The organism is Desulfoluna sp. CLI2B (assembly GCF_056847375.1).
The window spans coordinates 2,642,356-2,757,698 of sequence record NZ_CP186557.1 but is presented as its reverse complement, the minus strand read 5'-3'; the positions used below and the strand labels follow the sequence as shown (position 1 = coordinate 2,757,698).

Sequence of the window (115,343 nt, the reverse complement as noted above, 5' to 3'; positions counted from 1 at the left end):
TGCAGGTGGCAGGGGCGATCTTCACATTGCCGTGGTCTGTCCTTTGTCCGGCAGGAATGCGTCCAACGGTAAGGCGGTGATCCAGGGGGTGTGTCTCTATGTGGATGCGGTGAACAGGGGAGGTGGGGTGGATGGGCAGAAGATCGTTCTGGATGTCTACGACGACGAGGATGACGCGGACACGGCGGCTAAAATGGCCCGTGATATTGCCGGGGCGGATCGGGCGTTGGCTGTTATCGGGCATGAGAGCAGCACCTGCTCCATCATGGGCGGGGAAGTCTACTTGCAGCATCGGATTCCGGCGATATCGCCCACCTCCACGGATGTGCGGGTGACCCGGAGGAACCCCTGGTATTTCCGCATGACCTTTAACAACGAGTTTCAGGGGCGGTTTCTGGCCAATTACATGCGCAAGGTGTTTCGCCAGGGGCACGTGAGCGTTATCCATGAGGACCTGGCCTACGGGGCCAATCTTGCCGAGGTGTTTGTGGGGGCGGCCAGCAACCTGGGTATGACGGTGCCCTATGTGTGGCGATATGACGTCAAGGACAAGGGCCTGGACCAGCGCCTGGAAGAGATTGTCGACGAGCTTGACCGGGCCGGGGAAAAGGCCGGGGCGGTGTTCATCGCCCTGCATCCCCCGGAGGGGTTCAAGCTGATTACCCTGCTCAGGGACCGGGGCATTGAAAACCGCATTGTGTTTGCGGCCGGGCTCTCGTCTCCGAAGTTTCTTCAATTGTTCAGCCGGTATCCAAAGGAGATGGAGCACCCCGGCTACTACACCGACGGCATGTACGCGGCAAGCGGGGTGATCTTTGACACGGCGGATGAAAAAGACCAGGCCTTTATGGAGGCCTACCGCAGGGCCTACGGAGAGGAGCCCAACCGACGGGCGGCGTTTTCCTATGACGCGGCAAAGGTGGTTCACAGGGCCCTTTTAGAGGCGGGAATCTCCGGGGACCTGGAAGAACTGGCCGTGGACCGGCATCGCATCCGTCAGTGGCTGGCATCCCGGGACTCTTCCTTCAAGGCGATCTCCGGGGTGACGGGGCGGACCTATTTCAACGCAGACGGCGATCCGTCCAAGCCCATCACCATGGGCATGTTCAAGAACAGGCGGTTGGTCTCTGCTCCGGTCCAGCTCCAGGAGGTGCCGTCCCTGAGCGAAATCCCCAATGTGCGGGAGGCCCTTTCCCAGGAACGGGTGATCCGCGTGGGGGGGCGGTATTTCTACAAAACCAACGTGGTGTACACCGGGGTGCAGATCAACAAGATCAGTGAGATCGACATCCGGTCCCAGACCTACCTGGCGGATGTGTACATCTGGTTTCGCTACCACGGAAACATTGAGCCCCAGGAGATTGAATTCCTCTATGCTGCCGATGCTGTGAGCATGGGACCCCTTGTGTCGGAAAAGCGCACGGAACGGATGACCTACCGCAAGTACAAGGCCACGGGCCGTTTTATGATGGACTCCTATTCGGACCGGCGCATGTACGGAGAGCATGTGCTCAATATCGGCTTCCGGCACCGAACCATGCCCCGGTGCAACCTCGTTTATGTCACGGACCTTCTCGGCATGGAGCCGCCGGAGACCCTTCGGACGAAGATGGAGACGTCCCGGGTTCTGGGACCTTCCGAGGATTGGGCCGTGAGCGGGATCTACTTTTCCCAGGGGGTGTCGAAAAAGGAATCCCTGGGCCATCCCGATCACCTGGAGAGCCAGTCCGGGGTGGTGGACTATTCCAAGTTCAAGATCGGGGTACGCATCAAGAAAAGGGAGCTGCGCCTGCGCCGGAACCTTCCGCCGGCGGCCGTGAACTATCTGTTCGGCGGCTCTGTGATGGTGTTGATTTGCGGGTTCTTGCCCGGTATCAAGCGGGAGTCCTTTCTTCTGGTGAAGGCCGCCACCGTGGCGATTCTGCTGGTCTCCACCGAGGTGATGCTCCTGCAGTGGTTCCTGGAGCGCCACCAGACCCACCACCTCCAGCCCGTGATCCGCATGTTCGACATCTTGTGGTGGGGTGTTCCGGCGTTTTTCCTGATCCGGTGCATCGAGCGCTACATCTGGACACCCCTGGAGCAGAAAACCAACCGCAGCATTCCCAACCTCGTCAGGAGATTTGTGAAGATTTTCATCTGGATGCTGGTGTGCTTCGGGATCCTCGCCTTTGTCTTTGACCGGAAGATCACCAGCCTCCTGGCCACCTCGGGGGTTATCACCATGATCATCGGCCTGGCCATCCAGGTGAACATCGCCAACATTTTTTCCGGCATCGCCATCAACCTGGAGAGGCCCTTTCAGATCGGGGACTGGATCAAAATCAACGACCTTGGCGAGGGCAAGGTCTCGGACATCACGTGGCGGACCACCCGGATCTGGACGTCGGACAACAACATGGTGAACATCCCAAACAGCATGGCCTCTGAGGCTGTCATCGTCAATTACAACCGACCGGACGAGGCCTTCAAGATCGACATCGATGTCCACCTGGACGTGGTGCATCCCCCGGAGCAGGTGGAAGACATTTTGCGGGAGGCCATGCTCTCGGTAACCGGGGTGCGGCGGGCCGAGGTGCTGTTCCGGTTCCATGAGTGGGGCTGCATCTACACCGGGTCGGTGTTTGTCCGGGACTACGGTCAGATCCAGGGGTTTCAGCACGCCGTGACAAAGAAAATCTGGATGGCCCTTACCCGGGCGGGTATTGAGCCCGTGGGGTTGCGTTATGCCCCCTGGGTGGGCCAGGAGCCTTCTTCGGAATCATGATCTTACTATTCCATGAAACAGACGAGAAAAAGGGAGAACGCCATGGGGGAACAGTCCCGTTCCGATGACCGGGGAGCCTTTCCGTCACTTTCCAAGACCCTTCTGGGGGATGCCATCCTGGGCAGCGCCCCGGCAGGCGATCTGGCCCACATGCTGATGCACGTGGTGGAGCGTCACATCGACAAAGGGGAGGTGCTTTTCAGGGAAGGGGAGGCCGCGGACACGGTGTATCTCGTTCGGCACGGCGCCTTTACCCTCTCCGGGGAAGGGGACGGCAGGGTCTGCCTGTGGCGCCGGGCACCATCGGCCCCTGGTGGATACCTCGGCCAGGAGGCGGTGCTGGGGGCCCGGACATACAGCGTTACGGCCGTTGCCGTGGAGCCTGCATCCGTCATCGAGGTGCCCACCCTGGATATCCGGCAACTGGCCGATGCCCACCCGGAGATCAAGAACCTGTTTTTTGATTCGTATGTGAAGCTGGCATCCTGCGAGGCATGCGAGGCTTCTGCATCCACGGGCGAAGACCGGGAGACCGAAGAGACAGCGGCTTTTCCGGTGAGGGAGACGGTGGGGTGGGGCGTCACCCTGCTGGTGGCCCTGGGGTGCTGGCTGGCAGCCTCCGGCCTCGGACTGGAAAAGAACACGGGGTTTTATCTGGCCATCATCGCCTCGGCCGTCGTCCTGTGGGTGTTCCAGCTCGTGCCCGCCTTTGCGCCGCCGCTTTTTGTGGTGATCATGGTGATCCTCCTGGATATCGTGCCGCCGGAGGTGGCGGTTTCCGGGTTTGCATCGGGGAGTTTTTTCATGCTCCTCAGCGTCTTTGGGGTGGGGGCGGTGATGGTGGCCTCGGGCCTGACCTTTCGCCTCTCCCTCATGGTCCTCAGCCTGGTGCCTGCTTCCTCGTTCTGGTACAGCATCTGCCTTTTTTTGAGCGGCCTGTTCCTGACACCCGTGGTGCCGTCCCAGGGCGCGCGCATGGCCATTGTCTCCCCGTTTCTGGTGGACCTCATGGGGGCGTCGAATCCCTCGGAAAAAGACGTTCTCGGGGCGCATTTCGTCAACAGCACCCTGGGGGGCATCGGGCTGATGGCCTCGGTGTTCCTTACGGGCAAGCCGGCCAACCTCATTGTCCTTGGTCTCTTCGATTACCAGACCCAGTTTGCTTTTCAATGGATGAACTGGCTGGTTGCCGCTTCGTTCTCCGGGGGGCTCATGCTGATCCTGTTTTTCGGTGCGTCCTGGGTGGTGTTCAGAGAGTCCAGGGGGTTTAGGATTCCCAGGTTCATTGTAGCCGAGCAGCTCAAGGTGCTGGGCCCCCTGTCCCCCTTGGAGCGCACCGCCGTTGTGTCCATGGCCGTGCTTATCCTGGGGATCCTGCTTTCGTCGGTGCACAAGGTGGAGATCCCCTGGGTGGCTCTTTCCATCTTCACCGTGCTGATTCTTTTCGGCGGGGTGGGGAAACGGGAGATCCGATCCCACATCGACTGGTCCACCCTGCTTTTTGTGGGGGCCATCATCGCCTGGCTGCCCGTGATGTCCCTTACCGGCCTGGACACCCTGGTGGCCGACTACCTGGGCTGGCTCGGGGAGTACATGCGGAGCAGCCTGCCCATGTTCATCGGGCTCCTGTGCCTACTCATCGTGCTGGTGCGCCTCTTTCTGCCCGAGCCCATCACCGTGATTCTGTTCGTGACGGCCCTGTTCCCCCTGGCCGATGTGGCAGGGGTCTCCCCCTGGGTGGTGGGGTTCATTATCCTGACCATGGCCGAGGCCTACCTTTTCTCTTACCAGTGCGGCTACTTTATCCAGCTTAAGGACATCTTGGGTCTTAAAGGGCTGGAGGGGCATTACGACGAGGGGCGGATCATCCGCTTTAACATCCTCATGATCCTGGGGCGCGTGCTGGCCATCTACGCGTCCCTTCCTTTCTGGAGGTATCTGGACATCATATGAAACCCAAGACAAAGGTATCGGTATGGGTCAGGGCAGGGGTCGTCATGTTGGCTGCGGCCCTTATTGTCTCCCAGAAAGCCCAGAAGCCAAGGATCCTGATTCTCCACAGCTACCACACAGACTACCCGTGGGTGGTTCAGATCAACGAGGGGATCCGGCGCGTGTTCGACGGCCACCACGACATTGCCCTGCGTTATCACTACATGGATTTAAAGAACCATATGGATGAGGATTTCAAGCGTACCGCCGCTTCCACGGCCCATCGCACCATCCGCAAATGGAAACCGGATGTCATTGTTATTTCCGATGATCTCGGGCAGCAGCTGGTGGGGCAGCGCTACGTCAACGACAGCACCATCCAGATTGTCTTTTGCGGGGTCAACGGAGAGACCCGAGTCTACGGGTACGAGGGCGCGGGCAACGTCACCGGCATTCTGGAACGCAAACCCCTCTCGGCCATTCGGGAGACCCTGATGATGGTGGCCCGGGCCAAGGGGTTCCGGCCGGAAAAGTCCGGGGGCGATCACCCCCGGGTGGTGTTTGTCTGCGATGCATCGGATTCGGTGACCGCTGAACTGGCCGAACTCAATGCCTTTGACTGGTCGCCCCTTGCGTGGTGCCCCCCGGTGAGGGTGAGCCGGTTCGGGGAGTGGAAACGGGCGGTGAGGGAGGCCAACGGTTATGCGGACATGATTCTGGTAAGCGATTACCGGGAGTTCCGCCTGCCGTCGGGAGAAAAAGAGCCTGTCCCCCTTGGGAGATCATGGGGTCAGCATCCACGAGAAGAATTCGGGGATTCCTATCCTGGGGATGTCCCTGGTCAATGTGGCCGACGGGGGGATGATTTCGGTTTTTACCTCGGGTTACGAACAGGGGGAGGTGGCAGGCGGCATGGCCCTTGCCATCGCAAGGGGGGAAAGGGCCGGTGACATGGAGGTGCAGCGGACCCGGCAGTTTCTTATCTCCGTGAAAAAATCGGCCATGGAACAGCGCGATCTTCCCATCCCCACCATTTACGAGTCCTTTGCCCGGGCCACGGACAACTACTATGACTGAAAACGGCGGCAAGCCCGTCATCCTCATCACCACCTCCACCTTCGGGATCCACGACCCTGCTCCCCTGAAGCGGTTGAAACGTGCCGGCTTCAAGGCGGTGCTCAATCCCTTTGGCAGGCGTCTCACCGAAGGGGAGGTCGCTGGCCTTATCCGGGAGAGCGCCCCCGTGGCCCTCATCGCCGGTGTGGAGCCCCTGACGGCGAAGGTGCTCACGAACGCTCCGGGTCTCAAGGTCATCGCCCGCTGCGGCGTGGGCCTGGACTCCGTGGATCTGGAGGCGGCCACCCGGCTTGGGATTGTCGTGTTTACCACACCGGATGGCCCGGCGGACTCGGTGGCCGAGCTCACCCTGGGGGCGATGCTGTGCCTTTTGCGGGGCCTTCACCGCTCGGATGCAGGCATTCGTTCCGGCACGTGGGCTCGCCCCATGGGAGGACTCCTGGCCGGGAAAACCGTGGGGATCATCGGTTTCGGCCGGGTGGGGTACCGGGTTGCAGGTTTTTTGAGTCCCTTTGGGTGCCGGGTGCAGGTGTGTGATGCCCGCCCACTGACGTCCCTTCCTTCCGGGTGCAGTCAGGTGGGCTTGGCGGAGCTGCTCACGGCCTCGGATATCGTGACACTCCATCTTCCCTTCAGCCCGGAGAATCGTTACCTGATGAATAACGAGCGACTGCTGGCCATGAAAAAAGGGGCCTTTCTCATCAACACTTCCCGGGGTGGGCTGGTGGATGAGGAGGCCCTTTTCCGCGCTCTGGATTCTGGGCATCTTGCCGGCGCAGCCCTGGATACCTTTGAGAAAGAGCCCTATGCCGGACCCCTCGTGGGGATGGAGACGGTGCTTCTTACCGCCCATATCGGTTCCTACGCCCGGGAGGGCCGGGTGAGGATGGAGGCTCGGGCCGTGGACGGGGTCCTCGAATGTCTGGGGGGCTCTTAAAAGGAGAGTGTCATGGCATGGCAGGGTGTTTTCTTCGATTTTGACGGGGTCATTCTGGACTCGGTACCGGTGAAGACCGAGGCCTTTGCCCGGATGTTCCGAGACTTCGGCCCGGAGGTGCAAAGGGCCGTGGTGGCCCATCACCTGGCCAACGGCGGTGTCTCCCGGTTCGTGAAGTTCAGGCACTATTACGAGGAACTGCTTCATCTGCCCGTGGACGACGACGTCCTTGAACGGCTGAGCAGGGAATTCTCTGGGATGGTGAGCCGTGGTCTGCTCACCGCCCCCCTGATCCCGGGGACCCTGGACAGCCTGGCTCTGCTCCATGGAGCAGGGATTCCAGCCTTTGTTGTTTCCGGTGCCCCCCGTGATGAGGTGAGGGACCTTCTGCGGGCCCGGGGCCTGGCCCCATGGTTCACGGAAGTCCACGGGTTTCCCGATTCGAAGTCAGACCTCCTCAACCTCCTCCAGGCCCGTCATGGCCTTGAACCCCCTGCCTGCCTCATGGTGGGGGATGCCATGGCTGATTACCGCGCGGCAAAGGCAACCGGCACCCGTTTTCTGGGTATCGTGCCCCAGGGCCAGGCCTCTCCCTTTCCCCCGGGCACGCCGTTTTCGTCGGTTGTCTCCATCCCTGAGAGGCCATCAGGCCACCTTTGATAAAACGTGATGAAAAGGAGTCTGCCACCATGGAAAAAACGGTTGTGTTCGGCGGTTCAGGGTTCATCGGAAGCCATGTGGCCGATGAGCTGAGCGCAAAGGGGTACGGGGTTGTTGTTTTTGACCGGCAGCCCTCCCCCTTTTTGAAGGAGAACCAAGCCATGGTGATCGGGGACCTCCTGGACCGGGAGGCCGTGGGAAAAGCCGTCGAAGGAGCCACAGCCGTGTTTCATTTTGCGGGCCTTGCGGACATTGCGGAGTCGGCAAAGCGCCCCTGGGAGACCCTGGAGACGAATGTCATGGGCACCTGTGCCATCCTGGAGGCCTGTGCCGATGCCGGGGTGGCCCACATCGTGTTTGCCAGCACCATGTATGTCTACAACGAACTGGGGAGCTTTTACCGGGTCTCCAAGCAGGCGTGTGAAAAGCTCATCGAAGAGTACGCCAGGGCCTTTGGCCTGGGGTATACCATTTTGCGCATCGGCACCCCTTACGGCCCCAGGGCCAACGCGTTCAACTCCATCGGGGCCATGATGCGACAGGCATGCGGTGAAAAGAAGCTTACCTGCTACGGGGCCCCGGACGAGGTCCGGGAGTATATCCACGTGTTCGACCTGGCCGAGGCCTGTGTCGGGTGCCTGGAGAAGGGCGCCGAAAACCGGCATGTCATCATGACGGGTAGCGAGGCCGTGCGCCTTGATCACCTGACCCAGATGATCCGTGAGATTTTGGGCAAGGACGTGGCCGTTGAATACCGGCCGAGGAAAACCTCCGGGCACTACCGGTTGACCCCTTATGCTTACAAACCGGAGAGGGCGGTGAAGCTGAGCCCCGCACATCACAATGACCTGGGCCAGGGGCTGCTGGAGATGTGTTACGAACTCGGCTGCAACACATGGGAGGACAAGGGGTGATGCCTATGGACGGATGGTGCCGACGGCGCTGTGCTGTGGGCCCGTGGCTCAGGCGGGCCAGGATGGCCTGGGTGATGTGTGCCGTGCTGATGGTGCCCGCGTACCCCGTGGGCGTTGCGTTTGCTGGCAGCTCAGCCGGGATCACCCCCGTGGACGGGTGTGGGTGCCCTCCGGATACCCATGATTACAAGGGAACCTACGGATTGTTCGACATGCAGGGTGGCAAGGCCCTTGACGTGGACCTCCAGGGGTGGAGCCGTATCGGGCTTTCTGACGGCGCGGTTCCCAGTGTGTTCGGTTATCTGGGCAGGGATGGCAGCGACCTCCGGGAGATGACCCTCGCGGTGCGGGCCTACGGTACCGGGGTGGACCTCATCATTGACCTGGGGATCAGGCGCGAAGAGGATCCACAGGCCGATGGCGGCGAAGCCGTGGCCGAAAAAGCCGACCAAGGGAAAGAGGAGGCCGGTGAGAAGGGGAAAGCACCCCAGGAAAAAACGGGTGAGGGAGAAAACGGTGGCAAGGGTTCTCAAAACGTTCCGTCGTGGGTCAAGGAGGGGGAGGGGGCCTGGGTGGAGGAGGCCAACGCTTTTTCCATCATCAACCTCGCCGAGGAGATTGACGCCTATGTCCAGGGGGCGGAGGCAGACGGGGTGCTTCTGCGGTTTCCCATGGCCTACATCGGGGACTATTTCAATGTGACGGCAACCGACACCAAAGAAAAGGCCGAAGAGCGTCATATGCTTCCCCGGCAGCGGGTCATGAACCTCATCTACAAATTGAAGAAGATGGAGTCTTTCAAGGATGGCGGCGCGCGCATCAACCTGTGTTTGACCCACTGCGATGATGCCAGGGAGGACAGCGTCCTTTACAGCTATCTGGAAAAGCTGCTGGCCGAGGTGGACGTGATCCTGCTGGACGTGGTGGTGCTCATGAAGAACATGACCACGCCGAAGCTCAACGAGGCCCTCTGGCAATACTATTCGCCCCTGGTCTCCCTGAAGGACGGGGACAGGTCCAAGGTGTACCATGTGATGTCCTTCGACTGGTACAAGGCGCATCGGAAAAAAGAGGGGTATGAGCCAATGGAGCTGGCCCGGACCCTGGGGTTCGGCGGGCTGGCCATGGACCTCACCGACGAGACGGCCACCGTGTTCCTTGCCTACAACCGGGCACGGCTTGAAGACCAGGGGGACTTTTTTGCGGAGATCGTCTGGAAATCAGGCCTGGGCAATGCCCTTTGTTCCAAGCGCTACCTTATCAAGGGCGCCGCGTGGGCCCTGGGGCTGGGGATGGTCTTTGTGGCCCTTCTTTCCTGCTGGTCCTGGCCCGTGTGCAATTTCATCGAGCGGTTTTACGGTTGGGCCATCGGTACAGGTTTTCTTTTTGCCGGGCTGGTATGGCTCTACGAGGCCGTGAACCCCACGGAGAATAACTGGACCAATGAGACGGCGGCGGTCATCATAGCCACGGCCTGTGCGGTTTTTGTGCTGATCTGGTTGAGAAACCGGCAGCGAGCCCAGTTTCCCTGAGGCAGGTGTGATGACCCCGATCTTCAAAGTACGCAGAGCCCGTTTTGAGGTGGCCTAGGCACAGGGAGAAGCTGCGGGCCATGGAACATGCCCTGGTGCCCCTTTTGCGGCAGAGGGTGATGCCCGTCTTTGAATCTGTGCTGGAGCGCTTTGACTGGCCCGAAGGGGACGTGGTGATTCCCGGGATTGTGCTGGACCTGGGGGAGGTGACGGCAACTGAGGCGGCAGAGCTTATTCCCAAGCGCTTTGAGGCCCGGTTGATACGCCAGCTCACCTCGCATCTGAAGACGCTCAAGATGCATCACCCCCGGGGCGAGAAAGGGGCTTTCGATACCCAGGCACAAAGGCCGGAACCGCAGCCGCCAACCCGGCGCACCAAAGGAGACGGCCGAGAGGCGGCATTCAGGCGGGTGCTCAAGCAGGTGCTGGTCCTGGGGCGGGGCGGCCGAAACCTGTCGCGCATGGTGGAGCTGTGGCCGGAGTTTCCCTGGGTGGTGAGGCACCTCTTTTTCTATTACGCCCACGAGAGAAACGTCCCCCGTCATGCAGCCCTTTACCTGGGCAGGGACCGGCTGAGGCAGAGCGCCATGCTGCTCTCCCCGGAACACGGGGGCTTTGTGGGAGGATTTGTGGCAAAGACCGCTGAAAACAGGCTCCTTCTCAAGCATACGGCCCCGGTCTCCGGGGATGCCGACGGGTTTGAGCGGCTCCTGTGGGAGTTTACCCTTGGGTATCTCCTTGTGGAGGGCAAGGCCCGGTTTGAGCGCAGGCAATACGTTTCTCACCTGATTTCCCGCATTGCGTCCCATGAAAATGTGGATGCCAGAAGGCTTCTCCGTGCCTTTCAGGCTGTCTTTCTCCAGGTGCCGGGGGCTGCGGGGCAGGAGATGCGGGAGATACTGGGAAGCCTGGCTCGCGATTCGGCCGCTGAAGAGAAGAAACACAGGGGTTCCGCCCAAAAAGGGCAAAAGCATGGGCCGCTGTGGGAACATGGGTCGCTGGAGCGGGTGCTCATTGGCAAGGGCACCCCTGCTGAGATCGAGGCCGTGATACGCTCCCTGGCCGGGGGCGATGCCGAGGTGCGCCGCCTGGTGCTCAATGAGGGCCGTCGGGCCGATGTTCGGTCCGCCATGGTCAAGGCCCTCTCCCATGAGCAGCTTGAATCCCTGGTGGCCGCTTTGGGGCCAGAAGAGGCCGCTGCCGGGCGTTTTGTCAACCGCTGCATTTCCAGGGGTACCACCTTTGAAAAGCGGACCCCGGAGGTTACGGGGCGAGAGGCCTTTTCCCACCAGCTCTGGGAGCTGAGCCTCGCCTTTCTCCTGGTGGAGCGAAAGAGCCGGTTCAACTTCAAACGGTATCTCCAGCGTCTCATTTCAGGCATGGCCTCCCGGTACAACATGGCCTACGGAACCCTTCTCTCGGTTTTCAGGGATGTCTACGCCACGGGTGGGGGCAAACGGGAGCAGGACGATCTAGCCTTGCTGGATGAACTGTGGATGGAGGAACACCAGCGAAAGTCCCCTGCAACAAAAGAGGGCCGGGTAACGGACGGGACAGGTGGGGCGCCCCTTGTTCCCGGGGATGGCAACACCACGTCGGCTTCTGAAAAGCCCCCTGCAGATAGCGGATCCGGGGTTGAACGTTCTGATGCCGTGGCGGCAGGGCAGGGATCATCGGCCGACGGACCAGGCCTAAGTGATCCAGCCACGGCTCACCCGGCGCTGGTGCGGTTGCTGCGGCTTCTTGACAGCGATGTGCCCCCCACCCCCGGGGAGAAGGAGCTGTGTGCCCGGGAGATTCGGGCCGCCCTCGCCCGCAACGGGGCCCCTTTCGGAAAACCCCTTGCAGAGAGGCTGAGATCCCTGCGCGCGGCCAGGCGCCTGGCAGAGGTCCTGACTGCCCGGGACGGGGCCTGGGTCCTTGGGGTGCTCGCTCCGTCGTGGGGCCTGGGTGTGCATGGGGTCCTGGATGCCGTGATACGCGCCATCGGAGCGTCAGGCAGGAACTCCGGGCTGGGAGTCTGGGCCCTTCGTATCCGTGCCTGGGCCTTTCAACTGGCCGCGGCTCCTTCCCATGGTCCCATGACGCCGACCCTGTTTCTGCGAAGTCTCCTGGCCTGGATGGGGCGTCACGGCAGCCCGCAATTGGCCGGAACACTCCTTGGCCTTCTGCCCGCCGCAGTGGGAAAAGGCCCCGGAGGAGAAGCGGCGGCAGCAGCCGTCCATGGGGTTCTCTACGGCGGTCGGGCCGGAAACGCCAAGGAGGCGACGGTCACAGCCCCGGCACCGGCCGCTCCGGAAGAAAAAGCCCGGCACGAAAAAACGTCCGCTCAGCCCATGGCCCCGGATGCATCCCTGCCCCCTGCAAAGCAGCCATGGGGTACGGAGGTACCCGAAGGAGAGGTCTGCCGGGTGGCGAGTGCAGGCCTCGTGATCCTTTCTCCGTATCTTCCCTCCCTGTTTTCACGCCTCGGTTACCTCGAACACGGGCAGTTTTCAGACCCCGCCCAGGCAGACAGGGCCGCCTTGCTCCTTCATTACCTCTCCCACAACGCCCTGGAGACCCCGGAGTACCCCCTGGTGCTCAACCGCCTTCTCTGCGGCACGGCCTCGGAAGGCCGCATTCTTGACCCCATGGTCCTCTCCGAGGGAGAGACGGGGCTGGCCGACCAGCTGCTCCGTGCCGTCATTGCCCACTGGACAGCGTTGAAAAACACCTCGCCCCAGGGCCTCCGGGAGTCCTTTCTCGTCCGTTCGGGGGATTTGATACTTAAAGAGGCGGCCTGGCATCTCACCGTTGAACCCAGGGCCTGGGATGTGCTTTTGGACCGGCTCCCCTGGGGGATCTCCCCCATTAAACACCCCTGGATGAAACAGGTTCTTTACGTGAATTGGAGGTAACAGATCATGAAAGATTTTGTCCAACGCAGCGAAAAAGAGGGGGCATCGCCCCTTACCGTCGCGTCCGAAAACCGGGCCCCCGAAGCCTGCCACACCCCCGATGCGGTGCAGCGGCGGTGTGGGGCCATCGTGGCACAGGCCAGGAACACCACCGGCCTGCCGGACAGGGTCAAAGAGGGGATGCAGCGCTCCTTTAACACCGACTTTTCCGATATCACCGTGCATCCCTCCTCATCCAAAGCCCCGGCCCTGGGGGCCCAGGCCTTTACCCAGGGCCATGACGTTCACTTTGCCCCGGGCCAGTTCAGGCCGGACACCACCTCGGGACGCGAACTCATTGGCCACGAACTGGCCCATGTGGTTCAGCAGCGGGAAGGCCGGGTCTCTCCCACCTGCGAGGTGTCGGGCATGCCGGTGAACGACAACCCGGGCCTGGAAGCCGAAGCCGATGCCCTTGGTAAACGGGCTTCTGGATCGGTGTAAAGGCGCGGCAAGGGGCTAAAGCCCCTTGACCCCAGGTTCGCAAATGCTTCGGGGCTTCGTCCCTTCACATTTGCTGATGAGCTGCACCTGTGAGGGTAATGTTTTGCTTGTTGGGAATGAGCCTCAGAGGCTCTGCCTCCATGTGCGGTGTTACCGGAACCTGTGTGGTGTGCCAGCCATGGGACGATTAAGCTCACCGGCAAGGAAGAGCCTTGCGTTTGACACTCCCAGGCAGAGCCTGGGAGCGAGATAGCCAATTGTGATTGAGGGCACGATACCAAGCCCGCGCCGCTTGCTCGTTCCCATGCTTCGCCTGGGAATGCGTCCCGCAGGCTTTTTTTGCAGTCTCTCCACATTGCCCATTGATGCCACGTGATAGACACCCCTTCCTATGCCCCCTTTTCCAAACGAGTCATCTTCTCCAGCCCCAGAATCCTTCACCCGCGCCCTTGAGCAGGAGCTCGCCTGGTTCGAGCAGGTCCTGGAGACCCGGATTGCCCTGTACTTCGGCCATGAGTGCCGGGTGCGGGGCATCGAGGCCCATGTGCCGCCGGATCTTTCCGGGGATCCGTCCCCCTTTGCCGAGGTGGTACTCGGGCTGGAACTCGATGCCCGGGAGCGGCTGGTGCTTGTGCTGGCCCTTGCGCCCCATATCCGTCCCCAGGTCCTCGATACCTTTTTCATCCAGAACAAGACCATTGACAGGGGGTTCACCGAGTTCGGAGGGGTGACGGGAAACCGCCACGGCGGTTTTTTGCCCACGGGGGAAACCGCGGCTTTTATCGTGGCCGGGGGCGACCTTTCGGCCCGGATGGACCTGCTGTCCCTCTTTGGTGAGGGGCACTCCTTTGCCCGGAACGGGGTGCTGGCCCTGGAGGGCCGGGAAGCTGGGGAGCCTTTGTGGAGCCGGTCCCTGCAGGTGAGTGAAGCCTTTCTGCATCGGATTACCTCCGGGGGCGTCCATCGGCCCGAGTACGGGGCCGGGTTTCCGGCAAGGCGGCTCACCACGCCCCTGACCTGGGACGACCTTGTCCTGTCTGCCGAGGTGATGGAAGAGATCGACCATATCGTGGGGTGGGGGCGCTTCGGGGATGAAATCATGGAGTCCTGGGGGCTCTCCCGGGTGCTGAAACCCGGGTACCGGGCCTTGTTCCACGGGCCCCCGGGCACGGGAAAGACCCTGACCGCTTCCCTCATCGGTGAGGCCTGCGGGGTGGATGTCTACCGCATAGACCTGTCCATGATGATCTCAAAGTACATCGGGGAAACGGAGAAGAATCTGGCCGGGGTGTTCGATCAGGCCGAGCACCGCAACTGGATTCTTTTTTTCGACGAAGCCGACGCCCTCTTCGGCAAGCGCACCCAGGCCAGCAGCTCCAACGACCGCCACGCCAATCAGGAGACAGCTTACCTTCTCCAGCGAATCGAGGACTTTCCCGGGGTCGTGATCCTGGCCACCAACATGAAGGCCAATCTGGATGAGGCCTTTTTCAGGCGGTTTCAATCGGCAATCTATTTTCCCGTCCCCGATGCAGAGCAGCGGCAGAAGATCTGGACCCGGGCCCTGCACGGGGTGTCCCGCCTGAGCGATGACGTGGACGTGGCCGCCATGGCCGAAGCCTACGCCCTCACCGGCGGTTCCATTGTCAACGTGATTCGTTTCGGCGCGATCCAGGCCCTGCGTGAGGGCCGGCAACGTGTGGGACGGCGGGATTTTGAAAAGGGGATACGAAAGGAACTCCTTAAAGAAGGAAAGACCGGATAACGGGAGGTGACCATGACGGAATCGGACAAGATTGAACGGGTTTCGGAGTTGTTCAACCGCCTTCAGGACGGGCTCACGGAAATGCAGAGCCTGTCCGTGGACAAGACGAGCTTCACGGCGGAGGAGAAGCAGGTGGTTTTGGAGGTTCTCTTTACCCGGGACGCCATCCACGATGCCTACAGCACCTTTGACGTGAACGACGAGGAGGCAGCTGCGTGGTTTATCCGGGCGGACGGCAGGATCAAGGCCCTGGACCGCTGGCTTCTGAAGAACGCGACGCTTGTGAACAAAGTGATCCAGCTGGACCGGTGGCGGGAGCAGTGCGGGCCGGACAATGACGCCTGGTGGTGGCACATGACGCCGGAAGTCTCTGCCTGGGATCGTTTTGACTGGGTGTGGAATTTTGCCACCATGCTGGTCATCGGCCTGGGCGCAAGTCACGTGGTGACCATTGTAAAAGCCCTCTCCGTGGGGGACCTGACCGTGGCCTCCACTTTCTCCACCATCGCCCAGGTGGGGGGGCTTGCCGCCATCAGCCAGGGGACCCTCACCGCTTCGGGGCGAGACCGGGTAAAAGCCATACTCGAAAGCCTGCGGGTGCCGACCCAGTTCCAGAGCGAGGTGGTGCTCGTGGTGGCACTCATTCTTCTGGTGGGCGTGATGAGTACCAGCTCCTATTTGAAAAATCACTACGATGAGACGGGGCGCCGCGCCTACGACGCCGGAGACCTCAACAACGCAGAGACCTCCTTTATGAGGGGACTGCAGCTCGATCCCCAGGAGGCCTCCTTTGACTCGGAGCTGGGAAGGATCTACGAATCCATCGGCATGCAGGAGAGCGCCGGGGATCACTACTATCAGGGCGTACGTGCCGGAGACCTGGCCGGAATCAACAATCTCGGTCGCCTGCTCATCAACCGTATGAACCCCATCACCCAGGCCAGGGACCCGCGCCTGGCCCAGTCCTTTCTCATGCTGGGGCTCCAGAGGGTGGAGGCCCTGGAGCCGCGGAATCTTAATCTGGAGTACCAGTTTAACCGGAACCTCGGGTGGGCCCTTTTGGAGACACAGGACTACGAGGTGGCGAAAAAATACCTGAGAAAGGCCATCGCCCTGGACAGGCAGATCAAGGACGACCAGATCGGCGCGGGCATGGCCTATTGCTTTCTGGCCCATGTTCTGGAAAAAGCACCGGACCCTCCCGGGCCGGAGGGCATGGCTGAAACCGCCGAGGATTTCTGGAACCACTGCGTGGAGTGCGCACGGCCCGAGACGGTGTTGGAGTATCGGTGGCTCATGAAGACCGGCAACGCGCATCGGGCCTTTTTCGTGGATACCAGCAAAATCATCTCCGGCCTGGACCGCAACGCCAACCAGCAGAGGGCGGTGTTCGATACCTACATGAGTGCCCAACTCTCGGCAGTGGCCTCGGAATCATCGGGGACGATTCAGAACCGGTAACCGTTACTGCCTGTTGAGAAAGTCTCCCAGTTTGGCGTAGACAGCGTCGCACTCTTCCCGGACGAGGTCTTCCATGTTCATGAAGGTGTGGATCATGTCGTGGAAATGGTGGCGCTCGGCCTTCACTCCCGCCTCTTCCACCTTGCGGACATAGGCTGCGCCCTGGTGAATACATCAGAATTCGGCGGTGAACACAAGGGTCTCCGGGAGTCTGGTCGTGGTTTTCATGTAGAGGGGGGACGCTTCCCGTCGGTTCTCTGCGTGCTGGAAGTAGTTATCGAAATACCAGCGGACTTTTGCCGTTTCCAACAGGTACCCCACGGCGTTTTCCTCCATGGAGGCGCTGTCCATGGTGTAGTCGAGGCTGGGGTAGATCATGGCCTGGCGCTTGATGTCCGTCCCTGCATCATGCTGGGCCAGGTGGGCGACGGTGGCGCATAGCGCACCACCACCGCTGTCGCCCGCAATGGAGAGCCGGGGGGTAAACAGGATTTCCCGGCTCTTCAACACATCCCACACCCCTTTGATGGTGTTGTACGCGTCGTTGACGGCAGCGGGGTAGGGGCATTCCGGGGCAAGGCGGTAGTCCGGGGCCACCACGATGTGGTCTGTGGCAAGGGCTGTTCTGCGGAAGATGGGGTCGTAGACGGTGACGCTCCCGGCCATGTGGCCGCCCCCGTGGAAAAAGACCAGAACCGGAAGGGCCCGGGACGGGTCCGGGTGGTAGATGCGCACCGGGATGTCAAAGTCTGGGCTGGGGATGATGTCGTCCTGGACCCAGGCAACATCGGGACTGGAACTCACCAGTCCCCGGGTGAGGTTTGCCAGGCCTTCCCGGGCGTTGGTGGGGGTGGCCTTGAAGCCGGTGGCCTGCAGATGAGCAAGGAGCGCGTTGAACTTTTTCAGCCAGGGTTCCAGTTTGGGGGATACCTTTCGCATGGTGCCTCCTATCCCGAATATTTGATGAGAAAACAAACGTCCAAGATGAAAACTGCATGATTTCAGAGTACTATAGCAAAAGTGCCAGCCATTTTGAAAATGCAAATTGTAAATAAGGGTTTGCTGCTTGATTTTCTCACCCTTCGGGCGAGTCGGGCTATAAGGTGTCTTCAGCGGTGACAGTTGGTGACGGTGCCTTTTGCCGACCGGTCTCAGGCAGGAAGAACGAGGCAAGGAAAAAGGTCGAAGAGCAGGCCACAGCAAAGTACGCGGCAACGGAGATATTGCCCGTGGAGTCGGCTAACACCCCAGCCACGTACATCAGGATGGTTTCGATGAGGTAGGAGATGGACCAGAACATGCTGAACACCACGGTGATGCGTCCCGGCGTCATACCCGGTAGCTCCTGGGGCAGAGTGGTGAGGGCCGGCATGGGAAGGAACATGAAAAAACCGGCCATAAAGGCCGTGGCATAGGCAATGACCGGGTTTGTGGTGAGAACCATCACCGCCGCGCAGGCGGTCATGCTCAGCCCGCTGTACCGGATGACGGGAATTCGCAGGGGGTATCGGTTGGCGCTGAGGATCCCGGCAACGGTGCCGGCCATGCCCGCAGCGATCATGATGGCCGAAAGGTGGGCGGCCTTTGCTGCAAAGTCAGGCATCAGTGGAAAGAGAGCAAAAATGGAGATGTAGCAGAAGAGGAGCCCCGAGTAGGTGATGGGGAGCCACCAGTTCACCGGCTCACGGAACCCTTGCGTGAGGGTGTACTCCGCGCTGTCTGCGGTGCCATCGGCCCCTTGCCCTCCCAGGTCGAAATCCTCGCTCAACACCCACCAGATGAGAAGGAGCAGGCCGCTGGCTGCGGAGATGGTCAGGTTAACGTTCTGCCAGGTACCGAGTTTGGAGAGCAATGCGCCGGTGAAGAGCAGGGCCAGCAGGTTTCCCGTGTTGAAGGCGGCTGCGTTGATGCCGTTGACCAGGGGGCGCTCCTCCGGGTCGAAGTACCGGACCACGATGGGGGCGAAATAGACGATCACCAGGGCCCCGCCGAATCCCATGACGAACCGGGAGGCGACATACACCGTGTAAGACGGGGCAAAGGCACCGATGACGCCACAGGTGATGAGGACCGAGGCCAGGGCAAAGGCTTTCTTGGGCCGGAGTTTTACCAGGAACCAGGCCGCGGCAAGGTTTCCCACGATCTTTGAGAGGGTGATGGCGTTGTTGAGCCAGGTGGCATCGGCCATGGTGTCGATGCCGAAGTGCTTCATGATATCCAGGGTCAGGGTGGAGCCTGCAACCCAGGACATGGCATAGGGAGTGAAGGCCTCGATGACGATCTTTTTTTTCATGGATTCAGGTATCCTGTTTGGGATGGCGGGGCGGGGGGAGAACAATGTGATTGTTTCGTTTAGGGTTAGCAGGGATGATGGAAAAAGTAAAGTGTCTCAGGGGGTTGTCGTGTCATGCGCATGAGCGCACCCGACTCGTGAAATATCCTTACTAAATGCCTTTCATCGCATTTCCTGTAGAATGAAATGGGTCTCTCCTGCAAAAGCGGTTGCCATATGTCACACTGCACGCGAATGCCTCAAAAACGTTGGCATGATGATTGCCTTGGTGCCTTCGCAACCTGGGGTCCAGGGGATTTATTCCCTGGCCGCCGGAGGCGTTTTTTGCTTGTCTCTATTCCTCAGGGATGAAATAGTTCCGTGGCATATTCACCCCACCTGAGGAGCGACACAATGCGATACGAAGGACAGATTTTCAGGCCGTTCAGCGAGGCCAACAGTTACTTGCTGCAGTGCACCGTCGGGTGCTCCCACAACAAGTGCACCTTTTGCGGGATGTACAAGGACAAGCGTTATCGGGTGCGCGCCATGGACGAGATCATGGAAGACATCCGCATGGCCAAGGCCCACTACGGCGATGTCGAGAAAGTGTTCCTCTGCGACGGGGACGCCATCGCCATGGAGACCGAAGCCCTCCTTGAGATCCTTGCCGCCCTTTACCGGACCTTTCCTTCCCTGCGCCACGTGGGCAGCTATGTGGGCCCCCAAAGCACCCTGGCCAAGGGGGACGATCTTTCGGTCCTGCGGGGAGCCGGACTCACCAAGGCCTACCTCGGCGTGGAGTCCGGAGATGATCAGGTATTGGCCGCCGTCAAGAAAGGGGTGACCGCTGACGAGATGCTCGAAGCCGGGCAGCGCCTGGTTCGGGCTGACATCAACCTCTCCTCCATGGTGCTGCTGGGTATTGCCGGAACCGGCGAGGCCGCCCGCCGACACGCCGAATCCACCGCCGAGATCACCAACCGCATGAAACCCCGATACCTCGCCGCCCTCACTTACACCCCGGTGCCGGGGACCGTCCTGTTTAACGCCTGCGAAAAAGGGACACACCTGTTGCCCGACCCCTTCGAGACCCTGGAAGAGATGAAAACCATCTTCGAGAACATCACCATCGATAAGCTTAAATTCGTGGGGGCCCACGCCTCCAATTACCTGCCGGTGAGTGGGGAGCTTCAGAAGGACAGGGCCAAGATGCTGGCGACGGTGAATGAGATTCTTGAAACGAAGGATTCGGGGGCGCTGAGGAGCGAGGCGGCGAGGGGGCTTTAGGGCAGTGAATAGTGAATGGGTAATAGTGAGTAGGGAATAGGAAACAGGTCATAGGTTATAGGTTATAGGAGGGGGGCGTCGTGGGATTGATGGGGTTGTTTTATTTGCGTGACCCCGGCAAACTCACCTGAATTGTTTGATTTGTAAAAACAGTTGACAAATGTCTTGAATGCCTTCAAAGTTAACCAATATTCCATTTTTTGACGATAAGGAAACAACAACGTGCTCAGCCTCAACAACATTCAGATGACCGCTTCAAACGCCCACGTTCGCGTGGTGGGTGTGGTGGTGCATGTGGTGGTGTGCTCCGGCTGAGACTTTGCTCCCATAGATTGAGACAAAGCCCGGCCGGAACAACCGACCGGGCTTTTTTTATATTTTTAACAACCTCGACTTAACCCAACGGACCTTTTTGATGATGACCATCTCAACCAACCATACCGCCCTGACGATTTCCTCCCTCGTGGTGTGTGTGGTGGTGGTGGTGGTGGTGGTGGTCTGCGTGGGCAGGCCGGGGTGAGACGAGACGCAGAGCAACGCTGATCAAAACCCCGGCCGGAACCAACCGACCGGGGTTTTTTTATGCATGAATTTTGGGCATCCGGCACGGCAGCCGGACACGCACGCATGATTTCATTTTAAGGAAAGGAGAGAACCATGGAGTATTCAGGAGCAGAGATCGTTATCAAGCTTCTCGAACGGCAGGGCGTTGAGTGCCTTGCCGGGATCCCCGGCGGCACCAACCTTCCCCTGTACGACGCCTTGCGGGAGAGCCCCATCCGCCATATTCTGGCCCGGCATGAGCAGGGGGCGGGGTTCATCGCCCAGGGCATGGCCCGGTCCACAGGCGTTCCGGCGGTCTGTTTCGCCACGTCCGGTCCCGGTGTTACCAATCTCATCACGGCCATTGCCGATGCCCATCTGGACTCGGTCCCGGTTGTGGCCATCTCCGGCCAGACCCCCATGAGCCTCATGGGCACCGACGCCTTCCAGGAGGTGGACACCTTCGGCATGAGCCTGCCGGTAACCAAGCATAACTTTCTGGTTCGCAGCGCCGCCGAGCTTCTGGAGGTCATCCCCGAGGCCTTTCGCATTGCCATGAGCGGGCGGCCCGGGCCGGTCTGGGTCGATATCCCCAAGGATGTTCAGACAGAACTCATCGACATTGACACCCTGCCGGAGAAGGGCACAAGGATCTGCCCGGCATCACCGGAAGAGGATGCCCTTACCAGTGCCGCAGAGATCATCAACGCATCCGAGCGCCCCGTTTTCTACGCAGGTGGGGGCATCATCAACTCCGGGGCCGGTGCAAGGGTTCGGGAATTGTGCGAAAAGGCGGGGATCCCGGTGGTCACCACCTTGATGGGCCTTGGCATCATGCCTTCGGAGTCGCCCCTCTCGCTGGGGATGCTTGGAATGCACGGTTCACGGGCCACCAACCTGATTCTGGATCAGTCGGACCTGCTCATTGCCGCAGGGGTTCGGTTTGACGACCGTGCCACCGGGCGCATTGCCGCCTTCTGTCCCCATGCGCGCATCATCCACATGGACATTGACGGAGCGGAGATTGATAAGCTGAGACCCTCGGATTGCAGCATCACTGGGGACGCCGGGGAGATTCTTTCCAGTCTGTTGCCTAAGGTGGCGGACAGGGCCAGGCGAACCTGGGACGCGTCTGTTGCCGCCATGAAAGAGGCCCACCCGACTCCGGCAGGGGAGCTGGACGACGCCAAGCCCCCCGCATTGATCCGGCGCATCGGCATGCTTGCGGAGGCCGGGACCTTTGTCTCCACCGACGTTGGCCAGCACCAGATGTGGGTGGCCCAGCACTACCCCCACCATGAAGCCAGTCGTCTCTTGACCTCCGGCGGCTTGGGCACCATGGGCTTCGGCCTGCCCGCGGCCATCGGGGCCGCCCTTGCCAACCCCGAGGCCCCGGTGATCTGTTTTTCCGGTGATGGCTCCATCATGATGAATATCCAGGAGCTGGCCACCCTGGCCGAGCAGGACTTAAACGTCAAGGTCATCGTCCTGAACAACGGAGCCCTTGGGCTGGTCCGCCAGCAGCAGGAGCTCTTCTACGGGGCCCGCTACATGGCCTCCCAGTACAACCGGAACCCGGATCTGACCACCATCGCCCGGGGCTTCGGTATCCCGGGGCGCCGTTTGCCCCTTGCCGCCTGTATCGACGGGGCCCTGACTGAGTTTCTCCACGCCCGCGGCCCGGCCCTCCTGGATATCGCCATTCCCCAGGAAGCTAATGTTTTTCCCATGGTTCCTCCGGGAGCCGCCAACACCCGCATGATCGAAGAAGGAGCCACCCATGACTGATTGCACATTGACCCTTACCGTTTCCAACCACCCCGGGGTTCTCTCCCGGATTGCCGGTCTGTTTGCCCGGCGTAACTATAACCTGGACGGCGTCTACGTGGTGGGCCTCACCGGCACCACCGAAAGCCGCATGCAGCTTCTGGTCAAACAGGACGAGAGGTTACCCCAGATCATCAAGCAGCTGGAAAAGCTTTATGATGTGAAGGCCATCTCCGTGAATGAGGGCAGCGACATGCTCGGTGGCTGTGAGGTGAAAGAGGCGGGGTAGCCCGGGTCGTTCATGGGCCGGGTCGCCGGAAAAGAAAAAAGGCAGGACCGAATCGGTCCTGCCTTTTTCTATTCAATGGAGCCTGCTTCTCCTCCATATCAGGGAGAAGGAGCAGGTCGGGCTGTTCTTAGGGGTTCATCTTGTACGCGTCCACCAGGGCATACAGGTGGTCGTTGATCACGCGGTTGTAGCGCTCCTCGTTGACAACGGGCTTCATGACCATCTCTTTGCAGAGCTCCTGCTGCTTGTCGGTGCTGGAGGGCTTCATGGCCAGGTCGAGGGCGTAACGGCTCATGTCTCGGACGAAGACGTCGAAGATGGAGTCGAGGATGTCGTCTTCGATGCCTTCACGCTTGGCGCTCTCTACGATGAGCTGGGCGTAGGGAATCACGCAGAAGATCTCGCCCATGGCGTAGAGGAAGTCAAAGTTTGCCATCTGGCCCATGAGGTCGTTGGCGGACTCCATGAGGAGCTGCTTGAAAAGCTCAACCTGCTTGATGAAGACCTTGACGTTGGGCAGGTCAACGCTTTCAAAGACCGGCATGTAATCGTGGAACTGGATCTTGCCGTAGCCTTTGGTGGGGCCCTGGTTGAAGAGGAAGTCGTCGTTTTCAGCGCCGTTTCTCAGGCCGACCTCTTCGTACTCTTTCGGGTTGAACATGAAGTTGGGGATCAGCTTGGCCATGAGGGCCATGTTGACGTGCTTGGTGCCTTCCAGCTTGGGCATGCCTTTGATCTGGACGGCTGCGTGCTCGAAGTGCTGATCCTTTTCAAAACCCTTGGCTGCCAGAACGTCCCAGATCAGTTCATGGACAATTTCGCCCTGGATGGCCACCTTCATTTTCATGAGGGGGTTGTACAGGAGGTAGCGGCGATCCTCGGGACCGGCGGCGCGCATGTAGTCGGTGGCACGAAGGCCGAAGAGCTTCATGGCCGTGATACGGATGTACGAGTCGAAGAAGAGCTGCTTGATGTGGGGGAACTCGGTGACTTTCTTACCGAAGATCTCACGGTGGGCAGCATGGTTCAGGCCTTCGTACAGGGAGTGCGTGGAGAGGCCGATGGCAGCGGAGCCGATGTTGAACTTGCAGATGTTGATGGTGTTGAGCATGTCGTCCCAGGCCTTCTGGCCGCGGGAGAGGATCTCAGCGTCGGTGATGGGGTAGTCATGGAGCTTGAACTCGGAGACGTACATCTGGTCGCATGCGATGACGTTCTGGATGCACTCGTATTTCTCGTGCTTGGAGTCCACCATGAAGAAGACATAATCATCGGTGTCTGCAATCTTACCGAAGACGGTGACGACTCCGGCTTCGTTGCCGTTGCCGATGTAGTACTTGCTGCCCTGGGCCAGGTAAGTGCCGTCGCCCTTGGGGTAGAGCTTCATGTCGCTGGAGTAGATGTCCGCACCGTGCTCGCGCTCGGACAGGCCGAAGGCGCACAGGGGGTTCTCCTTAAGCTTGGCGGCCGCCTTGTGCTTGGCTTCTTCGTTGTCACCCAGCAGAACGGGGTCCAGGCCCAGGGTGGAGACGTGGTACATGTACCAGTAAGCTGAGCTGTAGAAACCGCAGATTTCAGAGAATTCGAACATTTTGTAGGTGCTGTAGTGCTGGTTGGGGTCGTCCCCGTAGCCCTTGGGCAGGAAGAGGGTCTCGAAGATGCCCTCGTTTTTCACGAACTCTGCAAAATCATAGGTGAAGGTTTTTTCTTGGTAGTCTTTTTTGATGGCAGCAAGACCCTTGTTCTCGAACCAGTCGATGGTCTTGAGCATGATCTCTTTGGAACGCTCGTCCGGGTAATTTCTGTCTTTGTATTTTTTCGGGTTTAAAAGGACCATGGGTTCACCTCCTGAACAACTGAAATAAGCAAATAAGCGGATACGACTCCGAGTGTTGAGAAACATTGTTTTGGTAGCACCAATTTCGGGGGGTATCAAGGGATTTTTGGTAGTGTACAAAAGTTTATCTCGGGGTCTATTTTCGAAATGTTAATGTTTACGGGGGTGAAACTGGCTTTTAATTGTTTGTGTGCAACATAAAAAATAAAATTGGTTGACCAATTTGGGGCCCTGTATTACTTGTGACGTACGCCTTTACCATCCGGTAAAAGTCTGTGTGTCGCGGTACCGCGGGGCGGGCTGAGTTTGTCGCTGCTTTTTGCGGTATCGTCAACGTTATTGATGCCTTTGTGGCTGCCCGGTGCGGCGGCCGGGATGGATCCATGCCCACATGTATTGCAGACACAGTCTTTGAGAGCCTTCGTAAGGATATCTTCAACGGTAACTATGAACCGGGAAGCCGCTTGCCCTCGGAGCGGGAGCTGGCCGACCGGTTTGATGCGAGCCGGAACACCGTGCGGGACGCCCTGAGCAGGCTCGATCACATGAAACTGGTCAAGCGGGTCCCCCAGAGCGGAACCTACGTGACGGATTACCGCAATGAAGCCGCTCTCTCCCTGTTGATTTACTATATTGAAAACAGCCTGGATCTAAACGATGAGGTCCTCACCTCGTTTATGGATTTTCGTCTTATCAGCGAGCGGTTTGCGGTGAAACGGGCCGTGCACAACCTGGGCCCCGGGGACCTTTGCCATCTCCACGGGATTCTGGATGAAAAGCAGGCCGCACGAGAAGACGCCCGGGCCCTTGCCGAGTGTGACTACGCCTTCCATGAGTTTCTCTTCCAAAAGGCCGAGAGCCTTGCCGTGCAGCTGATTTTCAATACCTTAAAGCCCGTCTTCATCAACTACCTGACCTACTACTACAACCTGGGAGACGACCCGGACGGGATCATCGAGTACCAGAGAAGCCTGGTTTCTGCTCTGGAGACAAAGGATGAGGAACTTTGCGGGTACATGATGGAAAAGTTGCTGCTCTTCGGCATCAACCTTATCAAGGAAGCGCGGTTGACGGATAAGAGCAGGAGGTAGGGGGGCAGGTAAAATAGGTCATAGGTATTTAGGTCATAGGGGGATAGAGCGCAGGGAATAGTGAATAGTGAATAGGGAGTGGTGAGTGGTGAGTGGGCAGCCCGGAAAGGGGCTGCCCGTGGTGGTTTTACGGTGCTATTTTTTCCCTTCCGACGCCTCAATGGCAGCGTGGGCGGCGGCCAGTCGGGCGATGGGGATACGGTAGGGGGAGCAGCTTACGTAGTCCAGACCTGCTTTGTAGCAGAACCGTACCGAGTCCGGGTCGCCCCCGTGTTCTCCGCAGATTCCCAGCTTGAGGTCCGGGCGTGTTTTGCGGCCCCGCTCCACGGCGATTTTGATGAGCTCTCCCACCCCGGAGGGGTCCAGGGTCTGGAAGGGGTCGGCGGGGAGGATTTTCTTTTCCAGGTAGGTGGGCAGGAACTCACCGACGTCGTCCCGGCTGAAACCATAAGTAAGCTGAGTAAGGTCGTTGGTGCCGAAGAGAAGGTGCAGAGTTCGGCCATCTGGTTGGCGCGAAGGGCGGATCTGGGGATTTCGATCATGGTCCCGAATTTGTGGACGATTGAGGCCAGGCCGTAACGCCGCGCCACTTCTTCACAGGCGGTGTTGACGATTTTGCGCACGAACACAAGCTCTTCCACGTCGCAGGTTACAGGGATCATGATCTCCGGCTGGGGGTGGAACCCGTCCTTAGCAAGCTCTGCCGTGGCCTCGAAGACGGCCTTGACCTGCATCTCTGTGAGGTCGGGGACGCTGATCCCCAGGCGCACGCCCCGGTGCCCCATCATGGGGTTGCTCTCCTGGAGGGCTTCGCATCGGCGCTTGATCTCGGTGACGTCCACGCCCAGGGCCTCGGCCAGCTCCACCTGTTTGGCCCGTGAGTGGGGGACGAATTCGTGGAGGGGCGGGTCCAGGGCCCGGATGGTGACGGGCATGCCGTTCATGGCCTTGAGGGTCTCTTTGATCTCCTCCTTTACGTAGGGTTCAAGTTCTTGCACGGCTGCTTTCCGCTCGCCCTCGGTGTCGCTCAAGATGATTTTCCTCAAGATAAAAAGGCGGTCGTCCGCCCCGGCGCTGTAGAACATGTGCTCGGTGCGAAACAGGCCGATGCCTTCTGCACCGTAGCTTTTGGCCACCTGGGCATCTTCCCGCGTGTCGGCATTGGCCCGCACCCCCATGGTGCGGTAGGCGTCGGCCATCTGCATGAACTTTTGGAAGCGTGTATCTTCCGTTGCGTCCACCATCTTGAGTTTCCCTTCGTAGACTCGCCCCCGGGTGCCGTTCAATGTCAGGATATCTCCCTGGTTGAAGGTCTTGTCCCCGATCTGCATTTTGTTCATGGAAGGGTGGATGGTAATGTCTCCGGCGCCCACGATACAGCATTTTCCCCAGCCCCGTGCCACCAGGGCCGCATGGCTGGTCATGCCGCCCCGTGCCGTGAGGATGCCCGAGGCCGCCCGCATCCCTTCGATGTCCTCGGGATTGGTCTCTTCGCGAACCAGAATGACGTTGGGGTGGGTCTTTGCGAGCTTGACGGCATCATCCGATGTGAAGGCAAGGTGGCCGAAGGCCCCGCCGGGCCCGGCCGGGAGCCCTTCGGTGAGGCATTCGGCCCGGCTCTCCTCCTCGGGATCCACGATGGGGTGAAGGAGTTCGTTGAGCTGCTGGGGTTTCACCCGCTTGATGGCCGTGACTTCGTCGATGAGTCCCTCTTCGAGCATCTCCATGGCCATGACAAGGGAGGCGGTACCCGTGCGTTTTCCCACACGGCACTGGAGCATGTAGAGCCGTTTGTTCTGGATGGTGAACTCGATGTCGAGCATCTCCTTGTAGTGCCGCTCCAGGGTGGTTCGGATGGCTTCCAGCTCGTTGTAGGCGCCGGGCATGGCGACTTCCAGGGAGGTGACCCCTTTGTTGGTGTCTCGCTTGGTGGCGTCGTTGATGGGGGCGGGGGTGCGTAGCCCGGCCACCACGTCTTCGCCCTGGGCATTGGCAAGCCACTCGCCGAAAAAGGTGTTCTCCCCGGTGGCGGGGTTGCGGGTAAAGGCAACGCCGGTTGCCGAGGTGTCGCCCATGTTGCCGAATACCATGGCCTGGACCGTGACACCGGTGCCCCAGGAATCGGGGATCTGCTCAATGCGTCGGTAGGACTGGGCCCGTTTGCCGTTCCAGCTTTTGAAGACCGCCCCGATGGCCCCTTGGAGCTGGGCTTCGGGGGAGTCGGGGAACTTTTCACCCAGTACCGTTTCCACACGTTCGGTGAACAGACCGCAAAGGGTTTTCAGGTCGTCTTCGGTGAGGTCGGCGTCGTTTTGAAGGTTTCGGGTCTCCTTGAACGCGGCCAGGATTTTTTCCAGCTGGTTGCGGATGCCGTTTCCGTTCATCGCCTCAATGCCTTCGGCCTTTTCCATGACCACGTCCGCATACATCATGATCAGGCGGCGGTAGGAATCGTAGACAAATCGGCCGTTGCCCGTTTTTTTGATAAGGCCGGGGATGGTTCCTGAGGTGAGGCCCACGTTGAGGACCGTCTCCATCATACCGGGCATGGACTGGCGGCCACCGGACCTGCAGGAGACAAGCAGGGGATTGTCGGGGTCCCCGAAGGCAAGACCCATGTTTTTCTCCAGGCATACAAGGGCGTCGTTGAGCTGCTCGGCATACCCGTGGGGGTAGCTCCCGCCCGAGCGAAGGAAGGCGTTGCAGCACTCGGTGGTGATAGTAAATCCCGGGGGGACGGGGATGCCGAGTCGTGCCATCTCCGCCAGGTTAGCTCCCTTGCCGCCCAGCAGGTTCATCAGGCTCGCGTCGCCTTCGGTTTTTTCGCCGTTGAAGCTGTACACATATTTTTCCACGCGTGAAGTCCTCCATAACATTAATTCATACGTTGTCCGGTGGGGCTTGCGGATCATTTCGAGACATCTGGGGTCACCTTTCGGGTATCGTGTGCAACGTCGTTGGCCGGGCAAGGACTAAGGAAGCCAGGGAGCTGAGAGGGGCTTCGGTGAGCACTGAAGATGCACATCAGCACATGATAAAACGTGTTTTGAACGGTCTCCGGTCTGGCCGGCGCCGTTCAAACGTACACTGCTTTACGTCCAAACCCTGGGATGTTTGTTGGGAGAATAAACGGAACGACTGAGGCGTCACAACGGCCTGTGGGTCAGGCACATGGCACGACCGGGTGGGGATGGGGAAAGACCGAAGGGCGCATGACACGATGGAAAAGTGACAGGTGCTCAAATGAAATTACGGCATGGATGGTGCCTGTGGGTGGTATTTCCTGGAGGGAAACCGGGTCGGATAGATGGGCAGGGGACTCGGCTGAGGGTGGTTGAGAAAATCGCGGATCACATTTTGTCTGTGGGAAATACCCGGGTTCACATGGATAGCTTGCCTTGACATCTTTGCCGTGTTACTTGCAGTGTCCCGTGGGATTGATTACAATCGAACCCATTGACACCCCCGGGGCAGACGACCCTCCACGGAATACATCGCTGTCCCCATCACCTCCGGAAACCGCGTGTCGATGAAAGCCCACCCGACGGAGAGAGACGTGATCGCAAGATTCTTCCCCTTTTTAACATGGCTTCCCCTGGTTGGCCGGGCCACCTTGAAAGCAGACCTCCTGGCCGGATTCACCGGTGCCGTCATTGTGCTTCCCCAGGCCGTTGCCTTTGCGGCCATCGCAGGCCTGCCTCCGGAGTACGGGCTCTACACCGCCATGGTCACCCCGGTGGTGGCAGCCCTGTTCGGCTCGTCGTATCACCTCATATCAGGGCCCACCACAGCCATCTCCATTGTGGTTTTTTCCGCGGTGAGCCAGTACGCCGAGCCCGGTAGCGGGGCGTACATCGGCCTTGCCCTGACCCTTACTTTCCTTGCGGGCTTCTTTCAGCTTGCCTTTGGGCTGGCGCGACTTGGCGCCCTGGTGAACTTTGTCTCCCACACGGTGGTAACAGGCTCCGGGGCCGCCCATGCCTCTGGCGCCGGTCGACGCATCTGCCTGGGGCTGACCTGCACAGGGGGGAGTCCTTTATCGACACCTGGGCGGCCATGGCAACTCATTCCCACGGTCAACGGGTTCGTGGTGGCGGTGGCCGCCGTCACCATCGGTGCGGCCATGGTGCCCGCAGGGTTTGAAGGCAACCTTCGTGGGCATGGTGGCCGGAGGACCCTGTCGCCTATCTTGCCATGGGCGGCCCCGAGCACGGGGTTGCGCTTCTGCGGGTGGAGATCCCCTCAGAGCCCCCGTATGGAGCCAGAATCCATCCCCGTGATCCGGCAGCTTGCCCCGGATGCCTTTGCCATTGCATTGTCGGCTGTTGGTTGGGGCGTCTGATTTGGCCCGTTCCATTACAGCGCCAGGTCCCGGCAGCTCATCGACGGGAATCAGGAGTTCATCGGCCAGGGGCTCTCCAACCTGGTGGGAAGTTTTTTCTCAAGCTACGCGGGGTCGGGCTCCTTCACCCGCTCCGGCGTCAACTACGCCGCCGGGGCCAAGACGCCCCTGTCTGCCATCTTTGCAGCCGTTGCCCTCATGGCCCTGGTCCTTCTTATCGCCCCGCTTACGGCCTGGCTCCCCCTGGCCTCCATGGGGGGCGTGATCCTTATTGTGGCGTGGAACCTCATCGATTTCAGGCATATCCGGTTTATCCTCCGCGTGAGCCCTTCTGAGTCTGCGATCCTTGCGGTGACCTTTTTCTCCACCCTGTTTCTGGAGCTGGAGTTTGCCATTTACATCGGGGTGTTTCTTTCCTTGATCCTTTTCCTCTCCCGCTCCTCCACCCCGGACATTGTGGTGATGGCCCCGGACCCCGCCACCCGGTCCCGGCAGCTCACAAGCATCGAAAAACGTCCCCTCCACGAGTGCCCCCACATGAAGATTATCCGCATCGACCGATCCATTTACTTCGGATCCGTGGGAAGTATTCGCAGCCGCATCGAAACGATGATCGAAAAGGAGAGGGTGACCAACATGCTCATAGTCAGCGAGGGGATTAACTACATCGATCTGGCAGGGGCCGAGATGCTGGTGGAGCTTTCGGATGTCCTCAAGGCGGGGGGGGGCGGCCTCTACTTCTGCAACCTGAAAACCACCGTGTTTCAGTTCATCGCCCATGTGGGGTTCATCGATCGCATTGGAGAGGATCACATCTTCGAGCACAAGAGCGAGGCCATCGCCGCCTTTGTGGCCCGTCGAGACGAGGCGTGTCGCAGGGAGTGTGCCTGTCGGGTGTTCAGAGAGTGCAGTGGGGAAAAGGACTCCTGACGGCGGGATTAGAACAGCCTTTGTCTTCGCCTTTGGCCACGCCGTGACAAGTCGCAAAAAAAAGTTTCAAATGCCTGTCACTGTCGATTCGGCGGAGCCTGGCAAAACGTTCTCAAAACCTGTAACGTTTGACTCCCGGCAGCGCTTTTGTGCCGTTTGCCTTGAATCACCCCCGGTATGAATGGATAAAGGAGTTGGGTATGTCTGTGGATTCGTTGTCGCCGTCTCATTTAAAGGCCCTGGGACTGCTTTTGGAAGAGCGGCACGTCACCAGGGCTGCTGCACGGATGCGGGTGAGCCAGTCGGCCATGAGCAAGATCCTGGGAAAGCTTCGAGAGGCGTTTTCCGATGATTTGCTTGTGCGGGTGGGGAATCGCCTGGAACCGACGGAACGGGCTCGAACCCTGCAACCGAGGTTAGAGGTGATTCTGGGTGAGCTGGCCGCCATGGCCATGGAGGTACCCTTTGACCCGGCCGGATGCCAGCGGTGGTTTACCCTTGCGGTGAGCGATTACGTGGCCCAGTTCGTGCTCCCTGATCTGCTTTGTTCCCTCCACACCGAAGCACCCGGTATTCGGGTTTCCGTGATCACCGAACGCTCAGAGACCGTGGTGGAAGAGCTTGTGGAGAACCGCATTCAAGTGGCAAGCGCCATGGAAGGGGAGGACCCCCTTCCCCCGGGGGTGGTGTGCCGCTGGATCGGTACGGATACGTTTGCCTGTGTGGGGGCCAAGGGACATCCCTTGGCCCGGAACCGCGATATGGAAGGCTATCTGAAGGCCCCCCATGTGGTGGTGACCGGCGGAAGCGACAAGGCCGGTCCCATTGACCGGGCCCTATCCGCCCGGGGCAGGCAGCGCACCGTGGCCCTTGAGACCTCTCTGTTTGCTTCGGCCATGGAGGTGGTGACCCAGAGCGATTTTCTCCTGACCATCCCTACCCACATCGCCCGACACCTTGCCCGGCGGTACGACGCCGACGTGTTCCCACTGCCCTTTGAGGTGCCCCCGTTTCGCTATGGCCTTCTCTGGCATGAGCGCCACAGGCGAGATGCCGCCCACACCTGGCTGCGCCGAAAATTCGAAACACAGCTCAAGGAGTCCCATTACTCTCATTAAGGCATATTCCGTGTGGGAATGATATGTATTCCGGGTATGCGTTTTACATCATGATCACGTTGGGCTATCCTTTTTTTTCTTCTGAACCGTTACCCAACCATGACAACACGGAGTACCCGATAATGTTCGAATCCCTTGTGGTCGTCCTGGGGGTGGCCCTGGCCGCCCAACTCTCCCCCGGACCCGACATGATGCTGATCTTCCGCCACACCACCGCGTCCCTGCGGGCCGGTATGGCCTGTATCCTGGGCATTTGCCTTGGCTTCACCGTGCACGTGACCCTGTCCGTTGCAGGCCTTGCCGTGATTATCCGCACCAGCCCGTTACTGTTCAACACCATCCGGTACGCCGGGGCCGCGTACATCCTCTACGTGGGAATCCGCTGCCTCACCGGTAACTCCGGCCTCACCTTCGATGCCAGTGAGAAATCCTCGGCCCCCTTTGGCCAAGCCTTTCGAGACGGCCTCTTCTGCAATCTGCTTAACCCCAAAGTAACCCTGTTTGTCCTCAGCGTCTTTTCTCAGCTCCTCGCCCCTGAAACCCCCACAGCCATCCGAGCCCTCTTCGGCCTTGCCCTGATCGTCGAAGCCATCGTTGTCTGGACGCTTTTCTCCATGCTCCTGGACAGACCCGCCTTCAGAACCCGCTACGAGCGATTCCAGAACCCCATATCACGGGGCTGCGGCGTGGTTCTGTGCGGTCTTGCCGTGTTGATGGTCGCGGGGTAGAAGGTCAAATAAAAACAAACCTCCGGGGTAAGGGTGGCGAAGTCGCCCTTGTGAAAACACCTCGAAAATGGATTACCCTTACTGTTTGTCCGTCAAGCCGTAAGGGTAATCCTATAGCATAAAGCCTCACCAAATATGGTTGTCCTCTGTCTTCCCACGTTTAATCCTTCGTTGATTAGCTCCATAGACCTTGTTTTTTTATATCCAATTAGACTCTTGCATTTGTACTGGTCACAGAGTAAGAAATTAATGGCGCTTAGAGGGATGACTGCTTTGAATACATGTGGTGGGCGTTGCCCCGTGTTGTGGTTTTTTTAAGGGGATTGCTTGATGCTTGGAGAGGTAAACGCCACTCCCGCAGGGTGCGAAAAACAGGAATTGGACGGATTGTCGGATTGTTTTGTTCGATGATAGTTGTCATTTATGTCGAGGAAATAAGTGAAGCCATCAAACCCGCTTGTGAAAAGAATGGTACAAGGCATTTACAGTTTCATACTGTTTTGGCTTTCTGCCGGTATTACAATGGTCTTTATGTCTCTACTGATGGTTTTAAAAGACTTTTTGAAGGGATACAACATTGAAACCAATGATTTAGAAATCTTTATCGTTTTTGGCGTGTTTTTAGTACTGATCCTTTATTCATTATGGCTGTCAAAAGAGGCCGCGATAGAATTTTCGGAAAATAATAGATATTTTTTAGAAGCTTTATATTCTTCATTTAAAGCATCATTTGTTTTTTTATCATTGATTCCAATTATTGGATCGTTTTTTAGCAAGCACAATCAATTGACAGTATCAAGCTCAGATTCGGGAAATCTCATTCGGTCACTGGACACTCGAACTCGGTTTGATGATCTTAAAGATAACAAATAAATTGAGAGGGGGTTTTTTAACGCTGTGCTCGTGTTTCGCTTCACTTTAAAAATTCCTCATCTAAAAGGTATGGGATTGAATTTGAAATTCTATCCAACGCTTATACTTTTATCGTTGCTTTGTTCTTGTCACATTGTGGAGATCGACGACTATTGCCATGAGCCCACTCATGAAATGAGAAATAGCATAAATCATGGTAAATATAGTCAGATAGTAGGGCTATCCAATGCGGAAGTCATCATTGTACCAAATTTCAGAACGTTCTCACGGTCATATTCTCATTCTTCAGGGTGGATATGCATTTTAGACAAGAAGCAAGGGCAAGTTTATCTAAAAAACGTTTCTTTAAAAACAGAGTTGAAACCAGAAGAAACCGTTGTTATGAATAAAAGTGTCAGCCTGGATCAAAAGTTAGGGGACACCCAGTATTTTTATACCCAATTGCCTGTTTTTGACTCGGATAGCTTCGACATAGAGGCATGGAATAATCAGCCCGCCATATTTTTCTCGATTACTTATTCAGTAAATTGCGGCAAATTAAAAACTAAACAATTTAAACTGCATCATAAAACCCATAAGGACATAGCATGGCCAACGTAATCCATTAACAGTCAATTTCAGTGGGTTCAAAAAACACGCGCCGCTGATTTAGGGGTTGATCCTGTTGAATAAGTTATATTTTAAGATGTATATGCATTTATGACTCGTATTTACTGTCTCTCCTCTGGGTAAACCAACGAGGTAAGCCTGGCATGATTCAAAAGTTATTCTCAATCCCAATCGGTTTTTATTGTTTACAGATTCGACAAGTAAATCATCCCCGGCACGTTTATTCATGCAATTAATCATTTTGTGGATTACAAACTTGACCTATCGATTTTTGATACGCATTTCTGAAGCGATAACTTGGGGGTCGGATTTGCAACCCTTAAGTCCTTTTAAAAATCATTATCAAACATTATAAGTCAACTATACTAACAGCACTGATATGGGAACAGTCTTCGGATGAAAGCTTTAGTCGTAATCGGCTTCAGTCTATTCGGTATATTTCTGGTTATTGTCATTTTTGACCATATTATCATTAAGTCTCAAAGATATAGAAACAAGATAGATCAGTTTTTCAGTTCAGAAATTACCAATAACACCGCTATTGCATATTTTTTATTTTCCGCTGTTTTATTAGGCATAGGGTGCAGCTATTTTATTAGAGAACCTGAATTTACATTGTATATGGGGTTTCCAATTCACTCTTATACCAATGGCTTTGTATGGTTGTTCTTGGGGTTATCTCTATTTCTTAAGGTATTTAAAAAGTAGCTATCAATAATAGCCTTTTTTATTGTCGTAGTACTACATGTTGGAAGGCATGGTAAAAAGCTGCGCTCGTTACTCACTTTTCTTTTTGAGCCCTTAGCGTAGCATTATGTTTTAAAGGGGATACAAGGAATGGTAACCATCTGCAAATCAGATCGATACGCCGAGCTAATAAAACTTTTTATTGAAAATGGCTTAGAATTTACAGAAAAGGATAAAGAAATTCCAGAGACGATGGTCAAATATTGGGAAGCCGTTGATGATGAGAAGCTCATTGGAGGTTGCGTTTTGGGTATGAGGGAAGGTGTATACGTTCTTGAAGGTATAGCAACCGACTCAGATTACAGGAATAAACGCGTAGGTAAACAGCTTCTTTGTGAAGGTCTGTTGCCACCCAAGAAAGTAGGTGCTAAGAATTTATACTTGTGTGCAAGGGCTCCCGGTTTTTTCAAAACTCAAGGTTTTTTGGTAATCGACAGAGAAGATTCACCGAGCTTTGGGTGCATGAACTGTGACCAGTTTGGTGTAAACTGTTTCCCGGAAGTAATGATGAAAAACATATAGGGCATTTAAACGACGAGGATGAGTTTATCATTCAATATTAATGAAGGGGCTACACCTCCACATTCGACACTTTGGCTCAAGTATTCAAACCTTAAAAAAGGAATATATAATGGGGGAATTGAAAGACGAGTACAGCCAGATCAGTGATAATTTCTGGGAGTTGATCGACTGGCAAGGGGAGCAGGGAGAGCTCTACCAAGCCCATTACAAGAAAACGTATGAGCCTGGCGTTCTGGACACGAAGACCAAGCGGCTGATGGCAATGGGTGCCGCCATTGTGATGGGCTGTAAGGGGTGTATTTTAGGACAGACACAAAAGGCGATTGATGCAGGGGCAACACGAGATGAGATTATGGAAACCTGCTCTGTTATGCTTTCTCTTGGTGGGACCATGGCAGGATCAAAGATTTCAATTGTCATGGAACTCTTGAAAGAGATGGGCATGATTGAAGCGGATTGACATTGAAATAGAACAATGTCGGTGCGTCATGATCTCAACAGAGATAGGCATGGCTTCATCATTTTGTCATGTTCTCTTTTTGATTTAATGATGCGAATGCAGCCGACGGAAATAAGCGTTTGGCTGCTTAGAAGCGTTGGCTTGATGGTCGACTGGCACATTGTTTAACCAACTCAAATAATGGTGGTTAACATATCATGAGGCATATAGTGGATACTGATTCATATATCCGTAGCCTTTTGGTGGCCAATCCCTTGAGAGAGTCGACTCTTCGCGGCGTGATCGAGACAATACAGCTTCCTTTCGGAAGCAGGGGACTGGATGCGGGGTGTGGGATCGGTCTTCAGAGTTTGCTGTTGGCCGAGGCCGTAGGACCCACCGGCCATGTCACCGGGCTTGATCTATCTGCGGAGTTACTGAGTCGAGGGGAAGCACTTGTGACAGAGGCAGGTCTTTCACAAAGGATTTCATTTCAGAAAGGGGATGTGACAACTCTTCCCTTCGACAATCATACCTTTGATTGGGCATGGAGTGCCGACTGCATTGGGTATGCTCCTTTGGAGCCGCTGCCGTTGTTGAAAGAACTCTCACGGGTGGTGAAGCCCGGTGGCATTGTGGCAATATCTGGCTGGTCTTCGGAAAATCTGCTTCCTGGATACCCTCGCTTGGAAGCCCGTCTGAGAGCGACATCGGGTGGACTTGCTCCTTTTATACACGGGAAGAAACCAGAGACGCACTTCCTGCGTGCACTGGGGTGGTTTCGTGACATAGGCTTAAAGGAACCCAGGGTAAAAACGTTTACTGATAGTTTCTGTGCCCCCCTCAGCCATGAAATACGAACAGCGTTGACGGACTTGATTGAAATGCGCTGGCCGGATGCAGAGCGTGAGCTGTCATCCGATGACTTGTCAGAATTCCAACGGCTGTGCCTGCCGGACTCACCGGATTTTATCCTGAATCTTTCAGGCTATTATGCCTTTTTCACACACACACTGTTCTGGGGCTATGTTGCCGGATGACTTGCACAGACGTGGGACAGAAGGGGTAAGTGTTTGACTGTGAGAAGGCGTCTATACATTAGGGGAAAAGCCCCCGGTCATAATCCGCCGGGGGCTTTTTGTTCTGTTAGTCTTTTTTATGGAAATACCGGGGCTTGATCATGTTTTCAGGGGAGAGGATGTCGTCCAGGTCCTCTTTTTTCATATACCCCTTGGCAAGGACGATGTCGTACACTGACGTGCCCGAGGCAAGGGCCTCGTGGGCCACTTCTGTGGACTTTTCATAGCCGATATAGGGGTTCAAGGCCGTGACCAGGCCGATGCTGTTGCGGACGTAGTTGCGACAGACGTCTTCGTTGGCGGTGATGCCGTCAACACATCGGGTTGCCAGGGTTTCAAAGGCGTTGCGCAGGTACATGAGAGAGCTGAACAGGCTGTGGGCGATCACCGGTTCCATGACGTTGAGTTCCAGCTGACCGGCCCCGCAGGCCATGGTGACGGTCATGTCCGCACCGGCTACATAAAAACAGGCCTGATTGACCACTTCGGGAATAACGGGGTTGACCTTGCCCGGCATGATGGAGGACCCCGGGGCCATGGGGGGCAGGTTGATTTCGTTGAAACCGCAACGGGGGCCGGAAGACATCAGGCGCAGGTCATTGCAGATCTTGGAGACTTTCACCGCCACACGCTTGAGCACGCCGGAAAGCTGGACATACGCTCCGGTATCCTGGGTCGCTTCCACCAGGTTTTCAGCCTTGATCAGGTTGATGCCCAGCAATTCGGACAGCTTTTCCGTCACCAGATCCGCATATTCGGGGTGGGCGTTCAAGCCCGTGCCGATGGCGGTGGCCCCCATGTTGATCTCACGCACCAGGTCCGTGGTTTCCTGCAGGCGCATCATGTCTTCACCGAGCATCACGGCGTATACGGAAAATTCCTGTCCCAACGTCATGGGCACGGCGTCCTGGAGCTGAGTACGCCCCATCTTGATGATGTCCTTGAACTCCTCGGCCTTTTTTTCAAAGGACTTTTTCAAAAATGCCATGGCCTCGATAAGCTGGCGTATTTTGGCAATCAAAGTGATACGCATGGCTGTGGGGTACACGTCATTGGTGGACTGGGACATGTTCACATCAATGTTCGGGTGCAGGTACTCGTACTCACCGCAGCGGTGGCCCATGCCTTCCAGGCCGAGGTTGGCGATGACCTCGTTGGCGCACATGTTGGTGGAGGTTCCTGCACCGCCCTGGATCACGTCGACCACAAACTGATCGTAGTATTTCCCTTCCAGGATCTTTTCACAGGCCAGTGTGATGTGTTTTGACTTGTCTTCCTCCAGCAACCCCAGCTCACAGTTGGCCTGGGCTGCGGCCATTTTGATATATGCCAGGGAGTCGATCAGCTGGGGATAATGGCTGATGGGAATGTTGCTGATTTTGTAGTTTTCAGCAGCTCTCAGGGTCTGGATGCCGTAATAGCATTCACAGGGGACTTCTCTTTCACCGATGCAATCATGCTCAAGACGATAACTTTTCACTGCATTTCCTTCTTACTATCACTGTGTTCCTGTTTCCCGGGGCCAACAGCACATGTTGATCTGCCGGGGAATATATCAATAGGGTACAGGGTGGTTCCGTGTACTGGATCCCATTCACTTCATTTCTTTCTTTCAGCTACCAGAAACGGTCGCTTGAGAGAAGGGGGCAGGCATGCATATTTGATACTATCCTCTTTGAAAGAGTCTCCCGGGGAACTAACATGCTAAAATAGCATTGTTAATTTTTTTGCTTATTTTTAGAATAATTTGTTTTGGCTTTGCAGAAAAACAGATCGCTATGAATCGGCGATCAGGCTCTATAGACGTGGGAATCTTCCCGCCACTCAGGTGGTTTGGCGGGATCGAAAGGTGAGGACCCCCGTTTTTTAATTCCCGGGTTTACCCCCACGGGAACTGACGCCGAAGGCTTGGTGCCAATCGAACCCGTTCCTCTTCTGATGATTCAATCATCGAAAATGACGATCACAGAAGCCTGGGTGAGCTGGATTTGCATGGCCACAATGCAAGAGGGATGTGGTGGAGAAAAAATTTTGAGGAGGGGCGTGGACGGCATGTTGTCCATGAAGCGGTTCACGGAATGGTATCCCTTGCGGCGACGTCCCAACTCTATGAGGGCTTTTTGGCTTTTGCTCTATGGAACCGGATGTTGAGCTTTTTTATTTTACTTCTCAGGGTGTTCGGCTTCATGTTCAGGAGTTTTGCAGCGCCATTGGGGCCTTCTATGCGCCCGCCTGTGCGTTTTAACACCTTGACGATGTATTGTGAAATCATGTCATCAAAGGGGATAATGTCATCATCGTTTTTATCCCTCGGGATTTCCGAGGCGTTACGTGTGGCAGAATTGATATGCAGGTGATCAAAGGTGAGTGGGGTGTTGCGGTTTAGAATCAACGCTCTTTCGATGACATTCGAAAGTTCTCGTACATTGCCGGGCCAGTCATAGTCCATCAGCTGATCCATGGCCCGGGGGGCAAGTCTTTGAGGCGGGTAAAGATTTAAATCTTTGGCTTTTTTTTCGATAAAGTAATGGGCCAGGGCCGGGATATCTTCTTTTCTCTTCCTTAGCGGCGGAATGTGGATAGGAAAAACGTTTAGTCTGAAGTAGAGATCCTCACGAAATGTGCCGGATTTAATCAACTCATCCATATCTCGATGGGTTGCAGCAATAATACGTGTATCCACAGGGATTGTTCGGGTGCCTCCCAGGCGTTCGATTTCCTTGAACTGGATAGCCCGTAACAACCTGACCTGGGCAACCAGGGAGAGCTCGCCGACTTCATCTAAAAAAAGAGTGCCGGAGTCAGCGCGTTCGAATTTTCCTCTTTTTTGGGAAACAGCACCGGTAAACGCGCCTTTTTCATGGCCAAAAAGCTCAGAGTCTATAAGGTTTTCCGGGATAGCCCCGCAGTTAACCTTGACAACCGGTCCTTCGTGTCTTTTTGAAAACTGGTGAATAGCATTTGCAATGACATCTTTGCCTGTGCCTGTCTCCCCAAGAAGCATCACGGGACTTTCCACTTCAGCCACATGCCGGGCAAGGGTCATGACCTCTTTTAAGCCGGACTCCGCGCCTATGATTTTATCCCCCGAGATTTTCATCAGTTCAAGGTAGAGCCTCTGGGTCTCTTTTTTGAAATTTTCCGAGCGGTTCTGTACGTCACGGTGCCTCAGGGCATTGGACATGGCCATCGAAAATGGCTCCTTTACTGCTGAAAAGAGCTTTGCATGGTCTGCTGTGTAGGCATGTTGAGAAAAAGAGTACAGGGAAATCGTTGCAGGGAAACTGTCCTCAAAGTCCACCGGCAGGACAAGATTGGATGCTTCCTTGAGGTTAAGGACTTTGGCAAAATCCTTACTGATGGGATTTATGTTCGGTGCATTGAAAATCAGGACATCGTCAATTTTTTTATTCTCTTTTTTCTCAAAATACCGTTGCTCTTCTTCTATGGATTCAGGTGAGAACGGAATAAGAATATCCTGAATTTCGACCCCTTCTTTTGTTACCCTGACAATACTGACTGTGGCGCCGTTAGGTTCGGTAATATCGAATTGAAGACCATCTGCCGGGATGTATTTCCTGATATATTGAAAGCACTTAAAGAGCGCCTTTTCAAGGTCAAGGCTGCTGCAAAGGCTTAGCGTTACATTTCGGAAAAATTGGTGTTTATCAACCGTCATCTAAACCCCCTTTACGTGAACCAGACAAAATAACCACGATATTAAATAGTTTATCATGTAGCCACGAAATTTAGTAGCTGAAAGCCATTTAATATCGTGGTTTTGAAAAATGCGTCTCGATATTTATCGTATTTACAGGTCCTTATGTTTTGGCATGTCTTTTGAAATAATAGATATCAACTTTTAAACACAAGGGGAATCTTAAATGAATTCAGAAATAGTAAAAGAGAGCCTGAGGAAATTTTCAGAAGTCGTGTCTTTTAATTACCCTGCCATCGGCTGGTATTTTTCACCTGAAGAGATAGAAGACTCGTTTGTTTATCAAAAGGAACGATGGGTCTGCATGTTCATGTATCTGAAAATGATGATGAAACAGGGGAAAAGAATCCGGTTTTCAGAGGATAACGGCAAGGCATGCACCGGCTCGACGGAATATTTTGGCTTTGCAGAACTGGAAGATGACGGGGGCGTATTTTTAGCGGAAACCGAACGGTTTTTTAAGAATCTCGAGCTTTCAAAGGCATATACCCGTGAGTCGGCAACCCTTATCCAGCCGCCAAAAGAAAAGTATCTGTATATGGAACAAGTCGAAAAGATCGATAAAAACAGGGAAATTGAGGTCGTGAACATTTTTCCGGCAGACCTCACCAACCTGACAAAGCTTGTCACCCTGTCAGGCTACGACAGCACGGCCAGTTTGATGGACAATGTGTTGATTCCCAATTGCTCAGGGTGCCAGTCTGTCTTTACGCTTCCCTATAATGAAAAATTTCAGGAACATCCCAGGAGTATCGTCGGGTTCATGGAGCCCATGGTCAGGAATTTTGTTCCTGAAGACATGGTGTCCTTTTCGTTGCCTTCCACTCGTTTTGTAGAAATGGCGAACAATATTGAAGGCAGTTTTCTTGATAAAAATTTCAACAACCCCAAGGGCTTTTGATCTGTTAGCCGCCGGATCAAAGGCCTTCAGACGTGATCAGCCATAAAAAAACCGATGCCCACGGGAGTGCGGGCATCGGTTTTTCGCATTTTATGTGTGTCGCTGATTTGCTTATGAACTAAGCCGCTTCGCTTTCAGGCCTCTCGCCGTTCTTGATGAGTCCCATCACATGTTCAGCCACAAGGTAGACACCCACGGCGGCCAGGACGCTGTTGACCGGGGCGATGCCGGGGATCACCCTGGCGGCTGCCACGCCTGCGGCCCAGGCCAGGATGGCGGTGGGGCGAATGGTTTCGAATCGGGTTTTATCCAGGTGGCCATAGAGGCGCTTGCGGACCATGAAGTAGTCTGCGATGAGGATGCCGCCAATGGAAGGGAGCATGGTGTTCAGAAAGGCGAGCCAACCCACGAAGTTGTTGTAAAGGTAAAGGGCGGCAAGGGTTCCCACCACGCCGTTGGCCAGGACCACCCATTTTTTGGGCAGGCCGGTGATGTTGGAGAAACCGAGGCCTGAGGCATAAAGGGCGTTGTCGTTGGTGGTCCAGATGTTGAGCCCCAGGATCACCATGGCCCAGACGATCATGCCCTGTTTCAGGAGCACGTCGGAGATATCCGCCTGCTGGTAGAAAGCCGCGCCCACGGCGCCGAAGAGAAACATGAGGCTGTTGCCGAGGAAAAAGGCCATGACCGTGGTGGAGACGGCAGTTTTGGTGTTCTTGGAAAACCGCGTGAAGTCCGGGGTGAGGGTGCCGCCGCTGATGAAGGAGGCCACGCAGATGCCGATGGCCGTGAACAGGCCCATGGGCTCGGCAGGGACCATGGAAAACCAGGCGTCCAGGCCGCCGAAATCGGTGAAGGCCTTGCCCACGGAGAAGCTGCCCAGGACGGCGATGGAGGGCACGGCAATGAAGCTAAGAATGGTCAGCGCGCGGATGCCGAACCAGGCCGTGGCCGTCATGACAAGGCCCGAGGCCAGGATGAGGGCGTGGATGTTCCATCCGGTGACCTTCTGGACGGGCAGGGCGAACATGGCAACCCCCACGCCGAACCAGCCCACCTGGGTGATGGACAGGAGAAAGGAGGGGAGGTAAGAGCCTTTTTCCCCAAAGGAGAACCGGGCAAGCAAATGGGTTGAGAGACCGGTTTTGGCGGCGATGGCCGCAAGCAGGCCCGTGTAGCAGCCCAGAAGCAGGTTGCCGGTCATTACCGTGGCGATGAGCTGCCAGGCGGTGAGCCCGGTACCGAGCTTTCCGCCGGACCACATGCTGGCGGAAAAAAAGGTAAAGCCGAGCATCACCACCAGCATGGGCCAGAACCCTTTGCGGTGGGAATCGGCGACATGGGTGAGGGCGAAATCAGCGTCTGTTGTGTGGTCTTTCTTCATCTGTTTCTCCTAAAAGATGGACAAAAGCGTGCCTCCGGCAGGCAGGGGATGAATCACCTGCACCCCGGGTTCGCAAATGCTCCGTGCCTTCGTTCCTCAGGTACGTCACACTTGCTGACGGGCTTTACCCGTGACAAGCCGCAAAAACGTTTCGGTTGCAAACGAATCGTCATGATGCGTGGAGGTTACCGTAACCCTCAGGACTCGTTCTGTTTTAAATGCCTGTTTGTCAAACTTTTCAAAGGTTTGGCCCCCGGCAGGGTTGCCGGAGGCGTTTATCCCTATCAGGCGTCAAGCTGTGATATCTGCTTTCGGCAGATATCGGTCAGGTTCACTTCGCCAAACCGGTCCGCGTCGAGTTCGGGGAAGCGTTCTTCGAGCAGCTCGGCAAAGCCCATGCCTTTTTCTGCCAGGGCCAGGGTTTCGCCCCAGTATTCTGTGAGGTCCGCGATGTACTCCGGGGTCCAAAAGGCACGGGAACCCGCATCGTAAATGGCGCAGCGCTGGATGGGGTAGGAGGGGTCTTCGTACTGGGACTCGATGAACTCCGGTGCCATGAGGGCGCCCTTGCGCAGGAGGTCGGTGCCGGTGATTTTGATGGTGAGGGGCGTATCCTCCGTGGGCACCACAAAGCGTCCTTCCAGGTAGATGAGGGTGGTGCCTTCGTAGGAGGGAAACCGTTTGCGGCACATGGCATCGGCCGCTTCCAGGATCTCCTCGGCGCGAGGCCCGCCGAAGGTGAAGAAGACGATGGATCGCAGGGCGGTTCCCTGCTTTTCGGCTTCGGCCACCAGTGCTTTCATGGCATGCTCCAGGCTGGTGCCGGTGGCCACCACATCCCCGATGACGATGCTGGCGGTTTTGGGCATGTAGACCTTGCTGTATTCACTCTCCATGATGTGCCAGTTCTCGGGATCACCGTCCACGCGGGCGCGCTGGGCGCTGATAAAGGAGCAACCGTGGCGGTTCCATCCGAAGGCGTCGGCCAGGGCTTCCCGAAGGCCGAAGTTGAGTCCGCCGCGGAGGATATCAAAGACGATGGTTTCGTCTTCGGTGAGGCAGGTTCGCTTTTCGGTGTTGAGGATGGACAGAACACGCGTGCAGGCGGCCTTGAGGCGACGGGTGTAGTCGACTCCCATGACTCTGGGATCGTTGGCGATGGCACGTGTTTCCGGGGTGGAGACAACAAGTCGGTTGACCGTTGACGGGGTATGGTCTTCAATGCGGTGAATGGCGCATTCGGGGGTGTTGACGACGGGGTGCAGCATGGGCAGTTCTCCTTGGGCGTTGTACGATCCGCCATGGTCTGCCATGGCGGAGCCCGCCGCAGGGCATTCCCGCTGAGTGCGGCAAAGGGAGTTGCACCGTAAGGTTTTCTCCAGGCACAAAAAAACCCGCGCGATGACGGGTACCCTGAGCCGGTGCCGACAAAAGAGCACCATGCTGCGAGCTTACGCTTTTTAATCGGAGATTCTTTCGGTGTCAAGTCTTCTGTCATGAAAAAATGCATCGGCCTCTTCTGGAAGGTGAGGGCACGGCCCTGCCCGCTGCATCTTCCAGGCCATATGTCACAACTCCTTGATGGCGCGAGGTTTTTCATTTTCGGTGAAATATGGGGCCTGGTTTGCTACAGTGTCTGAGACAACGACCCGGCCTCACATCTGCCCGGATATTTCACGGCCTGCTTGCCATGTATCCGGCCACGGCGGGTTACCGGAAAGGCTCACTTGATGGGAAAGGAGAGACCATGAACGGGTTTACCGACATTTGCGTGGAGCAAAACGGGCGGGTTGTGACGGCAACCCTGAATCGCCCGGAGAGTCGCAACGCCATCACCGGAGAGACCATGGTGGAGGACCTATGCAGGCTGGTGGACGAGGTCAACAAAGATCCCGGCATCAGCGTCCTGGTGTTGACGGGAAGCGATCCGGCCTTTTCATCCGGGGGCAACATCAAGGACATGGCCGGGAAAAAGGGCATGTTTGCAGGGGAGGGGCCGGAGCTGGTGGCCCGGTACAAGAACCATGTCCAGCGAATCCCCCTGGCCATGGAAACCCTGGAGATCCCGGTTATTGCAGCAGCTGCGTCACCGGCTGTGGGGCTGGTTCGATCTGAGCCTCATGTGCGATCTCCGTATCGCCTCGGAGCGGGCGACATTCGGGGAGACTTTTCTCAATGTTGGGTTGATCCCCGGTGACGGCGGGGCCTGGCTCCTGCCACGGGTCCTGGGCATGGCCAAGGCCTGCGAACTGGCCTTTACCGCAGAGGTCATCGACGCCCAGCGCGCCCTGGAGATGGGGGTGGTCTCCCGTGTGGTGCCCCACGAAACCCTGATGAAGGAAGCTGCGGCCCTGGCCGAAACCATTGCGGCCAAGCCGCCCCGGGCCCTGCGCATGACCAAGCGGCTTCTCAAGATGGGTCGGAACACGGAGCTGCCTGATTTTTTGGAAACCTGCGCCCTGATGCAGGCCCAGTGCCACGGCTCCGAAGACCACAAAGAGGCCCTTGCGGCCATGTTTGAAAAACGAGAGCCCCGCTTTACAGGAAAGTGACCATGGGATTCAACCTGATCAAAAGAGAGCTTTATCCGGTGTCCGGGCTGTGCCCGGACGGATTCCGGACCCCGCGCCTTGCCGTGTCTCCCTTTGTCCCTTCGGATGTCGCAGGCATGGAGACGGGGTTTGACTCGCCGTCCGTCTGGAGGTTTTCACGGGGCATCGACTCGGCTGCGTCTGCCGGAGAGTGGCTGGTCTCCACCCTGGAAGATGCCTCACAGGCAGCCTTTTCCGTTCGGATACGTGAGACCGGCGAACTGGCGGGGTTTTGCGTGCTGTTGCCTTTCGGCAAGGATCGTGTGGAGGCGGGGGGCTGGCTCTCGTCGCAGTTCTGGCGCCGGGGCCTGGGCCGTGAGCTTCTGGATGCGTTGACTCAGCATACCACCGACTGCAATGGCCATTGCCCCCTGGTGGCCGACGTGGATCCGGAGAACAAGGCGGCCTGCTCTCTCCTTGCCTCCGCAGGGTTTGTGGCCAGCGGAGGGCTCTGGACGCACCATTCGGTCTCTGAGCGTGGGGCTATCGCCACTTGAATACCAGGTCGTAATCGGAGGTTGTTTCCACCGATGTGTCTGCGTCCTTGATAAAGATCTGCTTCTCATCGGACACCGGGTAGGTGAGGTATTCAGAGCACTTGGCGGACTGTCCGGTGCCTACGACGATTTTTGTTCCGGGCTTCAACCTGCCCACCACCAGTTTGTCTAATGGGGACCACTGGTAGCAGATTTCACAACCCGAGCGATAGGCGGAGACCAGCCCCGTGGGCTTGCTGAAGGACCACCACTGGCCCATTTTGCTGTGCGGGTTTGTGCTGTTCCACGCTCGGTAGATGGTAATGTCTGAATTTTCTTTGGCCACATACACCTGGCCCCAGCACAGTTTGCCCTTGTCGGGTGCTCCCAGTGCAAGATCCAATAACACACTGTCTTCTGCCTCTCTGAACTGGTCTTTTAATGCCGATGGAATGTCCGTATCTCCGAGACAATCCGGCGTTAAGACCGATGTGACGGTTTTGTTGTCCATGGAAGAGCAGCCAAAGGCCAATAAGACAGAGAGTAAAAGAAGTGTTTTTTTCATCATGGGGTACCTGTGGTTGGGGTGTTGTTGTCATGCGGCGGGCCCGGCGGGTTTTGACGGGATGGTCTCCAGAGCAGTGTCCGCGAAAACACGTGCATATAGGGTTCAAGGGGCCCATCCCGTCAGCACGGATTATTTCATCATTGAAGCGGAATACTCAGACATCTCGGCTTCGAAGGATTCAAAGCGAAGGTCAAGGGACCGGAGCAATGAATCTTTATCTTCTTCTGAAAGAAAAGAGTGGTGAATGCTGTTGTATACATACGCTTTGATCGTTTTGTAGCTGGGCTTATACCGTTCCGCCAGCAACACGTACTCACCGGTCAAATTGTTTCTGGAAACCCCGGAATCATCCGTGCAGATAACCATCGGGACGCCGTAGGCGGAATAGATAAGATACGGGTGGGTGTTGCCCTTGACGCCCAGGATAAATTCATTGCTTGTGAGGCAGATCTCCACGGCAGCGTTGTCTTTGATTTCCTGCAACAGACCAACGGGGTCCTCTTCATAGGGCAGGTCCACACCATGTCCGATCCTCTGGGCCTTGGCGACCTGTATTGCCTGGGAAATATGGAAGGTGAGATTTTTGGGACGCACCATGCCAAGGGTCAGCTCCCCCGCATGCAGTGACCTGTTAACGTTCGGGAATTTTGCATGCAAATATGCAAACATCTGCATGTGCAAGGCGTAATCCTTGATGGCAACCACACCGTTCTCAGGGCCGACGATGTTGACGCCAACAAGGAGGTCGGATTGATCAACCGCTTTAAAGGCTGAGTAAAGTGTGGAAAAGACGATGCTTGGCGGGCTGTTTCGTGATGCGTATGTCTGGTAACGCATCATAAATTGGTCGTCATCTATGCCCGCATGAGCCGCGTTCAATGTGGCGATGAATGCGTCGACTTTCGTCTTAAGCCCATCATCTGCATCTATTTTTGAGGACAGCTCGTCAAAAAGAGCCCAGTTGGACGTATGGCCGGTGGCCTGTCTGATGTGTTTATCGAAGGACGTATCCGCAAGCGAATAACCAACGGATTTAAGCATCACCTCGATAAAACTGACATTTTCTTTGATGGCCCGTTCTTTTAAAATCATCAGCCCTTGATTGTAATTTTGGGCGATGGGACCAAAGTAACCGAAGGTGTCGAAAAAGTTTTGGTCGGGGGGCGGCTGTGAGTGGTAATGGTTGTGGTAGTCTTTGTCTGACCAGAACGTTAAAAGGGTCCGGTAGAGTCTGGTGTCGGAACGTAATTCATCAACAGACAGACTGGTATCCGTCTTTACTTTGCTGATATGAAGTGTCTCTTTGTCTATCCAGTAACCGGCGTCCTCCACCCAATCCAGGTATGTTTCCGCGTAGATACTTCCTGAATAATGGTTGTGCAGGTCGCCGCCCTTGGGTATTTTAGACATAAAAAGGGTGAGTTGGGCGGTGTTCGGTGCCTCACCTTCGATCAATTTGTCGTACAGCAACGCTGTTTTCCGTTCATTGTCGGCATTAGCATTTGATTTGATATCGAAGGTCGAACATCCGACGATCGCCAACATTGCAACCATGATTGTGCATATTCTGAACTTCATCTCTCTCCCCAAATCATTACGACACATTCGTCACTGCCGACGCTGGTACCCACGGGCTTGTATGCCCGGCACGGGCAGGATCTTCGTCGATACGTCCTTTAAGAGGGAATACTACCGGCCAGAAAACGATTTAACATAAGTACTAACTTAAGACAAGGCTGGCCTGGATGAAGTCATTTGGCGGGATGCGGGGCGAAGGGTAACCCTGGCTGGGTTGTTGCAGGGATCAGGCTCACCGGTACAGTTTGCCTCCATGGTTCAACCAGCCGTCTTCATGACGCCCGCTGGGGTCATGATGCGTCCAGTGAACAACGCCCCCTTTGGCGTTCCACTCGTACTGACCGTAAAAATTGATGTGGTCGCCGACCCGGAGCGCGTCAATGCGTGGGGCAAGGTCAATGTTGTGGGCAATCAGAAGTGTTTGGCCGGAATCAAGCCGGACAACAAAGCGTTGGTGCCTGCTTCCCTTGGTGTCGTCGGGCAGCATGGTGATCACTTTACCCGAGCCACCGACCTGGATACCGCTGAGCTTCTCATCAAATGCTCTCTGAAGGGCTTCATCGCTTGAAGACACCTCGGATGTGAAGAGGGAAAAGAGGGGCTTGATGGAGAAAGGGATATTGAACCGAGTAAAAGCCCCGTAAGCCCCCAAGCCGATAAGGATGATAATGAATGCTTTTTTCATGTCAGGCTCCGTATGCTGTTGGCTCAGGGCACGTCATACCCGGCGGTGGGTTGAAATTCATTGCGCGAGTCTATCGGTTTAAGGAAAAGACCCAGTCGGCATAATTGTCGGTTCCTTCTTTTTGACAAAAACTTGTTGATCATGACTGATTTCAGTTTTTTGAAAGCCACACACCGTTTCGTAAAAGTAGTGGTTTCTTGTGGCCCAGGTGGGCGTTTCAAGTCTCCAGCATTTTGATGGATACCTTGTTTCAATGAAGTTCCAGGCTTTCCGCCCGATCTGCATGTTGTGAAAACAGGGGTCGATGAAAAGTGCGCCCAGAATGCTCATGCCTTGCTCAACCCACCAAATAATAAAGGCGCCAACGCTTTTGTCTTCAAGGACGATTTTATAGGCGATTGATTTTGGATCATCAATGGCCCATTTTTGAAGGAACGACCCATCGTTATAGCCCGGGGGACCGCCTTTTTCGATACCGTCATACATCTTGGCATCGTTCTCAAAGGCCCTTGTCATGGGGCCTGTCAGGCCATCGATATCGTTTTCCTCTAAAGGGATGAATTGGATGTCAGGCATTGGTCATATCCCACTGATGTTGAGCACTGAAAAAACGTCGGCACTGCTTTTGGAGAACACTGGCATGATCCTGTTTTGCCTCATAAGGCACGCCCTCTATGTCGGGCAAATTCGTTTTCCTGCCACCATATATGTGGCAGATTAAAAAAGTCAAATGTGCAGGCCTGGTGCCGTCATTCTGTCTTCTCGATTATTTTTCTGTACTCAAAAAGCCTGAACGGATTGTTGGGGATTGGCTGGGATTCGCCCGTTTTGGTATAGCCGTTTTTCTCATAAAAATGATGGTTTCGAAACGATTTGTAAGGTGTTGACAGTACCCATTCTGCTGCGTTGCGATACTGTTTTTCGATTAGTCCTAAGGTCGTCGAGCCAATTCGTCTGTCTTGATATTCCCCACGGATGAAAAAGTACTTTATTTCGATTCGCTTACCATCCGATGGAATCACGCAGATGCCACCAACAAGGTCGCCGTTGAATAGAATTTTGTAATAATGACCTTTTTTAATCTCTGATTGATGCCAGGCCAACGACTCAATCCCCGGTGGGTAAGAACCGTACTGATCATAGTCAGTTGTGAACGCCTCCACACTCATGGCTTTGAGGTCTTCGGAATCATTGATACTTGCCGGTTCGAGTGTTGTCGTCGTCAATTTTATGTCTCCCTGCTTTTTGCCTGGTGCGGTGATGCGGTACATGACGTATGTATGCTTCACCCAGTGGGTGTCGAAGACGGGCGTGGTGTAGAACGTCCGTTTAGACCTCGCCGGTGTGGCTGATTTGAATGTTAAAAAAAGTTGTTATGATCTGGGTGCCTTTGTGGGGCGCACGGTATACATCCGATGTGAGTGTCATATTGATCCGGGTTGCGTGGAGGCAGGGGGGAAGCCCGGTTACTCTATTTCGTTTGCTTTTTTTATTGCATATATTTCAGTAAAGGAAAAATCATATTGAGACAGAATGCTTGAGATAAATTCCGTTTTTGCTTCGCAATAGGCATCTACATTATTGGGGTACTTTTCGGCAAGTTCATGTTTGAGTCGTGCATACCTTTTGGCAGATTCAGGGTGACCTCTCAGGTGGTCTCTGAAAATAAGGTGATTTTTGACTGCTAACGCATGAGGGGCACATACATATGCGTTGTGGGGATGTATCGGGTTGCTGATTTGAAACATTTCCCGCCCCTCGAGGCCTAAATTCCCTCTATGGTAATAACCGATTCCTTCAAGTGCTTTCTTTGCAGACTCAAAACGATCGAAATCATCTAAGATAATATCAATGTCTATGATTGGTTTGGCGTCTAATCCTTCGACAGAGGTGCTCCCGACATGCTCAATGCGACATGAGATGTCCCGAAGGGCATACGATAGCTTAGATGACAAGTCTTCGAACCAGGTTTTCCACTCTGAAGAATATGTGACAACATGAACGTTCATATTTTACAAAATCCGATAGCTAAAATGGTTACGGCCAGTAGAGGGCTCTATATAAAGTGCTTTTTCTATCTGCTCTACCGTTTATCAGGTGTTTTGATGCGTGATCTGTCCAGGGAATGTGTGACCCAACCTCGTGAATATATATTTACTCTATTAAAATAGATAATTTCAAGGGGGATCCGTCTCGGTTTGCAAGTGCACCGAAAAGGGCTGTGAGTTTTTGCTGCACAAGCAGGCATGATGTCCGAAGGGCGGGTGGACGCGACGGCCGGGTTGGGGTCGGGCCTCAGGGCCATCTCGGTTGCGCTATGGGTCCAGTTGTTGTACGTTTAGCTTGTTTTGACAAGCTGGCCGTTACCATTACAAGTCCTTAATCTATACTCCTCGGTACCCCACAGGTGACTATGTCGAGTTCTACAAATGGGATGAAATGCCCGGTATGCGGATATCTGAATGACCCGGAGGATGTGGAGTGCATTGCCTGCGGATCGGACATGGCCCTCTCTGCTGAGTCCATTGCCATTGAAAAACAGCGCAGCAAGGAGGCCATGGAGCGCTATCGCCTTCAGCAGGAAGAGCTGCGGCGGGAGCTGGGCATAGACGAACCCGAAGAAGGGCCCCTTGTCATGGCCCGGGAAGAGGAGACCGCTGCGGCTTCAGAACCCAACGATTCGGGCCCCCTTGAAACATCCCTTGAGATGGAGAGCACCCCTTCGGATTTTTACTCAGACGTGTTCTTGTGCCCTCAGTGCGGCTTTCGAAACGCCAGGGAGGCCATCGAATGTGTGCGGTGCGGGGTCATATTCAGCAAGCTAAAAGGGATGGACGGAAAAGGCGGTGCTGAGGCCTCGGGCTTATCCGGTTCCACGGTACCTGTTCTTGATGACCTGGGTGAGGCGCCCCTTGATACGGGGGCGGGGTACTCTCCTTATGTGCCCGATGCAAAGCCCGAGTCCTTGGTCGGGGTCAGGTCCACCGGAGAAAAGGTGAAGGCCGCCTGGCGGGACGTTGACTTGTCGGGAAAAAGCGAGTCCGCCCTGAAAGGGCTTGGGGGAATAGGCACCCGGATGAAGGCCGTTCCACCGAAATGGTACGGGCTGGCCCTGGGGGTGGTTCTGCTTCTTGTCGCTCTGCCCTTTGCATGGAAGGGGGGCGTTTTTCTTAAGTCTGAGTGGGCACAGCGCTCGCGGGTGAAGCTTGAAGCCGCCCTGGTGGATGAGTTTACCGGGAACCGTGCGGCCATCGGGGCAGAGGTGCGAGCCTTTGCCGATTCGGAAAAGTTTGACGAGGCCCGGGCCGTTTTGGATCGATTCGATATCGAGCCCCTTCAGGCAGAGCTTGAACCCTTGAAACGGTATCTGGAAGAGAAGGAGACCTACGCCAGGGTGCTTGCGGTTCCTGCCTGGAAGTTTGAAACCAATTACACGCTCTTTTCCCGTCTCGTTGCGCTGGCACCCTCCAACACATTTTACAGGTCCAAACAGGAATTTTACAAAAAACGCCTGGCAGGGCAGTGCCATGACAAGGCCTTTCGGCTTTACCAGAGCCGGAAGAACGATGCGGCAAAGAGTGCAGAGGCTGTCTCCCTTATAGAAAAGGCTGTGGGGTTTTACCCCCAAAACCGGGCATTCAAAGAGCTTCGAGCCAAAGTGATCCACGCAGACCTTCTTTATTACAAAGGCAACGGAAGCCTTCAGATGGCCCTTCGTGATGAAGGCCTGGGAAAAAGCCTTTATAAGAAGCAACGGAAAATCACCATCTGGCTTCGCAACACAAGCGATGAAATCCTGTATATCAATCCGGACTTTTTTACCCTCAAGACCCGGAACGGTAAGAGCTTGAAATATAACAACGTCATGGAAACCGGGTTTCAGGGCAAGCTTTCGCCCGGAGAGAAAACAGCGGGGGTGCTCTATTTTCGAAGTCTGGCCATGCCAAGGACGCTGACCTTTGAACACCTGGTTGCAGGGACCATACAAAGGGAGTTTCCTTGACCAGTCGGCTGTGATATGCCTGTGTCCGACATGGATCGTTGCGTCAACGGCAACGACCCGGTGCCGCGTGCGGCATTGTTTTTTTAGGATTTTCAGCATGGTTTGGACGATTTAATGAACAAGCGTTTCGTGAAAAAGATCAAGAATGATATCATCTACTACGCCATTTTGGCTCTCATCACTCTGCTTCGGACGCTTAACCGGCGTGCCTCTATCCTGTTGATGCGGGGTGTCGGGCGTCTTGCCTGGTACCTTGCTGTCCATGAACGAAAGAAGAGTCTTCGTCATTTAACACGTGCCTTCGGAAGTGAGATGTCCCGAAAGGAGATTATCCGCCTGTCCAAGGGCGTATTCGACAACCTTTCCGTGTGTGTCGCAGACGCCGTGCGATTGCCAAACCTGGTACGTCAGGGGCTGGATCGTATTGTGAAGGTTGAGAATTTTCATTATCTTACCGATGCCGTGGCCAAGGGCAACGGGGTCCTGCTCCAGACCGGACACTTCGGCAACTGGGAGCTCATGGGGACCTGGCTGGTACAAAAGGGGATTCCCTTGCGCGTCATCGCCAAACGGTCCTATGATCCGAGACTCGATGCCATTATCGTGGGATACCGCAACGGGGCCGGTTATTCCAATACCGCACGCGGAAATGCCTTGAAGACCATGCTTGACGGTCTGAATAACGGCTGTGTGTACGGCATGCTGTTTGACTTGGACACCAAGGTGAAAGGGGTCTTTGTGGATTTTTTCGGCAAGCCTGCCCACACCGCGGTGATCCCCGCCATGATGGCGGTTGAGCATGATATTCCCATTGTTCCCGTGTTTATTCGTCTCAATGACGACTATACCTATACCATTGAGTGTCAGTCGCCTCTTTCTCTTCAACACACCGATGAGCCTTACGTCGATGCTCAGGTAAACACCCAGACCTGTTCCAACGTATACGAGTCCATGATTCGCCGTCATCCCAGGCAGTGGATCTGGATGCACTCCCGATGGAAAAAGCAGCCCCCGAAAGCCGCTGCGTGATGCACTCCGTCCGTTTGCCGGGGGTGCCCTTTCCGGGCACTGCGTCCTGCCTTCCCCGGCGCAGCGAAACCCGTGGGAACAAAGGGTCGAGATATCTTTTGGCCCTGTGATCCCACTCACAACCCCCCACCGGATTCCTGTGGTAAATATATGGGTAAGTGGCAAGGCTGTCATGCCCGCAGTGCGGGCCGGCAGGCAGCGCGAAAGGCCATTGAAAACAGGGGCGTGTTCATGTATTTTTTAAAAACAGACAATGAAGAAAACACCATGGCTCCTGCCATCTTCCATACACGGAGACTTTCATATTATGGCTTCATTTAACATACGCATACGCACCGGTTGTCTCGTCGCACTGGCGTTGCTGATAGCAATGCCGCTTTCGGCCGATGAATTCGAAGATTTTGCCAAAAGTGAAATGGGCAGTTTTGCCCAGTATCGCGATGAGCGGGATGCAGAATTCGTCAATTTTCTCAAGGCCCAGTGGGCGGAGTTCGATGCCTCCCGCGGGGTTGTCAGGGACAGTATCCCCAAGCCGTCGGCCATCCCCGTGGCCGAGCCACCGGCCCCTCTGACCGAGGGCGAAGAGGAGGGGGTACAAACACCCCCTGAACCTGCCACGCCTGTGGGGGAGATCGTGCTTCCTGCCTTGCCGCCGTCTCTGCCCCCCGAGCCCGTTGCTGTTCCCGGTGAGGACGGGGAAGAGGGCGTTACACCGGCCCCGGCAGAGCCCCCTGTAGTGGTGGTACCTGTGCCCGAACCGGACGTTCTTGAGGTTCCGGAAGAGCCCTCACCCTTTGACGAGCCCTCCGGCGTAGAGCCCGAGATGATCCCTGTTGGGCTTTCCGTCTCTTTTTTCGGTGCAAACCACCTGTTCCGCGGCGAGTTCTCTTTTCCCGAGGCGCCCCTTGCGCCTCCGCTCAAACCGGCCATCGCAGCCTACTGGGAAGCCATGAGCCAGTCGTCGCAGTTTGAGACCTTTTTGTCCCAGGCCCAGGATATGTCCGGCGACCTCGGTCTCAATGACTGGGGCTACCATAATTTTCTTTTTACCTGCGGCCTGGCCGTGCATGGCAACGACCGGGACCTGGCCAACCTGTTCACCTGGTTTATGTCCGTCAAGAGCGGGTACGACGCCCGGGTGGGGTATTCCGATGATCGGGTCTATTTGTTGCTTCCGTCGCGAAACACCCTTTACAGCGTATCGTACCTTACCCTCCAGGGCACCCGGTACTACGCCGTGACCTTTGACGGCAGCAGGGAAAAGCTGGGGAAGCTTTATACATACAAGGGCAAGTACCCCAAGGCAGATCGCCTGATGGATTACCGGCTCCTCAAGGTGCCGGCCCTGAAGCCAGAGATCACGGAAAAGGAGCTTCGTTTTGAGTACGGAGGAGAACCCCAGTCCGTTAAGGTCTCGTACAACAAGAGCCTGGTAGACTACTACCGGTACTATCCCCAGACCAACATCAAGATTTACTTTGACGCCCTGACCTCCGATGAACTGAACTACTCCATGGTCAGGGAATTGAAGGAAAAACTTGAGGGCAAGAGCGAGAAGGAGGCGGTGGATTACCTCCTGGGCTTTTCCCAGAAGGCCTTCGCCTACAAAACCGATGATGATCAGCTCGGCCATGAAAAGTACATGCTCCCCGAGGAGACCATCTGGTACCCCTATTCGGATTGCGAGGACCGATCCTTTCTTTTTGCTTACCTCGTGCGCCGGATCCTCAAGCTTGACGTGGTGGGGCTCAACTACCCCGGCCATGTGGCAACGGCGGTTCGGTTCAACGACAACGTACCCGGAGATTACGTGGTGATGAACAACAGGAAGTATATCGTTTGTGACCCGACGTATATCAACGCATCGGCCGGTATGGCGATGCCTAAATACAAACGACGGAATCCCGATGTGGTGAAAATCCGGAACTGGCAGTAACCGACTTCCGCGTTACAGCTATGACCCTGGTCAAGGATGCCGTGAAAAGGAGGTGGTCTCGAAAATGATACCGGACTGCCCCATCAATTACACAAAGGAGAATGAGACGATGAAACGAGTATGGACAGCGGTACTGCTGGTGGTATGTTGTGCATTTGTGATGACCGGTTGCCAGAGCAGCCCCCAGGTTGCGCCCAGCGATCTTCCCTCTTGGGTCCTGATGCCCCCTGAAGGCGGGATCAGCGCTGTGGGTTCCGCAAAGATCGGCCCTGCAGGGATGAGCTTTGCCAAGCTTGAGGCAACCTCCAATGCCCGTGACGAGATCGCTCGCAGCATCAACGTCAAGGTGAAGAACATGATCAAGAACTTCACCGAAACCACCGGCGTCGGCGACGACACCACCGTGGACAAGGTGTTCACCAACGTATCCAAGCAGGTGGCCAAGGTGGACCTCACCGGAAGCCAGATCAAGAACGTTCACCTGGACAAGGCCAATGAGGAGATCTACGTGCTTGTGGCTCTTCAGCCCGAAGCCGTTGCCGGTGTTGCCGACGCCATGAAGCAGGCAGCCGTGACCAGCTACAAGAACGACAAGGCCCTCTGGCAGAAGTTCCAGGCCAAAAAAGGCCACGAAGAGCTGGACAAAGAGATCGAAAAAGAGTTCGGCAGCATGTAGTCACCTTCGGGTGCTGCTGATCGGATGATTCCACGACGGGGGGAGGGTTGCCAAAGCCCTTCCTCCTTGGGTGGATGTGATAGAGGGGGGAGGAGGGCTTGTGTGACACGCCGGCTGGAATCGAACACCGGTGAGCACCGACTAAGGACGAATCATGGTGTGCCTTAGGGGGGAGTCCTTCGGATTTTTTTTGCCGCGTGTGTGATACCTGTTCACGGGCGCGGTGTTTTGTTTTGTGATGCGGGGTGGGGGCCCGAATGCTCGGGCAAAATATGGATCGTCCGGACGCGTGGGCGGACGTGCATCACATGGGAGGATGCGGTGTGAAACGAGTATATGTGCTTGTGGGTATGATGGCCTGTCTGTTGGTTTTGGGGGGATGCACCGGTGCAACGGCACCTGCCACACATCCCCCGGCATGGATCCTGAATCCGTCGGATGGCGGGACGATGGCCGGTGTGGGCAGTTGCCGTCCTCACCTTAACGGCTACAGTGCCCAGAGGAAGCAGGCCATTCGGCGTGCCCTTGATGAAATTGCCATGCAGAAGGGGACAACCATCAGCAACGTGTCTCTGGTGGGCACAACCGGCACCAGGGCCGGAACGAGTACCAGCATGGAAAGCTGGAGTTTCCAGACTGTCGACAACCAGACGGTGACGGCTGTTGTCAGGGCATCCTGGAAGGACCCTGTAACCGAGGAGCTGTTTGTATGGGTGGTTTCAAAATGAATGTACGGTGTGCAGCCGCCCTGCGGGGGGCTGCCTTGGCCCTTTGTGTTGCCCTTATCTGTGGGGTGACGGCCTCGGCATGGGCCGAAGGGATGTCGGACGCCCAGAGTGAGTTTGCAGCCTTTAAATCCGATGAAGCGGATTTTGAGCGCTACAAAACGGGCATCGACGATGAGTTCGCGGCTTACAAAACCATCATTGATGAGGAGTTTGCATCGTATCGGAGACATATTCTCAAGGTCTGGGGCGTGCCCGAGGTCTCCACGAAAAAAACCTACGTGGGCTACTCCTCCGATTTCAAGGTGAAGAAGGTCGTGGACTATGAAAAGGGGGTCATCAAGGTCAGCGCGGTGGTCCCCGCATCGGAAAAGAAACCGGAGAAGGTCCTTGAGGGGCACTTGAAGGACCTGATGAACCAAAGCGCCAAGGGGGCGTACAAGGCCGATCAGTTTACCACAGGGGTGGAGAAGAAGCTGAAAAAGCAGGTGACCTCCTCGCAACTGAAGGAGGCCGAGGTGGGGAATCATCCCATCGTGGCCGACATGGTGACGGGGAAGCTTCGCCCCTCCGACAAGGAGATCGATGCGTCCATGGCCGGGCTGATGGGAACGGCCACAACGGCCGTGAAGAAAGCCCCCAAACAGGCCGGGGCCAATGTGGTAACCCTGGAAGTGAAGATTCCGTCCACGGGGCGGGCTGTCAAGGCCAGGGCCTATCTGTCTGACGTGAAGAGGCAGGCCTCCAAGCGCGGTGTGGACCCGGCCCTTGTGCTGGCGGTCATGGAGACGGAGAGTGCGTTCAATCCCATGGCGCGTTCTTATGTGCCGGCTTACGGGCTCATGCAGATCGTGCCCAAAAGTGCCGGTCGGGACGCCTCCAAAGTGGTCCTTGGCAAAGATGTGGTGCTCTCTCCGTCGTACCTTTACAACGGGCGGAACAACATCGCCATGGGCGTGGCGTATCTCTATATTTTAAATGATCGCTACCTGGCGTCCGTCAAGAACCCGGAAAGCCGGCTGTATTGCGTGATTGCGGCATACAACACCGGTGCGGGCAACGTGGCGCGGGCCTTTATCGGCACCACGAACATCGAGAAGGCGGCAAAGAAGATCAACAGCATGCCGCCGGAGAAGGTCTACAAGGTGCTTGTCCGGAAATTGCCCCACAAAGAAACCCGCGACTATTTGCAGCGGGTTTCCATGCGCATACCGACGTATCGGGCGTAATTCGTATTTTTATTAACCGATGCCGTACTCCAGGGGGCGAGTGGCCTGCTCTTCGCCTTCTGGGGCGGACGGCGGGCTGGAGAGATTAAAGAAGCCGGATTGGCCGGTGATGGTCCAGCCGGTGGTATCCCAGAGGTTGGCCCTCTCCATTTCAGAGCCGTGGTAGTAGAGTTCTCCGAGGGGGGTTGTGAGGGTTTCTCCCTTTTTGCCTGAAACGGGAGAGCCGTTATGAAAGAGGTCTCCGTGGATGCCCTGGCTTCGTGTGCCTTTGTTGGTGACGTAGACAACGAGTTTCCAGCCCTCTTTTTCGTAGATTCGCTCGGGCATCTGTTCGCATGCCCGGGTTGTTTTCATTGCTGTGTTGTGGCCCATTTCGCGCGAGGCGTAGGAGGACCCGGATTTCATGGTGGTTCCACCGCAGGACGCGATGAAAACCGTTAAGGCCGTTACGATCAGGATCGACACTTTTTCAAGGCTCATGCAATCAAACTCCTTACAGAAAAAACGTGGCACGCCGCAGGGGGTGTTGCCGGGATTGCTGTCAACGCATTAAACAGTCACAGGCGTTGTCGTAAATCCCAAGGCGCCCTGTTGCCGGGTGTCTATGTCAAACGAGTCCATACATATCACAATTAACTTCCTGAATCCACCTTAAAAAATGCTTTCCGTGGGCGCCGGGCTCCAATGGGGGGAGGGAACTTTTTTTCGCGGGCGGGTATTTACCTGGAGACAAACAAAGAAATAAGTTGACATCCTGCCGTTAATGACCGATGCTCCCGTCCGTACCTGACTCCTTTGGGAGATGTCCTTATATCAAGGCGACCTCATACCTGAACGTTCCCGCCCTTTTATAAAGTCCTTCTCAAGTTGGATCCAACATGGTGTTGAGTGCCTTTGGGCCAGGTTTATCCCTTACTTGAAAAGGTGAAAACCATGGCTGAAGGTGCATGGGACGCTGCGGTCCGCGAGGTGCTGGTGCGTGTTGCCGAAGAGTGCCCGCAGGAGGAAGCAGGCCCTCGTCTTGCAGCTGTGGGCTGTGAGATGGGCGAATACATGGTGGCAAAGGTGGAGGCGGATCAGGGGCTTGAAGGAGCCTCGGATTGCCGGAAAGGATGCGGCTGGTGCTGTCATGCCCAGGTCCCCGTGTCCCGGCCCGAAGCGGAATGGCTGCGTGACTGGATGGATACCCATTTCCAGGCGGCCGAGCGCGACGACACCCTGGAGCGGCTTGCCCGCAACCTGGACCTCACCAAGGGCCGCTCCCTGGACGAGCGTGTCGCTGTCTGGGATCAGACGCCTTGTATTTTCCTTCATGAAAACGTCTGCCGGGTTTACCCGGTACGGCCCCTGGTGTGCCGAGCGTGGCACGCCGTGGACAAGGAGCAGTGCCGAAGGGCCTTTCTGGCCCGGGAGGCAAACGCCGAAGTCGACAACACCCCCTTCAGGAATTTTATTCTCGGGGTGGTTCGAGACGAACTGGCGCGGCTCATGCCCTGGCCCGGAAACGGTGTTCTGCCGCTCCCGGAGGCCATGGCGCTTCTGGTGTAGAACCGCACCTTTCTCCGCGACTGCACCGCATGGTTATGAAAACCGTTTTTAGTTGATATGTTCGGGCGATCCACCGGGCTGATCCAGAGCCTGTGTGCCGCCCTTTTTGTATGCCCTGTTCGGGGCTTGCGGCCTTCAGGGAAGGCCTTTAAGAAAAATATGTTCGCGACACGTCCTGGGTTTGATGTCTCTTGTGCCTTGTGATGCACTGCGGTGCCGGTGCGAGAAAGGGAAGATATCAGTGGATTCGGTGACGGTTTGCGACAACAACCACCACCACGCCCGTGCGTGATGAAAGAGAGCAAGCGAATATTATGTCCCTTTGTTTTGATGAGTTTGGATTGCGTCAGGAACTGGTTGACGCCGTAGCCGCCCTTGGGTTCACCGAGCCCACCCCCATTCAGGAAAAAGCCCTGGACACCCTGCGAGAGAACACAGGGGACCTTGTGGCCCTTGCCCAGACAGGTACCGGCAAGACCGCGGCCTTCGGCCTTCCCCTGATCAACCGTATCCAGACGGACAACCGCCGTATCCAGGCCGTTGTACTTTGCCCCACCCGTGAACTCTGCATCCAGATTTCCCGGGATTTTCTTGCCTTTGCAACGAACATCCCCTCACTTCAGATCGCCTCCATCTACGGAGGGTCCTCCATTGCCCTTCAGATCCGTCAGGTCAAGCGCGGATCCCAGATCGTTGTGGCTACCCCGGGTCGTCTTCTGGACCTCATGGGACGCGGCGTGGTGGATCTCTCCAATGTGACCAATGTGGTTCTGGACGAAGCAGACGAGATGCTCAACATGGGCTTTAAAGAGGCCATCGACGACATCCTCAAGGAGACCCCGGACTCTTCGGCAACCTGGCTTTTTTCCGCCACCATGCCCAAGGGTGTTGCGGCCATTGCCCGTGGCTTCATGACCGATCCGGTGGAGGTGACCGTGGGCAAGAAAAACAGCGCCTCGGCACGCATCGACCACGAAAACTACGTGGTTCGTCCCGGCGCACAGCTCGTGGCCCTGAAGCGTATCATCGACGGCTACCCGGATATTTACGGGGTGGTCTTCTGCCGCACCCGCCATGAAACCCGGCAGGTGGCAGAATCCCTTCTTGAGGCCGGCTACGATGCCGACGCTCTCCACGGGGACCTCTCCCAGCAGCAGCGCGATGTGGTGATGCAGCGTTTCAGGAACCGTCGCCTGAAACTCCTCGTGGCAACGGATGTTGCCGCCCGCGGAATCGATGTGGAAGGGATCTCCCACGTGATCCACTTTGGCCTCCCCGATGAGGTGGCGGCCTATACTCACCGCAGCGGGCGAACGGCCCGTGCGGGTCGTTCCGGAAAGTCCCTTGTGATCATGAGCTGGCGCGATCACCGCAAACTCGGCCTTGTGGCCGCACGGTGCGGGATTCGCTTCAAGGCGTGCAAGGTGCCCGAAGGGGAGGCCATCTGCAAGCTCAAGCTGGCCGATATGGTGGAGAAGCTCAAGGCTGTTGAGGTGGACTACGACGCCGTGGGCGAGTACCTGCCTTCTGTTTACGAATCCCTTGAGGGGTTGAGCAAGGAAGAGCTGATCAATCAGATCGTGGCCGAGCGGTTCAACAGCGTGGCCGCTGCCTACAAAGGGGCGGAGGACATCAACGACCGCGGTGCGCAGCCCCGTCGTCCCCGTCAGGACCGTGGGAACCGATCCTACGGCGACTCCCGCTCGTCAGGCATGCAGCGCATCACCTTCAACAAAGGGGCCAACAACCGTATCAACCAGGGCGCGGTCATTCGCCTGGTGTGCGAACGTGCCGGTATTTCGTCTCGCCAGATCGGACGCATCGACATCGGCAAGGACGCCTCTTACTTTGAGGTGGAAGGCGGGCTAGCCCGTCACGTGTTCCATGCCATGAAAGGGGCGACCCTGGACGGGCAGCGCCTGTTCGTGGAGATGCAGGGTGGAGGGGACTCGGCCTGGCGCGGCGCGCGTCGGACCAACCGTGGCGGCGGTCGCCGACCCCAGGGGCGACGCGCTTCCTGAGCCATGCCCTGACATGTGATTTCGTTAAAAACAAAAAAACGGCCGACGTCTGATGACGTCGGCCGTTTTTGGTTTATGGGGATCAAAATAAAAGCCGCCGGTTGCGATGCCGGCCGGGATGTGCGTTACTGTGGCCGCTGCCGCAGGCATCATGAGAAGATCCTGGCTGACCGTCTGGAATTCACGGTGGATAAGGTGGGGCTGCTGCACCGTGTGGTTCATGTCCCGGATCTCCCTGAGCACATCGGAGGGCACCATGGCATTGAGGGTCGAAAGGACCTGGATGGCGTCCTGCCGGTTCTTCTCTTCGCGGCGTTGCTCTTCCGTTGCCCTTTCTCCCTGAAGGGTGGCAATACCGCTCTGGGCGGTTATTGCCATCATCTCCCGGTCTGTCATGCCTTTGAGCTCTGCAAGGGCATAAGGGGAGGTAAACAACAGGCTGCCAATCATCGGTAACGTATAAGCTAATTTTTTTATTGCAGGTGTCATTTTTTTTCTCCATGGCGGGCCGACATCAAACCGTTGACTCGGGGGCCCGCCGGATTAAACCCGTACCGGTAGTGTTCCGGGCCCTCGGGATGCCGCTGCGGTTGGGGTGGTGAGCGGCACGGGCCCGTTGGAACCCGGCTGGCGGGATGCTTGCCGTACGTTGGGAGTCGGGAAGGCTTAGGGGTTGGTGATTTTCAAGGCTTCGTCGATGAAAAACTGGGGAAGCCGCCCGGGCGTGGCCTCATCGAAAAGCTGGCTGATGGTCTGGCCGGATGCCTTTCCTGCCTCGAAGTTGGCGAACTCGGTGAGGCGTTCGTGGGAGTTTTCCACCGGGTATTCGGTGGTGTTGTTACGCCTCAGGATCTCCCGGTTGACCTCGGTGTTGCGTTCGGCAAGGTGTGCGAGGGCATGCTCGGAGTGGATGCCCCTTGCGCCGGAGATGTCAGCCATGGATCCCTCGGAGAGGCGTTGGGGGTCTGCCTGGACGTTGCCGGCAACAAGAAGAGCACCGACGGCAATAAGGGCCAGAATGGTTAACGGAGGTTTTTTCATGGGGCTTCTCCCGTGCCTTGGTGAGGCTGTTGCATGGTTTGGTGTGTCAGGCCGTCACTGCACGCGGAGAAGAGGTGAAAGGGGCATCGGCTGAATGCTGGCTTTGTGACCTGAGGTGTTGGTTACAGGTATTTCACGTTCCGTACCAAGGGGGAGAAAATGGGGCTTTTTTTTAAGGCATGGGGGCGACAGAGGGGGGATGACGCCAATGATGGGGGCTTCGAGGGGGCGTAACCGCATGTGGGGGGAAGATCGGTCCGGTGATGGGGGTGGTGGTACCGCTTTGGTTTTGTTCACTATACCACACCCGGGACTATCTTTCCCCTATGGCGAATATGGGGGCGTTCACTATCTGGAACACAGGGGGTTACGAAAAGAGGTGGAGGGTGATTTCGGACGGGGAGCCGAGGCGAAAAGGGGGGCCCCAGAAGCCCGTGCCGCGATTGATGTAGAGGCGGTGGCCGTCTTCTTCGTAGAGCTGCTACTGATGGCTACGCGTGTGGATCACCCAGGTGTAGGGCAGGTACTGCCCGCCGTGGGTGTGGCCGCTGAGGGTGAGGTGGCAGTTCTGGGCCTTGGCCTCGGTGAAGGAGAGGGGCTGGTGGGCCAGGAGAATCCGATAGACGTCTTCCGGGGCACCCGAGAGGGCCTCCTTCGGGCTGGAGGCGTGTTCGGGCACCAGGCGGCCTGCGTGGTAGTCCGTAACCCCCGCAAGGACCAGGGGGGCACCCTTGTAGTCCAGGGTCAGGTGGCTGTTGAGGAGCGTGGTGAAACCCAGCCGCGAGACTTCGTCGAGCCAGGGGCGCACCCCGGAGTAGTACTCATGGTTGCCGGTGATGAAGTATTTACCCATGGGAGGGGCAAGGTCCGCCAGGGGGGCGACATCATCCCTGAGCATGGCCACGGACCCGTCCACGAGATCCCCTGTGAAGACCACCATATCCGGTGACAGGGCAGAGATCTGGCTGACCACCCGTTCCACCATGCTGCGGCGGATGGTGTGGCTGACGTGGAGGTCGCTGATCTGGACAATCCGAAGTCCCTTGAGACCGGGCTGCACCGCAGGGTGGGTGACGGTGACCACCTCCGGGGCTTTGAGCCCTCCTTTAAGGGCCAGGCCGGCAAGGGTTGCGGTGCTTCCTGCGATGGCCAGGTTGATGCCGTTAATGAGAAAGCCCCGGCGGTCAGGGGCAAAGGGCAGGGCCATGGCCGCGTGGCCTTTTGTGGAGCCAAAGGGAAGAAGGGAGACAAAGGCACCCACCAGGTCCCGAGCCATCACTCCGCAGATCAGGATGGAGTAGGTGCCCATGAGGAGATAGCCCACCCAGGCCATGGCGTCGAACAGGGGGCCTTTCTGCCCCAAGGTTCGCAGGTAAAAAAGCAGGGGGGAAAAGAAGAGGGCGTAGAAAAGGCTCAGCCAGAGAAGAAAGCGGATGAAAACCGGCAGGGGGAGCTGGTTGAAGAATCGGATCCCTCCGAACCAGATGAACACGGAGATGGAGACGATAAGAAAAAGGATAAAGAGGCTCATGGTTTGATTCTTTGGTTGGGTTGTCATGGCGTCGGGCTGCGCGGGGCGGCAGCCTGTGTCGCTGACGCTTGGCCTCCGGCGGCATGGGAGGTCAGGCAGGGTTGTTTTTTTAGAATATCCGGGCCAATGGCATGTTTTATAGTAGGGCAATATGGGGACGCGGCACAATCTAAAATACGCGGTGCCGGTGTGCGGGCATAAAAAAAGCGGCCACCCTGTGGAGGGTGGGCCGCTTTTTGGGTATCGGGGGCTCGAAAACCGCGATGCACGAAACCGGATGTTTTATGGGCCGGGTGCGCTTATCCGGAATGCACCGGGCTCACAGACACACATGAAAATCCGGGCTAAAGGATCTGGTTGAGAAAGGTCTGTGTGCGCTCGCTTTTGGGGTTGGAGAAGAACTCCTCGGGGGTGCCCTCTTCGATGACGCATCCGCCGTCCATGAAGATGACCCGGTCGGCCACCTCCCGGGCAAAGCCCATTTCATGGGTAACCACCACCATGGTCATGCCTTCCTTGGCCAGGCCTTTCATGACGTCCAGTACCTCGCCCACCATCTCCGGGTCCAGGGCGCTGGTGGGTTCGTCAAAGAGGATGACCTTGGGGTCCATGGCCAGGGACCGGGCAATGGCCACGCGTTGCTGCTGGCCGCCGGAGAGCTGGTTGGGGTAGACCTGGGATTTCTCCTCGATGCCCACTTTTTTAAGGAGCATCATACCCTTTTCTTCGGCCTCGGCCTTGGAGCGCTTTCTTACGCTCATCTGGGCCATGGTGAGGTTTTCCAGCACGGTTTTGTGGGGAAACAGGTTGAAGGACTGGAACACCATGCCCGCTTCGGCCCGGATGGCGTTGATGTTGGCCTTGGGGTCGAGGACGTCGTCGCCGTCGATGGTGATGGAGCCGCTGTCGGCGTATTCCAGTCGGTTCAGGCACCGGAGGAAGGTGCTCTTCCCGGAGCCCGACGGGCCGATGATGACCACCACTTCTCCGGGGGCCACCTCAAGGGAGGCGTCCTTCAGGGCGTGGATTTTGTGGGGCGCATAAAAATATTTATTCACATGTTGTGCACGTATCATGATTACACCGCTCTTTTTTCAAGTTTCTGGACAAGCAGGGAGAAACCGAAGGTGAGGACCAGGTAAAGGGCCGCACAGACGATCCAGAGTTCAAAGGGTTGCAGAGACGAGGTGACCACCTCACGGGTGATTTTGGTCAGCTCACGGACGGAAATGACCCCCAGCAGAGAGGAGTCTTTGATGAGGCTGATGAACTGCCCGGCCAGGGCCGGTAAAATCCGGTTGATGGCCTGGGGCATGATCACCTTGCGCATGGCCTCGGCGTAGCTCATGCCGAGGGACCGGGCCGCCTCCATCTGGCCCACCTGCACGGACTGAATCCCCGCACGGACGATCTCTGCGGTGTAGGCGCCGGTGAAGATGGCCAGGGACAGGATCCCGAACCAGAGGGTGGGGATCTTGGCTATGCCCAGGTCCATGAGGATTCGGTTGACCAGGGTGCCGATGACAAAATACCAGATCATCAGCTGAACCAGCAAGGGGGAGCCTCGAACCAGTTCAATATAAGTGATGGCGGACCATTTGAGGGCCGGGTTGTCCGAGATGCGCATCAGGCCGGTGACAATGCCGATGACCATGGCCAGGATGATGGCGTAGAAGCTCGCCTTGAGGGTGATCCAGAGCCCGTAGAGGAGAAGGCCCGTCTGCCACTTTTTTTCCATGCCCAGGGGGTCGCCGGCGTAGATGTAGTCGCCTTCCGCCGCAAGGAGGCTGCTGGTGGGAAGGGTGTAGGTCTCGGCCTCGCCGACACCTCTCACCGTGACGCGGGTGGTCTTGCCCTCGGTCTCGATCTGGGCCACGAGGCCTGTCTCATTTCGCTGAGGTTCTTCGGCACCCTTCTCCCAGGACACAAAATAGTCCGGACCCGGGTACTAGCGCCACACGTAGTCCACCGACTTGGTGGCCACATACAGGCCGGCCATGCCGAGGATGAGGGCGGCGAAACCGTCCAGAGGGTTTTTTCGGGACGCCTTGGGTCGCGGCGCATCCAGACCCGGGTAAAGTGACATGTCCTGCTCCTTTGTCCGCGGCCGGCATGTGTCGGTTTGCCTGATGGCTGCGGGAGGGGTCGTGCCCGAACCGGTTGCCGAAGGGCGTCGGTTCGGATCTTAAAGAGGGTGAATCGGTGGGAACACAAGACGGCCACGCAACAAATCACCCCGGAGCTTAAGGCCGCCCGGGGTGACTGTGTGCGGAAAACCGTCGGGGTCCGATTACATATTTTTAAACCACTTGGTGCTCGTGATCCACTTGTGGTGGAGACGGTCGTAGGTGCCGTCTGCCTTGATCTGGCGAACGAAGTTGTTCAAAAAGTTGAGGAAATCGGGGTCGCCTTTGCGGATGCCCATGCCCAGGGGCTCGTAGGTGAAGGGCTCGTCCAGGAGGATCGCTTTGCCTTCTCCGTGCTGGGCCATGAACACGACGCCGAAGGGCAGATCGTAGACAAAGGCGTCGGACTGGCCGTTGACCACGTCCATGGCGCCGTCGGCCTCCTTGTCAAAGGACTTGTATTTGGCCTTGGGGATCATGCGCTTGGTGGCCATCTCACCGGTGGTGCCGATGCGTGAGGCAACGGTGTACTTGGGATCGTTCAGGTCCTTATAGGAGTGGACCTTGTCCTTGAGGCGTTTGTTCAGGATGATGGCCTGACCCACCACGATGTAGGGCTCGGGGAAGTTGATCTGGGTGTTGCGGCTCTGGGTGATGGTCATGCCGCTGAGGATGACATCGAACTTGTCGGTGAGCAGGGCGGGGATGATCCCGTCGAAATCGGTGTTGACGATGGTGAGCTTGACGCCCAGGGACTTGGCCAGGAGCTTGGCGATGTCAATGTCGAAGCCGACGATGTTTCCCTTTTTGTCGGTCATCTCAAAGGGCTGGTAGCCGGGGTCAAGGCCGATGCGGAGTTCTTTGCGTTCCAGGATCTTGTTCAGAGTGGACTTCTTGGCCAGTTCAATGTCGTCTGCGAATCCCTGGGCGGCAAATGCCAGCAGGCACAGGGACGCAATCAGCATCTGTTTGAGCTTCATCGGTGAATAATCCTCCAGTTCGTTCTCTCCGTTAACACATAACCCTTACGGTCAGGCGGGTGCAAGGCACGGCCTTTGGATCAATACTTGCCTTCCGTAAGGACCTCTTTGATGATCATTTTTTTTCGACAGACGGGGCAGTCCGGCATTTTTTCATCGGGAAGGTAGATGATCTGGCTGCGTTTGCACTGCGGGCAGTGCACCTCCACCGCTTCCCTTTTGTATCGGTTTTTGATGATGTCCATGGGACCTCCTCGTCAAAAAAAGACTGGTAACATTAAACCAGGGACAACAGGTGAGCCCGCCGTCCATTTTCCGAGTTTCGCTGGCGTCCAGCTCCACAATGGGAAGCGCCAGCGCCTCTCTTTAGCTTTGCCCGTGTTTTGGGGAAGCCTTCGGGCATGATCAGTGTCTGTCATAAGGGGCGTTGCGTACTCTTCTTCCGGGTCCAGTACGATGAGGGTGTAGTCCTTGAGCTCGCTGCGGTCCTTGAAGGCTTCGGTGACCAGCAGGGTGTTTTTGCCCACGTAGTTGACGCTGGACTTGAAGTGGAGCCCGGCGGCCACGGGGACGGGGGTCCAGGTGTAGCCGTGTCGGCTGACGATGTCGCCCAGCTGGGAGGCACCCTCCTCATTGGTTCGATCGGAGACGCCGATGAAGAAATGGCGATCCACCATGAGGATATCGCCGCCATCCACGGTGCCCGGGGCCGTGATCTTTTCAAGGGTGCGGTGGGCGGTCAGGGCCTTTTCGATGGTGACCTCTTCGCCTTTTCGCGCATCGGCTCCGGGGTTGGTGATGACGGCTGCTTCGGGAAAAACCACGGCGGTGTCCTCCACAAAGTGGGCATCCGGGTAGGCCTCTTCCGCCTCAAGCTCCTCCACCGCAAGGCCCAAGTCCTTCAGGGCCTGAACATAGGCTGCGTGCTGAGCAAGCATTGTATCATAGTTCGGGGCACCCAGGGTCTGCGTGGTGATGCCTTTGGCGAAATTTTTACAGGGTTTTCTGACGATAGCTTTCTGAAACATAGCGAAACCACCAACTCCTTACAACAATAACGGTAACCGATCCCTTCCACAGCAGAAAAAGTAACTGATGCATAGCCATGGTGCCGTCGGCGGGCAACAAACGGGTCAACAGAGCCGGGACCGTTATGCGGGCAACCCGAGAGTGCGAACGTATCCTAAAAAATAGATGACGTTACGTTTTTAGTCGTGGAAGGAAGTCATGTCAACCCTATTTCAAAAGGGGGCCGGAAAATCGGGGGCGCGACGGGGCGAACGTCCACGCGGCTTATTGAAACATCCAGAGATACAAGGGGTTGCCGGGCGGGCAACGCGGAAACGGACGGCTGGGTTTCGAGCTCGGTATGGAAACTCCTTTCTTTTGTTCTTCAGGTGGGTTAGAAAACAGGGGTTGCCTCTTTGAAGCATTCCTTAAAAAACAACGGCAGTTGACACAACAGCCTGCCCCGGACCCTTTCCGGCCAGGGTGGTGGCTTCTTGCGGCAAGCCGCCTTTTATCACCTTATCATGCGTTTTTCTGGAATCGAACCATGCCCGTTGAAACGTTTCTCCATGCCCTGACATCGTATTTTGTCATCATCGACCCCCTGGGGGCCGCCATCATTTTCTATGCCCTCACCGACGGAAAGGGCCGCTCCTACAGCTGGCACACCATGGCCGTGAAGTCCATTGCGGTCTCCACGTGCATTATCCTGGCCTTCGGCTTTTTCGGGGAGGTCCTCCTGACCCGCCTGGGCATCAGCATTGAGTCCTTGCGCGTGGCCGGGGGGCTCCTTTTGTTTTACACGGCGTTTCACATGATCACCGGCTCCGATTCTCACCAGCAGAGTGGGAGCATCCAGGGGCTGACGGACATCAGCGTGTACCCCATGTCCATCCCGCTTTTGTCCGGCCCCGGGTGCCTGACCCTCACCATTCTGCTCTTTTCCGGCGCCACAGGCACCGCCGAGATGGTCGCCGTGGTGGGCGCCGCCCTTATCATCAACACCATCACCCTTGTATCGTTTCTCTTTGCAGGCACTGTGATGCGGTGCATCGGAGGGACCGGCGACGACATTATCAAGCGTCTTTTCGGCGTGCTTCTGGCAGCCCTGGCCATTCAGTTCATCGCCGACGGCATCCGTCAGCTGGCCGCTATGTAGGGCTGCCTGCGGGGCCGGTGGGCCTTGTGAACGTGTCGAGGTGGGATTTCAGCGTGTTTTTTTCGGCATGGAGAAGGGGACGCCAGGTGATGGTGTAGATGGTCTCATCACCGTCGTGGTATGCGGGGGTGAAATGGGCCGCGTGGAAGGCCTCTTTGAGGAAGGGATCGCACTCGATCCACAGGGTGCGCCGGATGCACAAATCAAAGGTGCGGAAAATGTGACGCCCCAGGCTTTCTGCGCAGATACGGCGCCGCGGGCCCTCGGAGATGTCTTCTGCAAGCACCACATGGCGCTTCAGGGGCATGGCATAGGGCGTGTCCGCGGCCAGGTCGATGATGCGCAGTCGGCACGTGATAAGGCAGGGGGAACTTTGGCCGTCCTGCCCCGCACACTCCCTGCATCCCCCTTGGGGGCCGTTCCATCGATAGATATCATCGTAGATGAGCAAAACCGGCTCTCCTTGTTTCTGTAGACCCTGGGGACGGGTTACGGTGCCTTTGCCAGAAACCCGTCGGTTATTGTAATGGATGCGAGGGTGGCCTAAACTCAATTAATTCAGGACAGGATATTTTTCCGTTGAATTTGGCTGAGGTGGGGGCCGTGAGGATGATGTCGGCCACCCCCTTTTGCACGCATTGCGCCTCCTCCTCGCTGTAGCCCCGTTCCATCAAGAAATCCCTGAAAGCTTCCTCCGTCATGGTCTGCTGGTCCCGTGCCCGCAGGATCTCTTCCATGTGGCGATCCTCCCCCATTTCGTCTGTCATTCGCTGGGCCAGGGCCTTGACATCCGTTGAACAGAAGTGACCCTGATCCTTTCCCGTATATCCCCTGTAGTACCCGGTTGCAATGGCCGCCAGCATGGCGGTGAGTTTGTCCTGGGAAAAGAGAGACCGGTGATCGGTGCGGCCGGGGGAAGGGGAGGGGCCTGCTTTGCCCTCCCTGCTTCGGAAATGGCTCCCCGCCACCAGGAGGAGGCTCAGGATCTGGTCCCCCATGGTGCGGTAGGTGTCGCTTAAGGAGAGCTCCGGCACGGTTTCCATGTGCTCAAAATCCCTGAGTCCGGACAGGCCGAAGTTGGGAAACCGGCAGGAGGCAAGCCAGCGGTCCAGCCGTCCTCCCTTCTGCCACAGGTAGATTCCCTCGTCGTCCCTGCGATCGGTCTGGACGCGGTTGTGGAAGAGAGGGACCGGTGCGGTGTGAAGAATGCCCCGGGCGGCAAGGTGCCCGAAGAGAAACGCCGCTGCTTTAAGGACCTCCGTGGCTTGCTCCGTCTCCATGGGGGCCGTGGGCTCGTTGGGGTAGGTGAAGTAGGCCGGTGTGGTGAGAAAGGCCATGGCCGTATCCGATGCCGCTTCCGGGGGAAGCCCCGTCATGCGCATGAGGGCAGGGCCCACCGGGGTGGGGACGTGGGATCCTGCGGGGAGTATGGAGGCCAGGGCGCGCATCCAGTACCATTCGGCGGACAGACCTGCCGGGTCTTCACCGGGACGGGCGCATTTGATGACCAGGGTCTGGGAGCGGTGATGGAAGAGAAGGCTGCGGCCTGCAGGGTGGGCCGTGGTGTTCGGGGGAAATGGGAAGGCCTGAGCGCCTCGGCCAGGGACCGAAGGTCCGGGGCGGGGCATGGCCCGGCAGGAGGAAGGGCAGCCTCCCGGGGGGCAAGGCAGCGGCAGGCCGTGCAGACGGCCATCTGCCGGGGGCCCGATGCCTCACCGCACAGGGTGCTGACACCATGCAGGGCCAGCCGGGCAACGGGGTGGCCCGGGCCCAGTTTCCACGCGGTGTCTGTGAGGATACGCGCCAGGCGTTCGTAGAAGAAGTAGGCGGTGCGCCGGTTCTCGAACCGGGGGTCTGCCAGGCAGGCGAGGAGCATTCGGGCCCCTTCTTCCGTCAGGTTCTCCGGGCTTTCCTCGCAGGCGTTTTCCAGGGCACCGGCGGCGAGAAACAGGGCGTTGTAACCCCGCGATGCGGAAAAGAGCCGTTCGATGTCTTCGGCGCTGGAGGTCATGGGCTCCTGTAAGCAAAAGGGGCCATGCCGCGGCATGGCCCCTTGGGTTGGTGTATGGCTGGCGGGAAACGACGGGTCAGCCGCCGATCTCCTGCTCGCTGATGGTGCCGGCCGGTGAGGCGGGCGGGGGTGTCTCCGCAGGAGGAGCTGCCGGCGCTGCCGGTTCCGGAGTGGCGTGGCTCTCCCTTTCAAGGGCGTCCATGCGGGCGCCGAGGGCGGTGCGTACCTCGTCAATGCGGACCTGAAGGAGGATGCGCTCCTTCTTCAGGCGCTTGTCGAGTTCCGCCAGGGAGGGCAAGGAGCCGGAGAGCTGGGTGAGCTCTTTGCGGGCAGCGGCAAGGTCGGCTTTGAGCCGTGTGATTCCTTTGGCGTCGGCCGCGCTTTTCTTCTCCAGCTTCCGGGTGCGGTCGATGGCTTCGTCCACATCGGACTGGGCCAGGGCCAGGGCCTTGTCGTTTTTATCCAGTCGGCCGGTAAGGGCGCCCAGGCGGGTCTCGGTCTGCTTCTTGGTGAGCCGGGTGGCCACGATGAAGTCAACATCCTTCTGGGCTTTTCCGACCTTTTTCTCCAGGGTTCTGATCCGGGTCTTGATGCCCCCCAGCTCTTCGCCCAGGAGTTTTTCAAGCCGGGCGTTTTTGACCTGGAGGGAGGAGACCATGCGCTCCATGTCCTTGGAGGCGCTGCGCACCTCCTTGGAGCCGGTGTCTTTGAACGCCGCCATCCTCCGGTTCATGTCCACATAGCCGAAGATCATCACGATGCCGATGAGGCAGGGCATGATGACGGCGATGAGCGTCACCTTGAGATTGAGGCTGTCCAGCCGGGAACGTTCGGGTTCTCCGAAGTTCACCGGCTCATCCCTGTTGTCGGACCCGAACACGAACCGTTCGTCGTTTTTCTTGTCCATACGGGCCTATTCCCATTCAATGGTTCCTGGGGGTTTGGAGGTGATGTCGTACACCATGCGGTTGACCCCGTTGACTTCATTGATCACCCGGTTGGAGATGCGGGCCAAAAGGTCGTGGGGGAGGCGTGCCCAGTCGGCGGTCATGGCGTCCTTGCTGGTGACGGCGCGCATGGCCACGGTGTAGTCGTAGGTTCGCTGGTCGCCCATGACGCCCACGCTCTTGATGGGGAGCAGAACGGCAAAGGACTGCCAGACCTTCTTGTAGAATCCGGCCTTTTTGATTTCTTCCACGATGATGGCGTCGGCTTCCCGCAGGATGTCGAGGCGTCTCTTGGTGATCTCGCCCAGGACGCGGATACCCAGGCCGGGGCCGGGGAAGGGCTGGCGCCAGACCAGGTCGTCGGGGATGCCCATCTCTTCGCCCAGGGCGCGGACTTCGTCCTTGAAGAGGTACTTCAGGGGCTCCACGAGCTTGAGCTTCATGTCTTCGGGGAGGCCGCCCACGTTGTGGTGGGACTTGATGACATCCGAGGCACCGCCGAACACGGACTGGGACTCGATGACATCCGGGTAGAGGGTGCCCTGGCCGAGGAACTCGGCCCCTTCCACCTTGGAGGCTTCGTCTTCAAAGACGTCAATGAAGATGTTGCCGATGAGCTTTCGCTTCTGCTCAGGGTCGGAGACGCCGTCCAGGGCGGTGAGGAACCGCTCGGAGGCATCCACGAACTTGATGTTCAGGTCCAGCTTGTCGGTGAGGGACTCTTCCAGCTTTTCACGCTCGTTGAGTCGCATGAGGCCGTTGTCCACGAAGATGCAGGTGAGGTTCCTGCCGATGGCCTTGTGGATCAGCACGGCGGCAACGGTGGAGTCCACGCCGCCGGAGAGGCCCAGGATCACCTTTTTGTCGCCCACGGTGGCCTTGATCTCCTCCACGGAGGATTTGACGACGTTCTCCATGGTCCAGGTGCGCTCGCACTTGCAGACGTCGAAGAGGAAGTTGGAGAGCATCTCGCGGCCCTTGAGGGAGTGCTCCACCTCGGGGTGGAACTGCAGGCCGTAGAATTTACGGGCCGGGTCGGCTGCCGCTGCAAAGGGGGTGTTGTCGGTGGTGCCGGTGGGCACAAAACCTTCGGGAAGCTGGGTGATGGAGTCGCCGTGGCTCATCCAGCACTGGGTTGGGGACTCGATTCCCTCGAAGATGCGGCAGGGCTCTTTGATGGAGAGCTCGGCAAAACCGTACTCGCGCTTGTCGGAGCGCTTGACCTCGCCGCCCAGGGTGCTGACCATGAACTGCATTCCGTAGCAGATGCCCAGGACCGGGATGCCCAGGTCGAAGATGGCGCTGTCTACCTGGGGGCTGTTTTCATCGTAGATGCTGCAGGGACCACCGGAAAGGATGATGCCCTCGGGCTTGAGTTCCTTGATGTAATCCAGGGTGGCGACGGTCGGGGCGTCCACCTGGCAGTACACGTTGAACTCACGGACGCGGCGTGCGATGAGCTGGTTGAATTGTGAGCCGAAATCGATGATTAATATCATGATATTCCTTTTATGTTTGGTCGCTTTGCAGATAAAGTGCGATGTTGCCTTTCTTCCAGGGGCGGCACCGCAGTTGTCGGATGCTTTTTTGTAGGGTTTACAGGGACATCGGACGTGGTGCCTTTTTTTGTGAAACCGATGGTCTTCACTTTAATCCGTGCATTTACCATATCAGGGAAAAAATGGAAAGGGGATCATCCCCCGTCCTCAGGGGCCCGGCGTTGCCAAGGGGGGCTTCATGTGGTAAAAAAACGGTGAGCCGTCTGTGTTTCAAGCCAGGGGGCGTTGCAGTCGGTAAAAGGGACATGGAAGAGATCGGGCCGAATGCGTGGTTGCTCAGCCCCTGCACCTGAAGGGTGACGGGCCGTTGTCACGTCGTCGGGACGGCCCCACTGTGCGCGAGACGCGGCGATTCTCTCCTGTGATCCATCAGAACAGATGATATCAACGGGCCCGGACGATGCGGGCCATGAAAAAAAGACAAGGACAGGCAGACGATGATTGAATGTGGCGAACTGCGAAAAGGCCTCAAACTTGAGATTGACGGTGAACCCTATGTGATTGTTCAGTTTGAGTTCGTAAAGCCCGGTAAGGGCCAGGCGCTTTACAAGTGCAAACTCAAGAACATGATCAACGGCACTCAGTTTGACAGGACCTACCGCTCCGGTGAAAAGTTTACCAAAGCAAGCCTGGAAGAGCGTGAGATGGAGTATCTCTATTTTGACGGAGATGCCTACAGCTTCATGGACACCCAGAACTACGAGCAGGAGTTTCTCTCCGCAGACCAGGTCGCAGACGTCATTCCCCTGCTCAAGGAGAACACCAAGTGCTCCGTACTCATGTTTGACGGCCGCGCCATCGGCGTGACCCTTCCCAACTTTGTGGAGCTGCTGATCACCAAGTGCGATCCCTGGGTCAAGGGCGATACCGCCACCAACAACTACAAGCCTGCCACCGTGGAAACCGGTTATGAGATCCAGGTGCCCCCCTTTGTGAACGAAGGCGAGGTTATCCGCATCGATACCCGTACCGGAGAGTACTCTGAGCGTGTGAAAAAATAAGCATCGGCGCCCATGGCGCTGTGTCACCGAACGAAAAAAGGGCCCATCCTTCCGGATGGGCCCTTTTTTATTTCCGGGCCATGCCGGGGAATCAGGCTTCCTCTTTCTTTTCCACGGGCTCCTTGAAGCCGCAGCCCTCGGTGAGGCACTTCAGGAAGGTGCCGTCGCGCTTGGTGGTCTTTTCCACCAGGTAAGGGGCTCCGCAGAGGTCACAGGGGCGGGGAATGGGTTTGTCCCAGATGGCAAAGCTGCAGTCCGGGTACTTGTTGCACCCGTAAAACACCTTGCCCCGCTTGGAGCGCTTCTCCACGATGGTGCCGTCGCATCCCTTTTCAGGGCAGGGGACCCCGGTGTCTGCGCCGGAGCCGGAGCCTCCATCGCCGTTGACTCCCATGGTGTTCTTGCAGTCGGGGTAGCCGCTGCATGCCAGGAACTCGCCGTAGCGGCCCTGCTTGAGGAGCATGGGCTTGCCGCACTTGTCGCAGACTTTTCCTTCGGCCAGCTCAAAGGAGGGCTCGATGGGGTGGATGACGCCCTTGTCGTCCCGTTCGTAGTTTCGGGAGTAGTCGCACTCGGGATACCCGTTGCAGGCGATGAAGGTGCCGTTTCGGCCGATCTTGAGGTGAAGCTTCTCTTTGTTGCACTTGGGGCAGGTGAGCTCGGTCTCGATGCCCACGCCCTTGATGCTGATCATGTTGGCGGTGGCCTCTTCCAGCTCCTTGTCGAAGGAGGAGTAAAATTCACCTAAGAGGGTGAGGTAGTCGATCTCCGAGGCTTCCACCTTGTCCAGGTTGTTTTCGAAGCTGGCCGTGAACTCCACGTTGAAGACGTCCGGGAAGTTGGCCACCAGCAGGTCGTTGACGATGAATCCGAGTTCGCTGGGGCGGAAGTAGCGGTTCACCAGCTCCACGTACCCTTTGTTCCGGATGGTGGAGAGGATGGTGGCGTAGGTACTCGGACGCCCGATGCCGTTCTCTTCCAGCTCCTTGACAAGGGAGGCTTCGGAGAAACGGGGGGGCGGGGAGGTGAAGTGCTGCTTGGGATCCAGGTTGAGCAGCGAAAGGGCTTCGCCTTCGGCCAGTTCGGGCAGGTGCTGCTTCTTGTCGTCCTCTTTTTTGCCTTCATCGTAGGTGTAGAGGGTCATGAAGCCGGGGAACCGGACCGTGGAGCCGGAGACGGACAGGGTGAATCGGCCCGAGGCAATGCCCACGCTGACCTGGTCGATGAGGGCCTGCTGCATCTGGGAAGCGATGAAGCGTTTCCAGATGAGGGTGTAAAGAAGGCGCTGATCCTCGTCCAGGTAGGCTGCGACCTTTTCCGGGGTGTTGAAGACGCTGGTGGGGCGGATGGCCTCGTGGGCGTCCTGGGCTTTGTTCTTGTTCTTGAAGAAGCGGGGGGCGTCGATGGCGTAATCGTTGCCGAATTTCCCCCGGATGAACTCTCCGGCTTCCACGGCCGCCTCGTTGGCGATACGCGTGGAGTCGGTACGCATGTAGGTGATGAGGCCAACGGGTTCGCCCGGGCCGAGTTCCACCCCTTCGTAGAGCTGCTGGGCCACGCTCATGGTTTTACGCGCAGAGAAGCGGAGGCGGTTGATGGCCTCCTGCTGGAGTTTACTGGTGGTGAAGGGGGGCAGGGGATTCCGCTTTTTGGTGCGGCGGGTGATTTTCTCTACCTTGTAGGGATTGTCCCGCAGTTCGTCCACCATGGCGTGGGCGGTATCGCCGTTTTTGATCTCGGCTTTTTTGCCGTCCACCTTGGTCAGCTTGGCCACGAAGGAGCTGTCGGCCTGGCCTTTGAGTTCGGCGGCAATGCTCCAGTACTCTTCGGGCTCAAACCGGTGGATGGCATGCTCGCGTTCGCAGATGATGCTGAACGGCAACGGAGAACAACGCCCTGCGCTGAGCCCGCCCTGGACCTTTTTCCAGAGCAGGGGGGAGACCTGGTACCCCACGAGCCGGTCGAGGATACGCCGGGCCTGCTGGGCGTCGTAGCGGTTGTAGTTGAGCTCTGTGGGGTTATTTAAGGCCTCTTCGATGCCGCGCTTGGTCAGCTCGTGAAAGAGGACCCTTTTAAAGGTGCGACCCTTTCCCTTGAGGATGTCGGCCGTGTGGAAGGCAATGGCCTCTCCTTCGCGGTCGGGGTCAGGGGCGAGATAGATCTCGGTGGCATTTTCCGCGGCGGCCTTGAGTTCCTTGATGACCTTGGACTTGCCTTTGATCTGGAGATACTTGGCCTTAAACCCCTTTTCAATGTCAATGCCCATCTCCCGGGGGGGCAGGTCTTTGATGTGACCTGAGGTGGCCGCAACATTGTAGGTTTTTCCAATATATTTTTTGAGGGTCCGCACCTTGGTGGGGGACTCCACGATAACCAGGGGTTTGCTCACGATTTCTCCTCTTTCAGCGAAAAGAGTTTTCCGGGGGATCGTACCACCACGCCTTTTAATTCGAGGCTCAACAACACGGCGGAGAGGCGACCCGCCCCCATGGGAACATTTTGTAAAATATCGTCAATATGAGACGGATACAAGTCAAGGACCTTTAATACAGAGATCTCCTCATGATCAAGAGAAAATTTCGACAGGTCCGGTTTCTTCGGGTTTTGATTCGGCTTGGAATGGCTGAGATCACGGTGTGTTGACGTTGTTTTTTCGGCGGCGTGGATGTGGGCCGCGAATTCTTCCGTTATATCTGCCGACGACGCCACCAGTTTAGCCCCCTCCCGAATGAGGTGGTGGGTACCGGCGCTCTGGGAGGCGCGAATGTGGCCCGGAACGGCAAAGACTTCTCTGTTCTGGTCGGCCGCGCAGCGGGCGGTGATAAGGGAGCCGCTTTTCAGGGAGGCTTCCACCACCACGGTTCCCAGGCTGAGGCCGCTGATGATGCGGTTGCGCATGGGAAAATGGTGGGCCTCGGGTGAGCTGTCGTAATCAAATTCGGAGATCAGGGCACCGGAGCGGGCAATGGCATCGGCCAGCCGCCTGTTTTCCGGAGGGTAGATCCTGCCCAGGCCGCAGCCCAGAACGGCAACGGTGTGTCCCTGTGCTGCAAGGGCGCCTTTGTGGGCTGCCGTGTCGATGCCCCGTGCCAGGCCGCTGACCACGGTGAACCCGGAACCGGCGAGTTCTCCTGCCAGGTCCGAAGCATTGTTAAGGCCGTAGGAGGTGGCTTTTCGAGAGCCCACAAGGGCCACCATGGCCGACTCGGGGTCTAAATGGCCCGAGATCTGGAGCAGGGGTGGCGGATCGTGAATGGTCGCCAAAAGTCGCGGATAGTCCCCGTGGGTCAGGGGCAGGAGGGTGATTCCTGCGTCACGGGCCCGGTCATGGCTGCGACGGGCACGGTCGCTGAGCCTGTGGGTGCGGATGGCCTCGGCAAGGCGATGGGAGATACCATCCACTCGAACCAGGCTTTTCGCGTCGGCTTCAAAGACCGTTTCGGGGCTTCCAAAGGCCTGTATCAATCGTTTGAACAGCAGGTTCCCGACACCGGGGACTTCCTTGAGGGCGAACCAGGGCAGAAGGTTCATCGCTATAAGATCCGAATCGTTCGGTGGTTGGGGCTCAGCCACCAACAGGGCGTGACGCGACGGGGCCGGGGGGGAGCGTCGGTGGCCCGGCTCGGGCGCTTTGAACCCAAAAAGGGCGGCGCCGTCGGGCCGGGTCACAAGGGGGCGTTGTGTTTGGTGCGTGAACCCTTAGTTATCGTCCAGGGAATTGAGCGCTTTTTCCGCTTTGGCGCCCGACGGGGTGAAGGGGTGCTCCATGACCACCCGCTTCAGGTATTTTCTTGCGGATTCCTTGTCATTTAATGCAAGGAACGAGTACCCGGTTTTGAGCAGGGCATCGGGGACTTTACTGCCTTTGGGGTATTTTTTCAGGAGTGTCCGGAACGAGCTGATGGCGGCCGAATAATTTCTCTCAGTATAGTGGATTTCACCGGACCAGTAAATGGCGTTGTCGGCCAGGTTGTCATTGGGCCATTTTTCCGCAACTTCCCGGAAAAGCAGGAGCGCCTTGTCATGGTTTCCCTCTTTCATGGCGGCAAAGGCGTCGGTGTAGGTTCGGCTGGCAAGGTTGCCCTTATCGGACTTTTTAGTCTTGGCAGGCACCGGAGCTGCCACCATGGCAGGAGTGGAGGACTCCTCGGTGATGGCAGGTGCCTTGACGGCGGGCTCGGCCGGGGCGATGGGCACCATGGGGGGCTCTGCGGGCAGGGGCGACGTTCTTTCCAGATCGGCCAGGGCTCGTTCGTGGCTGTCCACCATGAACTGCATGACCGAGAGACGGTGATGCATCTCGTTCATCTTCTGGCGGGTCTCCTGCAGCTCGCGGGCCAGGGTGGCTGTTCCGGGGTCGCGCCTGTGCTGAACCGTTTTGCACCCTGGGGCGACAAGAAGGGCAATGATGACTGCCGCTGCGGCGGATTTTCCGGGGAATCTGTCTCGTCTCTTGGCCGTTGCCTTCATCATCCGTGTATAAACTCCTGTGCAAATAAAAGTGGGGGGGCGGGTCGGCGTGCGACAAAGCACCCGGCGCCGGATTGCTGCATCTCTTTGGCGGGGGGTGCCCCAGGGATGCAGGCGGACAAAATATGTCAGAAAAAGCTACCAGAATGGGTCGTGGAATGCAAAGCAAAAAGCGCCGCAGGGGAAGGGGGAGGTGCCGCCGGCTGGGTGGCCCAGCCGGCGGAAGAGATGCGAGGTGTCGGTGATCAGTTCTCGTCTGTTTTCCAGGCCAGCAGAATGGGGCTGGCCACATAGATGGAGGAGTACGTTCCCGTGACAACGCCGATGATCATGGCAAAGGCGAAATCATGGATGACGCCGCCGCCCAGGACATACAGGGCCACCACCACCACCAGGGTGGTCAGCGAGGTGAGGATGGTGCGGCTCAGGGTCTCGTTGACGCTGCGGTTGATGATGAAGTCCAGGGGCTTTTTGGTGTACTTCTTCCCGTTTTCACGGATTCGGTCAAAGACGATGATGGTGTCGTTGAGCGAGTAGCCGATGATGGTCAGGAGTGCCGCCACGATGGGCAGGGTGAACTCGACGTCGAGCAGCGAGAAGATCCCCACCGTGATGGTGATGTCGTGGACCAGGGCGATGATGGCCCCCATGGCGTACTTCAGCTCCAGGTACCAGCAGAAGATGATGCTGATCACAAGGGCAAGGACAATGAGAAAGGGCATGCTCGAACTGACAAAGGCGATGGACTGAAGCTGGGTTACCCCGTAGACCACGCCACCCAGGATGGCGGCCAAGGCTCCGGAGAGGCCCCATTTCAGTTCAAATCGGCCCGAGATATAGATGATGATGAACAAAAGGGCGTAGAACATGGCCAGAAGGGCTTTTTGCCGCAGGTCCTTGCTGACTTGGGGGCCCACCATATCGAGGCTCAGGTCCTTGACTTCCACGCCGGTGCTTTCGCCCAGGGCCTGCTTCACCTTGGGGGCAAAGCTGCTGTCCGTCATGAACGCCTGCTTGGTCCGGATCTGGAACTCATGGTCGCTGTCGCTGCCGAAACGCTGAACCGAAGCGCCTTCGAGTCCGGCGGGCTTGAGGCCTTTTTTGACGGCTGCGATGTCCACAGTATCGGTGAATTTGACCTGCACGGCGCTGCCGCCGGAGAAGTCGACGCCGTAGCGCGGCCCTTTGTGGATAAACAGCGAGATGATGCTGACGGCGATCAGGGTCAGGGAGACGCAGAACGCGATCTTCTTGACGCCGGTGAAGTTGATGTTGGTCTCTTTGATGAACTGCATTTGGGATATCTCCTCACTAAGGGCTAAATGCTCAGGGTTTTCACGTTCGCCTTCTGCAAGATGGAATCAAACAGCAGTCTGGATACCACAGGGTGAGACTGGAGAGGATACCGATGCCGAGGGTGACGGCAAAGCCTTTCACCGGTCCGGAGCCGAACTGGAAGAGGACCATGGCGGCGATGAGCGTGGTGACGTTGGCGTCCAGAATGGTGAGGGTCGCCTTATCGAAGCCCGCCTCCACGGCAGCCATGGGACTCTGGCCGAGGTTCAGCTCTTCTCGTATCCTCTCAAAGATGAGCACGTTGGCGTCCACGGCCATGCCGATGGTCAGGATAATGCCCGCGATGCCCGGCAAGGTAAGGGTCGCCTGAAAGGCGGCCAGCCCCGCTGCAATGAGCAGGACGTTGAGGATCAGGGCCACGTCTGCGATGAGGCCGGAACCTTTGTAATAAACAACCATGAAGACGATGACGGCCAGGCCCCCGATGAGCATGGACCAGATCCCCTTGCGGATGGAGTCGGCGCCCAGGGTGGGACCGACGGTTCGCTCTTCAAGGATCTTGACGGGGGCGGGGAGGGCGCCTGCGCGCAGGGCGATGGAGAGGACGCGAGCCTCTTCCATGGTGAACCCGCCGGTAATCTGGGCGCGCCCGCCGGCAATTCGGTCCCTGATAACCGGGGCAGAGTAGACGGTGTCGTCCAGAACGATGGCCAGCCGCTTGTTGATGTTGGCGCCGGTGATCTTGCCGAAGATACGTGCCCCTTTGCGGTCGAACTCAATGGAGACGTAGGGCTCGTTGGTCATGTTGTCGAAAAGGATCCGGCGTCGGTGAGGGAGTCCCCGGTGAGGAGGACGCGCTTTTTGATCAGCATGGGAGTGGATGATTCCACACCGCTGACGGGGTCCTTGTGGACCAGATTGAGCAGCTCGCTTCCTGCCGGTGCATGGGAGGTCAGGGCTGCCTGCACATCCGCGTTTTCATCCACGAGGCGGAATTCAAGGATGGCTGTCTTGCCGATGAGGTCCTTGGCCGCTTTTGTGTCGGTGACCCCGGGAAGCTGGATAAGGATGCGATCGTCACCCTGCTTGCGAATGTCGGGCTCGCTGACCCCGAATTCGTCAATACGGTTTCGGATGGTCTCAAGGGCCTGGTCCGCGGCGAATTTTCTGACGCGCTCGGCTTCGTCGGCTTTCATGGCCAGGGTCACCAGGGTGATGCTGCCGTTTTCGGAGGTGCCGCTTATGGTAAGGTCTTGAAAATCGTCGGCAATGATACCCCTGAAGGCCGTCAGGTCATCTGCAGAGAGGAGTTTGACGTGGAGCTTGGTGCTCTGGGGCACCAGGGTGACGCCCCTGTTTTTCATGGTGTGTTTGCGAAGGGCCTGGCGAATGTCGGATATCTTCAGGGACATGGCGTTTTCAACGGCCTTTTCGGTCTGGACTTCCAGAACCAGGTGCATACCGCCCTGAAGGTCGAGGCCCAGGTTGATCTTTTTGTGGGGCCATATCTCGGGCTCACTCGTCCCTTTAATGTACATGGTTGCCGTGGGAAGGATATACACGGCAGCCATGATGATAACCACAAGAACCGCTATCAGTCTCCAGGATAGATTCTTCAATGGTGCTTCCTCTCAGCCCGATGGGTGTTGGTGATCGCGTGAAAACATGCTCAAGGTCAGGGTCTGGTTTTAAGCGGATTTCAACGAAAGAGTCACTGTCCCCTGGGTGCTCACTCTGGTAAAAGCTGTTCGAACAAGAAAGAATATAAAAGCACACAAGGCGCTCAGGGCACCTTATGTGCTTTTTATTCGCTATGGGGGCAATCGTGGATCAACGCGGCGGGCGGATCAGAGCTTGACGCTGATGTTGGCCCGGATCACCTTGATGTTCACCTTTTCGGCAATTTCAAGGGTGACCGTTGCATCATCCACCTTGACGATGGTGCCGTGGATGCCGCCTGAAGTGACCACTTTGTCGCCTTTTTTAACGGCGTTGATCATCTCCTGGTGCGCTTTGGCTTTTTTCTGCTGGGGACGGATCAGGAGAAAATAAAAAATGACGAACATCAAAATAAGGGGAACAAAGGCGGCAAAGCCTCCCTGCTGCCCTCCGGCGGCGCCCTGGGTTCCCATGGCGTATGCGGTGCTGGTGAACATGATACTCCTTTATATGGATCAAAGGGGTTTGTGTATGACGGCTTTGTGAAAAAGCCCTGTGCATGTCTGCATCGTCAGGACATGCAGTCAATTTCTTATCTAGAACGGTCGTTGTCTTCGGTGACCGAAAAGGGGGGCAACGGGTGCGGCGGTATCAATAAATCAGCACGATAAACCGCGTGTCCGGCCCTGCGCAAACTGCCCAACAGATACAGTAAAAGAGCCTCGGGTGTCAACACAAATGGGCTGTGGGGCGGCCCGCGACGGCCCCTCGGTGTGAGCCGAAGGGGGCCGCGGTTGCTTCTTTTTCGGTCGGTGCTGCAACGGATCGCTTTCCTGCGGGGTTATTCGCAGATGATCCGGCTGTCTCCATGGACCATGGACGCGTTGCCCTCAATGGCGATGGAAATGCTGCGTTTGATCTCGATGTCGAGGATCTCCGCACGCTTTTTGTTGAGGAGGTAGACGGCCACGTCCGGGGGCACGTAGCCCTTGGCGGTGGTGATGCCGTCCTTCAGGGTCTCCAGGCTCAGCTTTCGCAGGAAGGCCAGGGCCACGGTCTCCGTGGAGAGGATCATGCCCTTTCCCTTGCAGTGCTGGCAGGGGACCATGCTCCCGAATTCAATGGAGGGGCGGATGCGCTGGCGGGACATCTCCAGGAGGCCGAACCGCGAAATGCGCCCCACCTTGGTGCGGGCCTTGTCCGACTTCAGGTTCTCCTTGAGCTTGGCTTCCACTGCGCCCCTGTTTTTAGGCTCCTTCATGTCGATGAAGTCGATGACGATGAGGCCGCCCAGGTCGCGCAGCCTGAGCTGGCGGGCCACCTCTTCGGCGGCTTCCAGGTTGGTCATCAGGGCGGTCTGCTCGATGTTTTTCTTCTGGGTGCCTTTGCCGGAGTTGACGTCGATGGCCACCAGGGCCTCGGTCTGATCGATGACAATGGATCCGCCGGAGTTCAGGGAGACGCGGCTCTCGAAAATGGAGGCGATCTGGTTTTCAAGCTGGTGCTTGGTGAAGATGGGTTTGTCGCCGGTGTAAAGCCGGGTCAGCTTTACGTGCTTGGGGGCGATGAGGCGAATGAACTCCTTGATCTCCTTGAAAGCATCCGGGTTGTCCACCAGGATTTCGGACACATCGTCGGTGAGGTAGTCCCGGATGGCCCGCACGGCCAGGTTCTTCTCTTTGAAGAGCAGGGACGGGCCGGGGGTGTTGGCTGCCTGTTTGTTCAGGTCTTTCCATACCTTGGTGAGGTAGGTGACATCCTTGGAGATCATGGTCTTGTTGCAGTTTTCCCCGGCGGTGCGGACGATGAGTCCGTAGCCGTCGGCCAGCTTGAGCTTGCCGATGATCTCTTTTAAGCGGTTGCGCTCTTTTTCGTCTTCAATCTGGCGGGAGACGCCCCGGTTGCTGCTTCCGGGCATGAGTACGGCGTGGCGGCCGGGCAGGGAGATGAAGGTGGTGAGCATGGCCCCTTTGTTCATGATGGGGTTCTTGGTCACCTGGACGATGAGCTCCTGGCCGCGCTTGATGAGCCGGGTGAGGTTTTTTTCGTGTTCACCGGTCTGCTGGAAGTACGAGTTGTGGATCTCCTGCTTTTGGAGAAAACCGTTTTTTTCGCTGCCGAAATCAACGAAGACGGCCTGAAGGCTTGGTTCAACGCGTGTGACCACGGCCTTGTAGATGTTGCCCTGGATGCTCTCGCGCGAGGTGGTCTCCAGGTGAAACTCTTCAAGGCGCGAATTGGTGACTTTGGCGATCCGGCACTCTTCCGGGTCAACCGAGTTGATGAGGATTTTACTTGTCATAGTAATGTGTTGTCCTTAGCGAACGTGAGATAGGGATCTGAAGAAGGAGCGGTACCCGGCAGGGCTCTGCGATGGGAATGTGGGTGCGCGGCAAGTTTGCCAAGCATAGTGGCCCTTGAAGCAGCTGACAGCCTCCAACCCGTTATCGTCTCCTCCATTGCGCCTGGTGGTGGAATATGCGGGATGGGTCTGCAGCGGGTAGCAACATCGTGCCGGAGCTCGTTACCGCTGACTCGGGTGGGTTTTTGGTCGTATGCAAACCAAAAAACGAAACGGTGGGCAGCTGCCTCTCCGGGGATGCTTCTGATCCGGTGGTTGTGATTTGTATGATGGCCTGCGAAGCGGCTTTCTCGACCTCTCTCAGCACGGGTGCGTTGCCCGCGGTGTCGGGTCGTGACTCAAGACGGAGGCATCATGATTTTGTGAAAAGACGCGAAATTGATGAATGGCCGGCTCCATGGCTTTGATGGGCGCCGCCCTGCAATAAGGGGCTTCGACCGTTTCGAAGCCCGGTGTTCTTTTCACTGCCATCGATCGCTGCACAGGGCCGGGGAGCTGTATGCACCATGGCCCTCGCCATGTGCCCGCCGGTTGGTTGTCCCATATGCAGCGTTCATGTTTGTTCTCATTAAATAGGGGATTGTCGGAGGCAAGTCAATATTAAACCTCCCGGGGCACAGGGGGCGGGGGGCCCGGTTTTTCCCGGCTGGACGGGGGCCAACGGGCTGCGTGGCAGGCCTTTTGCTTGCCATTTATCTATGATTATGGCATTTAAATTTGTTTGGCGCATTTGCGTTTGTTGGGAACCTTGCGCCCACGACTCTGAATCCACTTGCAATATCACACGCACTCTGGAGGTTTGAAATATAATGGAAGATAAGTATCTCCCGGACTCGATTGAGTCCAAATGGCAGCAGCGTTGGGCCGACGAAGGCTCGTTTCGGGTGGTCGAGGATCCTGAAAAAGAAAAGTATTACCTGCTGGAGATGTTTCCATACCCGTCGGGCAATATCCACATGGGGCATGTCCGGAACTACACCATCGGCGACGTGGTGGCCCGGTACAAAAAAATGCGGGGCTTCAACGTGCTCCACCCCATGGGATGGGATGCCTTCGGCATGCCTGCGGAGAACGCCGCCATCGACAACAACACCCACCCCGCCGCGTGGACCTATGCCAACATCGACACCATGCGCAGCCAGCTGAAGCGCATCGGGCTCAGCTACGACTGGGACCGAGAGATCGCCACCTGCACCCCGGAGTATTACCGGTGGGAGCAGTGGCTCTTTATCAAGATGGTCGAAAAGGGGATGGCATACCGCAAGGAGTCGTACGTCAACTGGTGTGAGTCCTGCCACACGGTACTGGCCAATGAGCAGGTGGAAAACGACTGCTGCTGGCGCTGCGGGGAAAACGTGCAGCAGAAAAAGCTCTGGCAGTGGTTTTTCCGGATCACCGACTACGCAGAGGATCTCCTGGTTCACTGCGACAAGCTCGACGGCTGGCCGGACAGCGTCACCACCATGCAGAAGAACTGGATCGGCAAGAGCGTGGGCTCGGAGGTGACCTTTGAGGTGGAAGGGGCCAAAGAGCCCCTCTCGGTCTTTACCACGCGCCCGGATACCCTTTTCGGTGCCACCTTTATGTGTCTGGCGCCGGAGCATCCCATGGTGGCGGCCCTTTCCAGGGGCACGGAGCAGGAAGAGGCTGTGGCATCCTTTGTGGACCGCATCCTCAAGCAGGAGCGCTCCAGCAAGGCCCTTGAGAACTACGAGAAAGAGGGGGTCTTCACCGGTGCTTACTGCATCAACCCCCTTACCGGGTACAAGATGCCCATTTATGCCGCCAACTTTGCTCTGATGGAGTACGGCACCGGGGCGGTAATGTCGGTTCCGGCCCACGACCAGCGTGACTTCGACTTTGCCCGCAAATACGGCCTGGAGGTGAAGGTTGTGGTGAGCCCCGAAGGGGAGGCTCTTGACGGCGCTACCATGGAAGAGGCCTATACGGGTGCCGGCGTGATGGTGAATTCCGGCGAGTTCGACGGCATGGCCAATACAGAAGCCAAAGAGGCCATCACCAACTCCCTGGAGGAGCGGGGCATCGGGAAGAAGACTGTTTCGTTCCGCCTGAGGGACTGGGGTGTGTCCCGCCAGCGGTACTGGGGAACGCCCATTCCCATGATCCACTGCGACAGCTGCGGTGCGGTACCGGTTCCTGAGTCGGACCTTCCCATCGTGCTGCCCGAGGACGCCCAGCTTCTGGAGTCCGGAGGCTCTCCCCTGGGGACCCTCGACTATTTCAATAAGGTGACCTGTCCCAGGTGCGGCAACACCGAAGCGCGGCGCGACACCGACACCATGGACACCTTTGTGGAGTCCTCCTGGTACTTTGCCCGCTACTGCTGCCCCGAGTACACCGAGGGCATGGTGGACAAGGAGAAGGTGGCCTACTGGATGCCCGTGGATCAGTACATCGGCGGCGTGGAGCATGCCATCCTTCACCTGCTCTACTCCCGTTACTTCACCCGGGTGATACGTGATCTCGGGCTCGTTGAGTTCTCCGAGCCCTTTACACGGCTCCTGACCCAGGGCATGGTGACCAAAGAGACCCTGTCGTGCCCCAACCACAAGTGGGTGTTCCCCACGGATACCGAGAAGGCTGAAGACGGAAGTGTCGTGTGTAAACTCTGCGGGTCTCCCGTGGAGGTGGGGCGGGTCATCAAGATGTCCAAGTCCAAGAAAAACGTCATCGACCCCAATGTGCTCCTCAATCGCTACGGCGCGGACACAACCCGTCTCTTCTGTCTTTTTGCTGCTCCTCCTGAAAAGGACCTGGAGTGGAATGACGAGAGCGTTGAAGGGTGCTTTAAGTTCATCGGGCGCGTGTGGCGCATCATTACGGGCAAGCAGGAGGCCTTTGCCGGTGTTGAGGCCTACCATGGTCCTGCTGCCGATCTTTCCGGCAAGAGCCGGGAGCTTTACACCAAGATCAACGCCACCATCAAGAAGGTGACGGATGACGTGGAAGGCAAGTTCCACTTCAACACCGCCATCAGCGCGGTGATGGAGCTTGTGAACAGCATGTATGCCGTAGACGGCGACGCGTCCCTGAGGCAGGATGTGATGAAGCGGGCGGCGGAGACCGTTATTCTTCTTCTCAACCCCGTGTCGCCCCATGTCACCGAAGAGCTCTGGACGAAATTGTCCGGCCAGGGGCTCCTCATGGATCAGCCCTGGCCCGAATACCGAGAGGATGCCCTTGTCTCCGACGAGGTGCTCATCGTGGTGCAGGTTAACGGCAAGCTGAGGAGTAAGTTCCAGGTGTCCGCAGGTGCCTCAAAGGATGAGGTCCAGGAGCTGGCCCTTTCTGATGCGGCGGTGAAAAAGTTCATCGAGGGCAAAGAGGTCCGCAAGGTGATCGTGGTTCCGGGCAAGCTTGTCAACATTGTGGTTTAATCCTTGGCGGCCGTCCTTTCCCTGTGGGGACGGGCGGCCGCATCAGAAGTAGAAGGGAGTGTCCATGAAACGGGTTTTTGCATGGAAAACGGTGGCTGTGGCTCTGCTGGCGGCTGTTGCTGTGACGGGGTGCGGCTATCAACTTACCGGGAGGGGGACCCTTCCGGGCGGGGTGAGCGGTCTGTGCGTGGCGGTTCCGGAGAACCGGTCGGCAGATGTTCGCCTTGGTCCCATGGTGGCAAGCGCTGTGGTCTCCGAGGCCATTTCCGCAGGGGCGGATGCTGCTGTGGGGTGTACTGGGCGATCCGGCTCCCTCACCGGGGAGATTCGAGCGGTCTCCACATCCACCATCACCCGAAACAGCGACGGGGACGGCACTGAAGAGCGCGTGACGATCACGGCGTCCTTCAGGCTTGCCGATGAGGACGGCGCGGTGATCTGGCAGCGGGCGTCGGTGACGGGGACGGAAACGTACAGCGTCACCCCCGGGTCGGACTCCACATCCTCCCGCAACGCGGCCCTTGACGAGGCGGCGGAAGATCTTGCGGAGAATGTCTGGGCAGGATTGACCCAGAGGTTCTAAGGGATGGCGATGCGCTGAAACAAAAAAAACGGTCTCCGGCAGCCATGCCGGAGGCTTTTTTTTGTGGCTTCTTGTTGTGAGAAGGCTTTGGGAAGAGGGTGACCCCCAGGGACGGATCGAGCAGGTTGGTCTTTGGGAAATAAAAAAAGGCCTTCCGGTATCTCGCGAGTGCTACCGGAGGGCCTTTTTATGTAAAGCGTGAAGACTTTGGTTCGCAACCGGATCGGCTACTGGCCTGTCTTAAGCTTGAGCGCCGTTGATGAGCTTGGTCAGGCGGGAGATCTTGCGTGCGGCAGTGTTGTTATGAATGACGCCTTTCTTGGCGGCGACATCAATCACTGATTTTGCCTTGTTGAGGACGTCCGTCATGTTCTCTGCCTTTTCGGCTTCTGCGGAACGAACGGCCTTAATGGCGTTCTTCATGCGGGTTTTGACCGCCATGTTGCGGATGCGCTTTTTTTCGTTCTGGATAGCTCGTTTTTTTGCCGATTTGTGATTAGCCAAGGACTTAACTCCTTTTATCGTCGAAAATTTTTTTACGGTGATGTTTCATTCCGTACCGGTTTGCCGCGTGCCTACCCTTTGTCCGGTGTGCCTGCAACGCATGTTGCCGGCCCGGCGGTAAGCGCACCGTGGATTGAAATGCCACCTGAAAAGATTGTGTGTTTTATACGGTACCGCGACAAATCAGGCGATTATTGGGAGAACGCCTCGCAAAAACGCCTCCGCAAACCTGTTCGTCACCATGTGCGCACGGGGTGGAAAGGGAGGAATGTCCTTTCCTGTCCATGGGTTACGGAACCGACAGTGATTTAACTTGGTAAAATTATAGTGTTTGATGGGGGGTGTCAAGGGAAAAAGTGGCTGATGGGCGGCTTACGGGCGCTTTATAGGGGTTGCCATGGCAAGGGGGTTTGGACTAAATGATAGGTCAGGGTCCCCGCGACCTGTCACAGGATGTTTCTCTCTTACGCTTATTTCAAACCGGATCGGAACGTATGTCGGAAAAAGGAAAGGTTACCCGGGCTGCGGGTATTGTCGGGAGCGCCACGCTGCTCAGCCGGGTTTTCGGGTATGTCAGGGATATGGTGACCGCTTACTATTTCGGGGCGGGCCCCCTGGCCGATGCTTTCATCGCCGCGTTTCGCATACCCAATATGCTGAGGCGCCTGTTTGCCGAGGGCTCGTTGAGCATCTCCTTTGTCCCGGTGTTTACCGAGACCCTGAGCCGGGACGGCCGCCAGGAGGCCTATCGCATGGCCGGGGCCGCCCTGCGCCTGCTCTCCCTGATTCTGGCGGTGGTGGCGGTGATCGGCGTGCTGGCGTCCCCCTGGATCGTCTCGGCCATTGCCGCAGGCTTTAAAGGAGACCCCGCCAAGTTTGAGCTCACCGTGTTTCTGTCCCGGATCATGTTCCCTTATGTGGTGTTTATCTGTCTTGTGGCCCTGTGTATGGGGATCCTTAACGTGCTGGGCCATTTTGCGGCTCCTGCCCTGGCTCCGGTGGCCCTGAACCTTGCCATGATCGCCTCCCTTGTGGTGGGCGGGGTGGTGACTTCGGACGGAGAGACGCGCGTGATTTTTTTGGCCTGGGGGGTACTCCTTGGGGGGCTTCTCCAGCTGGGGATGCAGGTGCCGGTCCTGTGGCGACGGGGCTTTCAAGTGTTTAAACCGGGGCCCGTGTGGCATCCGGCCCTGGCCACGGTGGGGCGCCTGATGCTGCCTGCGGTCTTCGGGGCTGCGGTGTATCAGGTGAACATGTTCATCGGCACCATGCTGGCCTCCCTTCTGGATACGGGGAGCATCACCGGCCTGTATTATGCGGATCGCCTGGTGCAGTTTCCCCTGGGAGTCTTTGCCATCTCCATCGGCACGGCCGTGCTTCCGTCTCTCTCCCGCCAGATGGCTGACAAGGATCTTGCCGGGGTGGCCGAGACCTTCAGCTTCGGGTTGCGTTTCACCCTGTTTATAACCCTTCCCGCCACGGCGGGGCTGGTGGTGCTGAGGCATCCCCTCATCGCCCTTCTCTTCGGTCGGGGGGCCTTTGACGCTGCGGCTGTTGCCCTGACGGCCGATGCCCTGCTCTATTATGCGGTGGGGCTCTGGGCCATCTCCTGCGTGCGGGTGACGGTTCCCCTTTACTATGCATTCAAAGATACCCGCACCCCGGTTCAGGTAGCTGTTGCGGCCATTGCCATGAATATCGCCCTGAGCTGCCTGCTCATGGGGCCCATGGCCCATCGCGGTCTGGCCCTTGCCGTCTCTCTGTCATCCATGGCCAATTTTCTCCTTCTGGTGTTTCTGCTGGTCAAACGGGGAATGGTTCAATTAGACTATGGATCCATCCTGGTATCGGTGGCCCGGAGCGGCGTGGCCTCCCTGATCATGGGCGGTGTTGTGTGGCAGGGGCTCGTGTGGCTGGCGCCCGACGGGGGCTACACCTTTGTTTCGGCGGCTGTCTCAACGGCCTTCGGGGTTGTGGCCGGGGTTGGCGTCTACTTCGGAGCGGCCCGTTTGCTTAAGAGTCCGGAGTTGCTGACGGTTCAACAGATCATCAACAGGAAAAGGGGGCGTTAGTGGGAGGCAGGGAAAAGATTGTCTGCGGTGGGCTTGCGCTGGTGCTGATCGCGCTGCTGGTTCCCCTGGTGTTTATGCAGTGGGGCTTTCTCGATCTCAACGAGAGGCAAAAGGAGCTTGCGGACCGGCGGGCCGAGAACCGGAGCATCGCCGAAGAGAACCGCAACCTGGAAAAGGAGATCAGGCGCCTGAACCATGACCCGGCGTACCTGGAGTTCATCGCACGAAAAGAGCTGGGCATGGTGGCGGAAGATGAAATTGTCGTGAAATTTCACGGAAAGGATGCTGCAGAGTGAGCGAACCAGTGATGACGCGGACCCTGGCCGATCTCTACCTGGCACAGGGGCATGTGACGGAAGCGCGCGATGCCTACGCGCTTCTTCTCTGTCGATTCCCCGATGACGAGGAGGTGGCGCGCGGACTGAAAACGGCCCAGGTCCGCGTGACCGAAGCCAAGAAGGCCCGGCTCTTCCGGTTGAAGGATGAGTGGGTGGGGCTGGCCCAAGCCGCCCGGGGAGGCGAGACACCATGAAGTACCTGATTCGAATGGTGGTGCTGCTGGTTGCTTCAACCGGCGTTGCCCTGGTGTGGAACGCCTTTGCCCCTGACGGTATTCCCCTTGTGGGGCAGTGGAACGCCGAGGAGGGGGTGGTGACCCCCGCACCGGAATCAGACGAAGAGGAGCTTATTGTACAGACCGTGGATGAAGCCCGCGGGCTCTGGGACGATGGGGTTGTCTTTGTGGATGCCCGGAACACGGAGAGTTATCTGGAGGGGCATATCAAGGGCGCGGTCACCCTTTCCGTGTATGAGTTCGATGCCCTGTTGTTTGATTTTATCGATGCGTATCCCTTCGAGACCCGGCTTGTTACCTACTGCTCGGGGCGGCTGTGTGATGAGAGCCACCGGCTGGCAACGATGTTGAGGGAGCTGGGCTACACGGATGTGCGCATATTTGCCGACGGGCTGCCGGCCTGGTCGGCGGCCGGTTTGCCGGTGGAGGAGGGGCGATGACGGGCATGACTGAAACCTCGGGGCGGAGAGCCGCCTTTCTGGCGATGGCAGAGCTTCTGTGCCGGTGGGTGCTTGGGGGGCTGTTTATTTACGCCGGGGCGCAGAAGATTGCGGACCCTTACGGATTTGCCAAGACCGTTTTCGGCTACGGGATTCTTCCGGGGGAGCTGGTGAACATCACGGCCATCGTGTTGCCCTGGATTGAGGTGCTGGCGGGGGGCACGCTCCTTGCCGGGGTGTGGCCCGTCTCATCGGCCGGGGTGATTTCAGGGCTGCTCCTGATGTTTCTGGTGGCCCTTGTGGCCAACATTGCCCGGGGCTATACCTTTGATTGCGGGTGTTTCGGCTCCGGTGGGGAGGAAACCACGGGTTGGGGGACGGTCTTTCGTGACCTGGCCATGCTGGTGCCCGCAGCTGGCGTGGTTTTTTTTAAGGGGCAAAGGCGCTTCTGCCTGTTCGGCGGGGGGAGCTGATGACGGTGCGGCGTCGGAAGCCTGATGCCTGGCTGGTTGGGTGATTTTTTCAGAAGGGGGAGTGTCAGGCTTTGACCACATTGCGGGCACTCGGGCCCTTGTCGGTCTCTATGATTTCAAAATTGACGAGGTCTCCCTCGGTCAGTGTTTTGAAGCCTTCCATGGTGATCTCGGTGAAGTGAACAAAGACGTCTGAGCCGCCGTCTAATTCAATGAATCCAAATCCTTTCTTGTCGCTGAACCATTTTACTTTTCCAGTAACCAAAACCAAATCTCCTTTTAAAAATCTACATCATTCAAGGGTCACACGTTGGGGTGAGTATGGTGGTCAGGGTTGTGAAGAATGCCTATGTCTTGTGATGCATAGGTAATAAAATAATTACTCTTAAATAACCACGAAGACAAGATGTTTACAATAGATTTTTTAAGAGTGGCGTTGTTTTCGCTATGGGAGCAATTTGAAGAGAGGAATTGACATGTGAGCATATGGTTTAGGATATGCTCACATATTAAGTTATTAGGGGGCGGCTGCGGGGTGGTGTTCTCTTAAGGAAAACGCGTGGTGTTTGACGGGTCAGGCTCAGGATGCCGAGAGGGTGTCACGGATACATGCCGCCAGGGCCTTGAACTCTTTTCCCCGGGGTGCGCTGTCCTGTTTTTTGATGGCATTTCTCCTCAGCATTCGGAGGCGCTGGCGGTCGGCCGAGGGGAATTTTTCCAGGAAGTCCTCGATGGCGCCGTCGCTTTCAAGGATGGCCTCCACCCAGGGCGTCTCTTTCGCGGGCTCAGGGGCGGTGTTGCCTGAGAGCGTGAGGCCTGCCTCCAGCTTGTCCAGTGCTTCCCGGACTGGCTCGGGGTCGCACTCACGCATGAGGGCTCCGATGAACTGGCGGTTGCGGTGGGCCGCTTTGCGTGCGGAGATGTGTCGCGCATCTTCAACGGCTTTCCTCAGCTCGTCGGGAATGTCGACGTGTTTCAGCTGGCCAGGAGTGAGTTTGATGAGACGTTCTCCGAGTTTCTGAAGCTCCTCGGACTCCTTCTTTATCTGGGTCCGGCTTTTGTAGATATCGGCTGTGTTTTCTTCGTTCATAATAGTTCTTGCCACATTTCCCATGTTGATCTTATATATAAAGCCAACCTGCAATTCTCGGGGTATCGCCTTGCTCGCAAACCCGTCGCGTGAGTCCTGGCTGGTTGCTGTCCGTTTGGCGCCATAGTGGCATATCTCCGTTTAAAATTCCATCAAAAACGGTGGGGGTTGAGCATCCCGGTATTTCAAGGCGGGAAGGGTAAAAACCAACCGATCCAGCGGGGCTTGGACCGGGCTGAAGGAAAGGACCTTTGGATGAGTCGGGAGAGCCGATTGAACAACCGGGTGAAGATGGAGGTCCGAACCGTGATGGACATCGGCCCCAGGGGCAACCAGGAAGATGCGGTGCTCGTGGGAACCCGTGTGTATCAGCAGCCCAGCCTCGACCTTGAGACCGAGGAGGAGGGCGCCTATGTGAGCCTCTGCGTCTGCGACGGCATGGGAGGCCATGCGGCCGGAGATGTCTGCAGCCGGTTTGTCCTGGATGAATTCAACCGGTCACTGAGCCACGACACCCTGTCGGCAGAAGGGCTCGATGTTCTGTTGAACATGATCCAGACCGCCGCCGAAGGGGAACTTCCCATCAACAGCGGCACCACCATCGCAGGGGTGATACTCACCCCGGAGCAGGCCGTGGTATTCAATGCAGGGGACAGCAGGGTCTATCTGATGCGGGACGGTGAACTTCGGCGATGCTCCCACGATCACTCTTACGTGCAGAGCCTCGTTGATAAAGGTGCCGTTACGGAAGCCGAGGCTTTTTCGCATCCTTATCGCAATGTCGTCAGTTTTGGTGTAGGGTCGGCCTTCAGCGAACTCTGGGGCCATACTAAGGTGCATTACACGGCGCTGGATGTCAGGCCGGACGACACCTATATCCTCTGCAGCGACGGGGTCACCGATTTGATTGAAGACCCGGCCATGGAGACGGTCCTGGGGCCTAGTCCCATCACCGGTGTCGCAAGGCTGAGCGTGGAGCTCAAGCGCAAGACGTTAAAGGACAACACCACCTTTATTATCGCCCGGGTGGTTGAATGATGTCGTTTCGGGGCGGAGTCAGGGAGACAGGACCATTGAGGATGAACCGGCGGGGGCGCCATGATCGATAACATGAAGGAGGTGATAGAAAAATGCCTCCCTACCTATGAGATTGTCGGCGAATTGGGGCAGGGCATCCACGGTTCCGTTTACCATGCAAGGGACAGGTTCAAGGAACGGGCCGTCAAGGTGGTTCCCATCCACGTGGAGCGCTCCATCCTGTTCCGGAACGATACCGATCTCGATTCCAAGGTTTCCCGCGATTTTCATGCCGTTTGCAGCTACTACGAAAAAGTCAAGGGCCCGGACGTGGTGACCATCCACGACTTTCACCTTGTGGACAAGCGTATCGCAAGCGGTTATGCCCAGGCCTTTCTGGTGATTCTCATGACCCTGTGCCGGGAGAACCTCCAGGACCTTGTGCTTCGTGAGCACCCCCTGTCTGCGGAGGCCGTCTCGGATTATGCCGAAGCCCTTGCCTCCATGATGGATCGGTTGAGCCGCGCCAGCGGAGAGACTTTTCTCCTCACCGATTTCAAACCCTCCAATATTCTTGTGGACGACACCGGGCGATTGCTCATGGGCGACCTGGGAGGCCTCAAACGAGTCAGCTCCGTCTCTTCTGCCCTTGGCGGTGCCCAGTTTACCCCCAATTGGTCGGCCCCCGAGTTGATCCTGCGGGGGGAGAAACCGGATGTGCTCTCCGGGGTCTACTCCCTGGGCCTGGTGATCTATTACCTTTGCGAGGGGCATCTCCCCTTTGAAGAGGCGGATTTCATCGACCGGGTGGGCAAGGTGCAGGAGGAGGGCGTGACCTTTTCCAGAAAAGACCTTCCCCAGATCCTGATGGATACCGTCATGCGGTGCCTTGCCTTTGAGCGGGACGATCGGCCCGCATCCTTTGCCGAGGTGGGGGAACTGCTGAAGGGCGCGCCCCAGGGGCACCATACGCCGGAGGCCGTGACGCCCGAGGCGCCGGAGAAGAGACAGACTTCACCTTCGGTGCCCTCGGTTACCCCCGTGGTCCCCGAGGTGTGGGTGGAGCAGGCCACGTCCCTGACCATGAACTGGATCCCGAGCGGCACCCTGGCCCTTCGGGACACCAGGCACCACTGGTCCGAAGAGATCCCCGGCTTTTACCTGGGGATCCATCCGGTGACCCAGGCCCAGTGGCGCCGGGTCATGGGCACGGACCCTTCCCATTTTCCGCGGCGGCCCGACCAACCTGTGGAGATGGTCTCCTGGAAGGACGTCGACGCATTCTGCAAGCGCCTCACCGATGCCTACAGGGGGGAGCGCCATTTTTTCATCCCCACCGAAGGGGAGTGGCTTTTTGCCGCCCGGGGAGGCGATGACCATGCCCGGTACGCGGGGGGCGATTCCATGGACAGCCTGGGCTGGCATCTGGGAAACAGTGAATTCACCACCCACCCTGTGGCGGAGAAGAGCCCCAACGCCAACGGGCTTTACGACATGTGCGGCAATGTCCAGGAGTGGTGCCGTGATGCGGTGGGTTGTTTCAAGGACAGAGACATGGGGGCACGGGGAAAGGTGATTCGTGGCGGCAGCTGGAACCAGGGGCCGGATAAATGCACCCTGGATTATCGGCGGATCGTTCAGGAGGGCCTTCGGTACAGCAACCTGGGGTTTCGGGTAGCCATGCGGCCGGGGGACGCCGTTTTCTGATGGCGGTGCGTCCGCAAGTGTTCGACATGACGGAAAAAGAAAAGGTAGATATGGCATGCTTTGACTCAAGCGATATGCTTTTCCTGGGTAAGGGATATGTTCCGCTTTTGGGGTGTTGTCGTTTTGACAACGGGGAGAAACTGGATAATGCCGAGTTTTTTTTGAAAATTTGACTATTTTTGTGTTAGTATGGGTAAACAATGTTAACGGGCCGTATCGGCCCAAATCCGGGGCCCGGCTGACGGCATGCATAGAAAACACAACGACCTCGACCCTTCCGTGACCCAATGGGGGCGCAAAAGACCCGTTCCGGTGCTCCAGTATGTCATTCGTGGCTCCCTCCTGCTTTTCTGGGCCGTATACGGGGTTGTGGTTTCTCCCCCGGCCTTGATCTCTCCTCTCTTTGCCCTGATGGTGGCCCTGGGTTATGTGGCCGTCCAGGGCTTTTTGTTTGTTCTGCTGCGCCGTCGACGGGCCGACTGGTCGCTGATTCGTGCCACCATGGTTGCGGACCTGGGGCTGGCCTGGGTCGTCTGGCTCTACGATCCTACCCTGCCGCCGCCTTTGATGCTCTATGCGGTCATTGTCATCGTGGGCAACGCCATTCAATACGGCATCCGGGCCTTCAAACTCCTGGCGGCCTCCACCCTGGTCATGGCCCCGTTGACCATGGGGCTTCGATTTGCCCTGGGTCGGTTCCATCCCACCGAACCTTTTCTTCTGCTGTTCTGCATGGCCATTGTCTGGTACGCTCAGGACGATCTTCCGCATCGAAATTTTCCGCCGTGAGACCATTCGCCGCACCGAGGCCTTGGCCCAGAGTGAGCACAAATACCGGAGCATTTTTCAAAACACCGGGGGTGGGGCCATCATTGTTGAGGAGCTGCGATTCTCCCAGGCCAACGCGCGGTTTGAAAAGATCACGGGGTTCAAGCGCCACGAGATTGAAGGGAAGGTTCGGTGGATCGAGTTTGTGGAATCCGGGGACCTGGAACGCATGCGCAGCGAGCACAAGCAACGGGTGCAAAACGGCCAGGAACCGCCGCGTGAATATGAGTTCCGACTTGTCCGAAAAGACGGTGAGGTCATCGACGTTTTTTCGGAGGTGAACTACGATCCCCTGTCCGGTCGGAGCGTGGCCTCTGTCATCGACATCTCCCTTCGCAAGCAGGCGGAACGGGCTCTGAAGGACGCCCATGATCAGCTGGAACGTCGGGTGGAGGAGCGAACCGCTGAACTGATGGAGGCCAACAGGCAGCTCAAGATCGCCAAGGAGGCTGCCGACGCATCGGGCCACGCCAAAAGCCAGTTCCTGGCCAACATGAGCCATGAGATACGGACGCCCATGAACGCCATCATCGGCATGTGCGACCTTGTCCTCGGCACCGAGCTTTCGTCTAAGCAGAAGGAGTACATCAACATCGTCCGGTCCTCCTCTCGGTCCCTTCTGGAGCTGATCAACGACATCCTGGATTTTTCCAAGATCGATGCGGGAAAGCTCGACCTGGAGACCATCCCTATGTCCCTTCGGGACGTCGTTGAAGAGGTGGCGGACATGTTCCTTGAAAAGACCATGGACAAGGACCTGGAGCTGATCATCGACATCGCCGATGACGTCCCCAGAAAAGTGATCTCCGATCCCTTGCGCCTCCGCCAGGTCCTGGCCAATCTCACTGCCAACGCCTTCAAGTTCACCAACCGCGGAGAGATCTGCCTGGCCGTTCGAACCCAGTACATCGACGCCAAGGCCACCAAGCTCCAGTTTTCGGTGCGGGATACGGGGATCGGTATTGATGCCGACAAAACCGGAACCCTCTTCGACGCCTTTGCCCAGGCGGACGGTTCCACCACGCGTAAATACGGGGGCACCGGCCTGGGCCTTGCCATCTGCCGGAAAATCGTCAACATGCTGGGCGGCGACATCTGGGTGGAGAGCGAGCCCGGAAAGGGGAGCACCTTTTGTTTCACCATGGAGGCCAGGCTTCTGCCCGATGCATGCAAAGGCCCGGAGATGGCCCTTCCCCCGAACCTTCAGGGCAGCAAGGTCCTGGTGGTGGACGACAACCCTTCCACCCTCATGATCCTCAAACGATACATGGCGACCTTCGGGTGCCGCACGGAGATCGCCGCGTCCGCAGAGTCGGCCTTGACCCTCTACCGGCGCAGCCGAGACAAGGATCCCTTTGCCCTGATCATCATGGACATCCACCTGCCGGCCATGGACGGGATCGAGGCCGTGGCCCGCATCAAAGAGGAGTCAGCAGACAATACCCCGTCGGTGATCTGTATCAGCGCGTACGGAAGGGACCGGGAAGCGGACCGGGCCAGGGAGGCCGGGGCCGACGGGTTTTTGATGAAGCCCATCAAGCAGTCCATTCTCTTTGATACCATCATGGAGCTGTTCGGGTTCAAGGCCGTACGGCAATCCCATGTGGGGCGGGGGCTCCTTACGGACAACGAGTTTTCCGAGCTGAGCGTGCTTCTTGTGGAGGACAACGCCATCAACCAGATGGTGGCCATGGAGATTTTGAAGTCCGCCGGTATTTCCGTCACAACGGCGGAAAACGGTCTGGAGGCCGTGAACCTCCTCCGGGCGAACAGCGATTTCGATGCGGTGCTCATGGATGTTCAGATGCCGGAGATGGACGGCCTGGAGGCCTCCCGGCAGATACGCAAAAAGCTGCACAAAGAGGACCTGCCCATCATTGCCATGACCGCCCATGCCATGTACGGAGACCGTGAACGCTGCCTGGCTGCAGGGATGAACGATTACGTACCCAAGCCCATCGACCGCAATGAACTGTTTGCGGCCATCCGGCGAAATATCAACCGCTTCGGAGGGACCTTCCCCCTTGCCGACGGTCGCCATGATACCGTCTCCGAATCCGTGGAAACCCAGTACATGCTCTCTGGCATCAACGTCTCCCGGGGCCTGGAGCAGACCGAGGGGCAGTGGGGACGCTACGGCGACATGCTGGCCGGCTTCCTTGAAACCCATGGAGAGACAGGCGCCCTGTTGAAGCAGTACCTTGAGGCCCATGCTTTCGATGAGATGGCGGCCGGATTGCAGGGGCTCATGGAAGATGCCGGAAGGGTCAGCGCCGTTCACGTGGCCACCTGGGCGGAGTCCATGAAAGAGGCCGCCGCGGATCGCGATACGGAGCGATGTGGAGAGCTTCTCTTCTTCCTTGAGGAGTCGCTGCGTGAGGCAGCCGAGTCCTCCCACGATCTCCTGACCGGCCTGGAGTCCGGGGAAGAACCGTGGGACCCCATGCATCAGGCCTCTGGCCCTGAAAAAATGTTCACGTTGCTGGGTAAACTTGGTAAAAGCCTTGAAGAGCTGGACCCCGTGGCGTCGGGCCGGCTGTTTGATGAAATTCGGGAGCGGTTCTCCCTCCATGGGGTGGGGCCTGAGAGCGAACACCTGGCCCGGAACCTGGAGCAGGAAGTCCGGGAGTACAGTTTTGAAAAGGCGGGCGGGACCTTAAAGCAGCTCGGAAACCAGTTGAAAAGGGACATGGCGGCAGGTACCAACGATGGCTGAGTCTTTGAAACAGTGCAGGGTGCTTTTGGTGGACGACACCAGGGCCAACCTCGACATCCTCATCGACGCTCTGAAGGACTCCTTCAAGCTCGGCGTGGCCATGAGCGGTGTGCGGGCCCTTGAGTATGTCCGGCAGCACCCGGTGGATTTGATCCTCCTGGATGTTCTGATGCCCGAGCTCGACGGGTTCGAGGTGTGCAGGCGTCTCAAAGCGGCCCCGGAGACTGCGGGGATTCCTGTTATCTTCATCACCGCCCTGGACAGGCCGGAAGACAAGACCCGGGGGTTTGAGTTCGGGGCGGTGGATTACATCACCAAGCCCTTTGACATGGCTGAGGTGACGGCCCGGGTGCGCACGCACCTCACCCTGGTGACGGCCCAGGAGGCCCTGAGGCAGCAGAACATCGCCTTGGAGGCCATGGTGCGGGAACGGACCCGGGAGCTGGAGGAGACCCAGCTTGAGATCATCAACCGCCTGGGGCTTGCCTGCGAGTACAGCGACGAGTGCACGGGCCGCCATGTGAATCGCATCTCCGAATACTGTCGCCTTTTAGGGCGCGCAGCAGGGCTCCCCCAGGACGAGGTGGAGCTCGTGGCCCTGGCCAGCACCATGCACGATGCCGGAAAGATCGGGATTTCCGATGCCATCCTCCTGAAACCCGGGGCCCTTACCGACGACGAGGTGCTGGTGGACCGAACGGCACGCCGAAATCGGTGGCGAGCTTCTCTCCGGGAGCCGGTCGCGGCTGCTGTGCATGGCCGAGGAGATCGCCCTGACACACCATGAGAGATGGGACGGCACGGGCTATCCCAAGGGGTTGAAGGGGCCGGAGATTCCGCTGTACGGGCGTATTGTCTGTATCTGTGACGTGTTCGACGCCCTGGTCTTTGAGCGGCCCTACAAAAAGGCCTGGTCCGTTCCGGACTCCCTGGCCGAGATCTCCCAGTGGGCCGGGCGGCAGTTTGACCCCTGGCTGGCCGAACTGTTCCTGGGCCTTGAGCCGGAGCTGACCCGGATTGTCAACACGGCCCGTGAAACGGGTCAGGGGGAAGAAGATCTTGCCAAAGAGGCCGGTTAATGTGGGGCATTACATTCTTATTCAGCCCTAAGCCGCCTCCGGCGGCCCTGCCGGGGGCCAAACGTTTGACAAACAGGTTTTGTTTTTTGTGGGCGCACCTCAACCGTCCATACCCCCTCTTGTTTTTTTGTTCTACCGGAACGTTTTTGCGGAGCTTTTTTCAAAAAGCGACCCGCCGGAGGCAACTGAATTTATAAATGCGTTGGCCCGGTAAGGAGCGTCGATACCGGTTTACATCGGGGGCCTCCCGGTGTATGAAAAAACATCGCAGCCGATTCGAAAGGGGAGCAGGCACAACCGGCCTGGTCCCCTTTTGTTCATTACCGCATGACCACTCATCCCAAGGGGCGTTCCATGAAGAGCTATCTATTCTACGATCTTGAAACAAGCGGCCTGAACAAATCCTTTGACCAGATCCTTCAGTTTGCTGCCATTCGCACGGATATGCACCTCAAGGAACTGGAGCGTTACAACATCGTGGTGTCCCTTCGCCCCGACGTGGTGCCTTCCCCCATGGCCACCATCACCCATCGTATCGGCATTGAGAAATGCATGGAGGGGATCTGCGAATACGAAGCGGTGAGGCATATTCACGCCCTGATGAATCGTGAGGGAACCATTTCCCTGGGCTACAACACCCTGGGCTTTGACGACGAATTCCTGCGTTTCGCCTTTCACCGCAACCTGCTTCCCCCGTACACCCACCAGTGGGCCAACGGGTGTTCCCGCATGGACCTTTTGCCCATCACCGTATTGTACCACCTCTACAAGCCCGAGGGGCTGACCTGGCCCCGCCTGGAAGACGGACGGTCCACCCTGAAGCTTGAAAAACTCAGCCAGGCCAATGCCCTGGCCGAGGGTCAGGCCCATGACGCCCTGGTGGACGTGGAGGCGACCCTGGCCCTGGCCCGGCGCTTCATGGCTGAGGGGAAGATGTGGGAGGCTATGCCGGCGGTTTGTTGAACAAAAAGGAGGACGCCCTTCGCCTGGCCAAGCTGCCGGTAAGGCATGAGTCCTCGGCGGGCCAGCACGCCTGGGGGATCATGACCGGAAGCCGGTTCGGGGCCGAGGCGGCGTACCAGGCACCGGTTTTGGCCATCGGGGAGTCCGTGCCGTACAAAAACCAGACCCTCTGGCTCCGGCTGGACGACGAGGCCCTCATCAACGGAGAGGGGGCGGTGGAAGAGCGCGTCTGGGTTATCCGGAAACGAATGGGAGAGCCCAATGTGATCCTGCCGCCCCTGGATCGCTTTGTATCACGGCTCACCCCCGAGCGCCTGGCCCGGGTGGAAGAGAACCTCGCCTGGCTCAAGGCGCACCCCGATGAGTTTGCCCGGATCATCCGGCACCACCGGGAGTTCCGATACCCCGAAATTCCCAACCTGGATGCGGACACCTGCCTGTACCAGAACGGGTTCCTCTCCAAGGCCGAAGAGGCCTTGTGTGCCAAGTTCCACAGGGCCGGGCCCGATGCCATGGCCGAGGCCATGCAGGCCATGGCCCCCGGCCATGTGCGCGAGCTTGCCACCCGTATCCTGTTTCGCAACTACCCTGAGTTTTCCGATGAAGAGGTGTTCGAGGCCTTTGAAACCTTCATGGCGCGAGTCCATCCGCAAGGGGAGGAACCCCCCATGGTGGACTTCAGGGGCGATGCCCGCCTGACACCGGCCGCCGCCATGGAAGAGATTGCCCGGGTGCGGGCCGAGGTCTCCCTGGACGAGGAGCAGGGCCAGCTGCTGGATGAGCTGGAAGGGTATCTGTCCAGCAATTTTTAAAAAGCTGCCTCCGGCGGCGAGGTGAGCCACCTCGAAAGCTTATTGCCATTGCGCTTTGCCCTTCGTGCCTCAGGGCAAAGCGCAATGGCCTTCGGCTCGGGCTTCGCCCGACAAAAACGCGACCGGAACGTTTTTGCGGAGCTTTTTGCAAAAAGCGACCCGCCGGAGGTATTTTTTTGAATGGTTCCGTTTTTTATGGGCCGCGGCGTGTTGCCGCGGCCTTTTTTTGTTTTTTAAACCGCCTGCTCGTCGTCCCGCCGTGTGGCCAGGAGGCTGTAGAGGGTGGGGACCACCACCAGGGTGAGGGCCGTTGCGATGACCAGGCCGAAGATGACCACAACGGACATGGACTTCCAGTACTGGGAGGTCTCGCTCAAGGTGGAGATGGTGCGCTCCCGAAAGTTGATGGAGATGCCCGTTACCATGGGGATCAGGCCCAGGACCGTGGTGACGGCGGTGAGCATGACGGGCCTTAAGCGTGTGGCGCCGGCGGCGATGATGGCCTCGGTGGTCTCCATGCCGCTTTCCCGGAGTTTGTTGGTGTAGTCGATGAGGACGATGGCGTTGTTGACCACCACCCCGGCCAGGGAGATGACGCCCACCCCGCTCATGATGATGCCGAAGGGGTAGCCCATGACGGTGAGCCCCAGAAACACCCCTCCGAAGGAGAGGATCACCGATGTGAGAATGATAACGGGTTGTGCCACGGAGTTGAAGAGGGTGACGAGGATCAGAAAGATCAGGAGGATGGCCAGCATAAATGCCCGGGAGAGGAAGGCTTTTGCCTTTTGCTCTTCTTCGTTTTCCCCGGTGAAGGTGAGGGTGTAGCCCTCGGGCAGGGGAAAGGTGCGGAGAAGGGCTTCGGCTTCGCTGCGCAGGACGGTCCCCGGCTTGATCTGTTCATCGACGTTGGCTTTGACCGTCACCACCCGGTTGTGGTTGATGCGGGTAATATCCCCCAGGCTCCCGGTGTAGTGCATGTGGGAGAGGGCGGACAGAGGAATGAGGGTGCCGTCTTCGGCGGGGATGAGCAGGGTGTGCAGGGTCTCCGGGGCGTTTCGGAAGTGCTCGGGCATGCGCACGGTGATGTCGTACTCATCACCGGCCTCCCGGTAGGTGGAGACCTTGGTGCCGTTGTAGGCGGTTTTCAGGGCGGCTCCCACGGCACCGGTGGAGAGGCCGAAGAGGGCCGCCCGCTTTCGGTCGATGCGAATGCGAATGGTGGGGATGTTGTAGCTGTAGTCGTCCCGGACATCTTCGATGCCCGGGATGGTGGCGATGATGTTCTGGACCTCGGATGCGAGGCGGCCCAGGGTGGCAAAGTCATCCCCTGCGATTTCGATGTTCACCGGGGCACCGGTGGGGGGACCTCCCTCCTCTTTTTTGACGGTGACGCGGGCTCCGGCGATGTGTTTGACGCGCTCCCGGAACCGGGGGATGGCGTCTTTGGACGGCCGGGTACGGTTCTCGTAGTCCACGAACTGGATACCCAGGTGGTTGGGGGAGTTCTGGGCAAACAGGTTGCTGCCGAACCTGCGGACACTGTTGGCATAGATGTATTCGATGTTGTTGAAGTCGCTGGGCGCCGAGAAGGTGCGGCCCTTTCGGTCCGTATGCTGCCGAAGGGACATGGCCTCCCGGTATGCGTCGTCCGTTGGGCGCGCGCCGCATGCCGAGGCGATGCACATCTCCACTTTACGCACGATGCCGTCGCAGTAGTCCAGGTAGCCCCTCCAGGAGATGATGTCAACAAGACGTTCTGTGGGTCCACGGACGGGAAGAACTCCATGGGCTTTTCAATGCCCACGGCCAGGAGCCAGAGATAAAAGAGGATGAACAGGGTGAGAAAAGCCCCGGTGATCACCTTGGCCCGGTGTTTTAAGGCCACATGGAGGGTGGCGGCATAGGTCACCAGGAGCCTTCCCCGGATTTCTACCGGGGTCTCCATCGGGGTCTCCATCGGGGTCTGTCCGGGCGGTGAAAACCGGTCTTCACCGGTGGGGACTGGGGGCGTTTTGACACGCATGATAAAGGCGGCCAGGGCCGGGTTGATGACCAGGGCCACGAAGAGGCTGGCCGTGAGGGTGACGATGAGGGTCAGGGGCAGGTAGCGCATGAACTCGCCCATGATCCCTGGCCAGTAGAGCATGGGGAAAAAGGCGGCCAGGGTGGTGAGGGTGGAGCCGATGACCGGGTAGGCCACCTCTGATGAGGCCATCATGGCGGCCTGGGTGCGCGAGGCGCCCTGTTCCATGAATCGGTAGATGTTCTCCACAATGACGATGGCGTTGTCCACCAGCATGCCCAGGGCCAGGGTCAGGGAGAAGAGCACCACCATGTTCAGGGTGATGCCCAGCACATGGAGAACGGTGAAGCTGATGAGCATGGAAAGGGGGATGGCCAGGCCCACGATGATGGCGTTGCGGAACCCCAGGACAAACAGGAGGACCCCCACCACGAGAATGAGGCCGGAGAGGATGTTGTTCTCCAGGTCCGCCACCATAAGACGAATGTTCTTCTCCTTGTTCATCAGCTTGGTGATGCGGGTGGTTTCTGACCACCCCGTGCGGTGGTGGGCCACGATGCGGTCCAGCTCCGCGCAGATGGCAAGGACGTTTTCTCCGCTGCGCTTTTTCACGGAGATGTTGACGGCCTCGTGGCCGTTGAGCCGGGCCCTGCTCTCCTCCTCCTTGAAGGTATCCAGGGCCCGGGCCAGCTCTTTCAGGTACACGGGCCTGCCGTCGTGATCCTTGACCACGATGCCCATGATCTCTTCCGGCGAATCGAACTCCCCGGGGACCCTCAGCTGGTATCGTCCGTCACCCATGTTGACGGCACCTCCCGAGGTGTTGGTGTTCTCCCGGGTGACGGCCAGGGAGAAATCAGAGATGGGGATGTGGTACCAGGCGAGTTTTTCCGGGTCCACCTCAATGAGGATCTCCCGTTCCTGGCCGCCGGTGACCGTGACCTCCAGAACCCCTGCCACCGATTCCATGTCCTCCTGGAGGTCGTCTGCCAGCCGTTTGAGAGCTGTGCTGCCCTGGGGGCCGCTCAAAGAATAGACCACGATGGGCAATTCCGAGATATTGACTTCGAACACAGACGGGTCCTCTTCCATGTAGAGGGGCGGGTCCGCTTCGGCTCGTCCACCTTGTTGTCCTGACCTTGCGAGACTCCGTGCATGAATGTCGGTCTAAAGCTCAATTGTTGGTTTGGCTAGGGCCACTGAAGCTGACCGAGCTCAATTTTTTCACCCCTTCAAGGCCTTAATTTTTTGATGGGGATGGTGGAGATTAGATGACGAGGCGATTGCTTTGTAGCACGTGCTGAGTAGACATAGGGGATGGTGATGTCCGGTTCGTCTTCCCGTGGAAGCACCGAGTAGGCGTAGCAGCCCACCAGCACGATGATCACCGACAGCACCAGTACACTGATGCGGTTTTTGACAGCGGTATCCGGGATGATCATGGCTGCAGCTCCCCGGCCTTGTTGGCTCGGCGGACCACGTTGACCTTTCGGCCCTCGCTCACCGACCGCTGCCCCACCACGATGACCTTGTCTCCCGACGCCAGGCCGGAGGTCACCTCCACCATCCATCCTTCCTGAATCCCTGTGGTCACCTCCCGGGCCGTGGCAATGCCCTCCTGTTCCAGAAAGACCACCTGGGTGTCTTTTCGGGTGATGAGGGCGTACAGGGGAACCACAAGGGCCTTTTTCCGAATCTTTTTCACCAGGTCCACCCGGGCGAACATGTCGGGGATCAACAGCCCTTCGTCATTGGGAAACAACGAGTTCCAGTCGTAGAGGCGGGCCGCCCGCAGACCTGGCCAGGCGGCGGGACAGTTCCCCTTGAAATGGTGGCGCCTAACGTTTCGTTTAGGATGGAAACGGAAAAAGAGGCCATGGTGCGGATGTGGCGGACATCGGATTCAGGAATGCCCACGCGGATTTTCACGGGGTTGAGATCCACCAGTTTGCAGATGGGGCTCCCGGCGGTTACAAAGGCGCCCTTGTCGATGAGGTAGGCGTCGAGGTACCCGGAAAAAGGGGCCTTAACCCGGCATTTGTCCAGGTCCAGGCGGGTGGCGGTCAAGACGCTTCGCGCCTCCTCCAGGGCCGCTTCGGCCTGGTCCAGGTCCGATTGGGTAGCAAGATTGGTGCGGTTAAGGTTGGTCAGGCGCCTTGCCGTTGCCCGGGCCGACTCAAAAGAGGCCGTGGCTGCCTGGTGGCGTGCAGCAAACCGGGAGGTGTCGAGTTGCGCCAGAATGTCCCCCGCCTTGACGGCCTCACCTTCTTCACGCGTCTTTTTTACAAGGACGGCCGAGACTTCCGAGGGCACCAGGAGTTCCTGGTTGGCACGGACCTCACCGGGGAGGGTGACGCGGTCCCTGATGACGGTGGGCGCAAGGGTGAGGGTCACCACATTGACGGGTGGCTGGCCCTCTTTTCGTTGGTCCCGGCGTGCCTTGGCCACAGCTTCCGCTTTGATGGCCACCGTGATGTAGAGTCCCAGGAGAACCACAAACAAAAGGAACACAGGCCACCAGGCCGCACAGGCCGTCAGGGCTTTTTTAGCAAAGGGTGGGTGGGGTGGTTTGGGCGTCATTCCACGTCTCTTTCATTGCTGTGTCTGCATGGAAAATAAAAAAGCGAAAGGGTTACTTTCCCCAGTGCCTTTAGATGGTCAAAGCCAGGTTAAAAAGCAGGCCTTCGGCGGATCTTAAAGCCTGTTTGTTAAACTTTTCAATCGTTTGGTTCCCGGAAAGACCGCCGGAGGCCTCTTTGCCCTTGCCATCAGCCATTGGGGGCGCTTTGGGATGCCGGGACGGGGAGCATGGGCACCCCCGAGGTGTACCGGAGGCGGATGGCGGCCAGCTGCAGGGCAAACCGGGCGTCGGCCAGCTGATTTTCTGCCTCCACGAACCGTGTGTTGGCGTCGATGAGGTCCAGGCTCTCGGCCAGGCCTTCGTCAAACCGCCGGGTGACGGAATCCAGGAACTGCCGGGCGAAGGTGAGGCTCTCTTCCAGGGCCCGGACCCTGAGTGACTCGGTGTTGTGATCGTACCAGGCCCGCTCCACGGCCAGGCGGATCTCTTTGGTTTTCCGGGCCAGCCTGTAGTCTACGGATCGCTTGTCCGAGAGGCTTTTTCGGACGTCGGCCCTGCGCAGTCCGCCGTCCACCAGGGGAAGGGAGAGGGTAAGGCTTGCCGTGTATCGGGTGGTGTCCAGGTCGAAATCCACCTCCAGGTCGTCGTAGCTGCCGTCCACACGGCTATCCGTACGTCCGGCCGACCCTTCGAGGGTGAGTTTGGGCCAGTACGTGCTTTTGGCCACGGCGACTTCCTTGTCGGCCACGCTGGACGCGATGACCAGGGATTTGAGCTCGGGGCGGTTTTGGGTGGCCAGGGTCACGCACTCCTCAAGGCTGAGGTCCGACGGGGCCGGGATCTTCTCCGGCGGCTCAAGTTGAAAATCGTCCGGCAGGGGAACCAGTCGCTGGAGAGCCCGTCTGTTTACGATGCGCTGGTTCAGGGCCTCCTTGAGTTCTGCCCGCCCGCCGGCGACTTCGGCGTCGGAACGAAATTGCTCGGTGCGGGTGAGGAGCCCGGCCTGGATGCGACGCACGACCGCGTCCCTGTTGGAGATGAGCCGGGTCAGGTTTGCATCGGCGATGGCAACGCCTTTTTCGCTGCGGATGACGCCCACAAAGGTGACAGCCACCTGGAGGATGTAGTCATGGCGTGCAGCGGTGAGGTCCATGGTGGCTTTTTCAACGAGTTCGCCCGAGGCTTTGTAGACAATGAGTTCCCGCCCGTTAAGGTAAAAGCTGTACTGGAACCCCAGCCCGGCAAAGGTACCGTACCGAGTCTCCTCGATCTGGTTGGGCGGGGCGTAGGCCCCTTGGATCTCCGTGTCGCTTCCGTCCAGTCGGCCGGTGAGCTCCACAGTGGGGATCAGCACGGACCGGGCGCGAAGGCGGTCCTGCTCCGCTGCATAGAGGGACTCTTCGGCCAGCCTGATGTCCTCGGCATAGGGCAGCGCTTTTTCGATACACGCCCGCAGGGTGATGGGCCCGGGTTCTGCCATGGGCGACGTGGGGCTGATCCATGCGCAAAGGAGAAGCAGGGGCACTGTCATAAGAGATCGGTTCATGGTCACCTGTCGTGCATGGTATCGGTGATGCGATCGCAAGGGTGCGCACATCATAGCCAGAGTCAAAACATGCTTTCATTATTGCGGAAGGGCCGGAATACTTCGTCAGTTCAGGGTACGGATGAAGCAGCCGGAGGAGTCGTCGTGCCAGACCTGCTCCTGGGAGTTGTCGTTTTCGGTGGTCTGGCGAACGGTGAGGCCGCCCTGGCCGTCGGCGATGTAGGCTGCGCGAAGGGCCGGGCTGTCCGAACTGAGTCCCCCGGTGGTGGCGGCGACGACGGCCCTGGGGGTGCCCGGTGAGGTCTCCCGGGACAGCAGCCCCGGGGCTGCGGGGTCGGACAGGTCCAGGATGAGGAGGTTGTCCGTGGCCTGATCTGTGACAGCATACAGGTTGTTGTTGTCCGTATAGAAGAGGTCGATGACGTGGCCTGTATCCATGGAGTAGCCACCCTCCCTTGCCGGGGTGATCAGGGCCGGGGTGTTTTGATTGGAGAACAGGTCCAGAGAGACAATCCCTGCGGCATCATCGGCAACACAGACATAGCGGCTGCCGTCCGACGACACGCTGACGGTGTTGGCAAGGCCCTGGGTGTAAGATGCCTCAATGCCGTGGGACAGTTTTTCCGGATCATCCGGGTCGGAGAAGAGGTCCACAATCTGGAACCCCTGGGGGCCGCATGCCACAAGGAGGTAATCCGTCCCAAAAGGCTCCATGGCCGTGGGGGTGCCGGGAAGCCCCGTAAAAAGAATTTTATCTTCTATGGCGATTTTGTGGACCGTGGGGACACTTGGAAGAACGGGCAGGGGAAAGGAGAAGAGGTTGCCCGTGTCGGTGAGGACGTGAAGAAAGTCGATGTTTTCCTGATTGATGTTTTTGGTGGAGACGGCAACGGCAAGGGGGCTCTCTCCGTCGAGATGTTCCATGGCAAGGGGTTCAAGCTCAAGGGGCGCTTTGGACGACGGCGCTTCGGGGTTGGTCAGGTCGTCCGGTGAAGAGATATAAGTGCTGTTCATGGAGTAGCAGCAGACCCCCACGCTTTTGTCGGCGATGAAGAGGCGGTAGAAGTCGTTATCCACGGCAAGGTCGCAGGCCTGGCCGTCCGTGGGGCCGAAAAAAAGACAGGTGGGCTGGGTGGCGTTGTTGATATCCATGACGCGGAATCCGGCTGAGGCGCTGTCCAGACCATCCACGAAAAGCAGGGTGTCATTCCTGATCAAGATCCTGTCCACGGCAAAGGGGGTGTCCACATGGTCGCCCTGGCTGGGGTTTGTCGGGTCGGAGAGGTCGATTTGGGACAGGCCGCTTCGGATGTCCATGAGAAACAGCGTGTTGGGGGAACTCTGATGCAGGGCCCCTGCTCCTTCCTGGGCAAGGGTACCCACCACGGCTTTGTCGGAGAGCCTCATCACCTGGACACCGGGCGGGTTGCTGTTTTCGGCCGCAAGGGTGGTGATGCATCCATAGGCCCCTTCTATGGACAGGTCCATGGGGTAGCCCAGGGTCACTCCGTCCGAGCCGGAGGGCGGGTAGGTCTGAAACAGGTAAGGGGGGGCATCTTGTATGTGGAATGAGAGGTAATTTCCCATGGAGTTTTCGATGACATGGGCCGTGTCGCCTGAAACCCGAAGGGTGAGGGTGCTCATGTAGAGCAGCGCGTTGGAAGACAGGTTCGGGATGTCAAAGACCAGTTTCCCCAACCCTTTGATCTCCCACTGCTCGTGGAGGCCTTTCTCCATGTCGATAAGACCCATTTCTCTGCCTTGGGTCACGGTGAGGATGCAGTCGTGGCCGGTGCTTTTGTTCCACCGTGCCATGTCCACCAGCATGGTGTATTCCGCAAGGGAGAGTTCCTGACGAGCCACCTCGTCCAGGGCCAGGCTGCCTTTAAACTTAAAGACACGGTAGCCGAAGTTGGCGTCCATGGTGGCGATGAGATGGGCATCGTAAGCCTGGAAACCCACGGCCCCCTTGATATTGAGGGCCGCCGGTCCGGTGGTGTTTTTTCGGGGAAAGTCCGATTCGGTGACCACGGAATTCTCGTTCAGGGAGAAGGCGCCGTCAAAGGCCACGACCTGCAATCCACCGGTGCCGCAGGCGGCGATGATGTATTTTTTTTCTCCTACCTCCAGGTAATCAATGGTGACGATGCCCTCAGGCGCGTTGAGGCGAATGGAGACGGGGTCTGTGGTGGCTTCAAAGTTTGTCTTTGGATACGCCGCCAGGGTATCCCCGTTGGCACCGAAGAGGATGGAGTCATTGCCGACAAGTGTTTTTTTTACTCCTGCCGGCCACCGCGTGCCCATGGGGGAAAATTGATCGGCCAGGGAGAGGACCGGGAGAAGGAGAATCGCCAGCAACAGGATGAGTGTTTGTCGGTTTATCATGTGACCTCCCGAGGGTTGGATGTCTTTTAATGCTAACAATGTTTACAATAATGTAGTGCAGTTTCCTGCCGGTGTCAACATGGTGAGTTTTGAAAGAATGGGCCTGGAAAGGGTTGTTTGGTGGGGCAAAGGGGGCTTTGTGAGGCGGGCTTTAGATAGCGGGTGTGTTCCCTCGGTGGTTTGAGGCCCCCTTGCTTCCTTACGTGGGGGGTAACGGCGGCGTAAGGCAGGCAGGGGGGCGCTCTCGTCGGTCTGGGCTTCAGCCCTTGCGGTCAACGGACGGTGACGCGGACCGTTCCGCGGGTGGTGACCCGGATGTACTCCATGGAGACCGTGCCCAGGCTGTTGCCGGTTCCCGTGGGGTCCCCGAGAAGAAGGCTGGTCTTGTAATTCTGGGCGGTGAACCCCGGGTTTTGAATGTCAAAGGAGTAGGATGAACCGTCATCGGCAACCCGGATGGCGCTGAGGTTGCCGGTGTGCTCCTCAATGGCTGCTTGAAAGAGGCCGGCTGTGGCTGCGCTCGCTCCGAGGTGAAGGCTGTTGGAGAACAGGTCCTGTTGAAAGCCCGCATAATTGCCTATGGTTGCAAAGCCCGCCTGACCGGTGATTTCGGCCAGTTCCGTGTCGCTCATGGCAACGACTCGGGCGTGGGCGGTTGATCCAAGGGCCAAAACAACAAGCACGCAAAGCAGGGCAGGGATAAGGGTGATCTTTTTCATGGTGTTCTCCTTTGCCGCCTGTGCGGCTGGTAACCCGGCTGCCCGGGATGCGGCAGGGTGTGACCTGTCGTCCCGGGCCCGTGGCTTTCCGTCCCAGAGTCGCCCCTGGTTTGGCGTGTTCGGAGGCAGCCCGGCTGTCCGTTGACCGGTCAAGCGATGTCGCGTGCGCTGCTTAACCCGTTCGGGAGCCTTTCCGCTTGGCAAATGGGCTTCCCATATGGCTCGGATCCGTGGCTTTCCGTCCCGGGGTTTCCCCCGGTTTGGCGTGGGGGCCGCACGGATGTGCGGCTGGTTGGTCTGTGGGGATGAAGTTTCAAGAAGCGTGCCAGGGAAAGGCTCCCGCGAGGTGTGGTCGGGCAGAGGCGGGCGGTGCAAGGGGTGGGGCATGTTTCAGGTGTCAGGATCGTGACGAAAGCAAGACAGAATCGACAAATAGGGAGACAACAAAGGGGATGGGGGCTTCAGTATTGTGAACGGATGAACCGGATTGCGTATGGTCACGGGAGGTTGCTGTGGTGGGTGGGTGCCGGGGCGTTTCGTGGTGGAGGGGTTTTGCAGGGCGGCATGCTACCGCTTATGCCCGGCAAGGGCGTATGGGGGTGCCGGAGCGCTATTCGTCGTCAAAGGGGTTGAGGAAATGGTACGCACTTTTTACCATTTCCGCTTGATGATGCATGTGTTCCTTCATGACGGTGATAGGCATGCTGACATTGACGGAGACGATGTAGGCTTCCATCTCCTGCTTAAAATCGAGGCCGGCGTAGGGGTTGTATACGGGTCGGTTGAAGTCCGTGGAGTTCATGTTGATGCTGCCGTCGTTGGGGATTTCCACGGTATCTCCCAACAGGTAGGCAAAGGAGACATCAATGACCACGTCATTCTTGGTTTTGATACCAAAGCCCGTGCCGAAGTTGTGGATGTCCGGAACCGCGTACATGGCATCGTAGAGGTCCTCCTGCACCGAGGTGGGGCGCCATTCGTAGCCGAACCGCCATGTGAACCAGTCCGTGGGAAAGAGCTCGATTCCGGCGGCCCAGCTGATGGTGTCTTCGAAATCCCTTCGGATGATCAGGGCGTCCGGGCCGCCTGTGTAGCCCATGAGGGTTGCAAACCTCAGGAAATCGGCCTGCCGGTCAAAGGTGAAGGTGTCCTTGTTCATGACGGACCAGTCTACCCAGTTGACGTCGAAGAGGAACTGGAAATACCGTGAAGGCTTCAAGGCCACCCCTGCCTGGATGCGTTGCGGGATGGTCATGTTGCTGGTGACATAGCCGCTCTGGTTCTCTCCGTCCGTGGGAAGGTTGAGCATGGCGGCGGTAACGGGCAGGATGTTGCCCTCACCGAGCCAGTCGATCATGGCCTTGAACTGCTGGGAGTACTGAACATTCCAGTTGCCCACCTGTTCCACCTTGATTTCGCTTTGGTAGGTGATGCCCAGGGAGAGCCAGCTTAGTGGTTCATAAAGGATGCCCACGTTGTAGTTTGGCGAAAAATCGTCCCGCAGGCTCATGTCGAGCTCGGCCACCTTGTCGTACGGGGCCACACCCCCGCCGAACCAGGGTGGGGGCAGGGTCATCTGGCTGATGATGGGGATGTTGAGATCTTTGGTGGCGTCTCCCAGAACCCTGGTGAGGGCGGTCAACTCGTTTGGCATGCGCATGTCGAGCTCGGCGTAGGTTGCGGTCTGGCCCAAGCCCACGGTAAACCCGACGGAGAATTTGTCGTTGACCTTGTAGCTCAGGGCCGGGGCGGCATAAATAAGGTGCTGTTGGCCCAGGGCCTTGGCCTGGTAGCGGATGGGGTTGTCGTCGTCGTCAAAGGTGAGCCCCACGGCGTAAGGGGAGTAGTTTGCATAGGCAAAGGTCCACTTGGAGTCTTTTTTCCGTGAGGAGATCCCCAGGGACGGTCCCGCCAGAAAGGGGATTGTGTCGTTGTACAGGGGAACATACATGGAAGGGCCGCTGCTTCCCGTAGTGCCGGCAAGGGGATCGACCTTGGATTCCTCCGAAGCCCCGTTGGGGTGTCCTACGGGGTTGGGGCTGGACCCGTCCATGAACGGCTGCATGTCCGGGTCCGCGGTCAGGCTGATATCGATACAGATAAAGGGGAGGGTCAGGCCCTGGCTGAAGGCCTGGTCGGGCAGCTTAGTGAGGCCCGCTGGGTTGTAGTGAACACTCATGATACCGGGGGGATCCGCCGTGCAGGCGTTTCCCAGGGCAATGGCACGGGTGGAGACGGCCATCTGTTCCACAAACATGGCCCTGGCATGTGGTGGGACACAGATCAGCAGGCAGAGCACCGCAAGAGTTGAAACAGCCGATATGTGCCATCGCATGCGCAAGGTGTTCACAGCTCTTCTCATCATGGTTTCCTTAAAGGCTCTGGGGCCGGGTTCGTTTTAAGCTGATGGCTTCTTCATGGGACCCTGAAGAAGGAACCGGGACATTGTCTGCCGGCGCGTCTCTGGCGTTTACAGGTCGTAGTTGAAGGGCATGGAGAACGACAGCGTGAAATCGGAGGTGGCATCGGTGAGGCCGACGCCCACGGTGATGTTCATGGAGCTTTCCGGGGAGAGTTTCCAGCCGGTACCGATGTTCAGGGAGGCTGCCGTGGATGTGCCTGACTTGTTTTGTTCTCCGCCGTGCCACTCAAATTCGTAGCTTGTGGTGTGAGAGTACTGGCAACTCAGGTGCAGGGTCACCTGGTAG

At 57.7% G+C, this 115,343-nt stretch carries 103 protein-coding genes, 3 pseudogenes and 2 riboswitches (2 of these 108 only partly in view); of the genes and pseudogenes, 56 read left to right on the top strand and 50 right to left on the bottom strand.

Annotated elements, in window-relative coordinates:
• The 12 genes from ACOYW2_RS12995 to ACOYW2_RS12940 form a co-directional block, all read left to right on the top strand.
• Positions 1-2,767, top strand: partial view of an ABC transporter substrate-binding protein gene (locus ACOYW2_RS12995; protein ID WP_482770682.1) — the 3' portion only. The gene continues 143 nt to the left of window position 1, outside the view; the window shows 2,767 of its 2,910 coding nt (coding positions 144-2,910); its start codon lies beyond the left edge, outside the window; it ends in the stop codon at positions 2,765-2,767.
• A gap of 42 nt (positions 2,768-2,809) precedes the next feature.
• Positions 2,810-4,720 (top strand): SLC13 family permease, encoded by a 1,911-nt coding sequence (locus ACOYW2_RS12990; protein WP_482770681.1) that lies wholly within the window; start codon positions 2,810-2,812, stop codon positions 4,718-4,720.
• Positions 4,717-5,649 carry a hypothetical protein gene (locus ACOYW2_RS12985; protein WP_482770680.1) on the top strand — a complete coding sequence of 311 codons (933 nt, stop codon included), beginning with the start codon at positions 4,717-4,719 and terminating at the stop codon, positions 5,647-5,649. Before ACOYW2_RS12990 ends, ACOYW2_RS12985 begins: the two co-directional genes overlap by 4 nt.
• On the top strand, positions 5,531-5,776 hold the full coding sequence (locus ACOYW2_RS12980) for an ABC transporter substrate binding protein (protein WP_482423276.1): 246 nt from the start codon (positions 5,531-5,533) through the stop codon (positions 5,774-5,776). Before ACOYW2_RS12985 ends, ACOYW2_RS12980 begins: the two co-directional genes overlap by 119 nt.
• A complete protein-coding gene (locus tag ACOYW2_RS12975; RefSeq protein ID WP_482770679.1) occupies positions 5,769-6,713 on the top strand; it encodes a phosphoglycerate dehydrogenase in 945 nt (314 codons plus the stop codon). Before ACOYW2_RS12980 ends, ACOYW2_RS12975 begins: the two co-directional genes overlap by 8 nt.
• Before the next feature lie 12 nt (positions 6,714-6,725).
• Entirely contained in the window at positions 6,726-7,373 is a 648-nt protein-coding gene (locus tag ACOYW2_RS12970) for an HAD family hydrolase (protein WP_482770678.1), read from the top strand.
• Positions 7,374-7,402: 29 nt separating this feature from the next.
• Positions 7,403-8,287: an NAD-dependent epimerase/dehydratase family protein gene (locus tag ACOYW2_RS12965; protein ID WP_482770677.1), complete on the top strand. Its 885-nt coding sequence runs from the start codon at positions 7,403-7,405 to the stop codon at positions 8,285-8,287.
• Positions 8,288-8,349: 62 nt separating this feature from the next.
• The gene (locus tag ACOYW2_RS12960) at positions 8,350-9,819 is read left to right on the top strand and encodes a hypothetical protein (RefSeq protein ID WP_482770676.1); all 1,470 of its coding nucleotides are present in this window, start codon (positions 8,350-8,352) and stop codon (positions 9,817-9,819) included.
• Between the two features lie 80 nt (positions 9,820-9,899).
• Complete coding sequence (locus ACOYW2_RS12955) at positions 9,900-12,719, top strand: contractile injection system tape measure protein (RefSeq protein WP_482770675.1); 2,820 nt, start codon at positions 9,900-9,902, stop codon at positions 12,717-12,719.
• Between the two features lie 6 nt (positions 12,720-12,725).
• Positions 12,726-13,202, top strand: coding sequence for an eCIS core domain-containing protein (locus ACOYW2_RS12950; protein WP_180141763.1), 477 nt, complete (start codon positions 12,726-12,728; stop codon positions 13,200-13,202).
• 391 nt (positions 13,203-13,593) lie between these two features.
• Positions 13,594-14,967 carry an ATP-binding protein gene (locus ACOYW2_RS12945; RefSeq protein ID WP_482770674.1) on the top strand — a complete coding sequence of 458 codons (1,374 nt, stop codon included), beginning with the start codon at positions 13,594-13,596 and terminating at the stop codon, positions 14,965-14,967.
• A gap of 12 nt (positions 14,968-14,979) precedes the next feature.
• Positions 14,980-16,428, top strand: a complete 1,449-nt coding sequence (locus tag ACOYW2_RS12940; protein ID WP_482770673.1) for a hypothetical protein — start codon at positions 14,980-14,982, stop codon at positions 16,426-16,428.
• A gap of 3 nt (positions 16,429-16,431) precedes the next feature.
• Here the strand turns inward: ACOYW2_RS12940 and ACOYW2_RS12935 are convergent, their stop codons facing one another.
• From ACOYW2_RS12935 to ACOYW2_RS12925, 3 genes are all read right to left on the bottom strand, one after another.
• Complete coding sequence (locus ACOYW2_RS12935; RefSeq protein WP_482770672.1) at positions 16,432-16,569, bottom strand: hypothetical protein; 138 nt, start codon at positions 16,567-16,569, stop codon at positions 16,432-16,434.
• A gap of 33 nt (positions 16,570-16,602) precedes the next feature.
• Positions 16,603-17,367, bottom strand: coding sequence for an alpha/beta hydrolase fold domain-containing protein (locus ACOYW2_RS12930; RefSeq protein WP_482770671.1), 765 nt, complete (start codon positions 17,365-17,367; stop codon positions 16,603-16,605).
• A gap of 157 nt (positions 17,368-17,524) precedes the next feature.
• A complete protein-coding gene (locus ACOYW2_RS12925) occupies positions 17,525-18,721 on the bottom strand; it encodes an MFS transporter (RefSeq protein ID WP_482770670.1) in 1,197 nt (398 codons plus the stop codon).
• A gap of 393 nt (positions 18,722-19,114) precedes the next feature.
• Between ACOYW2_RS12925 and ACOYW2_RS12920 the strand changes: the two genes are divergently transcribed.
• The 3 genes from ACOYW2_RS12920 (at position 19,115) to ilvN (ending at position 22,589) form a co-directional block, all read left to right on the top strand.
• Positions 19,115-19,990, top strand: coding sequence for a radical SAM protein (locus ACOYW2_RS12920; protein WP_482415987.1), 876 nt, complete (start codon positions 19,115-19,117; stop codon positions 19,988-19,990).
• A 657-nt stretch (positions 19,991-20,647) separates the two neighbouring features.
• On the top strand, positions 20,648-22,321 hold the full coding sequence (ilvB, locus tag ACOYW2_RS12915) for a biosynthetic-type acetolactate synthase large subunit (protein ID WP_482770669.1): 1,674 nt from the start codon (positions 20,648-20,650) through the stop codon (positions 22,319-22,321).
• A complete protein-coding gene (gene ilvN, locus ACOYW2_RS12910) occupies positions 22,314-22,589 on the top strand; it encodes an acetolactate synthase small subunit (RefSeq protein WP_180141749.1) in 276 nt (91 codons plus the stop codon). Before ilvB ends, ilvN begins: the two co-directional genes overlap by 8 nt.
• 127 nt (positions 22,590-22,716) lie before the next feature.
• Here the strand turns inward: ilvN and ACOYW2_RS12905 are convergent, their stop codons facing one another.
• Positions 22,717-24,426: an acyl-CoA dehydrogenase family protein gene (locus ACOYW2_RS12905; protein WP_482770668.1), complete on the bottom strand. Its 1,710-nt coding sequence runs from the start codon at positions 24,424-24,426 to the stop codon at positions 22,717-22,719.
• Between the two features lie 383 nt (positions 24,427-24,809).
• Here ACOYW2_RS12905 and ACOYW2_RS12900 point away from each other — a divergent pair, with 383 nt between their 5' ends.
• The gene (locus tag ACOYW2_RS12900; RefSeq protein WP_482423257.1) at positions 24,810-25,517 is read left to right on the top strand and encodes a FadR/GntR family transcriptional regulator; all 708 of its coding nucleotides are present in this window, start codon (positions 24,810-24,812) and stop codon (positions 25,515-25,517) included.
• Between the two features lie 135 nt (positions 25,518-25,652).
• Here ACOYW2_RS12900 and ppdK read toward each other — a convergent pair.
• Positions 25,653-28,315: pseudogene (gene ppdK, locus ACOYW2_RS12895) on the bottom strand (pyruvate, phosphate dikinase).
• A gap of 758 nt (positions 28,316-29,073) precedes the next feature.
• On the opposite strand from ppdK, the gene ACOYW2_RS12890 reads away from it, so the two are divergent.
• From ACOYW2_RS12890 to ACOYW2_RS12845, 10 genes and pseudogenes are all read left to right on the top strand, one after another.
• Positions 29,074-29,859 carry a SulP family inorganic anion transporter gene (locus ACOYW2_RS12890; RefSeq protein WP_482770667.1) on the top strand — a complete coding sequence of 262 codons (786 nt, stop codon included), beginning with the start codon at positions 29,074-29,076 and terminating at the stop codon, positions 29,857-29,859.
• A gap of 36 nt (positions 29,860-29,895) precedes the next feature.
• Positions 29,896-30,204 (top strand): annotated as a pseudogene (locus tag ACOYW2_RS12885) (SulP family inorganic anion transporter); the annotation flags it as partial.
• A 117-nt stretch (positions 30,205-30,321) separates the two neighbouring features.
• Entirely contained in the window at positions 30,322-30,789 is a 468-nt protein-coding gene (locus tag ACOYW2_RS12880; protein ID WP_482771024.1) for an STAS domain-containing protein, read from the top strand.
• Positions 30,790-30,989: 200 nt separating this feature from the next.
• Positions 30,990-31,907, top strand: coding sequence for a LysR family transcriptional regulator (locus ACOYW2_RS12875; protein WP_482770666.1), 918 nt, complete (start codon positions 30,990-30,992; stop codon positions 31,905-31,907).
• A 122-nt stretch (positions 31,908-32,029) separates the two neighbouring features.
• On the top strand, positions 32,030-32,635 hold the full coding sequence (locus ACOYW2_RS12870; RefSeq protein WP_482770665.1) for a LysE family translocator: 606 nt from the start codon (positions 32,030-32,032) through the stop codon (positions 32,633-32,635).
• 438 nt (positions 32,636-33,073) lie between these two features.
• Positions 33,074-33,508 (top strand): hypothetical protein, encoded by a 435-nt coding sequence (locus tag ACOYW2_RS12865; RefSeq protein WP_482423253.1) that lies wholly within the window; start codon positions 33,074-33,076, stop codon positions 33,506-33,508.
• Between the two features lie 135 nt (positions 33,509-33,643).
• A complete protein-coding gene (locus tag ACOYW2_RS12860) occupies positions 33,644-34,108 on the top strand; it encodes a hypothetical protein (protein ID WP_482770664.1) in 465 nt (154 codons plus the stop codon).
• Positions 34,109-34,954: 846 nt separating this feature from the next.
• Positions 34,955-35,386: a GNAT family N-acetyltransferase gene (locus ACOYW2_RS12855; RefSeq protein WP_482770663.1), complete on the top strand. Its 432-nt coding sequence runs from the start codon at positions 34,955-34,957 to the stop codon at positions 35,384-35,386.
• Between the two features lie 109 nt (positions 35,387-35,495).
• A complete protein-coding gene (locus ACOYW2_RS12850) occupies positions 35,496-35,846 on the top strand; it encodes a carboxymuconolactone decarboxylase family protein (RefSeq protein WP_482416003.1) in 351 nt (116 codons plus the stop codon).
• 209 nt (positions 35,847-36,055) lie between these two features.
• Positions 36,056-36,865 carry a class I SAM-dependent methyltransferase gene (locus ACOYW2_RS12845; protein ID WP_482770662.1) on the top strand — a complete coding sequence of 270 codons (810 nt, stop codon included), beginning with the start codon at positions 36,056-36,058 and terminating at the stop codon, positions 36,863-36,865.
• Between the two features lie 106 nt (positions 36,866-36,971).
• Here the strand turns inward: ACOYW2_RS12845 and aspA are convergent, their stop codons facing one another.
• Entirely contained in the window at positions 36,972-38,384 is a 1,413-nt protein-coding gene (aspA, locus tag ACOYW2_RS12840) for an aspartate ammonia-lyase (protein WP_482770661.1), read from the bottom strand.
• A gap of 627 nt (positions 38,385-39,011) precedes the next feature.
• Positions 39,012-40,583: a sigma-54 interaction domain-containing protein gene (locus ACOYW2_RS12835; protein WP_482770660.1), complete on the bottom strand. Its 1,572-nt coding sequence runs from the start codon at positions 40,581-40,583 to the stop codon at positions 39,012-39,014.
• Positions 40,584-40,788: 205 nt separating this feature from the next.
• On the opposite strand from ACOYW2_RS12835, the gene ACOYW2_RS12830 reads away from it, so the two are divergent.
• Positions 40,789-41,523: a DUF169 domain-containing protein gene (locus ACOYW2_RS12830; RefSeq protein WP_482770659.1), complete on the top strand. Its 735-nt coding sequence runs from the start codon at positions 40,789-40,791 to the stop codon at positions 41,521-41,523.
• A 118-nt stretch (positions 41,524-41,641) separates the two neighbouring features.
• Here ACOYW2_RS12830 and codB read toward each other — a convergent pair whose 3' ends face one another.
• Together codB and ACOYW2_RS12820 are read right to left on the bottom strand one after the other, a co-directional pair.
• On the bottom strand, positions 41,642-42,907 hold the full coding sequence (codB, locus tag ACOYW2_RS12825; RefSeq protein WP_092209949.1) for a cytosine permease: 1,266 nt from the start codon (positions 42,905-42,907) through the stop codon (positions 41,642-41,644).
• A gap of 284 nt (positions 42,908-43,191) precedes the next feature.
• Entirely contained in the window at positions 43,192-44,175 is a 984-nt protein-coding gene (locus ACOYW2_RS12820; protein WP_482770658.1) for a phosphoribosyltransferase, read from the bottom strand.
• Positions 44,176-44,654: 479 nt separating this feature from the next.
• Between ACOYW2_RS12820 and ACOYW2_RS12815 the strand changes: the two genes are divergently transcribed.
• From ACOYW2_RS12815 to ACOYW2_RS12805, 3 genes are read left to right on the top strand one after another with little or no spacing between them, the layout of a single operon-like run.
• Positions 44,655-45,104 (top strand): enoyl-CoA hydratase-related protein, encoded by a 450-nt coding sequence (locus tag ACOYW2_RS12815; protein WP_482770657.1) that lies wholly within the window; start codon positions 44,655-44,657, stop codon positions 45,102-45,104.
• Positions 45,028-45,459 (top strand): enoyl-CoA hydratase-related protein, encoded by a 432-nt coding sequence (locus ACOYW2_RS12810; RefSeq protein ID WP_482423244.1) that lies wholly within the window; start codon positions 45,028-45,030, stop codon positions 45,457-45,459. Before ACOYW2_RS12815 ends, ACOYW2_RS12810 begins: the two co-directional genes overlap by 77 nt.
• Before the next feature lie 2 nt (positions 45,460-45,461).
• Entirely contained in the window at positions 45,462-45,995 is a 534-nt protein-coding gene (locus tag ACOYW2_RS12805) for a GNAT family N-acetyltransferase (protein ID WP_482770656.1), read from the top strand.
• Here the strand turns inward: ACOYW2_RS12805 and ACOYW2_RS12800 are convergent.
• From ACOYW2_RS12800 to ACOYW2_RS12775, 6 genes are all read right to left on the bottom strand, one after another.
• Entirely contained in the window at positions 45,982-46,383 is a 402-nt protein-coding gene (locus ACOYW2_RS12800; protein WP_482770655.1) for a hypothetical protein, read from the bottom strand. The genes ACOYW2_RS12805 and ACOYW2_RS12800 overlap by 14 nt on opposite strands.
• A 288-nt stretch (positions 46,384-46,671) precedes the next feature.
• Complete coding sequence (locus ACOYW2_RS12795) at positions 46,672-48,120, bottom strand: amidohydrolase family protein (protein ID WP_482770654.1); 1,449 nt, start codon at positions 48,118-48,120, stop codon at positions 46,672-46,674.
• 232 nt (positions 48,121-48,352) lie between these two features.
• Positions 48,353-48,805 carry a DUF3465 domain-containing protein gene (locus ACOYW2_RS12790; protein ID WP_482770653.1) on the bottom strand — a complete coding sequence of 151 codons (453 nt, stop codon included), beginning with the start codon at positions 48,803-48,805 and terminating at the stop codon, positions 48,353-48,355.
• A 78-nt stretch (positions 48,806-48,883) separates the two neighbouring features.
• Complete coding sequence (locus ACOYW2_RS12785; RefSeq protein ID WP_482770652.1) at positions 48,884-49,381, bottom strand: GNAT family N-acetyltransferase; 498 nt, start codon at positions 49,379-49,381, stop codon at positions 48,884-48,886.
• Positions 49,382-49,554: 173 nt separating this feature from the next.
• On the bottom strand, positions 49,555-50,076 hold the full coding sequence (locus ACOYW2_RS12780) for a GNAT family N-acetyltransferase (RefSeq protein ID WP_482770651.1): 522 nt from the start codon (positions 50,074-50,076) through the stop codon (positions 49,555-49,557).
• A 195-nt stretch (positions 50,077-50,271) separates the two neighbouring features.
• Positions 50,272-50,814 (bottom strand): GrpB family protein, encoded by a 543-nt coding sequence (locus ACOYW2_RS12775; protein WP_482770650.1) that lies wholly within the window; start codon positions 50,812-50,814, stop codon positions 50,272-50,274.
• 467 nt (positions 50,815-51,281) lie between these two features.
• Between ACOYW2_RS12775 and ACOYW2_RS12770 the strand changes: the two genes are divergently transcribed.
• The 6 genes from ACOYW2_RS12770 to ACOYW2_RS12745 all read left to right on the top strand — a co-directional run bounded on the left by ACOYW2_RS12770 (position 51,282) and on the right by ACOYW2_RS12745 (position 58,403).
• Positions 51,282-52,808 (top strand): hypothetical protein, encoded by a 1,527-nt coding sequence (locus ACOYW2_RS12770; protein WP_482770649.1) that lies wholly within the window; start codon positions 51,282-51,284, stop codon positions 52,806-52,808.
• A 114-nt stretch (positions 52,809-52,922) separates the two neighbouring features.
• The gene (locus tag ACOYW2_RS12765) at positions 52,923-53,837 is read left to right on the top strand and encodes a lysophospholipid acyltransferase family protein (RefSeq protein WP_482416018.1); all 915 of its coding nucleotides are present in this window, start codon (positions 52,923-52,925) and stop codon (positions 53,835-53,837) included.
• A gap of 307 nt (positions 53,838-54,144) precedes the next feature.
• Positions 54,145-55,773 (top strand): hypothetical protein, encoded by a 1,629-nt coding sequence (locus tag ACOYW2_RS12760; protein ID WP_482770648.1) that lies wholly within the window; start codon positions 54,145-54,147, stop codon positions 55,771-55,773.
• Positions 55,774-55,882: 109 nt separating this feature from the next.
• Entirely contained in the window at positions 55,883-56,449 is a 567-nt protein-coding gene (locus ACOYW2_RS12755) for an LPP20 family lipoprotein (RefSeq protein WP_482416020.1), read from the top strand.
• A gap of 323 nt (positions 56,450-56,772) precedes the next feature.
• Positions 56,773-57,177, top strand: a complete 405-nt coding sequence (locus ACOYW2_RS12750; protein WP_482416021.1) for a hypothetical protein — start codon at positions 56,773-56,775, stop codon at positions 57,175-57,177.
• Entirely contained in the window at positions 57,159-58,403 is a 1,245-nt protein-coding gene (locus ACOYW2_RS12745; protein ID WP_482770647.1) for a transglycosylase SLT domain-containing protein, read from the top strand. Before ACOYW2_RS12750 ends, ACOYW2_RS12745 begins: the two co-directional genes overlap by 19 nt.
• 12 nt (positions 58,404-58,415) lie before the next feature.
• On the opposite strand, the gene ACOYW2_RS12740 is transcribed toward ACOYW2_RS12745, so the two are convergent.
• Positions 58,416-58,883, bottom strand: a complete 468-nt coding sequence (locus ACOYW2_RS12740) for a hypothetical protein (protein WP_482770646.1) — start codon at positions 58,881-58,883, stop codon at positions 58,416-58,418.
• A gap of 453 nt (positions 58,884-59,336) precedes the next feature.
• Between ACOYW2_RS12740 and ACOYW2_RS12735 the strand changes: the two genes are divergently transcribed.
• Positions 59,337-59,951 carry a YkgJ family cysteine cluster protein gene (locus ACOYW2_RS12735; protein ID WP_482770645.1) on the top strand — a complete coding sequence of 205 codons (615 nt, stop codon included), beginning with the start codon at positions 59,337-59,339 and terminating at the stop codon, positions 59,949-59,951.
• Positions 59,952-60,292: 341 nt separating this feature from the next.
• On the top strand, positions 60,293-61,972 hold the full coding sequence (locus tag ACOYW2_RS12730; RefSeq protein ID WP_482416025.1) for a DEAD/DEAH box helicase: 1,680 nt from the start codon (positions 60,293-60,295) through the stop codon (positions 61,970-61,972).
• Positions 61,973-61,996: 24 nt separating this feature from the next.
• Here the strand turns inward: ACOYW2_RS12730 and ACOYW2_RS12725 are convergent, their stop codons facing one another.
• From ACOYW2_RS12725 to ACOYW2_RS12685, 9 genes are all read right to left on the bottom strand, one after another.
• A complete protein-coding gene (locus tag ACOYW2_RS12725; protein ID WP_482770644.1) occupies positions 61,997-62,461 on the bottom strand; it encodes a hypothetical protein in 465 nt (154 codons plus the stop codon).
• A 177-nt stretch (positions 62,462-62,638) separates the two neighbouring features.
• Entirely contained in the window at positions 62,639-63,013 is a 375-nt protein-coding gene (locus ACOYW2_RS12720; RefSeq protein ID WP_482416027.1) for a hypothetical protein, read from the bottom strand.
• A 481-nt stretch (positions 63,014-63,494) separates the two neighbouring features.
• Entirely contained in the window at positions 63,495-64,544 is a 1,050-nt protein-coding gene (locus ACOYW2_RS12715) for a metallophosphoesterase (RefSeq protein ID WP_482770643.1), read from the bottom strand.
• A gap of 344 nt (positions 64,545-64,888) precedes the next feature.
• A complete protein-coding gene (locus tag ACOYW2_RS12710; RefSeq protein WP_180141666.1) occupies positions 64,889-65,620 on the bottom strand; it encodes an amino acid ABC transporter ATP-binding protein in 732 nt (243 codons plus the stop codon).
• Between the two features lie 2 nt (positions 65,621-65,622).
• Positions 65,623-66,471, bottom strand: a complete 849-nt coding sequence (locus ACOYW2_RS12705) for an amino acid ABC transporter permease (RefSeq protein ID WP_482770642.1) — start codon at positions 66,469-66,471, stop codon at positions 65,623-65,625.
• A 21-nt stretch (positions 66,472-66,492) separates the two neighbouring features.
• On the bottom strand, positions 66,493-66,630 hold the full coding sequence (locus ACOYW2_RS12700) for a hypothetical protein (RefSeq protein ID WP_482770641.1): 138 nt from the start codon (positions 66,628-66,630) through the stop codon (positions 66,493-66,495).
• 204 nt (positions 66,631-66,834) lie between these two features.
• Entirely contained in the window at positions 66,835-67,650 is an 816-nt protein-coding gene (locus ACOYW2_RS12695; RefSeq protein WP_180141662.1) for a transporter substrate-binding domain-containing protein, read from the bottom strand.
• Positions 67,651-67,730: 80 nt separating this feature from the next.
• Positions 67,731-67,895, bottom strand: a complete 165-nt coding sequence (locus tag ACOYW2_RS12690; protein ID WP_482416030.1) for a hypothetical protein — start codon at positions 67,893-67,895, stop codon at positions 67,731-67,733.
• 12 nt (positions 67,896-67,907) lie between these two features.
• A complete protein-coding gene (locus ACOYW2_RS12685) occupies positions 67,908-68,678 on the bottom strand; it encodes an arginine deiminase-related protein (protein WP_482770640.1) in 771 nt (256 codons plus the stop codon).
• Between the two features lie 527 nt (positions 68,679-69,205).
• Between ACOYW2_RS12685 and ACOYW2_RS12680 the strand changes: the two genes are divergently transcribed.
• Entirely contained in the window at positions 69,206-69,817 is a 612-nt protein-coding gene (locus tag ACOYW2_RS12680) for a MarC family protein (RefSeq protein ID WP_482770639.1), read from the top strand.
• On the opposite strand, the gene ACOYW2_RS12675 is transcribed toward ACOYW2_RS12680, so the two are convergent.
• The 4 genes from ACOYW2_RS12675 to guaA all read right to left on the bottom strand — a co-directional run bounded on the left by ACOYW2_RS12675 (position 69,810) and on the right by guaA (position 74,274).
• The gene (locus ACOYW2_RS12675; protein ID WP_482770638.1) at positions 69,810-70,268 is read right to left on the bottom strand and encodes a hypothetical protein; all 459 of its coding nucleotides are present in this window, start codon (positions 70,266-70,268) and stop codon (positions 69,810-69,812) included. The two genes, ACOYW2_RS12680 and ACOYW2_RS12675, sit on opposite strands and share 8 nt — an antisense overlap.
• A gap of 67 nt (positions 70,269-70,335) precedes the next feature.
• Positions 70,336-71,445, bottom strand: coding sequence for a SidJ-related pseudokinase (locus ACOYW2_RS12670; RefSeq protein ID WP_482770637.1), 1,110 nt, complete (start codon positions 71,443-71,445; stop codon positions 70,336-70,338).
• A 459-nt stretch (positions 71,446-71,904) separates the two neighbouring features.
• Positions 71,905-72,735, bottom strand: coding sequence for a hypothetical protein (locus ACOYW2_RS12665; protein WP_482770636.1), 831 nt, complete (start codon positions 72,733-72,735; stop codon positions 71,905-71,907).
• A gap of 6 nt (positions 72,736-72,741) precedes the next feature.
• A complete protein-coding gene (guaA, locus tag ACOYW2_RS12660; RefSeq protein ID WP_482416036.1) occupies positions 72,742-74,274 on the bottom strand; it encodes a glutamine-hydrolyzing GMP synthase in 1,533 nt (510 codons plus the stop codon).
• A 497-nt stretch (positions 74,275-74,771) separates the two neighbouring features.
• Between guaA and efp the strand changes: the two genes are divergently transcribed.
• Positions 74,772-75,335: an elongation factor P gene (gene efp / locus ACOYW2_RS12655; protein ID WP_482416037.1), complete on the top strand. Its 564-nt coding sequence runs from the start codon at positions 74,772-74,774 to the stop codon at positions 75,333-75,335.
• 91 nt (positions 75,336-75,426) lie between these two features.
• Here the strand turns inward: efp and topA are convergent, their stop codons facing one another.
• The 8 genes from topA to ACOYW2_RS12615 form a co-directional block, all read right to left on the bottom strand.
• Entirely contained in the window at positions 75,427-77,724 is a 2,298-nt protein-coding gene (gene topA, locus ACOYW2_RS12650) for a type I DNA topoisomerase (protein WP_482770635.1), read from the bottom strand.
• Complete coding sequence (dprA, locus tag ACOYW2_RS12645) at positions 77,721-78,866, bottom strand: DNA-processing protein DprA (RefSeq protein ID WP_482770634.1); 1,146 nt, start codon at positions 78,864-78,866, stop codon at positions 77,721-77,723. The genes topA and dprA overlap by 4 nt, the downstream gene beginning before the upstream one ends.
• A gap of 168 nt (positions 78,867-79,034) precedes the next feature.
• A complete protein-coding gene (gene ybgF / locus ACOYW2_RS12640; RefSeq protein WP_482423220.1) occupies positions 79,035-79,808 on the bottom strand; it encodes a tol-pal system protein YbgF in 774 nt (257 codons plus the stop codon).
• Positions 79,809-80,050: 242 nt separating this feature from the next.
• Positions 80,051-81,100: a protein translocase subunit SecF gene (secF, locus tag ACOYW2_RS12635; RefSeq protein WP_482416041.1), complete on the bottom strand. Its 1,050-nt coding sequence runs from the start codon at positions 81,098-81,100 to the stop codon at positions 80,051-80,053.
• A gap of 40 nt (positions 81,101-81,140) precedes the next feature.
• Positions 81,141-81,905 (bottom strand): protein translocase subunit SecD, encoded by a 765-nt coding sequence (gene secD, locus ACOYW2_RS12630; protein WP_482423219.1) that lies wholly within the window; start codon positions 81,903-81,905, stop codon positions 81,141-81,143.
• Positions 81,902-82,720, bottom strand: a complete 819-nt coding sequence (locus ACOYW2_RS12625) for a preprotein translocase subunit SecD (RefSeq protein WP_482770633.1) — start codon at positions 82,718-82,720, stop codon at positions 81,902-81,904. Before ACOYW2_RS12625 ends, secD begins: the two co-directional genes overlap by 4 nt.
• Positions 82,721-82,948: 228 nt before the next feature.
• Complete coding sequence (yajC, locus tag ACOYW2_RS12620; protein ID WP_180141616.1) at positions 82,949-83,257, bottom strand: preprotein translocase subunit YajC; 309 nt, start codon at positions 83,255-83,257, stop codon at positions 82,949-82,951.
• A gap of 344 nt (positions 83,258-83,601) precedes the next feature.
• Positions 83,602-85,062: an Rne/Rng family ribonuclease gene (locus ACOYW2_RS12615; protein WP_482416043.1), complete on the bottom strand. Its 1,461-nt coding sequence runs from the start codon at positions 85,060-85,062 to the stop codon at positions 83,602-83,604.
• An 869-nt stretch (positions 85,063-85,931) separates the two neighbouring features.
• On the opposite strand from ACOYW2_RS12615, the gene leuS reads away from it, so the two are divergent.
• Together leuS and lptE are read left to right on the top strand one after the other, a co-directional pair.
• Positions 85,932-88,520: a leucine--tRNA ligase gene (gene leuS / locus ACOYW2_RS12610; protein WP_482770632.1), complete on the top strand. Its 2,589-nt coding sequence runs from the start codon at positions 85,932-85,934 to the stop codon at positions 88,518-88,520.
• A 64-nt stretch (positions 88,521-88,584) separates the two neighbouring features.
• On the top strand, positions 88,585-89,103 hold the full coding sequence (gene lptE, locus ACOYW2_RS12605) for an LPS assembly lipoprotein LptE (protein WP_482770631.1): 519 nt from the start codon (positions 88,585-88,587) through the stop codon (positions 89,101-89,103).
• A gap of 240 nt (positions 89,104-89,343) precedes the next feature.
• Here the strand turns inward: lptE and rpsT are convergent, their stop codons facing one another.
• Positions 89,344-89,607 carry a 30S ribosomal protein S20 gene (gene rpsT, locus ACOYW2_RS12600; RefSeq protein ID WP_482416046.1) on the bottom strand — a complete coding sequence of 88 codons (264 nt, stop codon included), beginning with the start codon at positions 89,605-89,607 and terminating at the stop codon, positions 89,344-89,346.
• Between the two features lie 494 nt (positions 89,608-90,101).
• Here rpsT and murJ point away from each other — a divergent pair, with 494 nt between their 5' ends.
• Genes murJ through ACOYW2_RS12575 form a run of 5 tightly spaced genes read left to right on the top strand, consistent with a single transcriptional unit; the run spans position 90,102 to position 93,166 of the window.
• Positions 90,102-91,679, top strand: coding sequence for a murein biosynthesis integral membrane protein MurJ (gene murJ / locus ACOYW2_RS12595; protein WP_482770630.1), 1,578 nt, complete (start codon positions 90,102-90,104; stop codon positions 91,677-91,679).
• Positions 91,679-91,975, top strand: a complete 297-nt coding sequence (locus ACOYW2_RS12590) for an FtsB family cell division protein (RefSeq protein ID WP_482416048.1) — start codon at positions 91,679-91,681, stop codon at positions 91,973-91,975. Before murJ ends, ACOYW2_RS12590 begins: the two co-directional genes overlap by 1 nt.
• The gene (locus ACOYW2_RS12585; RefSeq protein ID WP_482770629.1) at positions 91,972-92,211 is read left to right on the top strand and encodes a tetratricopeptide repeat protein; all 240 of its coding nucleotides are present in this window, start codon (positions 91,972-91,974) and stop codon (positions 92,209-92,211) included. Before ACOYW2_RS12590 ends, ACOYW2_RS12585 begins: the two co-directional genes overlap by 4 nt.
• Entirely contained in the window at positions 92,208-92,693 is a 486-nt protein-coding gene (locus tag ACOYW2_RS12580) for a rhodanese-like domain-containing protein (RefSeq protein WP_482770628.1), read from the top strand. The genes ACOYW2_RS12585 and ACOYW2_RS12580 overlap by 4 nt, the downstream gene beginning before the upstream one ends.
• Positions 92,690-93,166 (top strand): MauE/DoxX family redox-associated membrane protein, encoded by a 477-nt coding sequence (locus tag ACOYW2_RS12575; RefSeq protein WP_482770627.1) that lies wholly within the window; start codon positions 92,690-92,692, stop codon positions 93,164-93,166. Before ACOYW2_RS12580 ends, ACOYW2_RS12575 begins: the two co-directional genes overlap by 4 nt.
• Positions 93,167-93,230: 64 nt before the next feature.
• Here ACOYW2_RS12575 and ACOYW2_RS12570 read toward each other — a convergent pair whose 3' ends face one another.
• Both ACOYW2_RS12570 and yjgA read right to left on the bottom strand, forming a co-directional pair.
• Complete coding sequence (locus ACOYW2_RS12570; RefSeq protein ID WP_180141596.1) at positions 93,231-93,431, bottom strand: cold-shock protein; 201 nt, start codon at positions 93,429-93,431, stop codon at positions 93,231-93,233.
• Positions 93,432-93,746: 315 nt separating this feature from the next.
• Positions 93,747-94,256, bottom strand: a complete 510-nt coding sequence (gene yjgA / locus ACOYW2_RS12565; protein WP_482416052.1) for a ribosome biogenesis factor YjgA — start codon at positions 94,254-94,256, stop codon at positions 93,747-93,749.
• A gap of 255 nt (positions 94,257-94,511) precedes the next feature.
• On the opposite strand from yjgA, the gene ACOYW2_RS12560 reads away from it, so the two are divergent.
• The 9 genes from ACOYW2_RS12560 (at position 94,512) to ACOYW2_RS12520 (ending at position 103,378) form a co-directional block, all read left to right on the top strand.
• The gene (locus ACOYW2_RS12560) at positions 94,512-95,294 is read left to right on the top strand and encodes a PP2C family protein-serine/threonine phosphatase (protein WP_482770626.1); all 783 of its coding nucleotides are present in this window, start codon (positions 94,512-94,514) and stop codon (positions 95,292-95,294) included.
• Between the two features lie 60 nt (positions 95,295-95,354).
• The gene (locus tag ACOYW2_RS12555; protein ID WP_482770625.1) at positions 95,355-96,980 is read left to right on the top strand and encodes a bifunctional serine/threonine-protein kinase/formylglycine-generating enzyme family protein; all 1,626 of its coding nucleotides are present in this window, start codon (positions 95,355-95,357) and stop codon (positions 96,978-96,980) included.
• Positions 96,980-97,153 (top strand): hypothetical protein, encoded by a 174-nt coding sequence (locus ACOYW2_RS12550; RefSeq protein ID WP_482416055.1) that lies wholly within the window; start codon positions 96,980-96,982, stop codon positions 97,151-97,153. Before ACOYW2_RS12555 ends, ACOYW2_RS12550 begins: the two co-directional genes overlap by 1 nt.
• 73 nt (positions 97,154-97,226) lie before the next feature.
• The gene (locus ACOYW2_RS12545) at positions 97,227-97,769 is read left to right on the top strand and encodes a hypothetical protein (protein ID WP_482770624.1); all 543 of its coding nucleotides are present in this window, start codon (positions 97,227-97,229) and stop codon (positions 97,767-97,769) included.
• Complete coding sequence (locus ACOYW2_RS12540; protein ID WP_482770623.1) at positions 97,720-100,524, top strand: PAS domain-containing hybrid sensor histidine kinase/response regulator; 2,805 nt, start codon at positions 97,720-97,722, stop codon at positions 100,522-100,524. The genes ACOYW2_RS12545 and ACOYW2_RS12540 overlap by 50 nt, the downstream gene beginning before the upstream one ends.
• Complete coding sequence (locus tag ACOYW2_RS12535) at positions 100,517-101,311, top strand: response regulator (protein ID WP_482770622.1); 795 nt, start codon at positions 100,517-100,519, stop codon at positions 101,309-101,311. Before ACOYW2_RS12540 ends, ACOYW2_RS12535 begins: the two co-directional genes overlap by 8 nt.
• Positions 101,280-101,603, top strand: a complete 324-nt coding sequence (locus tag ACOYW2_RS12530) for an HD-GYP domain-containing protein (RefSeq protein ID WP_482423204.1) — start codon at positions 101,280-101,282, stop codon at positions 101,601-101,603. Before ACOYW2_RS12535 ends, ACOYW2_RS12530 begins: the two co-directional genes overlap by 32 nt.
• Before the next feature lie 354 nt (positions 101,604-101,957).
• Complete coding sequence (locus ACOYW2_RS12525) at positions 101,958-102,566, top strand: exodeoxyribonuclease I (RefSeq protein ID WP_482423203.1); 609 nt, start codon at positions 101,958-101,960, stop codon at positions 102,564-102,566.
• Positions 102,563-103,378, top strand: a complete 816-nt coding sequence (locus ACOYW2_RS12520) for a hypothetical protein (protein WP_482770621.1) — start codon at positions 102,563-102,565, stop codon at positions 103,376-103,378. Before ACOYW2_RS12525 ends, ACOYW2_RS12520 begins: the two co-directional genes overlap by 4 nt.
• A gap of 233 nt (positions 103,379-103,611) precedes the next feature.
• Here the strand turns inward: ACOYW2_RS12520 and ACOYW2_RS12515 are convergent, their stop codons facing one another.
• The 10 genes and pseudogenes from ACOYW2_RS12515 to ACOYW2_RS12470 form a co-directional block, all read right to left on the bottom strand.
• Entirely contained in the window at positions 103,612-105,009 is a 1,398-nt protein-coding gene (locus tag ACOYW2_RS12515; RefSeq protein WP_482770620.1) for an efflux RND transporter permease subunit, read from the bottom strand.
• A gap of 173 nt (positions 105,010-105,182) precedes the next feature.
• Positions 105,183-106,496, bottom strand: a pseudogene (locus ACOYW2_RS12510) (efflux RND transporter permease subunit); the annotation flags it as partial.
• A gap of 140 nt (positions 106,497-106,636) precedes the next feature.
• Entirely contained in the window at positions 106,637-106,846 is a 210-nt protein-coding gene (locus tag ACOYW2_RS12505; protein ID WP_482423200.1) for a hypothetical protein, read from the bottom strand.
• Positions 106,843-107,166, bottom strand: coding sequence for an efflux RND transporter periplasmic adaptor subunit (locus ACOYW2_RS12500; protein ID WP_482770619.1), 324 nt, complete (start codon positions 107,164-107,166; stop codon positions 106,843-106,845). The genes ACOYW2_RS12505 and ACOYW2_RS12500 overlap by 4 nt, the downstream gene beginning before the upstream one ends.
• A complete protein-coding gene (locus ACOYW2_RS12495; RefSeq protein WP_482770618.1) occupies positions 107,139-107,984 on the bottom strand; it encodes an efflux RND transporter periplasmic adaptor subunit in 846 nt (281 codons plus the stop codon). Before ACOYW2_RS12495 ends, ACOYW2_RS12500 begins: the two co-directional genes overlap by 28 nt.
• A 188-nt stretch (positions 107,985-108,172) precedes the next feature.
• A complete protein-coding gene (locus tag ACOYW2_RS12490; RefSeq protein WP_482770617.1) occupies positions 108,173-109,531 on the bottom strand; it encodes a TolC family protein in 1,359 nt (452 codons plus the stop codon).
• A gap of 105 nt (positions 109,532-109,636) precedes the next feature.
• Positions 109,637-111,916: an LVIVD repeat-containing protein gene (locus tag ACOYW2_RS12485; RefSeq protein ID WP_482770616.1), complete on the bottom strand. Its 2,280-nt coding sequence runs from the start codon at positions 111,914-111,916 to the stop codon at positions 109,637-109,639.
• 272 nt (positions 111,917-112,188) lie between these two features.
• A complete protein-coding gene (locus ACOYW2_RS12480; RefSeq protein ID WP_482770615.1) occupies positions 112,189-112,635 on the bottom strand; it encodes a hypothetical protein in 447 nt (148 codons plus the stop codon).
• 25 nt (positions 112,636-112,660) lie between these two features.
• A riboswitch (cyclic di-GMP riboswitch) is annotated at positions 112,661-112,760 on the bottom strand.
• 71 nt (positions 112,761-112,831) lie between these two features.
• A riboswitch (cyclic di-GMP riboswitch) is annotated at positions 112,832-112,910 on the bottom strand.
• A 335-nt stretch (positions 112,911-113,245) separates the two neighbouring features.
• Positions 113,246-115,000 carry an OmpP1/FadL family transporter gene (locus tag ACOYW2_RS12475; RefSeq protein ID WP_482770614.1) on the bottom strand — a complete coding sequence of 585 codons (1,755 nt, stop codon included), beginning with the start codon at positions 114,998-115,000 and terminating at the stop codon, positions 113,246-113,248.
• A gap of 105 nt (positions 115,001-115,105) precedes the next feature.
• Positions 115,106-115,343 carry the end of a transporter gene (locus ACOYW2_RS12470; protein ID WP_482771023.1) on the bottom strand. 845 nt of this gene lie beyond the right edge of the window, so only the last 238 of its 1,083 coding nucleotides appear in the window; its start codon lies off the right edge, out of view; it ends in the stop codon at positions 115,106-115,108.

Bases quoted from the DNA above. Each gene is read 5' to 3' on its own strand.
- ACOYW2_RS12485 (WP_482770616.1), bottom strand. From the start codon at position 111,916: ATGATAAACCGACAAACACTCATCCTGTTGCTGGCGATTCTCCTTCTC.
- leuS (WP_482770632.1), top strand. From the start codon at position 85,932: ATGGAAGATAAGTATCTCCCGGACTCGATTGAGTCCAAATGGCAGCAG.
- ACOYW2_RS12700 (WP_482770641.1), bottom strand. From the start codon at position 66,630: ATGTCACTTTACCCGGGTCTGGATGCGCCGCGACCCAAGGCGTCCCGA.
- ACOYW2_RS12820 (WP_482770658.1), bottom strand. From the start codon at position 44,175: ATGCTGCACCCCGTCGTCAACACCCCCGAATGCGCCATTCACCGCATT.
- ACOYW2_RS12760 (WP_482770648.1), top strand. From the start codon at position 54,145: ATGGCTTCATTTAACATACGCATACGCACCGGTTGTCTCGTCGCACTG.
- ACOYW2_RS12735 (WP_482770645.1), top strand. From the start codon at position 59,337: ATGGCTGAAGGTGCATGGGACGCTGCGGTCCGCGAGGTGCTGGTGCGT.
- ACOYW2_RS12805 (WP_482770656.1), top strand. From the start codon at position 45,462: ATGGGATTCAACCTGATCAAAAGAGAGCTTTATCCGGTGTCCGGGCTG.
- ACOYW2_RS12920 (WP_482415987.1), top strand. From the start codon at position 19,115: ATGCGATACGAAGGACAGATTTTCAGGCCGTTCAGCGAGGCCAACAGT.
- ACOYW2_RS12670 (WP_482770637.1), bottom strand. From the start codon at position 71,445: ATGCCCCGCCCCGGACCTTCGGTCCCTGGCCGAGGCGCTCAGGCCTTC.
- ACOYW2_RS12870 (WP_482770665.1), top strand. From the start codon at position 32,030: ATGTTCGAATCCCTTGTGGTCGTCCTGGGGGTGGCCCTGGCCGCCCAA.
- ACOYW2_RS12685 (WP_482770640.1), bottom strand. From the start codon at position 68,678: ATGTTTCAGAAAGCTATCGTCAGAAAACCCTGTAAAAATTTCGCCAAA.
- ACOYW2_RS12780 (WP_482770651.1), bottom strand. From the start codon at position 50,076: ATGTACCGCATCACCGCACCAGGCAAAAAGCAGGGAGACATAAAATTG.
- guaA (WP_482416036.1), bottom strand. From the start codon at position 74,274: ATGATATTAATCATCGATTTCGGCTCACAATTCAACCAGCTCATCGCA.
- ACOYW2_RS12940 (WP_482770673.1), top strand. From the start codon at position 14,980: ATGACGGAATCGGACAAGATTGAACGGGTTTCGGAGTTGTTCAACCGC.
- ACOYW2_RS12975 (WP_482770679.1), top strand. From the start codon at position 5,769: ATGACTGAAAACGGCGGCAAGCCCGTCATCCTCATCACCACCTCCACC.
- ACOYW2_RS12830 (WP_482770659.1), top strand. From the start codon at position 40,789: ATGAATTCAGAAATAGTAAAAGAGAGCCTGAGGAAATTTTCAGAAGTC.
- ACOYW2_RS12535 (WP_482770622.1), top strand. From the start codon at position 100,517: ATGGCTGAGTCTTTGAAACAGTGCAGGGTGCTTTTGGTGGACGACACC.
- ACOYW2_RS12810 (WP_482423244.1), top strand. From the start codon at position 45,028: ATGTGCGATCTCCGTATCGCCTCGGAGCGGGCGACATTCGGGGAGACT.
- ACOYW2_RS12855 (WP_482770663.1), top strand. From the start codon at position 34,955: ATGGTAACCATCTGCAAATCAGATCGATACGCCGAGCTAATAAAACTT.
- dprA (WP_482770634.1), bottom strand. From the start codon at position 78,866: ATGAACCTTCTGCCCTGGTTCGCCCTCAAGGAAGTCCCCGGTGTCGGG.
- ACOYW2_RS12575 (WP_482770627.1), top strand. From the start codon at position 92,690: ATGACGGGCATGACTGAAACCTCGGGGCGGAGAGCCGCCTTTCTGGCG.
- yjgA (WP_482416052.1), bottom strand. From the start codon at position 94,256: ATGAACGAAGAAAACACAGCCGATATCTACAAAAGCCGGACCCAGATA.
- ACOYW2_RS12950 (WP_180141763.1), top strand. From the start codon at position 12,726: ATGAAAGATTTTGTCCAACGCAGCGAAAAAGAGGGGGCATCGCCCCTT.
- ACOYW2_RS12505 (WP_482423200.1), bottom strand. From the start codon at position 106,846: ATGATCATCCCGGATACCGCTGTCAAAAACCGCATCAGTGTACTGGTG.
- ACOYW2_RS12990 (WP_482770681.1), top strand. From the start codon at position 2,810: ATGGGGGAACAGTCCCGTTCCGATGACCGGGGAGCCTTTCCGTCACTT.
- ACOYW2_RS12790 (WP_482770653.1), bottom strand. From the start codon at position 48,805: ATGAAAAAAGCATTCATTATCATCCTTATCGGCTTGGGGGCTTACGGG.
- ACOYW2_RS12495 (WP_482770618.1), bottom strand. From the start codon at position 107,984: ATGACGCCCAAACCACCCCACCCACCCTTTGCTAAAAAAGCCCTGACG.
- ACOYW2_RS12925 (WP_482770670.1), bottom strand. From the start codon at position 18,721: ATGAAAAAAAAGATCGTCATCGAGGCCTTCACTCCCTATGCCATGTCC.
- yajC (WP_180141616.1), bottom strand. From the start codon at position 83,257: ATGTTCACCAGCACCGCATACGCCATGGGAACCCAGGGCGCCGCCGGA.
- ACOYW2_RS12480 (WP_482770615.1), bottom strand. From the start codon at position 112,635: ATGAAAAAGATCACCCTTATCCCTGCCCTGCTTTGCGTGCTTGTTGTT.
- ACOYW2_RS12880 (WP_482771024.1), top strand. From the start codon at position 30,322: ATGGCCCCGGACCCCGCCACCCGGTCCCGGCAGCTCACAAGCATCGAA.
- ACOYW2_RS12900 (WP_482423257.1), top strand. From the start codon at position 24,810: ATGCCCACATGTATTGCAGACACAGTCTTTGAGAGCCTTCGTAAGGAT.
- ACOYW2_RS12905 (WP_482770668.1), bottom strand. From the start codon at position 24,426: ATGGTCCTTTTAAACCCGAAAAAATACAAAGACAGAAATTACCCGGAC.
- secD (WP_482423219.1), bottom strand. From the start codon at position 81,905: ATGACCAACGAGCCCTACGTCTCCATTGAGTTCGACCGCAAAGGGGCA.
- ACOYW2_RS12715 (WP_482770643.1), bottom strand. From the start codon at position 64,544: ATGAGCCTCTTTATCCTTTTTCTTATCGTCTCCATCTCCGTGTTCATC.
- ACOYW2_RS12545 (WP_482770624.1), top strand. From the start codon at position 97,227: ATGCATAGAAAACACAACGACCTCGACCCTTCCGTGACCCAATGGGGG.
- codB (WP_092209949.1), bottom strand. From the start codon at position 42,907: ATGAAGAAAGACCACACAACAGACGCTGATTTCGCCCTCACCCATGTC.
- ACOYW2_RS12580 (WP_482770628.1), top strand. From the start codon at position 92,208: ATGAAGTACCTGATTCGAATGGTGGTGCTGCTGGTTGCTTCAACCGGC.
- ACOYW2_RS12785 (WP_482770652.1), bottom strand. From the start codon at position 49,381: ATGCCTGACATCCAATTCATCCCTTTAGAGGAAAACGATATCGATGGC.
- ACOYW2_RS12985 (WP_482770680.1), top strand. From the start codon at position 4,717: ATGAAACCCAAGACAAAGGTATCGGTATGGGTCAGGGCAGGGGTCGTC.
- ACOYW2_RS12720 (WP_482416027.1), bottom strand. From the start codon at position 63,013: ATGAAAAAACCTCCGTTAACCATTCTGGCCCTTATTGCCGTCGGTGCT.
- ACOYW2_RS12710 (WP_180141666.1), bottom strand. From the start codon at position 65,620: ATGATACGTGCACAACATGTGAATAAATATTTTTATGCGCCCCACAAA.
- ACOYW2_RS12615 (WP_482416043.1), bottom strand. From the start codon at position 85,062: ATGACAAGTAAAATCCTCATCAACTCGGTTGACCCGGAAGAGTGCCGG.
- ACOYW2_RS12745 (WP_482770647.1), top strand. From the start codon at position 57,159: ATGGGTGGTTTCAAAATGAATGTACGGTGTGCAGCCGCCCTGCGGGGG.
- ACOYW2_RS12795 (WP_482770654.1), bottom strand. From the start codon at position 48,120: ATGAAGTTCAGAATATGCACAATCATGGTTGCAATGTTGGCGATCGTC.
- ACOYW2_RS12560 (WP_482770626.1), top strand. From the start codon at position 94,512: ATGAGTCGGGAGAGCCGATTGAACAACCGGGTGAAGATGGAGGTCCGA.
- ACOYW2_RS12555 (WP_482770625.1), top strand. From the start codon at position 95,355: ATGATCGATAACATGAAGGAGGTGATAGAAAAATGCCTCCCTACCTAT.
- ACOYW2_RS12530 (WP_482423204.1), top strand. From the start codon at position 101,280: ATGGCCGAGGAGATCGCCCTGACACACCATGAGAGATGGGACGGCACG.
- ACOYW2_RS12980 (WP_482423276.1), top strand. From the start codon at position 5,531: ATGTCCCTGGTCAATGTGGCCGACGGGGGGATGATTTCGGTTTTTACC.
- ACOYW2_RS12945 (WP_482770674.1), top strand. From the start codon at position 13,594: ATGCCCCCTTTTCCAAACGAGTCATCTTCTCCAGCCCCAGAATCCTTC.
- ilvB (WP_482770669.1), top strand. From the start codon at position 20,648: ATGGAGTATTCAGGAGCAGAGATCGTTATCAAGCTTCTCGAACGGCAG.
- ACOYW2_RS12695 (WP_180141662.1), bottom strand. From the start codon at position 67,650: ATGAAGCTCAAACAGATGCTGATTGCGTCCCTGTGCCTGCTGGCATTT.
- ACOYW2_RS12475 (WP_482770614.1), bottom strand. From the start codon at position 115,000: ATGATGAGAAGAGCTGTGAACACCTTGCGCATGCGATGGCACATATCG.
- ACOYW2_RS12740 (WP_482770646.1), bottom strand. From the start codon at position 58,883: ATGAGCCTTGAAAAAGTGTCGATCCTGATCGTAACGGCCTTAACGGTT.
- ACOYW2_RS12960 (WP_482770676.1), top strand. From the start codon at position 8,350: ATGGCCTGGGTGATGTGTGCCGTGCTGATGGTGCCCGCGTACCCCGTG.
- ilvN (WP_180141749.1), top strand. From the start codon at position 22,314: ATGACTGATTGCACATTGACCCTTACCGTTTCCAACCACCCCGGGGTT.
- ACOYW2_RS12815 (WP_482770657.1), top strand. From the start codon at position 44,655: ATGAACGGGTTTACCGACATTTGCGTGGAGCAAAACGGGCGGGTTGTG.
- ACOYW2_RS12525 (WP_482423203.1), top strand. From the start codon at position 101,958: ATGAAGAGCTATCTATTCTACGATCTTGAAACAAGCGGCCTGAACAAA.
- ACOYW2_RS12955 (WP_482770675.1), top strand. From the start codon at position 9,900: ATGGAACATGCCCTGGTGCCCCTTTTGCGGCAGAGGGTGATGCCCGTC.
- ACOYW2_RS12850 (WP_482416003.1), top strand. From the start codon at position 35,496: ATGGGGGAATTGAAAGACGAGTACAGCCAGATCAGTGATAATTTCTGG.
- secF (WP_482416041.1), bottom strand. From the start codon at position 81,100: ATGCAGTTCATCAAAGAGACCAACATCAACTTCACCGGCGTCAAGAAG.
- ACOYW2_RS12930 (WP_482770671.1), bottom strand. From the start codon at position 17,367: ATGCGAAAGGTATCCCCCAAACTGGAACCCTGGCTGAAAAAGTTCAAC.
- ACOYW2_RS12665 (WP_482770636.1), bottom strand. From the start codon at position 72,735: ATGGACAAGAAAAACGACGAACGGTTCGTGTTCGGGTCCGACAACAGG.
- ACOYW2_RS12550 (WP_482416055.1), top strand. From the start codon at position 96,980: ATGGCGGTGCGTCCGCAAGTGTTCGACATGACGGAAAAAGAAAAGGTA.
- ybgF (WP_482423220.1), bottom strand. From the start codon at position 79,808: ATGATGAAGGCAACGGCCAAGAGACGAGACAGATTCCCCGGAAAATCC.
- ACOYW2_RS12875 (WP_482770666.1), top strand. From the start codon at position 30,990: ATGTCTGTGGATTCGTTGTCGCCGTCTCATTTAAAGGCCCTGGGACTG.
- ACOYW2_RS12515 (WP_482770620.1), bottom strand. From the start codon at position 105,009: ATGTCCCTTCGGCAGCATACGGACCGAAAGGGCCGCACCTTCTCGGCG.
- ACOYW2_RS12490 (WP_482770617.1), bottom strand. From the start codon at position 109,531: ATGAACCGATCTCTTATGACAGTGCCCCTGCTTCTCCTTTGCGCATGG.
- ACOYW2_RS12970 (WP_482770678.1), top strand. From the start codon at position 6,726: ATGGCATGGCAGGGTGTTTTCTTCGATTTTGACGGGGTCATTCTGGAC.
- ACOYW2_RS12775 (WP_482770650.1), bottom strand. From the start codon at position 50,814: ATGAACGTTCATGTTGTCACATATTCTTCAGAGTGGAAAACCTGGTTC.
- ACOYW2_RS12725 (WP_482770644.1), bottom strand. From the start codon at position 62,461: ATGACACCTGCAATAAAAAAATTAGCTTATACGTTACCGATGATTGGC.
- lptE (WP_482770631.1), top strand. From the start codon at position 88,585: ATGAAACGGGTTTTTGCATGGAAAACGGTGGCTGTGGCTCTGCTGGCG.
- murJ (WP_482770630.1), top strand. From the start codon at position 90,102: ATGTCGGAAAAAGGAAAGGTTACCCGGGCTGCGGGTATTGTCGGGAGC.
- efp (WP_482416037.1), top strand. From the start codon at position 74,772: ATGATTGAATGTGGCGAACTGCGAAAAGGCCTCAAACTTGAGATTGAC.
- ACOYW2_RS12765 (WP_482416018.1), top strand. From the start codon at position 52,923: ATGAACAAGCGTTTCGTGAAAAAGATCAAGAATGATATCATCTACTAC.
- ACOYW2_RS12755 (WP_482416020.1), top strand. From the start codon at position 55,883: ATGAAACGAGTATGGACAGCGGTACTGCTGGTGGTATGTTGTGCATTT.
- ACOYW2_RS12680 (WP_482770639.1), top strand. From the start codon at position 69,206: ATGCCCGTTGAAACGTTTCTCCATGCCCTGACATCGTATTTTGTCATC.
- ACOYW2_RS12690 (WP_482416030.1), bottom strand. From the start codon at position 67,895: ATGGACATCATCAAAAACCGATACAAAAGGGAAGCGGTGGAGGTGCAC.
- ACOYW2_RS12965 (WP_482770677.1), top strand. From the start codon at position 7,403: ATGGAAAAAACGGTTGTGTTCGGCGGTTCAGGGTTCATCGGAAGCCAT.
- ACOYW2_RS12835 (WP_482770660.1), bottom strand. From the start codon at position 40,583: ATGACGGTTGATAAACACCAATTTTTCCGAAATGTAACGCTAAGCCTT.